This window comes from Streptomyces sp. NPDC058326 (genome assembly GCF_042879855.1).
Lineage (GTDB): Bacteria > Actinomycetota > Actinomycetes > Streptomycetales > Streptomycetaceae > Streptomyces.
In genome coordinates this window covers 18567-130454 of sequence record NZ_JBHVZO010000021.1, presented here as the reverse complement: position 1 = coordinate 130454, position 111888 = coordinate 18567, and the positions used below count along the sequence as shown (strand labels likewise).

105 protein-coding genes, 12 tRNA genes and 1 other RNA gene (1 of these 118 cut by a window edge) are annotated in these 111888 nt (G+C 71.8%); 54 read left to right on the top strand and 64 right to left on the bottom strand.

Annotation, left to right across the window (positions count from 1 at the left end; all coding sequences use genetic code 11):
• A protein-coding gene (sigJ, locus tag ACFVYX_RS30595) for an RNA polymerase sigma factor SigJ (protein ID WP_389684724.1) crosses the window boundary here: on the top strand, positions 1 to 574 show its 3' portion. 365 nt of this gene lie to the left of the window's left edge; only the last 574 of its 939 coding nucleotides appear in the window; its start codon lies off the left edge, out of view; it ends in the stop codon at positions 572 to 574.
• 48 nt (positions 575 to 622) lie between these two features.
• Here sigJ and ACFVYX_RS30590 read toward each other — a convergent pair whose 3' ends face one another.
• From ACFVYX_RS30590 to ACFVYX_RS30580, 3 genes are all read right to left on the bottom strand, one after another.
• Complete coding sequence (locus tag ACFVYX_RS30590) at positions 623 to 1207, bottom strand: phosphatase PAP2 family protein (RefSeq protein ID WP_389684719.1); 585 nt, start codon at positions 1205 to 1207, stop codon at positions 623 to 625.
• Positions 1204 to 2625, bottom strand: coding sequence for a diacylglycerol/lipid kinase family protein (locus ACFVYX_RS30585; RefSeq protein WP_389684723.1), 1422 nt, complete (start codon positions 2623 to 2625; stop codon positions 1204 to 1206). Before ACFVYX_RS30585 ends, ACFVYX_RS30590 begins: the two co-directional genes overlap by 4 nt.
• Before the next feature lie 261 nt (positions 2626 to 2886).
• Positions 2887 to 3201 carry a hypothetical protein gene (locus ACFVYX_RS30580; protein ID WP_389684718.1) on the bottom strand — a complete coding sequence of 105 codons (315 nt, stop codon included), beginning with the start codon at positions 3199 to 3201 and terminating at the stop codon, positions 2887 to 2889.
• 307 nt (positions 3202 to 3508) lie between these two features.
• Between ACFVYX_RS30580 and ACFVYX_RS30575 the strand changes: the two genes are divergently transcribed.
• Entirely contained in the window at positions 3509 to 3805 is a 297-nt protein-coding gene (locus ACFVYX_RS30575; RefSeq protein WP_389684717.1) for a hypothetical protein, read from the top strand.
• Between the two features lie 106 nt (positions 3806 to 3911).
• Positions 3912 to 4430: a S1 RNA-binding domain-containing protein gene (locus tag ACFVYX_RS30570; protein ID WP_389684716.1), complete on the top strand. Its 519-nt coding sequence runs from the start codon at positions 3912 to 3914 to the stop codon at positions 4428 to 4430.
• Between the two features lie 28 nt (positions 4431 to 4458).
• Here the strand turns inward: ACFVYX_RS30570 and ACFVYX_RS30565 are convergent, their stop codons facing one another.
• Positions 4459 to 5829, bottom strand: a complete 1371-nt coding sequence (locus ACFVYX_RS30565) for a Mucin-2 (protein ID WP_389684715.1) — start codon at positions 5827 to 5829, stop codon at positions 4459 to 4461.
• A gap of 140 nt (positions 5830 to 5969) precedes the next feature.
• On the opposite strand from ACFVYX_RS30565, the gene ACFVYX_RS30560 reads away from it, so the two are divergent.
• Positions 5970 to 6179: a hypothetical protein gene (locus ACFVYX_RS30560; RefSeq protein ID WP_389684714.1), complete on the top strand. Its 210-nt coding sequence runs from the start codon at positions 5970 to 5972 to the stop codon at positions 6177 to 6179.
• 171 nt (positions 6180 to 6350) lie between these two features.
• Here the strand turns inward: ACFVYX_RS30560 and ACFVYX_RS30555 are convergent.
• The 6 genes from ACFVYX_RS30555 to ACFVYX_RS30530 form a co-directional block, all read right to left on the bottom strand.
• A tRNA-Lys gene (locus ACFVYX_RS30555) sits at positions 6351 to 6423 on the bottom strand.
• Between the two features lie 166 nt (positions 6424 to 6589).
• Positions 6590 to 9718 carry an FG-GAP-like repeat-containing protein gene (locus tag ACFVYX_RS30550; RefSeq protein ID WP_389684713.1) on the bottom strand — a complete coding sequence of 1043 codons (3129 nt, stop codon included), beginning with the start codon at positions 9716 to 9718 and terminating at the stop codon, positions 6590 to 6592.
• Positions 9719 to 9916: 198 nt separating this feature from the next.
• The gene (locus tag ACFVYX_RS30545; protein ID WP_389684712.1) at positions 9917 to 12100 is read right to left on the bottom strand and encodes an FG-GAP repeat domain-containing protein; all 2184 of its coding nucleotides are present in this window, start codon (positions 12098 to 12100) and stop codon (positions 9917 to 9919) included.
• A 228-nt stretch (positions 12101 to 12328) separates the two neighbouring features.
• A complete protein-coding gene (locus ACFVYX_RS30540; RefSeq protein ID WP_389684711.1) occupies positions 12329 to 14695 on the bottom strand; it encodes a DEAD/DEAH box helicase in 2367 nt (788 codons plus the stop codon).
• A gap of 198 nt (positions 14696 to 14893) precedes the next feature.
• Entirely contained in the window at positions 14894 to 15607 is a 714-nt protein-coding gene (locus ACFVYX_RS30535) for a hypothetical protein (protein ID WP_389684710.1), read from the bottom strand.
• 139 nt (positions 15608 to 15746) lie between these two features.
• Complete coding sequence (locus tag ACFVYX_RS30530) at positions 15747 to 16097, bottom strand: metallopeptidase family protein (RefSeq protein ID WP_030221363.1); 351 nt, start codon at positions 16095 to 16097, stop codon at positions 15747 to 15749.
• 104 nt (positions 16098 to 16201) lie between these two features.
• On the opposite strand from ACFVYX_RS30530, the gene ACFVYX_RS30525 reads away from it, so the two are divergent.
• The 3 genes from ACFVYX_RS30525 (at position 16202) to ACFVYX_RS30515 (ending at position 16483) form a co-directional block, all read left to right on the top strand.
• A tRNA-Glu gene (locus ACFVYX_RS30525) sits at positions 16202 to 16274 on the top strand.
• Positions 16275 to 16313: 39 nt separating this feature from the next.
• Positions 16314 to 16387, top strand: a tRNA-Asp gene (locus tag ACFVYX_RS30520).
• Between the two features lie 22 nt (positions 16388 to 16409).
• Positions 16410 to 16483, top strand: a tRNA-Phe gene (locus ACFVYX_RS30515).
• A 130-nt stretch (positions 16484 to 16613) separates the two neighbouring features.
• Here ACFVYX_RS30515 and ACFVYX_RS30510 read toward each other — a convergent pair.
• From ACFVYX_RS30510 to ACFVYX_RS30500, 3 genes are read right to left on the bottom strand one after another with little or no spacing between them, the layout of a single operon-like run.
• Positions 16614 to 17456 carry a cytochrome c biogenesis CcdA family protein gene (locus ACFVYX_RS30510; protein WP_389684709.1) on the bottom strand — a complete coding sequence of 281 codons (843 nt, stop codon included), beginning with the start codon at positions 17454 to 17456 and terminating at the stop codon, positions 16614 to 16616.
• The gene (locus ACFVYX_RS30505) at positions 17453 to 18220 is read right to left on the bottom strand and encodes a DsbA family protein (RefSeq protein ID WP_389684708.1); all 768 of its coding nucleotides are present in this window, start codon (positions 18218 to 18220) and stop codon (positions 17453 to 17455) included. The genes ACFVYX_RS30510 and ACFVYX_RS30505 overlap by 4 nt, the downstream gene beginning before the upstream one ends.
• Before the next feature lie 54 nt (positions 18221 to 18274).
• Positions 18275 to 18625: a hypothetical protein gene (locus ACFVYX_RS30500; protein ID WP_389684707.1), complete on the bottom strand. Its 351-nt coding sequence runs from the start codon at positions 18623 to 18625 to the stop codon at positions 18275 to 18277.
• Positions 18626 to 18748: 123 nt separating this feature from the next.
• Between ACFVYX_RS30500 and hrpA the strand changes: the two genes are divergently transcribed.
• The 3 genes from hrpA to ACFVYX_RS30485 all read left to right on the top strand — a co-directional run bounded on the left by hrpA (position 18749) and on the right by ACFVYX_RS30485 (position 23219).
• Positions 18749 to 22687: an ATP-dependent RNA helicase HrpA gene (gene hrpA, locus ACFVYX_RS30495; RefSeq protein WP_389684706.1), complete on the top strand. Its 3939-nt coding sequence runs from the start codon at positions 18749 to 18751 to the stop codon at positions 22685 to 22687.
• Positions 22688 to 22818: 131 nt separating this feature from the next.
• A tRNA-Asp gene (locus ACFVYX_RS30490) sits at positions 22819 to 22892 on the top strand.
• A 126-nt stretch (positions 22893 to 23018) separates the two neighbouring features.
• Positions 23019 to 23219, top strand: coding sequence for a DUF6274 family protein (locus ACFVYX_RS30485; RefSeq protein ID WP_389684705.1), 201 nt, complete (start codon positions 23019 to 23021; stop codon positions 23217 to 23219).
• A gap of 331 nt (positions 23220 to 23550) precedes the next feature.
• Here ACFVYX_RS30485 and bldC read toward each other — a convergent pair whose 3' ends face one another.
• A complete protein-coding gene (gene bldC / locus ACFVYX_RS30480) occupies positions 23551 to 23757 on the bottom strand; it encodes a developmental transcriptional regulator BldC (protein ID WP_003949541.1) in 207 nt (68 codons plus the stop codon).
• 582 nt (positions 23758 to 24339) lie between these two features.
• The gene (locus ACFVYX_RS30475; protein ID WP_389684704.1) at positions 24340 to 25206 is read right to left on the bottom strand and encodes a hypothetical protein; all 867 of its coding nucleotides are present in this window, start codon (positions 25204 to 25206) and stop codon (positions 24340 to 24342) included.
• Between the two features lie 155 nt (positions 25207 to 25361).
• Here ACFVYX_RS30475 and ACFVYX_RS30470 point away from each other — a divergent pair, with 155 nt between their 5' ends.
• Both ACFVYX_RS30470 and ACFVYX_RS30465 read left to right on the top strand, forming a co-directional pair.
• On the top strand, positions 25362 to 26453 hold the full coding sequence (locus tag ACFVYX_RS30470; RefSeq protein ID WP_389684703.1) for a Leu/Phe/Val dehydrogenase: 1092 nt from the start codon (positions 25362 to 25364) through the stop codon (positions 26451 to 26453).
• Between the two features lie 321 nt (positions 26454 to 26774).
• Positions 26775 to 27029 (top strand): DUF3073 domain-containing protein, encoded by a 255-nt coding sequence (locus ACFVYX_RS30465; protein ID WP_030221379.1) that lies wholly within the window; start codon positions 26775 to 26777, stop codon positions 27027 to 27029.
• A gap of 149 nt (positions 27030 to 27178) precedes the next feature.
• Here the strand turns inward: ACFVYX_RS30465 and purM are convergent, their stop codons facing one another.
• The 4 genes from purM to ACFVYX_RS30445 form a co-directional block, all read right to left on the bottom strand.
• On the bottom strand, positions 27179 to 28258 hold the full coding sequence (purM, locus tag ACFVYX_RS30460; RefSeq protein ID WP_389684702.1) for a phosphoribosylformylglycinamidine cyclo-ligase: 1080 nt from the start codon (positions 28256 to 28258) through the stop codon (positions 27179 to 27181).
• 59 nt (positions 28259 to 28317) lie between these two features.
• Positions 28318 to 29844 (bottom strand): amidophosphoribosyltransferase, encoded by a 1527-nt coding sequence (gene purF, locus ACFVYX_RS30455; RefSeq protein ID WP_389684701.1) that lies wholly within the window; start codon positions 29842 to 29844, stop codon positions 28318 to 28320.
• A gap of 393 nt (positions 29845 to 30237) precedes the next feature.
• Complete coding sequence (locus ACFVYX_RS30450; protein WP_389684700.1) at positions 30238 to 31053, bottom strand: META domain-containing protein; 816 nt, start codon at positions 31051 to 31053, stop codon at positions 30238 to 30240.
• A 61-nt stretch (positions 31054 to 31114) separates the two neighbouring features.
• Complete coding sequence (locus tag ACFVYX_RS30445; RefSeq protein ID WP_389684699.1) at positions 31115 to 31903, bottom strand: sterol carrier family protein; 789 nt, start codon at positions 31901 to 31903, stop codon at positions 31115 to 31117.
• Between the two features lie 79 nt (positions 31904 to 31982).
• On the opposite strand from ACFVYX_RS30445, the gene ACFVYX_RS30440 reads away from it, so the two are divergent.
• Positions 31983 to 32387 (top strand): nuclear transport factor 2 family protein, encoded by a 405-nt coding sequence (locus ACFVYX_RS30440; protein ID WP_389684698.1) that lies wholly within the window; start codon positions 31983 to 31985, stop codon positions 32385 to 32387.
• A 52-nt stretch (positions 32388 to 32439) separates the two neighbouring features.
• Here the strand turns inward: ACFVYX_RS30440 and purL are convergent, their stop codons facing one another.
• From purL to purS, 3 genes are read right to left on the bottom strand one after another with little or no spacing between them, the layout of a single operon-like run.
• Positions 32440 to 34689, bottom strand: coding sequence for a phosphoribosylformylglycinamidine synthase subunit PurL (gene purL / locus ACFVYX_RS30435; protein ID WP_389684697.1), 2250 nt, complete (start codon positions 34687 to 34689; stop codon positions 32440 to 32442).
• Positions 34689 to 35369, bottom strand: a complete 681-nt coding sequence (gene purQ, locus ACFVYX_RS30430) for a phosphoribosylformylglycinamidine synthase subunit PurQ (RefSeq protein WP_389684696.1) — start codon at positions 35367 to 35369, stop codon at positions 34689 to 34691. The genes purL and purQ overlap by 1 nt, the downstream gene beginning before the upstream one ends.
• A complete protein-coding gene (gene purS / locus ACFVYX_RS30425) occupies positions 35366 to 35611 on the bottom strand; it encodes a phosphoribosylformylglycinamidine synthase subunit PurS (protein WP_017240564.1) in 246 nt (81 codons plus the stop codon). Before purS ends, purQ begins: the two co-directional genes overlap by 4 nt.
• A 366-nt stretch (positions 35612 to 35977) precedes the next feature.
• On the opposite strand from purS, the gene ACFVYX_RS30420 reads away from it, so the two are divergent.
• From ACFVYX_RS30420 to ACFVYX_RS30405, 4 genes are all read left to right on the top strand, one after another.
• Positions 35978 to 36319, top strand: a complete 342-nt coding sequence (locus ACFVYX_RS30420; protein WP_389684695.1) for an Lsr2 family protein — start codon at positions 35978 to 35980, stop codon at positions 36317 to 36319.
• A 135-nt stretch (positions 36320 to 36454) separates the two neighbouring features.
• A tRNA-Gly gene (locus tag ACFVYX_RS30415) sits at positions 36455 to 36526 on the top strand.
• A 99-nt stretch (positions 36527 to 36625) separates the two neighbouring features.
• Positions 36626 to 36698: transfer RNA gene (locus ACFVYX_RS30410), tRNA-Gly, on the top strand.
• A gap of 134 nt (positions 36699 to 36832) precedes the next feature.
• Positions 36833 to 36908, top strand: a tRNA-Gly gene (locus tag ACFVYX_RS30405).
• A gap of 55 nt (positions 36909 to 36963) precedes the next feature.
• Here the strand turns inward: ACFVYX_RS30405 and ACFVYX_RS30400 are convergent.
• The 6 genes from ACFVYX_RS30400 to ffs form a co-directional block, all read right to left on the bottom strand.
• Positions 36964 to 37872 carry a phosphoribosylaminoimidazolesuccinocarboxamide synthase gene (locus ACFVYX_RS30400; protein WP_389684694.1) on the bottom strand — a complete coding sequence of 303 codons (909 nt, stop codon included), beginning with the start codon at positions 37870 to 37872 and terminating at the stop codon, positions 36964 to 36966.
• A 96-nt stretch (positions 37873 to 37968) separates the two neighbouring features.
• Positions 37969 to 39429, bottom strand: a complete 1461-nt coding sequence (locus ACFVYX_RS30395; protein ID WP_389684693.1) for a N,N-dimethylformamidase beta subunit family domain-containing protein — start codon at positions 39427 to 39429, stop codon at positions 37969 to 37971.
• A 205-nt stretch (positions 39430 to 39634) separates the two neighbouring features.
• Complete coding sequence (locus tag ACFVYX_RS30390; RefSeq protein WP_389684692.1) at positions 39635 to 41686, bottom strand: hypothetical protein; 2052 nt, start codon at positions 41684 to 41686, stop codon at positions 39635 to 39637.
• A 251-nt stretch (positions 41687 to 41937) separates the two neighbouring features.
• Entirely contained in the window at positions 41938 to 43188 is a 1251-nt protein-coding gene (gene purD / locus ACFVYX_RS30385) for a phosphoribosylamine--glycine ligase (protein ID WP_389684691.1), read from the bottom strand.
• Positions 43189 to 43249: 61 nt separating this feature from the next.
• On the bottom strand, positions 43250 to 45406 hold the full coding sequence (locus tag ACFVYX_RS30380) for a DNA polymerase III subunit gamma and tau (RefSeq protein WP_389684690.1): 2157 nt from the start codon (positions 45404 to 45406) through the stop codon (positions 43250 to 43252).
• 154 nt (positions 45407 to 45560) lie between these two features.
• Positions 45561 to 45659: signal recognition particle sRNA small type (ffs, locus tag ACFVYX_RS30375), an RNA gene on the bottom strand.
• Positions 45660 to 45766: 107 nt separating this feature from the next.
• Between ffs and ACFVYX_RS30370 the strand changes: the two genes are divergently transcribed.
• A tRNA-Ser gene (locus tag ACFVYX_RS30370) sits at positions 45767 to 45854 on the top strand.
• Between the two features lie 72 nt (positions 45855 to 45926).
• On the opposite strand, the gene ACFVYX_RS30365 is transcribed toward ACFVYX_RS30370, so the two are convergent.
• Positions 45927 to 46568, bottom strand: coding sequence for a TetR/AcrR family transcriptional regulator (locus ACFVYX_RS30365; RefSeq protein WP_389684689.1), 642 nt, complete (start codon positions 46566 to 46568; stop codon positions 45927 to 45929).
• 110 nt (positions 46569 to 46678) lie between these two features.
• Between ACFVYX_RS30365 and ACFVYX_RS30360 the strand changes: the two genes are divergently transcribed.
• Positions 46679 to 46864, top strand: coding sequence for a hypothetical protein (locus ACFVYX_RS30360; protein ID WP_389684688.1), 186 nt, complete (start codon positions 46679 to 46681; stop codon positions 46862 to 46864).
• A gap of 122 nt (positions 46865 to 46986) precedes the next feature.
• Positions 46987 to 47397 carry a VOC family protein gene (locus tag ACFVYX_RS30355; protein WP_389684687.1) on the top strand — a complete coding sequence of 137 codons (411 nt, stop codon included), beginning with the start codon at positions 46987 to 46989 and terminating at the stop codon, positions 47395 to 47397.
• Between the two features lie 102 nt (positions 47398 to 47499).
• Here ACFVYX_RS30355 and ACFVYX_RS30350 read toward each other — a convergent pair whose 3' ends face one another.
• The gene (locus ACFVYX_RS30350) at positions 47500 to 48096 is read right to left on the bottom strand and encodes a hypothetical protein (protein WP_389684686.1); all 597 of its coding nucleotides are present in this window, start codon (positions 48094 to 48096) and stop codon (positions 47500 to 47502) included.
• Positions 48097 to 48306: 210 nt separating this feature from the next.
• Here ACFVYX_RS30350 and ACFVYX_RS30345 point away from each other — a divergent pair, with 210 nt between their 5' ends.
• The 4 genes from ACFVYX_RS30345 (at position 48307) to ACFVYX_RS30330 (ending at position 52007) form a co-directional block, all read left to right on the top strand.
• Positions 48307 to 48723 (top strand): hypothetical protein, encoded by a 417-nt coding sequence (locus tag ACFVYX_RS30345; RefSeq protein WP_389684685.1) that lies wholly within the window; start codon positions 48307 to 48309, stop codon positions 48721 to 48723.
• Positions 48724 to 48788: 65 nt separating this feature from the next.
• On the top strand, positions 48789 to 49463 hold the full coding sequence (locus ACFVYX_RS30340) for an ABC transporter ATP-binding protein (RefSeq protein WP_389684684.1): 675 nt from the start codon (positions 48789 to 48791) through the stop codon (positions 49461 to 49463).
• Complete coding sequence (locus tag ACFVYX_RS30335; protein ID WP_389684683.1) at positions 49460 to 51712, top strand: ABC transporter permease; 2253 nt, start codon at positions 49460 to 49462, stop codon at positions 51710 to 51712. The genes ACFVYX_RS30340 and ACFVYX_RS30335 overlap by 4 nt, the downstream gene beginning before the upstream one ends.
• A gap of 85 nt (positions 51713 to 51797) precedes the next feature.
• Entirely contained in the window at positions 51798 to 52007 is a 210-nt protein-coding gene (locus ACFVYX_RS30330; RefSeq protein ID WP_389684682.1) for a DUF4287 domain-containing protein, read from the top strand.
• 10 nt (positions 52008 to 52017) lie between these two features.
• On the opposite strand, the gene ACFVYX_RS30325 is transcribed toward ACFVYX_RS30330, so the two are convergent.
• Positions 52018 to 53247 (bottom strand): MFS transporter, encoded by a 1230-nt coding sequence (locus ACFVYX_RS30325; RefSeq protein ID WP_389684681.1) that lies wholly within the window; start codon positions 53245 to 53247, stop codon positions 52018 to 52020.
• 147 nt (positions 53248 to 53394) lie between these two features.
• On the opposite strand from ACFVYX_RS30325, the gene ACFVYX_RS30320 reads away from it, so the two are divergent.
• The 4 genes from ACFVYX_RS30320 (at position 53395) to ACFVYX_RS30305 (ending at position 57007) form a co-directional block, all read left to right on the top strand.
• Entirely contained in the window at positions 53395 to 54372 is a 978-nt protein-coding gene (locus ACFVYX_RS30320) for a DUF5937 family protein (protein WP_389684680.1), read from the top strand.
• A 14-nt stretch (positions 54373 to 54386) separates the two neighbouring features.
• Positions 54387 to 55223: an alpha/beta fold hydrolase gene (locus ACFVYX_RS30315; RefSeq protein WP_389684679.1), complete on the top strand. Its 837-nt coding sequence runs from the start codon at positions 54387 to 54389 to the stop codon at positions 55221 to 55223.
• Between the two features lie 55 nt (positions 55224 to 55278).
• Positions 55279 to 56337, top strand: a complete 1059-nt coding sequence (locus ACFVYX_RS30310) for an aldo/keto reductase (protein WP_389684678.1) — start codon at positions 55279 to 55281, stop codon at positions 56335 to 56337.
• 253 nt (positions 56338 to 56590) lie between these two features.
• A complete protein-coding gene (locus ACFVYX_RS30305; protein ID WP_389684677.1) occupies positions 56591 to 57007 on the top strand; it encodes a YciI family protein in 417 nt (138 codons plus the stop codon).
• Between the two features lie 156 nt (positions 57008 to 57163).
• Here the strand turns inward: ACFVYX_RS30305 and ACFVYX_RS30300 are convergent, their stop codons facing one another.
• On the bottom strand, positions 57164 to 57769 hold the full coding sequence (locus ACFVYX_RS30300; protein ID WP_389684676.1) for a rhodanese-like domain-containing protein: 606 nt from the start codon (positions 57767 to 57769) through the stop codon (positions 57164 to 57166).
• A gap of 79 nt (positions 57770 to 57848) precedes the next feature.
• Here ACFVYX_RS30300 and ACFVYX_RS30295 point away from each other — a divergent pair, with 79 nt between their 5' ends.
• Positions 57849 to 58136, top strand: a complete 288-nt coding sequence (locus ACFVYX_RS30295) for a metal-sensitive transcriptional regulator (RefSeq protein WP_389684675.1) — start codon at positions 57849 to 57851, stop codon at positions 58134 to 58136.
• Positions 58137 to 58241: 105 nt separating this feature from the next.
• On the opposite strand, the gene wrbA is transcribed toward ACFVYX_RS30295, so the two are convergent.
• Positions 58242 to 58850: an NAD(P)H:quinone oxidoreductase gene (gene wrbA, locus ACFVYX_RS30290; RefSeq protein ID WP_389684674.1), complete on the bottom strand. Its 609-nt coding sequence runs from the start codon at positions 58848 to 58850 to the stop codon at positions 58242 to 58244.
• A gap of 225 nt (positions 58851 to 59075) precedes the next feature.
• Here wrbA and ACFVYX_RS30285 point away from each other — a divergent pair, with 225 nt between their 5' ends.
• The 5 genes from ACFVYX_RS30285 to ACFVYX_RS30265 all read left to right on the top strand — a co-directional run bounded on the left by ACFVYX_RS30285 (position 59076) and on the right by ACFVYX_RS30265 (position 63990).
• Positions 59076 to 59711, top strand: a complete 636-nt coding sequence (locus ACFVYX_RS30285) for a TetR/AcrR family transcriptional regulator (protein WP_389684673.1) — start codon at positions 59076 to 59078, stop codon at positions 59709 to 59711.
• Between the two features lie 185 nt (positions 59712 to 59896).
• On the top strand, positions 59897 to 60457 hold the full coding sequence (locus ACFVYX_RS30280) for an RBBP9/YdeN family alpha/beta hydrolase (protein ID WP_389684672.1): 561 nt from the start codon (positions 59897 to 59899) through the stop codon (positions 60455 to 60457).
• Between the two features lie 274 nt (positions 60458 to 60731).
• Positions 60732 to 61667: a prolyl aminopeptidase gene (gene pip / locus ACFVYX_RS30275; protein WP_389684671.1), complete on the top strand. Its 936-nt coding sequence runs from the start codon at positions 60732 to 60734 to the stop codon at positions 61665 to 61667.
• Between the two features lie 42 nt (positions 61668 to 61709).
• The gene (locus ACFVYX_RS30270; protein ID WP_389684670.1) at positions 61710 to 62321 is read left to right on the top strand and encodes an HhH-GPD-type base excision DNA repair protein; all 612 of its coding nucleotides are present in this window, start codon (positions 61710 to 61712) and stop codon (positions 62319 to 62321) included.
• Between the two features lie 115 nt (positions 62322 to 62436).
• Positions 62437 to 63990 carry a M28 family metallopeptidase gene (locus tag ACFVYX_RS30265; RefSeq protein WP_389684669.1) on the top strand — a complete coding sequence of 518 codons (1554 nt, stop codon included), beginning with the start codon at positions 62437 to 62439 and terminating at the stop codon, positions 63988 to 63990.
• A gap of 85 nt (positions 63991 to 64075) precedes the next feature.
• Here the strand turns inward: ACFVYX_RS30265 and ACFVYX_RS30260 are convergent, their stop codons facing one another.
• Entirely contained in the window at positions 64076 to 65704 is a 1629-nt protein-coding gene (locus ACFVYX_RS30260) for a helicase HerA-like domain-containing protein (RefSeq protein ID WP_389684668.1), read from the bottom strand.
• A 97-nt stretch (positions 65705 to 65801) separates the two neighbouring features.
• Here ACFVYX_RS30260 and ACFVYX_RS30255 point away from each other — a divergent pair, with 97 nt between their 5' ends.
• Together ACFVYX_RS30255 and ACFVYX_RS30250 are read left to right on the top strand one after the other, a co-directional pair.
• Positions 65802 to 66098, top strand: a complete 297-nt coding sequence (locus ACFVYX_RS30255; RefSeq protein ID WP_015034993.1) for a type II toxin-antitoxin system VapB family antitoxin — start codon at positions 65802 to 65804, stop codon at positions 66096 to 66098.
• Between the two features lie 117 nt (positions 66099 to 66215).
• Positions 66216 to 66845 carry a LytR C-terminal domain-containing protein gene (locus tag ACFVYX_RS30250; RefSeq protein WP_389684667.1) on the top strand — a complete coding sequence of 210 codons (630 nt, stop codon included), beginning with the start codon at positions 66216 to 66218 and terminating at the stop codon, positions 66843 to 66845.
• Positions 66846 to 66969: 124 nt separating this feature from the next.
• On the opposite strand, the gene upp is transcribed toward ACFVYX_RS30250, so the two are convergent.
• Positions 66970 to 67605 (bottom strand): uracil phosphoribosyltransferase, encoded by a 636-nt coding sequence (gene upp, locus ACFVYX_RS30245; protein ID WP_266894353.1) that lies wholly within the window; start codon positions 67603 to 67605, stop codon positions 66970 to 66972.
• A gap of 93 nt (positions 67606 to 67698) precedes the next feature.
• On the opposite strand from upp, the gene ACFVYX_RS30240 reads away from it, so the two are divergent.
• The 8 genes from ACFVYX_RS30240 to ACFVYX_RS30205 all read left to right on the top strand — a co-directional run bounded on the left by ACFVYX_RS30240 (position 67699) and on the right by ACFVYX_RS30205 (position 72623).
• The gene (locus ACFVYX_RS30240) at positions 67699 to 67896 is read left to right on the top strand and encodes a hypothetical protein (protein WP_389684666.1); all 198 of its coding nucleotides are present in this window, start codon (positions 67699 to 67701) and stop codon (positions 67894 to 67896) included.
• 284 nt (positions 67897 to 68180) lie between these two features.
• Positions 68181 to 68717 (top strand): hypothetical protein, encoded by a 537-nt coding sequence (locus tag ACFVYX_RS30235; protein ID WP_389684665.1) that lies wholly within the window; start codon positions 68181 to 68183, stop codon positions 68715 to 68717.
• A 158-nt stretch (positions 68718 to 68875) separates the two neighbouring features.
• Positions 68876 to 69304: a tRNA adenosine(34) deaminase TadA gene (gene tadA / locus ACFVYX_RS30230; RefSeq protein ID WP_389684722.1), complete on the top strand. Its 429-nt coding sequence runs from the start codon at positions 68876 to 68878 to the stop codon at positions 69302 to 69304.
• Positions 69305 to 69371: 67 nt separating this feature from the next.
• Positions 69372 to 69456, top strand: a tRNA-Ser gene (locus ACFVYX_RS30225).
• A gap of 481 nt (positions 69457 to 69937) precedes the next feature.
• Positions 69938 to 70102, top strand: coding sequence for a hypothetical protein (locus ACFVYX_RS30220; protein WP_384101564.1), 165 nt, complete (start codon positions 69938 to 69940; stop codon positions 70100 to 70102).
• Positions 70103 to 70112: 10 nt separating this feature from the next.
• On the top strand, positions 70113 to 70406 hold the full coding sequence (locus ACFVYX_RS30215; RefSeq protein ID WP_356539818.1) for a Dabb family protein: 294 nt from the start codon (positions 70113 to 70115) through the stop codon (positions 70404 to 70406).
• A 212-nt stretch (positions 70407 to 70618) separates the two neighbouring features.
• A complete protein-coding gene (locus tag ACFVYX_RS30210; RefSeq protein ID WP_389684664.1) occupies positions 70619 to 71464 on the top strand; it encodes an RNA polymerase sigma factor SigF in 846 nt (281 codons plus the stop codon).
• A gap of 235 nt (positions 71465 to 71699) precedes the next feature.
• Positions 71700 to 72623 (top strand): RNA polymerase sigma factor SigF, encoded by a 924-nt coding sequence (locus tag ACFVYX_RS30205; RefSeq protein ID WP_389684663.1) that lies wholly within the window; start codon positions 71700 to 71702, stop codon positions 72621 to 72623.
• 325 nt (positions 72624 to 72948) lie between these two features.
• Here the strand turns inward: ACFVYX_RS30205 and ACFVYX_RS30200 are convergent, their stop codons facing one another.
• Complete coding sequence (locus ACFVYX_RS30200) at positions 72949 to 73071, bottom strand: hypothetical protein (RefSeq protein WP_389684662.1); 123 nt, start codon at positions 73069 to 73071, stop codon at positions 72949 to 72951.
• Here ACFVYX_RS30200 and ACFVYX_RS30195 point away from each other — a divergent pair.
• Positions 73070 to 73525, top strand: a complete 456-nt coding sequence (locus ACFVYX_RS30195; RefSeq protein WP_389684661.1) for a hypothetical protein — start codon at positions 73070 to 73072, stop codon at positions 73523 to 73525. The genes ACFVYX_RS30200 and ACFVYX_RS30195 overlap by 2 nt on opposite strands.
• On the opposite strand, the gene ACFVYX_RS30190 is transcribed toward ACFVYX_RS30195, so the two are convergent.
• Positions 73512 to 74450: an oxidoreductase gene (locus ACFVYX_RS30190; protein ID WP_389684660.1), complete on the bottom strand. Its 939-nt coding sequence runs from the start codon at positions 74448 to 74450 to the stop codon at positions 73512 to 73514. The genes ACFVYX_RS30195 and ACFVYX_RS30190 overlap by 14 nt on opposite strands.
• A gap of 100 nt (positions 74451 to 74550) precedes the next feature.
• Between ACFVYX_RS30190 and ACFVYX_RS30185 the strand changes: the two genes are divergently transcribed.
• On the top strand, positions 74551 to 75222 hold the full coding sequence (locus ACFVYX_RS30185; protein ID WP_389684659.1) for a TetR family transcriptional regulator: 672 nt from the start codon (positions 74551 to 74553) through the stop codon (positions 75220 to 75222).
• Positions 75223 to 75319: 97 nt separating this feature from the next.
• Here the strand turns inward: ACFVYX_RS30185 and ACFVYX_RS30180 are convergent, their stop codons facing one another.
• Complete coding sequence (locus ACFVYX_RS30180; protein WP_389684658.1) at positions 75320 to 75559, bottom strand: hypothetical protein; 240 nt, start codon at positions 75557 to 75559, stop codon at positions 75320 to 75322.
• Between the two features lie 189 nt (positions 75560 to 75748).
• On the opposite strand from ACFVYX_RS30180, the gene ACFVYX_RS30175 reads away from it, so the two are divergent.
• Positions 75749 to 76192, top strand: a complete 444-nt coding sequence (locus tag ACFVYX_RS30175; protein ID WP_389684657.1) for a MarR family winged helix-turn-helix transcriptional regulator — start codon at positions 75749 to 75751, stop codon at positions 76190 to 76192.
• A gap of 15 nt (positions 76193 to 76207) precedes the next feature.
• Positions 76208 to 77812: an MDR family MFS transporter gene (locus ACFVYX_RS30170; RefSeq protein ID WP_389684656.1), complete on the top strand. Its 1605-nt coding sequence runs from the start codon at positions 76208 to 76210 to the stop codon at positions 77810 to 77812.
• An 81-nt stretch (positions 77813 to 77893) separates the two neighbouring features.
• Here ACFVYX_RS30170 and ACFVYX_RS30165 read toward each other — a convergent pair whose 3' ends face one another.
• The 9 genes from ACFVYX_RS30165 to ACFVYX_RS30125 all read right to left on the bottom strand — a co-directional run bounded on the left by ACFVYX_RS30165 (position 77894) and on the right by ACFVYX_RS30125 (position 88396).
• Positions 77894 to 78664, bottom strand: a complete 771-nt coding sequence (locus ACFVYX_RS30165) for a TetR/AcrR family transcriptional regulator (protein WP_389684655.1) — start codon at positions 78662 to 78664, stop codon at positions 77894 to 77896.
• Positions 78665 to 78699: 35 nt separating this feature from the next.
• Complete coding sequence (locus ACFVYX_RS30160; RefSeq protein ID WP_389684654.1) at positions 78700 to 80241, bottom strand: MFS transporter; 1542 nt, start codon at positions 80239 to 80241, stop codon at positions 78700 to 78702.
• Between the two features lie 87 nt (positions 80242 to 80328).
• Positions 80329 to 82458 (bottom strand): ArnT family glycosyltransferase, encoded by a 2130-nt coding sequence (locus tag ACFVYX_RS30155; RefSeq protein WP_389684653.1) that lies wholly within the window; start codon positions 82456 to 82458, stop codon positions 80329 to 80331.
• Positions 82455 to 83756, bottom strand: a complete 1302-nt coding sequence (locus ACFVYX_RS30150) for a glycosyltransferase (protein WP_389684652.1) — start codon at positions 83754 to 83756, stop codon at positions 82455 to 82457. Before ACFVYX_RS30150 ends, ACFVYX_RS30155 begins: the two co-directional genes overlap by 4 nt.
• Before the next feature lie 26 nt (positions 83757 to 83782).
• Positions 83783 to 85312, bottom strand: a complete 1530-nt coding sequence (locus ACFVYX_RS30145; RefSeq protein ID WP_389684651.1) for a sensor histidine kinase — start codon at positions 85310 to 85312, stop codon at positions 83783 to 83785.
• 5 nt (positions 85313 to 85317) lie between these two features.
• Positions 85318 to 86061, bottom strand: coding sequence for a response regulator transcription factor (locus ACFVYX_RS30140; protein ID WP_389684650.1), 744 nt, complete (start codon positions 86059 to 86061; stop codon positions 85318 to 85320).
• Positions 86062 to 86210: 149 nt separating this feature from the next.
• Positions 86211 to 87098, bottom strand: a complete 888-nt coding sequence (locus tag ACFVYX_RS30135) for an amidohydrolase family protein (RefSeq protein WP_389684649.1) — start codon at positions 87096 to 87098, stop codon at positions 86211 to 86213.
• Positions 87085 to 87420 (bottom strand): antibiotic biosynthesis monooxygenase family protein, encoded by a 336-nt coding sequence (locus ACFVYX_RS30130; protein WP_389684648.1) that lies wholly within the window; start codon positions 87418 to 87420, stop codon positions 87085 to 87087. Before ACFVYX_RS30130 ends, ACFVYX_RS30135 begins: the two co-directional genes overlap by 14 nt.
• 106 nt (positions 87421 to 87526) lie before the next feature.
• The gene (locus ACFVYX_RS30125) at positions 87527 to 88396 is read right to left on the bottom strand and encodes a DUF2797 domain-containing protein (protein WP_389684647.1); all 870 of its coding nucleotides are present in this window, start codon (positions 88394 to 88396) and stop codon (positions 87527 to 87529) included.
• A gap of 55 nt (positions 88397 to 88451) precedes the next feature.
• Between ACFVYX_RS30125 and ACFVYX_RS30120 the strand changes: the two genes are divergently transcribed.
• Positions 88452 to 88880 (top strand): hypothetical protein, encoded by a 429-nt coding sequence (locus ACFVYX_RS30120; RefSeq protein ID WP_389684646.1) that lies wholly within the window; start codon positions 88452 to 88454, stop codon positions 88878 to 88880.
• Positions 88881 to 88994: 114 nt separating this feature from the next.
• Here the strand turns inward: ACFVYX_RS30120 and ACFVYX_RS30115 are convergent, their stop codons facing one another.
• Positions 88995 to 89819: a BRO family protein gene (locus tag ACFVYX_RS30115; protein ID WP_389684645.1), complete on the bottom strand. Its 825-nt coding sequence runs from the start codon at positions 89817 to 89819 to the stop codon at positions 88995 to 88997.
• A gap of 149 nt (positions 89820 to 89968) precedes the next feature.
• On the bottom strand, positions 89969 to 90334 hold the full coding sequence (locus tag ACFVYX_RS30110) for a PH domain-containing protein (protein WP_030549674.1): 366 nt from the start codon (positions 90332 to 90334) through the stop codon (positions 89969 to 89971).
• A 95-nt stretch (positions 90335 to 90429) separates the two neighbouring features.
• On the opposite strand from ACFVYX_RS30110, the gene ACFVYX_RS30105 reads away from it, so the two are divergent.
• The 3 genes from ACFVYX_RS30105 (at position 90430) to ACFVYX_RS30095 (ending at position 93694) form a co-directional block, all read left to right on the top strand.
• A complete protein-coding gene (locus ACFVYX_RS30105) occupies positions 90430 to 91374 on the top strand; it encodes an RNA polymerase sigma-70 factor (protein WP_389684644.1) in 945 nt (314 codons plus the stop codon).
• Between the two features lie 93 nt (positions 91375 to 91467).
• On the top strand, positions 91468 to 92670 hold the full coding sequence (locus tag ACFVYX_RS30100; protein ID WP_389684643.1) for an NAD(P)/FAD-dependent oxidoreductase: 1203 nt from the start codon (positions 91468 to 91470) through the stop codon (positions 92668 to 92670).
• 130 nt (positions 92671 to 92800) lie between these two features.
• Positions 92801 to 93694 carry a hypothetical protein gene (locus tag ACFVYX_RS30095; protein WP_389684642.1) on the top strand — a complete coding sequence of 298 codons (894 nt, stop codon included), beginning with the start codon at positions 92801 to 92803 and terminating at the stop codon, positions 93692 to 93694.
• A 134-nt stretch (positions 93695 to 93828) separates the two neighbouring features.
• On the opposite strand, the gene ACFVYX_RS30090 is transcribed toward ACFVYX_RS30095, so the two are convergent.
• The 3 genes from ACFVYX_RS30090 to ACFVYX_RS30080 all read right to left on the bottom strand — a co-directional run bounded on the left by ACFVYX_RS30090 (position 93829) and on the right by ACFVYX_RS30080 (position 95117).
• Complete coding sequence (locus ACFVYX_RS30090; RefSeq protein WP_389684641.1) at positions 93829 to 94350, bottom strand: signal protein; 522 nt, start codon at positions 94348 to 94350, stop codon at positions 93829 to 93831.
• Between the two features lie 320 nt (positions 94351 to 94670).
• Positions 94671 to 94743, bottom strand: a tRNA-Arg gene (locus ACFVYX_RS30085).
• Between the two features lie 283 nt (positions 94744 to 95026).
• Positions 95027 to 95117: transfer RNA gene (locus ACFVYX_RS30080), tRNA-Ser, on the bottom strand.
• A 262-nt stretch (positions 95118 to 95379) separates the two neighbouring features.
• On the opposite strand from ACFVYX_RS30080, the gene ACFVYX_RS30075 reads away from it, so the two are divergent.
• Together ACFVYX_RS30075 and ACFVYX_RS30070 are read left to right on the top strand one after the other, a co-directional pair.
• Positions 95380 to 95805 (top strand): SSI family serine proteinase inhibitor, encoded by a 426-nt coding sequence (locus ACFVYX_RS30075; protein ID WP_389684640.1) that lies wholly within the window; start codon positions 95380 to 95382, stop codon positions 95803 to 95805.
• 154 nt (positions 95806 to 95959) lie between these two features.
• Positions 95960 to 99901, top strand: coding sequence for a PAS domain-containing protein (locus ACFVYX_RS30070; protein WP_389684639.1), 3942 nt, complete (start codon positions 95960 to 95962; stop codon positions 99899 to 99901).
• 90 nt (positions 99902 to 99991) lie between these two features.
• Here ACFVYX_RS30070 and ACFVYX_RS30065 read toward each other — a convergent pair whose 3' ends face one another.
• The 12 genes from ACFVYX_RS30065 to ACFVYX_RS30010 all read right to left on the bottom strand — a co-directional run bounded on the left by ACFVYX_RS30065 (position 99992) and on the right by ACFVYX_RS30010 (position 111734).
• On the bottom strand, positions 99992 to 101644 hold the full coding sequence (locus ACFVYX_RS30065; protein WP_389684638.1) for a long-chain fatty acid--CoA ligase: 1653 nt from the start codon (positions 101642 to 101644) through the stop codon (positions 99992 to 99994).
• 137 nt (positions 101645 to 101781) lie between these two features.
• On the bottom strand, positions 101782 to 102327 hold the full coding sequence (locus ACFVYX_RS30060) for a SigE family RNA polymerase sigma factor (protein ID WP_389684637.1): 546 nt from the start codon (positions 102325 to 102327) through the stop codon (positions 101782 to 101784).
• 125 nt (positions 102328 to 102452) lie between these two features.
• Positions 102453 to 103478, bottom strand: coding sequence for a DUF1906 domain-containing protein (locus tag ACFVYX_RS30055; protein ID WP_389684636.1), 1026 nt, complete (start codon positions 103476 to 103478; stop codon positions 102453 to 102455).
• Positions 103479 to 103530: 52 nt separating this feature from the next.
• Positions 103531 to 104697 carry a lipid-transfer protein gene (locus tag ACFVYX_RS30050; RefSeq protein WP_389684635.1) on the bottom strand — a complete coding sequence of 389 codons (1167 nt, stop codon included), beginning with the start codon at positions 104695 to 104697 and terminating at the stop codon, positions 103531 to 103533.
• Positions 104694 to 105077: a MaoC family dehydratase gene (locus ACFVYX_RS30045; protein WP_389684634.1), complete on the bottom strand. Its 384-nt coding sequence runs from the start codon at positions 105075 to 105077 to the stop codon at positions 104694 to 104696. The genes ACFVYX_RS30050 and ACFVYX_RS30045 overlap by 4 nt, the downstream gene beginning before the upstream one ends.
• Positions 105074 to 106159, bottom strand: a complete 1086-nt coding sequence (locus ACFVYX_RS30040) for an acyl-CoA dehydrogenase family protein (protein ID WP_389684633.1) — start codon at positions 106157 to 106159, stop codon at positions 105074 to 105076. The genes ACFVYX_RS30045 and ACFVYX_RS30040 overlap by 4 nt, the downstream gene beginning before the upstream one ends.
• A 1-nt stretch (position 106160) precedes the next feature.
• Positions 106161 to 107264, bottom strand: a complete 1104-nt coding sequence (locus tag ACFVYX_RS30035) for an OB-fold domain-containing protein (RefSeq protein WP_389684721.1) — start codon at positions 107262 to 107264, stop codon at positions 106161 to 106163.
• Between the two features lie 149 nt (positions 107265 to 107413).
• Entirely contained in the window at positions 107414 to 108580 is a 1167-nt protein-coding gene (locus ACFVYX_RS30030) for an acyl-CoA dehydrogenase family protein (RefSeq protein WP_389684632.1), read from the bottom strand.
• 285 nt (positions 108581 to 108865) lie between these two features.
• Positions 108866 to 109171 carry a hypothetical protein gene (locus ACFVYX_RS30025; protein ID WP_389684631.1) on the bottom strand — a complete coding sequence of 102 codons (306 nt, stop codon included), beginning with the start codon at positions 109169 to 109171 and terminating at the stop codon, positions 108866 to 108868.
• Positions 109172 to 109584: 413 nt separating this feature from the next.
• Positions 109585 to 110106 (bottom strand): O-acetyl-ADP-ribose deacetylase, encoded by a 522-nt coding sequence (locus ACFVYX_RS30020; RefSeq protein WP_389684630.1) that lies wholly within the window; start codon positions 110104 to 110106, stop codon positions 109585 to 109587.
• Positions 110107 to 110215: 109 nt separating this feature from the next.
• Positions 110216 to 110440, bottom strand: a complete 225-nt coding sequence (locus ACFVYX_RS30015; RefSeq protein WP_389684629.1) for an antitoxin — start codon at positions 110438 to 110440, stop codon at positions 110216 to 110218.
• A 769-nt stretch (positions 110441 to 111209) separates the two neighbouring features.
• Positions 111210 to 111734: a hypothetical protein gene (locus ACFVYX_RS30010; protein WP_389684628.1), complete on the bottom strand. Its 525-nt coding sequence runs from the start codon at positions 111732 to 111734 to the stop codon at positions 111210 to 111212.
• Between the last annotated feature and the right edge of the window lie 154 nt (positions 111735 to 111888).

Sequence of the window (111888 nt, the reverse complement as noted above, 5' to 3'; positions counted from 1 at the left end):
CCTCGCCCTCCTCGTCGTCCTGGAGACCCTGGCGCCGGCCGAGCGGCTCGCGTTCGTCCTGCACGACATGTTCGCCGTCTCCTTCGACGAGATCGCGCGGATCGTGGACCGCACCCCGGCCGCCACCCGCCAGCTCGCCAGCCGCGCCCGCCGCCGCGTGCAGGACGCCACCCCCGCCGCCGGACCCGACGCGCGACGGCAGCGGGAGATCGCCGACGCCTTCCTCGCCGCCGCGCACGGCGGCGACTTCGAAGGACTGCTCGCGGTCCTCGACCCGGACGTGGTGCTGCGCGCGGACGGCGGCACGGCCCTCGCGGTCGCCTCCAAGATCGTCCGTGGCGCCGAGGCGGTCATCGCGCAGGCCCTCACCTACGCCAAGTTCCGTACGGGAACACTGCGGCTCCTGGTCAACGGCGCGCCGGCGGTCCTCTCGGTCTCCGGCGGGCGTCCTACCGCGCTCATGGCGTTCACGATCGCCGGGGACCGGATCGTCGAGCTGCACATCCTGGCGGACCCGGAGCGGCTCGCCGCGCTCGGCCTCCGGGAGGAGGACCTGGCCCGGGCGACGTACTGACCCTTCCCCACGTCGCCTGACGCCCCACCACCCGTACCTGCGGGCCGCCTACTTCCCCCGGGCGGCCGACCAGGACGCCCCGGCCGTCAGGGAGACGGCGGCGCTCGCCATGCCGAGGACCGCGCCCGCGGCGACGTCTCCCGGATAGTGGACCCCGGTGTGCACCCGGGAGTAGCCCACGGCCATCGCCAGGACCTGAAGGGGCACCGCGGCCGGGGGCAGCACCACCCCGACGGCGGTGGCGAAGGCGACCGCCGAGGCCGTGTGCCCGGAGGGGAACGAGGCGGAGTCCGGCATCCGCACATGGCGGCCCGCCACCACCCGGGCCGCCTCCCGGTCGGGCCTCTCCCTGCGGACGAGGCGTTTGCCCAGCAGGTTCGCGGTGGCCGAGGCCACGGCGATGGCCCCGACACCGGCGAGCGCCGCCCGGCGCGGCCGGCCGGGGACCAGGGCGAGCGCCGCCGCCACGGCGAACGAGATCTTGGAGTGGTCCGCCGTGTGCGAGAGCCTGCGGAGCCCCGCGTCGAGCGCCGGCGTGGGGGTGGCCGCCACGGCGGCGTACACGGCGCCGTCGACCGCGCGAAGGTCCCTGAGTACGGCCCGGAGGGGGCTCTTGGTGGTCGTCCCGGTCATGTGCCGCTCCTCGGGGAGGGATGGTGAAGGGCGAGTTGGATGATGCGCCGCCAGTCCATGGGCGGCAGCGGGTCGCCGGCCCCCGGCCGGCCGCGGGGCACGAGGACCCGCAGGGCGCCGGGTCGGAGGGTACAGACGACGGGGGTGGGCAGGATCAGCGCCTCGCCGTCGACGGCGACGGCGATGGAGCCGGGGTCGACGGCGCCGGGGGCGGGAAACCCGGAGGGGACGCCTGCGCCCCCTCCGGAGGAGGCGGGGATCCCGCCGGCGGTCTTCCCCGTCACTTCGACCCGGGTGGCCGTCAGGACGTTCAGGCCGGCCGACTGGGCTCCCCGTACGGCCATTTCGGCGGCTCCCACGGCCCCGTCGACCCGGATGCCGATCACCCCGAGCCGGCCCCGGTCGAGCCTGGGTCTCCGGGCAGCGGCGGCACCGAAGGGATCGGGCGCGGCGTAGGGGTTGTTGCTGACGAGAAGCGCCTGCTGGGCCGACAGCCGTACGTCGTCGGCGACGGCGTCGAGACGGTCGCCCTCGCCGCCCTGGAGCAGGTCGGGCAGGACGTCGAGCGCGGTGCCCGCCTTGGCGTCGCGGTACTCGGGGTGCTGGACGACGTCCGCGTAGACGCCGAAGGAGACCGTGTTGACGAACGCGCGTCCGGAGACCGAGCCCAGGTCGACCCGGAGTTCCTCGCCGTCGACGAGGGCGTCGAGGCAGGTCGCCGGGTCGGCGCGGTCGAGGCCCAGATCGAGGGCGAAGTGGTTGCGGGTACCGGCCGAGATGACGAGGAACGGCAGGTCGTGCTCGGCGGCCACGGCGGCGACCAGCGCCTGCGTACCGTCGCCGCCGGCCACCCCGAGGAGGTCGGCGCCGTCGGCGACGGCCTCCCGTGCGAGCGCGGCGACATCGGTCTCGACGGACGGATCGATGAGGACGACCCGGGCGCCCAGCTTCTCGGCGCGCTCGACGAGGCCGAAGCGGGCGACCTTCCCGCCCCCGGACTTGGGGTTCATGATCAGCACGGGACGCCGGGGCCTCGGCCGCCGCTCGCCGTGCGCCAGGTCGGTCCGTCGGCCCCTGCCGTTCCCGTCCAGGTCGCGGAGGCGGCGCAGGGCGGCCCGCGCACAGACGAGGGCCGCGCTCCACAGGCCGAGCGCGAGGAGCGCGGTCAGCCAGAGGCCCCAGACGATGTACAGGCTCAGGACCAGAAGGGGCGCGCCAACGGCGAGCAGCGCGCCGAGCACCCGCAGCGGTCCGCGGTGGGCGAGGAAGTACCAGATCCCCACGGCCGAACAGGCGAGCCCGACGAGGCCGCTCAGCAGGATCAGCAGCCCGCCGCCCCCGAGTCCGCTCAGCAGGAGCGCGGCCGCCGCGGCGGCCGCGCCGAGCGCCCACCGGGCGAGCCCCCGGACCTCCGCCATCGGATCACCGGATCCGTTCACCGTCCCCACCTCCACGCTCGCCGCCACGTTCCAGACTGGCCCACGGTGGCGCACCTCGTGCCCGGGCGGGGCCGTTCACACCAGAAAGATCCACGGAACGCTACGGCTCCGGCATCGGGCGAAGGCCTCCCCGGGACCCGCGCGCCCGTCGCGGGAAGCGGGAGGCCCCACCTCTGCCGCCCTCCCCCTTGGCCTGCCTGTGTTCAGTACGGAGCATGCCGACGGAAATCCCCGGATTCCCTACGGGGCGGCCTGGGCGCCGTTCGCCTCGAAGACACGACCGGTGGCGCAGGGGTGATCGGCGGACTGGTCCATGTATCCGCCAGCCAGTCCCACCTTGTCGCCTTCCCTGGCGAAGAGCTTGCCTTCGGCGTCGTAGACGGCCGTCCTGCCGTTCTCCTCGCGGGCCGACCAGCCGTGGCCCCATGCGATCAACTCGGGCTTCGCGTTCTTGGCGGTCTTCACGCCCACGCAGTTGCCCTCGGTGATCACGAGGGTTCCGGGAAGGTGGGCGAAGAGTCCGGGGAAAGGATCGTCGGCTTCACGCGTCACCATCCGGGCGGGAGGCTTCTGACTCGCTGTCCCCGCCGAGCCGAGGCTCGCCGACCTCACCGCAGCAGGATTGTCCCCGGCCCGCGCGGACTCCGCGCTTGCTCCTCCGCACGCGGTGGTCGCCGCGCCGATGAGCAGGCAGCCCGCGAAGGCGACTGCGCCACGGAGCACTCGCCCCGTACTCCGCTCCTTCATCCGCGCTGTTCTGTCGTCGCCGTTGGCGTGCCGGTCGGGGTCTCGGGCATCACGTCCCGCTCCTTCCCATGATGGGGTCGTTCCGACACTGTGTGTGTAAGCGTGCGGGCACTGTGTGTGCAAGGGCCCTGGCTCCACCGGAGACGATCTCGGAGACCTCTCGCCGCCTCCTCGTCACGACCGACCTCCCGCCATCACCCTGCGGGACCTCCGCCTCGTCTCGGCCACGCTCACCCACGGCGCCGGAGATGACATCCACACGATCGAGGAGACCCTCCGCCACTCCACGATCACCCTGACCTCGGGCACGTACACGAGCCTCCTCCCGGAGGTCGACCGCGCCGAAGTCGAGGCAGCCGCCGCGCTCCTCCCCTGGACGGGCAGGGTCCAGGCACCCCCAGAACTCAGTTGAGGGCCCGCGCGCCCGCATCGGCGTGTGGAAGGGTGGCTGCCATGGACTGGCAGTCTGAGAGCCCGAGCTCTGGGCGTTTCTGGAGTCGCTGGGCCAAGGCGAGATCATGTCCGGCACGGTCTCGGCGATCGAGCGGTTCCGTGTGTTCGTGGCCTTGGACAACGGCCCCGGCCATCCCATGTTTCCAGGCGTCGGGTTCATCACGGTCCCCGAACTGTCCTGGCGGCACATCGACGCTCCCACCGATGTCGTCGAGGTCGGACAGCGTGTCTCGTGCGAGTTCCTCCAGTTCGACACGTACAACGCCGAGGCTCGGCTGTCCTTGCGCGGTACGCAGCCCGATCCCTTCCAGGCGTTCGCCGACCGCACCACGGTGGGGCAGGAACTGTGCGGGACGGTCACCAGGGTCGTCCCCTTCGGCGCCTTCGTCGAGGTCGGTGACGGAATCGAAGGGCTGATGCCCTCCGCAGAGGTCCATGGCAGGCCCGCATCAGGGCCGGTGGAGTCCTTCCAGCCTGGCGACAACGCAACGTTTGTCGTCACGGACATCGACCGCCAAAGGCGCAGACTGGTCTTTTCCCGCGCGCAGGAGGCACCGACTCTGGATGAGCCGGACAAGCCGTAGGGGGGAGCGAAGCGGTTCTGCTCAGCGGTCAGGGGGGAACCCCGGCCCGGTCCAGGACGGCGACCATCTCGTCCTCCGGGAGCGCCGGGTTGGCACCCGCACTGGAGGCCAGTTCGGGGACGTGAAGGACCTCGCGGAGCCGGTGGAGCGGGAGGCGCGGATCACCGGCTGCCGCCTGACGCGTCCAGACCGCAGGGTCATGGCTGAGCCGTTCGATCAGCTCGGGCGTGGCGGCCGGGTCCCGGGCGGCCAGCCGGCGGTAGTTCCCGTCCGGGTGGTCCGCGTAGCGCACGGCGAGACCCTCGCGGGGGAAACGGGGGTGCGTCTCCGCCATCCAGGCGGAGAACGTCCCACCCAGCCTCGCGAACACACGCATCAGGACCTCGTCCGGGGTGTCGGGGTGGTAAATGCCCAGGAGGTTCTCCAGCACCGGGTCCTCGACGCGTGCGAGGAGCCGGAGCAGGTCGGACGGCAGGTGCGGGCTCTTGGCGGCGGCGCGCCGGAGCAGCGGATGGGCGGAGGTCGCTGCCCGGCGCAGCACCTCGGGGTCGGCGAGCCCGTCCCGCACCCATCGCACGCCGTCCCCCTTGTCGAAGTCCCCGGCCGTGAAGTCGATGGCCATGCGCCGCGTCTCGTCCAGCTCGGGCCGGAGGGAGACCGCGAGCCGTACGGCCTCGTCGGGGTCCACGGCGAGCCGCTCCACGAGGTCGGGGGGCAGCGACGGGTTCTCGGCGAGGGCCGCCAGGTGCGTCCGCTCGGCGGCGCACCGCTCGGCGTCGGCGCTGACGAGGAGCCCGCAGCGCTGCGCCTCGGCGGCGGCTCCGGGATCGCGGAGGAGTTCGGCGGTCACGCGTGCGTCCCGTCGGCACTCCCGCAGTGCGGCGGCCCGCCGCACTGCGGGGTCGGGGTCGGCAAGCAGTGCCGACCGCTCGGCCGGCGGCAGGATCTCCCATGCGCTCACCGCGCCCCGGCGTGCCTCCGGATCACGGTGAGCGGCCATCGAGGCCACGAACGACGGCGCCAGGTGGGGCGAGTCCAGGAGGGCCGTACGTACGGAAGGATCCGGGTCGTCGAGTAGGCGGGCGCACACGGCGTCCGGCAGCGGCGCGACCTTTGTGCGCGGGTCGTACACCTCGGGTCCGTACGCGAGAGCAGCCCGCACCTTCGGAGAGGGGTCGTCCACGAGCCGGGCCCGCTGTGCCGGTTCAGCTCTGGCGCTCATCGCGAAGTCGATCCGGGCGCCCGGGTTCGGGTGGGCCACGATCAGCGCGACGGCCGACTCGGGAAGTCCGGCCCGCTGGAGGGCGTCACGAGGCGTGCGGCCACCGCCCCCGTCGAAGGCGAGCAGGCGCAGCAGCAGCGGTGTCGGCAGCGCCGGATTCCGGGCGACTCCGTCCAATGCGGATGAGTGGAACGCAACCATAATTCTCCTGCCCCTGTGTAGAGCCGAGTCCCCTTCCAGTTCGATGGCGTGCATCAGCAAGGTCATGCCGCAGCAGACCTCGTTCACGTCCGTCAGCTCCCTCGCACAGAAGGCACGTGAGCGTGGCTTGCTCGCTCGGGACGGTCCTGGTCTTCGGTCCGAACGCGATCACCGACCAGGACCTCACCGGCGCCTGGTTCGTCGACGTGGGCAGCCTGGCCGAGTGGCTGGAGACGTGGCCGGCCGGCTCCGGCTGGTACGAGGAGGACATGGTCGACGAGGAGTTCGACATGCCGCCGTGGACGGATGCCGCCTCCCGCCTGTAGCCGACGAGACCGTCATCTGCCCCTCGGTCCGCCGCGGTCCGTCTCCTGCCCGGCCCGTCCGCTCACCCATCGCTCACGCACGGGCCACCGAACGAGGAAGCGCCCCACCCAGTCGCAACCAAGTGGGGCGCTCCCCAGCAGGTCAGAGGGTTTCCCCCCGCCCGCCACACGTAGGCCGTGTGGGACTCGAACCCACAACCAACGGATTAAAAGTCCGCTGCTCTGCCAATTGAGCTAACGGCCCGTGGACAAGCACACCCGTGCAGCATAGCCCGAGTGATCCCCCGAACCGATCGGGTATCCGGTACCGGCCCCGCCGCGCGCCGTACCGCCGGCCGGTGGGACCGGCGGTACGGCGGGGGAGCCTGTGCGCGGAGCGGGGGGCGGAGCGGGAGGATCCGCCGCCGGGGTCAGAACAGCGCCCTGAAGGCGTTCCAGCCGCCGCCGATCAGCATGCGGGAGCCGTACCAGCCGCGGCACGTGCCCTCGTAGTGGTAGAGCCTGCCCGAGGTGTCGCGGGCGACCAGGTCGGCGCAGCCGTTGCCCGAGGTGTCGCCGACTCCGACGAGGGACGAGTAGACGTGCCAGCCGGTGCCGACCTTCAACCGGGCCGTCACGCCGCCGGTCGCCGTGCCGTGGTATCGCCACAGCACGCCGGACGCGTCGACGCCCAGCAGGTCGCCGCGGCCGTCGCCGTTCAGGTCGCCGGCGCCGGTGATCTTCTTGTACAGCTTCCAGTTGGTGCCGATCCGGACGCGGGGCTTCAGCCGGTGGTCGGCCGTGCCCGCGTAGAAGTACATGTCGCCGGTCGACGCCTGGCGGGCGATCAGGTCGGTGAAGCCGTCGCCGTTCGCGTCGCCGGGGGACGTCAGGACGTCGTACTGTCCCCAGCCGGAGCCGATCGGCGTGTACGGCGACGAGGCCGAGACCACCTTCCCGCACCCGGGCCGGTACGCCCGCAGCTGGTCGCCGACCCGGGCGAGGACGTCGGCGCAGCCGTCGCCGTTCACGTCGCCGAAGGGCACCAGGACGGACGTGGTCGCGAACTTCGCGCCCGTGCCCGTCATCCGCGCCGAGAAGGCGCCGTACCCGTTGCCCCGGTACATCGACACCAGGCCCGCCGTGTCCATCACCAGGAGGTCGCCCTGGGTGTCGTTCCCGGCCATGTCCCGCCAGGCCGGCCGGCCGCCGGAGAGGGTGACGGTGCCGGTCAGGGAGAGGTCCCTGCCCTGCCCGTCGGCCGGGTACGCCTGCAGGTGCCAGCTGTACGTGCCGTTCGCCACGGGCTTCCCGGCGGCCGTCCTGCCGTCCCACGAGACGTCGACGCGCCCCCGGGTCTCATCGGCCCCCCAGGTGCGCACGGGATTCCCGCTGTACCGGTCACGCACCGTCAGCCGCCAGATGGACGCGGGCCTTGATAGCCCCCAGGACGCCTTCCAGCCGTCCGCCGTCCGCAGGGTGGCCGGCACCTTCGCCCAGGGGGCGGCGAGATCCGAGGTGGGCACACCGGGCCACACGACGTGGACCCGGTTCCCCGGGTCCTTGTACGCGACGGCCCCGCCGAACCGGTCGACGGTCCAGGCCTCACGGCGCCCGCCGTCCACCGGAGTGGCGTCGACGAGCGTACGGGCCGGGGCCGCCGTTCCCGTGTGGAAGTCGGTGATCCGGAGGTACGAACGGGAGTCCCGCTCCATGAGGTAGCCGTCGCCGAGCAGGGGCCCGGTGGGAGAGCCGGGCTTCAGGGCGATCCTCGCGCGCGTGCCCAGGTCGACCACGCCCTGCTGGAGGAATTCGGAGCAGGCCCAGTAGAGCCAGCGGCCCGCCACCTGGAGCTCCGTCGCCGGACACGTGGCACCGGTGGAGATCCTGCCGAGGTCCTTGCCGGTCGCCAGGTCCGTCCGGGTGATCTCGCCGTTCGTGGCCGTGGCCGCGAACAGGGTGTCGCCCCACACCGCGGCCGCCGTCTGCGGCTTGCGCAGCTCGGTCGTGCCCGTGTCGAGGTCGATGACGAGCGTCTCGTCACCGGTGACGATCTGTCCCGGGGCAGTGGTGCGGCCCCCCTGGAAGACGGCCCACCGCCCGAACGTGTCCGCGACCCGGCCGCTGCCCTTCCCGGTCGGGACCCGCGTCACCTGCCCGGTGGAACGGCGGGCGACGACGTCCACGCGCCCGAGGTCCGTGGCCACCGCGTAGACCGTGCGGCCGTCGCCGCCGTCGAGGAGCGGGGTGCCGGTCTCCTGACGGCCCGTCTCCCCACCGGCCCACACCTCCTGCGGTTCGCCGGTGTGCACCGGACCGACCGGCAGCGTCCGCACGAAGAGGCCGCGGCCCTTGGAGGCGTACTCCAGGGTGGAGAGCCGGCCCGCGCCCAGGGCGAGCGACTCCACCGCGGCCGGCATCGGCTCCACCCGGCGAAGCTCCTCGAGGACCGGAGCGCCGCCGTCCTTCGCCGGGACCGCCCTGTGGAGCGACCAGTCGGAAGCGGAGGTCCCGCCGACGACGGCCGCGCCGCCGCCCGCGATCTGGGTGAGCTCCGGCTCCGCGCCCGTCAGCAGTGTCTCGGCGGGCTTGTCGGGGTGCAGCGCGACGAGCTTCCGCCGCAGGGACGCGCCGGTGCCCGAGACCTCGCCAAGGGCCAGGACCCAGTCGCCGACGAGGGCGATGCGGGCGGTGCTCAGGTCCTCGGGGAGGAGGAGGGTCCGCTCGGGGCCGGTCAGGGCCGCGCGCTCGCGGATGTGGACCGTGCGGTCGCCGTCCACCCAGGCGATCCGGTCCGGGCTCAGGGCGACCGGGGCGACGAGGACGCTCCCGGTCGGGGTGGGCGCCGGGACGACGGTCATCCGGCCCGTCCGCAGGTCGACCACGCCGAGGTCGGAGTAGTCGTACGCGTACGGGTCGGCGGACCGGCCGAACCGGATGACGGCCGTGGAGCCGTCACCGGCGGCGAGCCGCGCCAGGTGCAGGTTGGCGCCCTCGGGCCAGCCCGTGACGGGCGTGCGGGTGCCGTCGGGGTCGCCGGCGCGCACCAGGTAGTACCCGGTGGTCGTGCCGGAGTCCTCGGCGGAGGCGTACTGCTGGAAGAGCAGGGTGTCGCCGAGCAGGCCCCGGTAGCTCGCGTCGCCCGGCATGTCGAACGGCCGCTCGGTGCCGGTCTCCAGGTCGCGGAGAGCGTGGTTGCCGACACCGCGCTGGACGTACAGGTGGCGCTCGCCCGTGCCCGATTGGGCGAAGGGCAGGAAACCCTTGTCGTACCCCAGCCGCACGCTCTTCGCGGGGTCGGTGAAGTCCGTCCACTCCAGCTCTCCGCCGAAGGACCGGTCGGAGTCCTCCGTCTCGTGCGCATAGCCCGTGGGCCCGACGGCGGTGACGGTCTCCTGCCGGGGGGCGGTCCGCCAGTTCGGCGTGATGTCCAACTGGTCGATGCCCACCACCGGCGAGGCCGTCGCGGAGGGCGAGAGCCCGATCCCCGAGGCGAGCAGCGCGGTGGTGAGGACGGCGATACGCGCGCGGGGGTACCGCGCGCGTGCGAAACGAGACAAAGAGGTCCCTCCCCAGGGCAACCCGATGATCGGGCCGCGGCCCGAGAACGTCCGAGGTCGGAGGGAGAAATCCGCGCCGGGCCCCCTGGCCGGCGCTTCTCACCCGATCGACCCGATGAGCGTATCCCGTACACGGGTACGAGACGGGGCCCGCTCCGGCAGCGGGGTGCCGGTGCGGGCCCCGAACGGGCTCACACGTCAGGACAGCGTCGTGTACATCTGCCAGCCGCCGCCGATCCGCTCGCGGCCGCCGAAGGCCCCCGCGCCGTTCCCGGCGTACCGCCAGAGCACCCCGGCCGTGTCGCGGGCCACCAGGTCGGCCCTGCCGTCTGCGGTGAAGTCGCCGACGCCCACGAGCGAGTTGTAGACCTGCCAGCCGCCGCCGACCTTCACCCGGCCGCCCAGCGTGCCCTTGCCCGTGCCGTCGTACCGCCACAGCACCCCGGCCGTGTCGCGGGCCAGGAGGTCGCCGAACGAGTCGCCGTTCAGGTCACCGGCACCGGTGATCGCGTTGTAGACCCCCCAGCCGCCGCCGATCCTCGCGCGCGGCGCGAGCTTGCCGGCGCCGTTGTCGGCGTACAGGTAGAGCTCACCGGCCGGCGTGCGCGCCAGCAGGTCGGCACGTCCGTCGCCCGTCAGGTCGCCCGGCGCGGAGAGGCTGTTGTAGATCTGCCATCCCGAACCGATGGTGAGGCGCGGCCCGCTGGGGGCGAACGCCGTGCCGCAGCCGCCGTCGTACCGGGTCAGCACCCCGGAGGAGTTCCGTACGAGCAGGTCGGCGCAGCCGTCATCCGAGAGGTCTCCGAACGGCACGACCGTCGAACCCGTCGGCCACCCGCCCGCCGAAGCCCCCGTGCCGAGCCCTCCGGTCCCCGTGCCCGTCCGGACGGTCAGCGAGCCGCCCGAGGTGAGGGCGATCAGGTCGCCCTTCCCGTCACCGCTGAAGTCACGCCACTCGGGCCGCGGCTTCACGGGTGCGGGCGCGGTGGTCGCCGTACGGAGCTGGAAGTAGGGGTCGGCGGTCTGGCCCCACACGGCGACGGGCCGGCTGTCGGCACCGACGGTGACCTGTCCCAGGGCGTAGCCGGTGGTGTTGGTGCTCAGCGGCGTCGGGGCCGCGGCCCAGGCACCGTTCACCCGGGAGGACGTCATCACCTTCCGGTGACCGTCGAGGTCCTGGGTCCACACCGCGTGCGCGCTGCCGTCGGGCCCGACCGCGAGATCGAACTGGTCGTCAGGAACGGCGCCCGTGGAGAGGGTCTTCACGGGCGACCAGGCTCCGGTCGCCGCCGAGCGGGTGGTGGTCAGGGCGCTGAACCCGTTGCCGTCGGGGGCGGCGACACCGAGCAGGGTGACATCGCCCTCGGGACCGATGGCGACCTCGCGCCAGGCACCGGTGGAGAAGCCGTTGGCCGGCTCCCCGGCTCCCCAGACGAGGCTCCCGGCGGGGCGCTGGGCGAGCATCTGGACCGGCTCTTCACTGCCCGGGGTCGCCTGGTCCCTCCAGGCGAGCGCGGCGCGGCCGTCCGCACCGAGCGCGAGGGTGGCACCCGTCGCGTAGCGGTCCTGGCCGGACACCCTGACCGGCGTGGTCCAGCCGGTGCCGTCGGCGAGCCGGTCGGTGACCTTGATCTCGCTGCGCGTGGGTCCGGCCTCGGTGAAGGCCACGGTCGCCGTGCCCCCGTCCGAGATCACGAGCTCCGCACCGGAGCTCAGTCCCGCGTCCGCCAGCTCCTCGTTGAGGCGGACCGGTTCGGACCAGGCCTGGCCGGGCGCCGTGCGGACGGACGAGTACAGGGCGGTCCTGCCGTTCGTGACCCGCACCCACACCGCGACGAGAAGTCCGGAGGGGGAGCCGGCCACCGTGCCGCCGTGGGCGGCGCCCGTCGCCACGATGTCTTCCGCGGCGGACCAGGTCGTGGCGCCCGCTTCGAGTACGGCCATCCGGAAGGCGCCGCCGCTCGTCGTCCAGGACGCGATGACCGAGCCGTCGGCGGAGGCGGTCAGCCGCGTGTCCTGGGGGTGACCGCCCGACGTGGCGAGGAGCTGCGACGCTCCCCAGACGGTGCTGCCGGCGGGTCGCACCGTCGACCTCAGCTCATGGCTGCCGTCGACGACGCTGGTATGGGTCGTGAGGGCGACGACCGCGCCGTTCTTCGCCGTCTTCAGGTCGAGTACGTAGGACGGAGCGGTGCCGTCCGTCAGCGGCACGGAGGCCGCCCACGGGTCGAGGGCCACCGGGGCCGCGGCGGTGGGCCCGGCCGTCGTGGCGAAGGCGGCGGGTGCGGCGACCGCCGCGACTCCGAGGCCGACGACGGGTATGAGCGCGGCGCCGAGAATCCGGCGAAGAGTGGCCCTCCGGGGCCGAACGTGTCGGTTCACGTCGTCTCCATGCGTGCGAGTGGGCGCACGGAGGAGACGCGGCACACCGTGCCGCGGTCGGCATCACGCGATCGCGTGCCCCGCTCTTGCGAACCCCCCGTGCAAGTAGGGGGAGAGTAACAGCGGCCCCACAGGCACCGAAAGACAATTTCGAACTGGTTCAAAAAAGAGCGGGGCCCGTACGACACCAGGTGTCGTACGGGCCCCGCTCCGTCAGGTCAGCAGACCTCAGCCGTTGCGCTTCCAGCGCGGCTTGTCGTCGCGGCGGCCGAAGCCACCCGTCGAGCCGGCCGAACCGGTGGAGCCGGTGCCGCGGTGGTCGTCACGGCGGCCGTACGGGCGGTCGCCGCCACCCGCGCGGAAGCCGCCGGCCGGGCGGTCGTCGCGACGGTCGCGGTTGAACGGACGGTCGCTGCCACGGTGGCCGCCGGTCGGACGGTCGTTGTCGCGGCGCTCGAAGGGGCGGCCGCCACGGTCGTCACGGTTGAAGCCACCGGAGGGGCGGTCGTCGCGGCGGAAGCCGCCACGGTCGCCACCGCGGTCGTCACGGTTGAAGCCGCCCGACGGACGGTCGTCACGGCGGAAACCACCGGACGGACGGTCGTTGTCACGGCGGAAGCCGCCCGAGGGACGGTCGTCGCGGCGGAAGCCGCCCCGGTCGCCACCGCGGTCGTCACGGTTGAAGCCACCCGACGGACGGTCGTCACGGCGGAAACCACCGGACGGACGGTCGTTGTCGCGACGGAAGCCCCCACGGTCGCCACCGCGGTCGTCACGGTTGAAGCCACCGGACGGACGGTCGTCACGGCGGAAACCACCGGACGGACGGTCGTTGTCGCGACGGAAGCCGCCACGGTCACCACCGCGGTCGCCGCCACGGAAACCACCGCGGTCACCACGGTCGTCACGGTTGAAGCCGCCACGGTCGCGGCGCTCGTAGTTGCCCCGGTCGTCGCGGGCCGCCGGACGCTCCTCGCGGCGCTGCTCCTCGGCGCGCGCGGCACGCTCGGCCTCCACCGCGGCGGCGGCGACCTCGGCCTCGGCGGCCTCGGTCACCTCGGCCACGGCGGCCTCCGGGTCCTCGCCGCGCTCGCGGGCTGCGCGGGCCACCAGACGGTCGGCCTCCTCGCGGAGCTCGACCGCACGGCGCTGGAGGCGCTCCAGCTGCTTGGTCAGTTCGACGACCTCGCGCTCGGCCTGCTTGGCGGCGTTGTTCGCGGAGTCGGACTGGACCTCGGTCAGCGACCGCGCGCCGGTGATCTCGGCGACCTCGGGGTCGAAGGCGCCGGCGCTCTGGATGATGTGGCGCGAGGCGTCGACGCCCGCGTCCTCCATCAGCCGGAAGATCTGGCGGCGCTGGTGCGGCAGCGACAGCGACACGACGACACCGGACTTGCCGGCTCGGGCCGTACGGCCCGAGCGGTGCAGGTAGTCCTTGTGGTCACCGGCCGGGTCCACGTTCAGGACCAGGTCGATGCCGTCGACGTGGATACCGCGGGCGGCGACGTCGGTGGCGACCAGCGCGTTGACGTAGCCGTCCTTGAAGTCGGCGAGCACACGGGTACGGGCGCCCTGCGTCATGCCGCCGTGCAGCGCGTCCGCCTTCACGCCGGACTCGACGAGCTGCTCGGCGATGCGGTCGGCGCCCAGCTGGGTGCGGACGAAGATGATCGTGCGGCCCTTGCGGGCGGCGATGGCGGCCGTGACCGGCGCCTTGTCCTTCGGCTTCACGACGAGGACGTGGTGGGTCATGGTCGAGACGTTGCCCTGGGCGCTGTCGACCTCGTGGCTGACCGGGTCGACCAGGTAGCGCTTGACGAGCGTGCCGATCTCGTTCTCCATGGTGGCGGAGAAGAGCATGCGCTGGCCGCCGGCCGGGATCTGGTCGAACAGCTCGGTGACCTCGGGCAGGAAGCCCAGGTCGGACATCTGGTCGGCCTCGTCGAGGACGGCGACCTGGACGTTCGCGAGCGAGCAGGCGCCGCGGTTGATGATGTCGCGCAGTCGGCCCGGGGTGGCGACGAGGACGTCGACACCGCGCTCCAGGGCGTAGATCTGGTTGCCCATGGACGTACCGCCGCAGACGACCTTGATCTTCAGGCCGAGCACGTCGCCGTACGGCTGGAGGGCGTCCGCGACCTGCATCGCGAGCTCACGGGTCGGGGTGAGGATGACCGCGCGGGGCTTCTTCTTCTCGGTGTGGCCGCCGGCCAGCTGGGCCAGGGTCGGCAGACCGAAGGAGAGGGTCTTGCCGGAGCCGGTACGGCCACGGCCCAGGATGTCCTTGCCGGCCAGGGCGTCCGGGATGGTCGCCGCCTGGATCGGGAAGGGGCTGGTGACGCCGTTCTGCGCGAGCTTGCGCACGACGCCGTCCGGCAGACCGAGGTCGCCGAAGGTGATGGTGGGCTCGGCGGGCTCCTCGGCGGAGTCGTCCGAGTCGGTGTCGAGCGCGTCGGTGATGTCGGTGACGTCGGTGACGTCGATCGCGTCGACGGTGTCGTCGGCCTCGGCGGTGACGATCTCAGTGACCTCTACGGCCTCGACGATCTCGTCGTTCTCGGGCATGACGGCGTGGTCAGAACTGAAAATGGACATGCGAAATGCGAAACCTTCCGGAGTCTCGGCACGCGCCCGTCAACTCCGTGAATTCGCAAATCGACCGCCTCGATGCGGTCAGCCACGGCTAGGGAGAGTACGCGCCACACGGCGCTCTTCTGTGTCGGCGCCGGGCAATGGGATCAAACGATCTACCACCATACGCACCCTCCCCCACCTATGGCAAACCGGACTCCGTCACACCGGTCCGACCTGCGGGGATGCCGTCGGCTCCGCAGGCGCTTCCGACCCGTCCGCCGCCCGTACGCCGGCCATCTGGGCCTCGGGTCCCGGCGTCGGCGGATCGGTGGGATTCGAGGTCGGTTCGGGCGTCGGTTCGGGCGTCGACGCCGTCGGCTCGGGCGTCGGCTCCGGGCTCGGATCGGTCGGCTCGGGCGTCGGCGTGGATCCGCCGCCGCCCGGTCCGCCGGACCCTCCGGCGCTGCCGCCTCCGCCGTCCCCGCCCCCGTTGCCGCCGTTCCCGCCGCCGCCGTTCCCGCCGTTCCCCGTGGAGCCGCCCGCGCCACCGCCCGAGCCGTCATGGCCGCCGCCCGTCGGCTGCGGCTTCGACGGGCCGCCATGGCCGCCGGACCCCTCCACGGGCAGCACCGCACCCGGGGTGGGCTTCGCCGTGCCCGAGGGTGAGCCGCTCGGCACCGGGGACTCCGTACCCGCGCCGGCCGCGTCCGGGCCGCCGGTGTCCGGCCGGCCGTTCCAGGAGCCGCCGTCGCCGCCCGGGGCGCCGGCCTCGCCGCCGCCGGTCCCGGTCGCCACGCCCCGCTTCCCGCCGGACGCGCCGGGCGCCGGCTTCACCCCCTCGTCGCTCACACTCATACAGCCGCTCAGACCGGCACAGGCCGCGACGGCCAGCGCGGTGGCGGCCCATCTCACCGGGGTGGGCAAATGGCGCACGGGGGCACCTCCAGGACACAACAGGCAGGAACGGAACGCGTTGCACTGCCCAACTCCCCAGGCGTCACAAGGGACACGGCCCCGCCGCAAGGGGCACGGCCTCAAGCCCGGGGGTCACGGCCCCGTACGGCCGCCCGGCTCAGCCGTAACCCAGCGCGTGCAGCCTCTCGTCGTCGATGCCGAAGTGGTGGGCGATCTCATGGACGACGGTGATCTCGGTCTCCGCGACCACGTCCTCCTTCGACTCGCACATCCGCAGCGTCGGCCCCCGGTAGATCGTGATCCGGTCCGGCAGCACACCGGCGTACCACTCACCGCGCTCGGTCAGCGGCGTCCCCTCGTAGAGCCCGAGCAGCTCGGGATCGTCGGGGGAGGGCTCGTCCTCCACGAACACCGCCACGTTGTCCATCAGCCGCGTCAGCTCCGGCGGGATCCGGTCCAGGGCCTCGGCGACAAGCTCCTCGAACTCCTCGCGCGTCATCTCCAGCACGCGCCCATTCTCTCCCCGCCGGAAACCGTTTTGGCGATAGCGGCGGGGATCCCATATGCTTCTCACGTCCCCGACGCGCTGAGAAGCACGAAGGTGGGTCTTTAGCCCTCATCGTCTAGTGGCCCAGGACGCCGCCCTTTCAAGGCGGTAGCACGGGTTCGAATCCCGTTGGGGGTACGCAGTACCGTGTGCGAGACTAGTTCTCGCACATAGCAAGGCTCTGTGGAGCAGTTGGTTAGCTCGCCACCCTGTCAAGGTGGAGGTCGCGGGTTCAAGTCCCGTCAGAGTCGCTGAAGCTGGAAACAGCTTCGTGGCTGGGTAGCTCAGTTGGTACGAGCGATCGCCTGAAAAGCGATAGGTCGCCGGTTCGACCCCGGCCCCAGCCACAAAGAGAAGGCCCCGTTCGAAAGAACGGGGCCTTCTTCGTGTCCGCGACAGTACCCGCGAGCAGCGTCGGGGTCCGAGAACAGAACGGGACCGTACGGGGGAGAGGCCCGCGCCCCTCCCCCGTAACCGTCACATCTCCTCGCCCTCCCGCGTACGGCTCCCCCGCCTGCCCCGCACCGCGAGCCCCAGCGCCACCACGGCCACCACCGCCACGAGCAGCGCCCAGTCCGGGACCGCCCTGCCGACCGAGGCCACCCGCTGCTCCACCGCGAACGAGGCGTCCACCGACAGCAGGCCCGGCAGCGCCGTCGTCCCGTCGAAGACCAGGAAGAGCACCCCGAGGGCGACGAAGAACAGGCCCGAGAGCAGCGAGGTCGAGTGCAGCGTGAGCCGCCCGAGCCGGATCGGACGGCCGCGCAGCCAGGACCGCCGGCCCAGGTCGTACCGCTCCCAGAGCAGCGCGAGGACGAACAGCGGAACCGCCATGCCGAGCGCGTACACGGCGAGGAGCAGCCCCCCGTACGCCGGGCTGCCGCTCAGCGCCGCCACTGTGAGGACGCTGCCCAGGATCGGGCCCGCGCAGAAGCCCGCGAGGCCGTAGACCAGGCCGAGGGCGTAGACGGAGAGCGCCGACGTGGGACGGATCCGGCCGCTCGCCTCGGCGATCCGGCGGGAGGCGAAGCCGAGACCGAGGATCTGGAGGACGCCGAGCCCGATGATCAGCCAGCCGCCTGTGGTGACGAGGAGGTCCCGGTGGCCGTAGAAGAGACGGCCGGCGAAGGAGCCGGCCGCGCCCAGCGGGACGAGGGTCGTCGCCAGGCCCGCGTAGAGGATGCCGGTCCTGGCCACCAGCTTCGCGCGCGTGTCGATGGAATACGCGAAGAAGGCGGGCAGGAGCAGCGCGCTGCACGGGCTGAGGAGGGCGAGCAGACCGCCGAGGAACGCCGCGAAGTAGCCGATGCCGGAGGTCACGGGGTGGCCGACGTGCCCGGCGTGGCCGGCGTGCCCGGCGTCGCCTTCGTGGGCTTCGCGGCCCTCGCCGCCGCCTCGATCGCCTCCGTGAACGTCTCCAGGGGCTGCGCGCCCGCGATCGGCCGGCCGTTGATCAGGAAGGACGGGGTGGAGGTGGCGCCGAGGCCGTATCCCTGCTCCTGGTCCTCGCGGACGGCCTCGCGGGCCGCCGCACCCTCGGTGTCCTTCGCGAACCGGGCCGCGTCGGGGACGCCCGCCTCCTTCGCGAGGGCGGCGAGCCGGTCCTTCCCGAAGCCCTTCTCCTTGGCGCCCTCCGCGTAGGCGGCCTTGTGGAACTCCCAGAACCGGCCCTGCTGCCCGGCCGCCCAGGAGGCGCGGGCGACGGCCTCGGACTCCTCGCCGAAGATCGGGAAGTTCCGCCACTCGATGCGCAGGGTGCCGTTGTCGACGTACTTCTCGATCAGGACCGGCTCCGTGTCCCGGGCGAACTTCCCGCAGTAGCCGCACTTGAAGTCGGCGTACTCGATGAGCACGACGGGCGCGTCGGCCCGGCCGAGGGCGAGCTTGTCGGAGGCGTCGCGGCGGGCGTACGCCTCCAGCTCGGGGTAGACGCCGGCGGACGGGTCGGCGGACACCTCGGCGACGGATGATGAGCCGGAGGCGCCGGAGGACGAGGGCTTGGTGGCGGTGAAGGAGACGACGCCGAGCAGCGCGGCGGCGACGGCCACCCCGGAGACGACGGCGGTGGGCTTGGCCTTGGACATGCGGAAGTGCTCCTGAACGGATCAGAGGGGGGACGGCGGGCAGTGGCCGTCCTTCTAGACCCTCAGGACCGACAGCTCCACCGGCGAGGGCGGTACGCGCGCGGGTGGCTCACCGCCCGGCGACGCGGCCCGTCCGTCCGGCTCCGGCTGCCGGACCCCGCACGGTGGTGTCCGGTCGGCGGCGAGCGCGGGCAGCAGCTCGGCGAAGCCGGGGGCGCGCGGCGGTACGACGGGGCCCGCGGCCCCCTCATCGGCGGGATGACCCGGATCACAGCCGGGAACGGCGGCGCCGATGACGACCGGGCCCCCGGAAGGGGCGCTCACCGCGGTCCCGCAGACCAGGAGCCCGAGCACCAGACCCGTCAGCGCGGCGAACGCCGCCAGCGCGCGGGTGGTGCGGAACATGCGAAACCTCTCCGGTCCGGTCGGCGTGTCCGAAATAGTACGCACCCGATCACCGGCCCCCGGCGAGGCCACTCGTAAATCGGTTCGCCGCTTCTCGGCCGCAGGTGCGATCCTGGATTCCGTATGTCTACTTCCTTCGCCGCCCTCCAGTCCGTCCTGGCCGAGGTCTCGCTGCGGGACTCCCACCGGCTCGGCCGCCGTCTCGAGGGCGCCCGCCGCATCCGCAAGCCCGAGGCCCGCGCGGCCGTCCTGGACGAGATCGCCGCCGAGGCGGCCAAGGCCAAGGAGCGCGTCGACGGGCGCGCCTCACGCGTGCCCGCGGTCACCTATCCCGAGCAGCTGCCCGTCTCTCAGAAGAAGGACGAGATCCTGGAGGCGATACGCGACCACCAGGTCGTGATCGTCGCCGGTGAGACGGGCTCCGGAAAGACCACCCAGATCCCGAAGATCTGCCTGGAGCTCGGCCGGGGCGTCCGGGGCATGATCGGGCACACCCAGCCCCGCCGGATCGCGGCCCGTACGGTCGCCGAGCGGGTCGCCGAGGAGCTGAGGACCCCGCTGGGCGAGGCCGTCGGCTGGAAGGTCCGCTTCACCGACCAGGTGAACCCCGACGCGACCTTCGTGAAGCTGATGACGGACGGCATCCTGCTCGCCGAGATCCAGACGGACCGCGAGCTGCGCGCGTACGACACGATCGTCATCGACGAGGCCCACGAGCGGTCCCTCAACATCGACTTCCTGCTCGGCTATCTGGCCCAGCTGCTTCCGAAGCGCCCCGATCTCAAGGTCGTGATCACCTCCGCGACCATCGACCCGGAGCGCTTCTCCCGCCACTTCGGCGACGCCCCGATCGTCGAGGTCAGCGGGCGCACGTATCCGGTCGAGGTCCGTTACCGGCCGCTCCTCGAAGAGGACAGCGAGGAATCGGACCGCGACCAGATCACCGCGATCTGCGACGCCGTCGACGAGCTGCAGTCCGAGGGCCCCGGCGACGTCCTCGTCTTCCTCTCCGGCGAGCGGGAGATCCGGGACACGGCGGACGCGCTCCTCAAGCGGAACCTCCGCAACACGGAGATCCTCCCCCTCTACGCGCGCCTGTCGCACGCCGAGCAGCACCGGGTCTTCCAGGCGCACTCCGGCCGCCGGATCGTGCTCGCCACGAACGTCGCCGAGACGTCCCTGACCGTCCCGGGCATCAAGTACGTGATCGACCCGGGCACCGCCCGCATCTCCCGCTACTCGCACCGCACGAAGGTGCAGCGGCTGCCGATCGAGCCGGTCAGCCAGGCCAGCGCCAACCAGCGCAAGGGCCGCTGCGGCCGTACGTCCGACGGCATCTGCATCCGGCTGTACTCGGAGGACGACTTCCTCTCGCGGCCGGAGTTCACCGACGCCGAGATCCTCCGCACGAACCTGGCCTCCGTCATCCTCCAGATGACCGCGGCCGGCCTCGGCGAGATCGAGAAGTTCCCCTTCATCGACCCGCCGGACCACCGGAACATCCGGGACGGCGTCCAGCTCCTCCAGGAGCTGGGCGCGATCGACCCGGCCGAGAAGGATCCGAAGAAGCGGCTCACCCCGCAGGGCCGGAAGCTGTCCCAGCTCCCCGTCGACCCTCGCCTGGCCCGGATGGTCCTGGAGGCCGACAAGAACGGCTGTGTCCGCGAGGTCATGGTCATCGCCGCCGCGCTCTCCATCCAGGACCCGCGGGAGCGGCCGGCGGAGAAGCAGGCGCAGGCCGACCAGCAGCACGCCCGGTTCAAGGACGAGACCAGCGACTTCCTCGCCTTCCTGAACATGTGGCGGTACGTCAGGGAGCAGCAGAAGGAGCGCGGCTCGTCGTCGTTCCGCCGGATGTGCAAGCAGGAGTACCTGAACTTCCTGCGCATCCGCGAGTGGCAGGACATCTACGCGCAGCTGCGGACGGTGGCGAAGCAGCTGGGCATCCACGTCAACGAGGAGGACGCGCCGGAGCAGTCCGTGCACGTGTCCCTCCTCGCCGGTCTGCTCTCGCACATCGGCATGAAGGACGTGAAGGAGGGCGCGAAGAACGACTACCTGGGCGCCCGCAGCGCCAAGTTCGCGATCTTCCCCGGTTCGGCGCTCTTCAAGAAGCCCCCGCGCTTCGTCATGTCCGCCGAGCTGGTGGAGACCTCGCGCCTCTGGGCCCGGGTGAACGCGCGCGTGGAGCCCGAGTGGATCGAGCCGCTCGCCCAGCACCTGGTGAAGAAGACGTACAGCGAGCCGCACTGGGAGAAGGACCAGGCGGCCGTGATGGCCTTCGAGAAGGTGACGCTGTACGGCGTGCCGATCATCGCCGACCGCAAGGTCAACTACGGCCGGATCGACCCGGAGGTCTCCCGGGACCTGTTCATCAGGAACGCGCTCGTCGAGGGCGACTGGCGCACCCACCACAAGTTCTTCACGGACAACCGCAAGCTCCTCACCGAGGTCGAGGAGCTGGAGCACCGGGCCCGCCGCCGGGACATCCTCGTCGACGACGAGACGCTGTTCGACTTCTACGACAAGCGCGTCCCCGAGCATGTCGTGTCCGGCGCCCACTTCGACTCCTGGTGGAAGCACAAGCGCCACGAGGAGCCGGAGTTCCTCGACTTCGAGCGCGAGATGCTCATCAACGAGAAGGCCGGGGCGGTCACCAAGGACGACTACCCGGACTCCTGGCGGCAGGGGCCGCTGAAGTTCCGGGTGACGTACCAGTTCGAGCCGGGCGCGGACGCCGACGGCGTGACCGTCCACATCCCGCTCCAGGTGCTCAACCAGGTGACGGACGAGGGCTTCGAGTGGCAGATCCCGGGTCTGCGCGCGGAGGTCGTCACGGAGCTGATCCGTTCCCTGCCGAAGCCGATCCGCCGCCACTACGTTCCCGCGCCGAACTTCGCGACCCGTTTCCTGGACTCCGTGGTGCCCGTGCAGGAGCCCTTGGACGGGGCGCTCGCGCGGGAGCTCCAGCGGATGGTCGGTGTCCCGGTCACGGCCGAGGACTTCGACTGGGCGAAGGTTCCCGACCACCTCAAGGTGACGTTCCGGATCGTCGACGAGCGGCGCAGGAAGCTCGCCGAGGACAAGGACCTGGAGACGCTGCGGCTGCGGCTGCGTCCGAAGGCCCGTAAGGCCCTCTCGCAGGCCGCCGCGGCGGCCACCGGGGGTCCGGACGGCTCCGGGCTCTCGCTTGAGCGCACGGGGCTCACGGACTGGACGATCGGGACGCTCACGAAGGTCTTCGAGACCAAGAGGGGCGGGCAGCCGGTCAAGGCGTACCCGGCGCTGGTGGACGAGGGCGCGACCGTCGCCGTCCGGCTCTTCGACACGGAGGCCGAGCAGGAGCGGGCGATGTGGCGGGGCACCCGGAAGCTGATCATGCTGAACATCCCGGTGAACCCGGCGAAGTTCGCCTCGGACAAGCTGACCAACCAGCAGAAGCTGGCCCTGTCGTCGAACCCGCACGGCTCGATCCAGGCCCTCTTCGATGACTGCGCGACCGCCGCCGCCGACAGGCTGATCGCGGACAACGGCGGTCCGGCGTGGGACGAGGAGTCCTTCCGGAAGCTGTACGACAAGGTCCGCGCGGACCTCGTCGACACGACCGTACGGACGGTGGGCCAGGTCCAGCAGATCCTGGCGGCCTGGCAGGCCTGCGAGCGCCGGCTGAAGTCGACGAACAGCCTGGCGCTGATCAACAACCTGACCGATGTGCGCACGCAGCTGGCCTGGCTGATGCCGGCCGGCTTCGTCACCCGTACGGGGCTGAAGCGGCTGCCCGACCTGATGCGCTATCTCGTGGCGGTGGACCGGCGGCTCCAGCAGATGCCGACCGGCGTGCAGCGTGACACCACCCGGATGGAGAAGGTCCAGGAGATGCAGGACGAGTACGCCTGGCTCCTCGAACAGCTCCCGAAGGGACGGCCGGTGCCGTCCGAGGTCACCGACATCCGCTGGATGATCGAGGAGCTGCGGGTGAGCTATTTCGCGCACGCGCTCGGCACGGCGTACCCGGTCTCGGACAAGCGGATCGTGAAGGCGATCGACGCGGCGGCGCCCTGACGGTCCGGCCTGGACCGGTCCGGCGGTCCGGCTCCGGCGGGCCTGACGGGCCCGTCCGCCGGTGAGTTCGACCCGACCGCTGACCTGCTGTACAGTCTTCCTCGCAGCCACTTCCCAGAGGTTGCGAACGAGGTCCTGTGGAGCAGTTGGTTAGCTCGCCACCCTGTCAAGGTGGAGGTCGCGGGTTCAAGTCCCGTCAGGATCGCTTTCACGAAAGGCCCGCATCACGCGATGCGGGCCTTTCGTTGTGTTCCCGTGTCTTGACGGGCCACGCGCCCGCCGGTACCCCGGACAGCAGGGAATCGGGGGCCCACACCGGAGGTGGTCGCGCATGGCCGCGGCGTCCGCTGCACGGCACGACACACGAGCGCTGCTGCGCGCCCATCTGGCGGCCGCTTCCCGCTACGGGCACCTCACCCGCCACTGCGTGGTCTGTCACCGCCTCCTGCGGCTCGCCATGGAGTTCCCGGAGCCCGAGGGGCCCGAGGGGCCGGCCGTGACGACGGAGGACGAAAGTCCCAGCGACCCATGACCAACGGCGGGTTGGGGGCGCCCGGGGAAGTAGGAGGCTGTTCTTTGGCAAGTCTTCGCCGGTGTGACGGGAGTCACTGAGGCGGATTCAGAAACCCCTTCACTTACACCCTCCCTACACCGGCCCGATTTAATATGTGCAATTGCACCCCTCCCCGAGAAGTGGCGTCGGGCACAAAAGAAGATCGCGCCAGACCCGGCGGAGTCCAGCGCGATCGTTGACGAAGGCCTGTTGGGGCAGGAATCCGTCGGCAGAGCTAGGGGTGGGCGACCGGATTGGGGGATCCGGACAGGCCCGGTGTTACGGGGTACTGCGGGGTGTTTGCGCGACCTCAGGCCTCGCTGCGCTGCTGCGGAATGCCCGCCAGCAGCGCGCGAACCTCAGCTTCGCGGTACCGGCGGTGTCCACCCAGGGTGCGGATGGACGTGAGCTTCCCGGCCTTCGCCCAACGGGTCACCGTCTTCGGGTCCACACGGAACATCGTGGCAACCTCGGCAGGGGTCAGCAGCGGCTCGGCATCAGGGGTGCGAGCGGTCATGAGCGGCCTCCTCGGGAGAACCGAACCATCTCGGTTCTTTCCTCTAAATTCTGCACCTTGACCCGCGTTGCCCGAAATGGCAGAAGCGGGCCGAGTCGGTTATAGGACGAACGGCTTGTCCTCGGCACTACAACTACACCATCCGTCCAGCCACGTCGGCCAAACCGATGGAATTGCCCTCGCAGGTGTTCATCAGCGGCGGAAGTCGATGGACCATGCCATAACGGACAGTCACGCGCCTGTGACGATCAGTCACAGGCGCGTGAAGGAGTCCTGAGACCCCCCATAGAGTGCAATGCTGAGCGTTCCGCCCATAGATGGGCGGAAGGAACCCTCCCCGGACTCCTTGTCCTATTTTGGCACGAGGGAGGGCGATCGGCGCAAGGGTGCGTTACGTGCTGTCCGTCACGCTTGAGCCAAAGGCCCGGATCGGGACCAACGTCCCCGCCCGGCGAGTGCCGAAAGACCCGCACACCCGAGCGCCGAGATTCGGGCAGACGGGATTCGGACATCCCTGAAGATCATTTACACCGGTCGGACATGTCTTGTCGATACCGACCTGACGAAGATGCCCGACTGATGTCAATTCGCGAAGCGCAGCTCCCTGACCACCCGCCAGCGCTCCGCCAGCCGCCCGTACGCCTCGCTCGCCGCCTCGCCGTCGCCGGCCCGCAGCGCCTCGATCCCCTCCGCCATCCGCGCCGCCGACCGGTCCTCCGCCAGCCACTCCTCGCTGACCGCGTGCACCAGACCCCCGAAGTCCAGCTCCACAAGGGCCCGCGGATGGAACTCCTCCAGCCAGCGGCCCACCTCGATCAGCCCCTCCGTCATCGGACCGTCGTCGATCGACTCCCGCAGCGCCCGGAGCGCCCGCGCGAGACGCCGGCGCGCCTGCGCCATCGTGGTCCGGTAGCGCAGCACCGGCGCCCGGCCCGGCCCCGTGCCCGCCGCACCGCCCGGCTCCCCCGGCTCGTACTGCCGGTCCTCGTCCCCGAAGAGCGCGAACCAGCGCAGCGGCACCTGCCAGACGGCCGTACGGATCCACGGGCGCGCGTCAGGGTTCCTGGCGAGCCACCGCTCGTAGTCGCTCGTCACCTGAACGCGCACCACCGGCGGCAGCATCGCGTCGAGCACCGGCTCCGGGAACTGCCCGTCCAGCTCCTGGAGCGCCAGCCACCCCCGCAGCCGCGTCCGCCACGGGCAGATCACCACCACCCCGTCCAGATGGGCGACGAAGGCCTCACCGCTCTCGTGGACCGGCACCGGGACCGGCGGCGTCGGCAGCAGGTCCGCCAGCGACCGGCGCAGCTCCTCCTGCGCCCCCGGCGTGCGCGGCCGGCGCGCGTACCTGGCCCAGTGGGTCCGCTCCGGCTCGGGAAACGCGGCCAGCGGCTCGTACACCCGCAGATAGGACGCGTAGGGGATGAGGACCGAGGAGGCGACCGACATGTCGCGAATCCTTCCACGGAGGTACTCCGGGAGGGGGTGATCCTGAGCACTGAGGCCGATCTACGCCCAGGTAGCACTTACTCTCTTGCCGAACTGGTCCTCCCCCACCCGCAGGGGGGACCGAAACCGCCGCTTCGTACTTGGGAGTCACCACCGTGACCGATGTGACCGGCGTTCCTGCTGACGTACTGCGCACCCTGTTCCATTCGGAGCAGGGTGGCCACGAGCAAGTCGTGCTCTGCCAGGACCGCGCCACCGGCCTCAAGGCCGTCATCGCCCTCCACTCCACCGCCCTGGGCCCCGCCCTCGGCGGCACCCGTTTCTACCCGTACGCCACCGAGGCCGAGGCGATCGCCGACGCGCTCAACCTGGCCCGCGGTATGTCGTACAAGAACGCCATGGCCGGTCTCGACCACGGCGGCGGCAAGGCCGTCATCATCGGCGACCCCGAGAAGATCAAGACCGAGGAGCTCCTCCTCGCCTACGGGCGCTTCGTCGCCTCCCTCGGCGGCCGGTACGTCACGGCCTGCGACGTCGGCACCTACGTCGCCGACATGGACGTCGTCGCCCGCGAGAACACCTGGACCACCGGCCGCTCCCCCGAGAACGGCGGCGCCGGCGACTCCTCCGTCCTCACCGCCTTCGGCGTCTTCCAGGGCATGCGCGCCTCCGCGCAGACCGTGTGGGGCGACCCGAGCCTGCGCGGCCGCAAGGTCGGCGTCGCGGGCGTCGGCAAGGTCGGCCACTACCTCGTCGAGCACCTCCTGGAGGACGGCGCCGAGGTCGTCATCACCGATGTGCGCGAGGAGTCGGTGCGCCGGATCACCGACAAGCACCCGCAGGTCACCGTGGTCGCCGACACGGACGCGCTGATCCGCGTCGAGGGTCTCGACATCTACGCGCCCTGCGCGCTGGGCGGCGCCCTGAACGAGACGACCGTGCCGTTCCTCACCGCGAGCGTCGTCTGCGGCGCGGCCAACAACCAGCTCGCCCACCCGGGCATCGAGAAGGACCTCGTGGAGCGCGGGATCCTCTACGCGCCCGACTACGTGGTCAACGCCGGTGGCGTGATCCAGGTCGCCGACGAGCTGCACGGCTTCGACTTCGACCGGTGCAAGGCGAAGGCCACGAAGATCTTCGACACCACGCTCGAGATCTTCGCACGTGCGAAGGCCGACGGGATCCCGCCGGCTGCGGCCTCCGACCGGATCGCCGAGCAGCGGATGGCGGACGCGCGGCGCGGCTGAGCCGCGCGGAGAGCCGGCCCGCCTGCCGGAGCCCGGCACGGGCACGCGGGGAGCGCACGGAGAGACGCGGAGAGACTTCGCTCACGCCCGTCGGCGGGTCGGCCCTCCAGAAGAGGTTAAAATCGCGATTGACCAGCGAGGAAAGAGCTCCTCGATGGTTCTGTACCGGGGTATGTGATGCGCGCGGCGTACCGTAGACCCGCGGAAACAGGTACCGTTGAAGCTCTACGGACCGGTCTCTCTGTCGAGAGTCCGTTCCGACTCATGAACGCGTGTCAAGACTCTGGGGCCATCGAGCCCCGTCACCGAGGGGGTCGAGCCATGGGGCGCGGCCGGGCAAAGGCCAAGCAGACCAAGGTCGCCCGCCAGCTGAAGTACAGCAGCGGCGGGACGGACCTGACGCGTCTGGCCAATGAGCTGGGCGCTTCGACTTCGAGTCAGCCGCCGAATGGCGAGCCGTTCGAGGACGACGACGAGGAAGACGACCCGTACGCCCAGTACGCGGATCTCTACAACACGGACGACGAGGACGAGGACGACGAGTCCGGTCCCGCGTCGTCCCCGCGTCGCGCTTGACCTTCTGAATCGCATCGCAGAAACCCGGTCCGGGATCACCCGGCCGGGTTTCTGTGCTGTCCGCGTACAGCTCCGGCCGCTCGTGTCCGGGGGAACGCGGGCGGGGCGCCCCTCAGGAGCGCCCCGCCGCCTCGTACCGCTCGTGTGGACTACTTCGCGTAGTCCCCGACCAGCTCCGCGCCGGTGGTGTGCGCGCCGCGCTCGGTGATCTCACCCGCGACCCAGGCCTCGACGCCCCGGTCCGCCAGCGTCGTCAGGGCCGCGTCCACGGAGTCGCCCGGCACGACGGCCATCATGCCGACGCCCATGTTCAGGGTCTTCTCCAGCTCCAGGCGCTCCACCTGACCGGCCTTGCCGACCAGGTCGAAGATCGCGCCCGGCGCCCAGGTCGAACGGTCGACCGTGGCGTGCAGGCCGTCCGGGATCACCCGGGCCAGGTTGGCGGCGAGACCGCCGCCCGTGATGTGGCTGAACGCGTGGACGTCCGTGGTCCTGGTGAGGGCCAGGCAGTCCAGGGAGTAGATCTTCGTGGGCTCCAGGAGCTCCTCGCCCAGGGTCCGGCCGAGCTCCTCGACCCGCTGGTCGAGGGTCATGCCGGCGCGGTCGAAGACCACGTGCCGGACGAGCGAGTACCCGTTGGAGTGAAGACCCGAGGAGGCCATGGCGATGACCGCGTCCCCCGTACGGATGCGATCGGCGCCGAGGAGCCGGTCGTACTCCACGACACCCGTACCGGCGCCGGCCACGTCGAAGTCGTCCGGGCCGAGGAGGCCCGGGTGCTCCGCCGTCTCGCCGCCGACCAGGGCGCAGCCGGCCAGGACACAGCCCTCGGCGATGCCCTTGACGATCGCGGCGACCCGCTCCGGGTGGACCTTGCCGACACAGATGTAGTCGGTCATGAAGAGCGGCTCGGCACCGCAGACCACGATGTCGTCCATGACCATCGCGACCAGGTCGTGGCCGATCGTGTCGTACACGCCCATCTGTCGGGCGATGTCGACCTTCGTACCGACGCCGTCGGTCGCGGAGGCGAGGAGCGGACGCTCGTAGCGCTTGAGGGCGGAGGCGTCGAAGAGGCCGGCGAAGCCACCGAGGCCACCGAGGACCTCGGGTCGCTGCGTCTTCTTCACCCACTCCTTCATGAGCTCGACGGCGCGGTCACCCGCCTCGATGTCGACGCCCGCGGACGCGTAGCTGGCGCCGCCTGCGGCACTGGGGGTCTCAGACATGGGTTGAGAACTTTCGTGTCGTACTGCGGTGTGCAGCGGGGTCTTACGGGCGGCTGTGCTCAGGGACGACGGAGCGCGTCGGAGGCCGCGGTGGCCGCCGGGCCGGCGGCCAGCTCGGTCTCCAGGAGCTGCTTGCCGAGCAGCTCGGGGTCCGGCAGCTCCATCGGGTACTCGCCGTCGAAGCAGGCACGGCAGAGGTTCGGCTTCTGGATCGTCGTCGCCTCGATCATCCCGTCGAGGGAGATGTACGAGAGCGAGTCCGCGCCCAGCGACTTGCCGATCTCGTCGATCGACATGCCGTTGGCGATCAGCTCCGCGCGGGTGGCGAAGTCGATACCGAAGAAGCAGGGCCACTTCACCGGCGGGGAGGAGATCCGGATGTGGATCTCGGCCGCGCCGGCCTCACGGAGCATCTTGACCAGGGCGCGCTGGGTGTTGCCGCGGACGATCGAGTCGTCGACGACCACCAGGCGCTTGCCCTTGATGACGTCCTTGAGGGGGTTCAGCTTCAGCCGGATGCCGAGCTGGCGGATGGTCTGGGAGGGCTGGATGAAGGTGCGCCCGACGTAGGCGTTCTTCACCAGGCCCGCGCCGAAGGGGATGCCCGAGGCCTCGGCGTAGCCGATGGCGGCCGGGGTGCCCGACTCGGGCGTCGCTATGACCAGGTCGGCCTCGACGGGCGCCTCCTTCGCGAGGCGGCGGCCCATCTCCACGCGGGAGAGGTACACGTTCCGGCCGGCGATGTCGGTGTCGGGGCGAGCCAGGTACACGTACTCGAAGACACAGCCCTTGGGCTTCGCTTCCGCGAATCGCGAGGTACGGATGCCGTTCTCGTCGATCGCGATCATCTCGCCGGGCTCGACCTCGCGGACGTAGCTGGCGCCACAGATGTCGAGGGCCGCGGACTCCGAGGCGACCACCCAGCCGCGCTCCAGACGGCCGAGGACCAGCGGGCGGATGCCCTGCGGGTCACGGGCCGCGTAGAGCGTGTGCTCGTCCATGAAGACGAGGGAGAAGGCGCCCCGGACATCGGGGAGAACCTTCGCGGCGGCCTGCTCGATGGTGAGCGGCGTGCCGTCCTCGTCGACCTGGGCGGCGAGCAGCGCCGTGAGGAGGTCGGTGTCGTTGGTGGCCGCCACCCGGGTGGTGCGGCCTTCCTTCTTGGGCAGGTCGGCGACCATCTCGGCGAGCTGCGCCGTGTTCACCAGGTTGCCGTTGTGGCCGAGCGCGATCGAGCCGTGGGCGGTTGCCCGGAACGTCGGCTGCGCGTTCTCCCACACGGACGCCCCGGTGGTCGAGTAGCGGGCGTGACCGACCGCGATATGACCTTGGAGGGAACCGAGAGAGGTCTCGTCGAAGACCTGGGACACGAGGCCCATGTCCTTGAAGACGAGGATCTGGGAGCCGTTGCTGACCGCGATACCCGCGGATTCCTGGCCCCGATGCTGGAGGGCATAGAGCCCGAAGTACGTGAGCTTTGCGACCTCTTCACCCGGAGCCCAGACACCGAAGACGCCACAAGCGTCCTGGGGGCCCTTCTCACCGGGAAGCAGGTCGTGATTGAGTCGACCGTCACCACGTGGCACGTTTCCGAGTGTAGACGGGGTCGACCACTGGTCCGAATTGGCGAAATCCAGGGCTTCGGCACTCGTGCGATCACACCAAATGATCATCTCTGGCCTGGAGAGGCCCACAAGGCAGGCGCGGTAAGGGATCGGGCCGCCGGACGCCCCGGAGAGCGGACGCTCGTACCAGCCGCCGACACCCCCGCGATGTGACGGAGTTCGCAGTCCCGGGGTCGTCCGGGGCCCGGAAACCCCGCCGCGACACCGTGGCCGCACCCGGTCCCGTGGTCCGAGACACCGTGTGCGGGTACGCGGACGCTGGACGAAGCTCCAGCCCCACGCGGCCCTTGCTTGACAGCCCCTGTGTGACCCCCCGGACCGACGCGGGGCTCCTGGCTTCGCGGGGCTCCTGCCTTACTGAGGAGCGGCCGCGACCGCCGTGAGGCCCTCGCCGGAGGCGTCGGCGAGGGTCAGCGTCCGGTGGTCGAGGCGGTACGAGAGCGGCCCGTCGAGGAGCTCGTACAGCTTCGTCTCCAGCGTCATCTGGGGGCTCGCGCACCTCATGCGGGTGGTGGCCGCCGGGCCCTCGACGGTCAGCGTGCGGGCCTTCTCGTCGACGCGGGCGGTCGCGGAGAAGTTGTTGCAGCCGAGGTTGCCGGAGACCCGGCCGTCGGCCCCGATGACGATCCGCGCCTTGCCCTCGGCGCCGGCGGGCAGCGAGGCGGCGGTCTTCCCGGAGACGAGCCCGTCGACCTTCCAGGTCGTGCCGCGCAGCGGGGCCGCCGGCTCGGCCGTCAGTTCCAGGACGTTCCGGCCGTCCGGGGACGTGAGGGTGAGCGCGTCACCCTTCAGCTTCCCCTTGAGCTCACCGGAGAAGGCCTTCATCAACTCGGTCTCGAAGCGCTGCCGGTCGCCGGGGCAGCCGATCTCGGTGATCGCCTGCCCGGAGACCGTGAGGGTGTCCCCGTTCACGGCGACGGCGGCGCCGAAGCCGTTGCACCCGCTGTTCCCCTGGGCACGGCCGTTCTCCTCGAAGTCGACGCGGGCGCCGTCCGGAGCCGCGGACCTGCGTCCGTCCAGCGTCACCGCCCCGATCGTCCAGTGGGTGCCGGCGACCGGCAGATCGGGGGAGACGGTGTCCGCACCGGAACCCCCGCCTCCTTCCGTGCCGCAGGCGGCGAGGAGAAGGACGAGGGCGGCGGCTGCGAGGGGGGTGCGCGGCGTCTGCATGCCGATGGGACGGGCCCGCGGACGAGTCGGTTCCCTCGGCCCCCGCGGGGAAGGCGCCGCCTCAGCCCATCAGGGGCAGGAACTCCGCCAGATCCGCGCGTTCGCCGCTCGCGCTCACCCTGGCCTCGTCCAGCTCCTCCGTCCACTCGGCCCGCCCGGTCGCCAGCCTGATCCACGTCAGGGGGTCCGTCTCGACCACGTTCGGCGGGGTGCCCCGGGTGTGCCGGGGGCCCTCCACGCACTGCACCACCGCGTAGGGCGGGACGCGGACCTCGACCGCGCCCCCGGGCGCCTTCGACGCGAGGGCGTCGGCGAGCAGCCGGGTGCAGGCGGCGAGCGCCCCCCGGTCGTACGGGATGCCGGCGCCGGTCGCCGCGTTCAGGTCGTCGGTGTGCACGACGAGTTCGACGGTACGGGTCACCAGGAAGTCCGCGAGGGTCATCGCCCCGAAGCTCACCGGAAGAAGCCGCTCGTCGGCGGCGTCGCCCACCGCCCGCTCGTAGTCGTCCGCGACGCGCGCGTACAGGCCGGACAGGTCGGAGGCGTCGATGCCCCGGGTGTGCGAGTCGATCCGCTCCGCCGCGTCGGCCGTGACGAACGGCCAGTCGAGCAGGGCCAGCCGGTCCTTGCCCCCCTCCGTCATGGCCAGGAGCTGCGGCACGGAGTCCACCATCCACGCGAGGTGGGCCGCCAGGTCCCGTACCGTCCACGAGCCGAGCCGGGTCGGCCCGTCGAGCGCCTCCGGCGGCAGGGCGCGCACCCCGTCCCGTACATGCCCGAACTGGGCGAGCACGGCGGCACGGATCTTCGCGGAGTCGTAGCTGCGGGGACGCTTCTTGGCCGGTGGCATGAGGGCGAGGGTAGTCGGAGACTGAAGAGGGAGGGCTTCAAGCACAGCCGTCTACGCGTACGAGAGGGGTCGATCAGCCATGGCTGAGCACCCTGACGCCGCCTTGGTCCGCCAGGGCTACGCAGCGTTCTCCGAGGGCGACATGGAGACCCTGCGGTCGCTGATGACCGCGGACTGCGCTCACCACTCACCGGGCAGCAGCCGGATGTCCGGCCACTTCAAGGGCGTCGACAACATCCTCGCCCACTTCGGACAGCTCATGGAGCTCACCGGGAACACGTTCCGGGTCGAGGTGAAGGGCATCTACCCGGACGGCCGCGGCCATGTCATGGCGGTGCACAAGTGGCACGCCGACCGCGGGGACCGGGGCATCGAGATGGAGGGCGGCCTCTTCTTCACCATGGTCGGCGGCAAGATGACCGACGTGGACGAGTGCGTCGCGGACATCGAGGAGTCGGACGCGTTCTGGGGCCCGGCGGAGTGAACGCGGACAGCCCCCGTCCGAGGACGGGGGCTGTCCCACATACAAACCGACGTCAGGCCAGCAGGGCCGGGATCGTCGCCTCGTGCGCCTCGCGCAGCTCCGTCAGGGAGAGCGTGAACTCACCCTGTACGTCCACCGCGTCACCGTCGACGACGCCGATGCGGGCCGCCGGCAGACCCCGCGCACCGCACATGTCGGTGAAGCGGAGTTCTTCGCTGCGCGGGACGGCCACGACCGCACGGCCGGCCGACTCGCTGAAGAGGAACGTGAACGCGTCCAGGTCCTCCGGGACGACCAGCCGCGCACCGTTCCCACCGCGCAGGCAGGACTCGACGACCGCCTGGACGAGACCGCCGTCGGACAGGTCGTGCGCCGCGTCGATCATGCCGTCGCGGGAGGCCGAGATCAGGATGTCGCCGAGCAGCTTCTCCCGGTCGAGGTCCACGGCCGGCGGCATGCCGCCGAGGTGCTGGTGGATCACCTCTGACCAGGCCGAGCCGCCGAACTCCTCACGCGTGTCGCCGAGCAGGTAGAGGAGCTGGCCCTCTTCCGCGAAGGCGATCGGCGTACGGCGGTTCACGTCGTCGATCACACCGAGCACGGCCACGACCGGCGTCGGGTGGATCGCGACCTCACCGGTCTGGTTGTACAGCGACACGTTGCCACCGGTGACCGGCGTGCCGAGCTGGAGGCAGCCGTCCGCGAGACCACGGGTGGCCTCGGCGAACTGCCACATCACGGCCGGGTCCTCGGGCGAACCGAAGTTCAGGCAGTCCGAGATGGCGAGCGGCTTGGCACCGGAGGCGGCGACGTTGCGGTACGCCTCCGCCAGCGCGAGCTGCGCACCCGTGTACGGGTCGAGCTTCGCGTACCGGCCGTTGCCGTCGGTCGCCATGGCCACACCGAGGTTGGTCTCCTCGTCGATCCGGACCATGCCCGCGTCCTCGGGCTGCGCCAGGACCGTGTTGCCCTGCACGAACCGGTCGTACTGGTCCGTGATCCAGGACTTGGAGGCCTGGTTCGGGGAGGACACCAGCTTCAGGACCTGGTCCTTCAGCTCGTCGCCGGTCTGTGGCCGGGGCAGCTTGTTCGCGTCGTCGGCCTGGAGCGCGTCCTGCCACTCCGGGCGGGCGTACGGCCGGTGGTAGGTCGGGCCCTCGTGGGCCACCGACCGCGGCGGTACGTCGACGATCTGCTCGCCGTGCCAGAAGATCTCCAGGCGCTCGCCCTCGGTCACCTCACCGATGACGACCGCGATGACGTCCCACTTCTCACAGATCTCGAGGAAGCGCTCGACGTGCTCGGGCTCGACGATCGCGCACATGCGCTCCTGCGACTCGCTCATGAGGATTTCCTCGGGCGAGAGGGTCGCGTCGCGCAGGTGGACCCGGTCGAGCTCGACGCGCATGCCGCCGGAGCCGGCGGAGGCCAGCTCGGAGGTGGCACAGGAGAGCCCGGCGCCGCCGAGGTCCTGGATGCCCGCGACCAGCTTCTCCTTGAAGATCTCCAGGGTGCACTCGATGAGGAGCTTCTCCTGGAAGGGGTCGCCGACCTGGACGGCGGGGCGCTTGGTGGGCTTGGTGTCGTCGAAGGTCTCGGACGCGAGGACCGAGACGCCGCCGATGCCGTCGCCGCCGGTGCGGGCGCCGTAGAGGATGACCTTGTTGCCGGGGCCCGAGGCCTTGGCGAGGTGGATGTCCTCGTGCTTCATGACGCCGATGCAGCCGGCGTTGACCAGCGGGTTGCCCTGGTAGCAGGAGTCGAAGACGACCTCGCCGCCGATGTTCGGCAGGCCGAGGCAGTTGCCGTAGCCGCCGATGCCGGCGACGACACCGGGCAGCACGCGCTTGGTGTCGGGGTGGTCGGCCGCGCCGAAGCGCAGCGGGTCGACGACCGCGACCGGGCGGGCGCCCATGGCGAGGATGTCGCGGACGATGCCGCCGATACCGGTGGCCGCGCCCTGGTAGGGCTCGATGTACGAGGGGTGGTTGTGCGACTCGACCTTGAAGGTGACCGCGTACCCCTGGCCGACGTCGACGACGCCCGCGTTCTCACCGATGCCGACGAGCATGGCGTCGTTCTCGGGGGTCTTCTCACCGAACTGCTTCAGGTGGACCTTGCTGCTCTTGTAGGAGCAGTGCTCGGACCACATGACGGAGTACATGGCGAGCTCGGCGCCGGTGGGACGGCGGCCGAGGATCTCGCGGATGCGCGCGTACTCGTCCTCCTTGAGGCCGAGCTCCTTCCAGGGCTGCTCGCTGTCCGGCGTCTCGCTCGCGTGCTTGACGGTGTCGAGGCTCATCAGGCGTTGACCAGCTTCTTGAGGATCGAGGTGAAGAAACCGAGGCCGTCCGTCTTGCCGGTGCCGACCAGCGGCTCGACGGCGTGCTCCGGGTGCGGCATGAGGCCGACCACGTTGCCCGCGGCGTTGGTGATGCCCGCGATGTCACGCAGCGAGCCGTTGGGGTTGACGTCGAGATAGCGGAAGGCCACTCGCCCCTCGGCCTCCAGCTCGTCGAGGACGCGCTCGTCGGCGACGTACCGGCCGTCCATGTTCTTGAGCGGGACCTCGATCTCCTGGCCCTCGGAGTAGTCCGAGGTCCAGGCGGTCTCCGCGTTCTCCACCCGCAGCTTCTGGTCGCGGCAGATGAAGTGGAGGTGGTTGTTGCGCAGCATCGCGCCCGGCAGCAGATGGGCCTCGGTGAGGATCTGGAAGCCGTTGCAGATACCGAGGACGGGCATGCCCGCCTTCGCCTGCTCGATGATCGTCTCCATCACCGGCGAGAAGCGGGAGATGGCTCCGGCCCGCAGGTAGTCGCCGTAGGAGAAGCCGCCGGCGAGGACCACGGCGTCGACCTGCTTGAGGTCCTTGTCGCGGTGCCACAGCGAGACGGGCTCGGCCCCCGCGAGGCGGGCTGCACGCAGCGCGTCCTGGTCGTCGAGCGTTCCGGGGAACGTGACGACGCCGATGCGTGCGGTCACGACTCCACCTTCACGATGAAGTCTTCGATCACGGTGTTGGCAAGGAAGGTTTCGGCCATCTCATGGATGCGGGCGAGGGCGGCGTCGTCGACCGGTCCCTCCACCTCCAACTCGAAGCGCTTCCCCTGGCGGACGTCGGCGATTCCGGCGAATCCCAGGCGGGGCAGTGCACGCTGCACCGCCTGCCCCTGAGGGTCGAGGATCTCCGGCTTGAGCATGACGTCGACTACGACGCGTGCCACTGGCACTCCCGGTGGTGTGTTGCGTGGGCGGTTCCCTCAGCGTACCTGCCTCCAAATTCTACGCGGGTAGAGATCTGAAGGATCCTACAAAAGCCAGGTCACGACGGGTCTCCGCCCACGAACACCACGCATGCCCGCGCGCGAGCACGGCCACGCAAAATTCGAGTGAAATATCGCGGACCTCATTGCACCGGGACACGCTGAAACAATTGCCAGGGCTTCACAATGCGACGCCTGCCGCTGTACAAAGGAATCCAGAAGAAAGCAGTATTGTCCCGGAACAGCCGTAAGGCCGACATCGCCGCACGTCAGAGGCGCCACAAGCGCCCTCTCCGCGGCACCGGCCGCAGGAAAGGACCGATATCCGTGGCTCAGCGTGTGGTGGTCACTCTCTCCGACGACATGGACGGCGGAGAAGCGACTGAAACGGTCGCGTTCGGTCTTGACGGGAAGATGTACGAGATCGACCTGAATGCTGCCAATGCAAAGAAACTCCGCAAGGCCCTGGCGCCGTACCTCGCCGCGGGCCGCAAGCTGCCGGCCAGGGCCGTGGCCGCCCGGAGCGCCTCGGCGGAGACGTACACCCACACCTCCCTCGCCCCCGATCCGGCGGCGGTCCGGGCCTGGGCGCAGTCCAACAAGATGGAGGTGCCGGCCCGCGGACGGATCCCGAAGCGGGTCTACGAGGCCTTCCGCGAGGCGAGCTGAGCGCGGGCCCCGGCCGGGGGCCAGACCTCGGCGCCGGGCCCGGCGCCGAGCCGATTTGCATGACACCCCCCATGATCCGGTAGAGTCTGGATCACGCCGAGGGGCAAGGCCGCAAAGCCGAACCTCACGCAGCGTGCGGGTGTAGTTCAGTAGCAGAACATCCCCCTTCCAGGGGGAAGGCGCAGTGTGCAATTCCTGTCACCCGCTCTGCATCACTCGACCGAACCACTGTCGTGGATCAGGTAGAGTAGTGCTCGCACCGCCCGACGGGCCCTCTCATAAGAGGAACCGGCGAGTGGCAGCAATGCGGACGTGGCTCAGTTGGTAGAGCATCACCTTGCCAAGGTGAGGGTCGCGAGTTCGAATCTCGTCGTCCGCTCAGGAGTGCGAAGGCCCCGGTTCTCAGGAACCGGGGCCTTCGTCGTACCCGGGGAGCCTGTGAAGAGCCCCACACAGCCGCGGGTCCCACGCACCCGAAACCTTGGGTATAGTTGGCTCCGCGCTACGGCGCATGCGGACGTGGCTCAGTTGGTAGAGCATCACCTTGCCAAGGTGAGGGTCGCGAGTTCGAATCTCGTCGTCCGCTCCACGAAGAAGCCCCCGGTCGAATGACCGGGGGCTTTCTCGTTCTCCCGTTCCCGCGCCTAGAAGCTGTCGGACCAGGTCTTGCCGGTCAGCAGCTCGTACGCCTCCAGGTACTTGGCGCGCGTCGCCTCCACGATGTCCTGCGGGAGCGGCGGCGGCGGCTGCTCGCTCCTGCGGTCCCAGCCCGAGGCCGGGGAGGTCAGCCAGTCCCGGACGAACTGCTTGTCGTACGAGGGCTGGGCACGGCCCGGCTGCCACTGGTCGGCCGGCCAGAAGCGCGAGGAGTCCGGGGTGAGGACCTCGTCGGCGAGCACCAGCGTCTCCCCGTCGAAGCCGAACTCGAACTTGGTGTCGGCCAGGATGATCCCCCGGTCGCGCGCGATGTCACGGGCCCGGCCGTAGACGGCAAGGGTCGTCTGACGCAGCAGGGCGGCCGTCTCGGCGCCGACCTGACGGGCGACCTCCTCGTACGACACGTTCTCGTCGTGGTCACCGACGGCGGCCTTGGTGGCCGGGGTGAAGATCGGGGCGGGCAGCTCGGAGCCGTCGCTCAGGCCCTCGGGGAGCGCGAGGCCGCAGACCGTACGGGACTCGTCGTACTCGACCAGGCCGGAGCCGGTGAGGTAGCCGCGGGCCACGCACTCGACCGGGACCATGTTCAGCGACTTGCAGATCAGGGTGCGGCCCGCCCAGTCGGCGGGGGCGCCGGCCGGGAGGTCCGTCGACAGCACGTGGTGCGGGACGAGGTCGGTGAGCCGGTCGAACCACCACAGGGAGAGCTGGGTGAGGACCCGGCCCTTGTCGGGGATCTCGGTGGGCAGGACCCAGTCGTACGCGGACATGCGGTCGCTCGCCACCATCACGAGGTCACCGGCCTCGTTCCGGTACAGGTCGCGCACCTTGCCCGTGTGGAGATGGGTGAGGCCCGGGACCTGGACAGGCTCGGGCTTTTCTACGAATCCGGACACGGTTCCTCCGCGTAGGTTGATCCAGGAGCGCTTCGATTCTCTCGCACCGGGGCCGGTCGGCGGCGGGCGGGCCCGGGCAGTCCTGGTCAGCCCCGGTCAGTCCCTCTTACAGATCCGGTCGAGAAGGTTCGCGGTGGCGCGCTGGACCCTGGCGTCGACATGGCCCGGCCGGTCCAGCGCCGGTGACCAGGCGAAGGTGCCGGAGGCGAAGACCCAGGCGCCCGACGGAGCCCGGTAGAGCGAGGTCTCCTGGTGGCGCAGCGCCCCGTCGCCGTCCCGGTAGGGGGAGTGGGCGAGCAGGATGCGGCCCTCGTGCTCGGGGAGCGCCGTGCGCGGGAAGTAGCGGTCGGCCTCGCCCGCGACCAGGCCGGGAAGCTCGTCGCCGTCCCCGGCTCCGGTGGCCTCCCAGAGCCAGTGCTCGGCGTTCCGCACGACCAGCGGGTGCGGTTCGGGCACCCGGCCCGCGTACTGGATGCCGAGCAGCTGCTGCTCGGGCCGGTCGACCTCGCGCCAGAGCGCCGGACGGCCCGGTCCGCGCCGCTTCCGGCAGGTGAGGAGCCGGTCCGGCACCCCGGACGGCGAAGGACCCAGCTCCACCTGCCAGTACATGGTGTTGGCCGAGAGGAAGACCAGCGACGTGCCCTGATCGCGGGCGAGTTCGACGGTCCTGCGCATCGGCACCGACCAGTACTCGTCGTGCCCCGGGAAGACCAGGCCCCGGTAGCGGCTCGGGTCGACCCGGCCCGCGTGCAGGTCCCGGGTCTCCGCGTACGCCAGGTCGTAGCCGTAACGCTCGGCCCAGCGGATGAAGTCGTACGCGTGCCCGACGTGGAGCGGCAGCCCCGCGCCCGCGTACGGACGGTCGAAGGAGACGGTGACGGCCGCCTCCTCCTCGCCGAGCAGCCGGCCGTCCTCGTCCCAGGCGTGGTACAGGCTGGCGCCCGTGCGGCCGTCCTCGGGATAGAGGTTGTACGCCTGCCAGGTCACGTCCGGGAGGACGAGAAGCAGATCGGCCGGGTGGTCGTCGCGGACCGTGAAGGGGATGTGGGAGCGGTAGCCGTCGACGGTGGTGAGCACCGCGACATACGCGCCGATCGACCAGTAGGTGGGGACCTGCAGCCGCCACGACTGCCACCAGTGGTGGCAGGAGACCGTGCGGTCGGCGGTGAGCGGGGCCGGCTGGACGATCCCGGAGAGCCGCGGACTGGTGGTGATCTTCGCGGCGCCGTCGCCGCCGTAGTGACCGATCCGATAGATGTCGACCGAGAACTGCTGCGGCGGGTCCACCGTGATGTGGAAGTCGATCGACTCGCCCGGTGCGACGGCCCCGTCGGACGCGAAGCCCTTGATCTGGCGCCGGACGTCGTCGGCCGTGCGGGGGCCCCCGCTACCGCCCCGGGCCAGGATCTCGTCCGCGTACCAGGGGACCATCTGGCCCGTGTCGTCGAAGTAGTTCTCGGAGCCGCGCAGCCAGGGCAGCGGGCCCTGGCCGAAGGGATCGCTGACGGCGTGCGCGAGCGCGCCCGACTCCCAGCGCCTGATCTGATCCGCCCCCATGGTGCGCCCCTCCCTCGACTCCCCCGGGTCGGCTGGTCAGTGCCTCTGATGCGTGTTTCCGATGTGCTTCTGGTTCGTGCCTCTGTCAGTGACGGTCTCCAGCACATCACATAACGCACGCACTCCGTCACCGTTCGTCGCGAATTGACGAGAGTGGAAGCCGGCGCTCCGGAATCGGCGGTGGTGCACGCGCGTCCGGGGGCTCTCAGACCAGGCGTACGGGCTTCTCCGGGCGCACGCCTGTGCGGGCCAGCCAGACCCGCAGCGGCTCCGGGTCGCCGTCCTCCACGAGAGCGAGGACGCGGGGACCGAGGTCCGCCGCCCGCTCACCACCGACCAGGAGGGCGGGCCCGTCGAGCCAGTCCAGACCGGGGGCGGCCTCGGCGGTGTCCACGGCCGCGCAGCAGACCATCGCGGTGACGTGGTCGGCGAGCAGGTCCCGGCCGGAACGGGGCGGCTGGAGCGGGAAGAGCGGCAGGGGCCCGTCGGGGCCGCTGACGACCATCGGGGGCGGCGCGGCGGCTGCCCGGTCGCTCTTCTCGGCGCTGCCGGCCACGGCCTCGGCGGTCGGTGCGGTCGGTGCGGTCTGTGCGGTCTGTGCGGTCCCGGTGGTGGTCGTCGCGGTCTCGGCGGTGGCGGCGGCGGTGGCCACGCGCGCCTCTCTCGCGGCCTCCTCACGGGCGAGGAGGGCGCTGAGGGCCCCCGCGAGCGCATCGGCGGCGGGGTTGACCGGGTCTTCGCCGGGGAGCGGGAGGCCGTGGGGGGCGGTGGGGCCAGAGAGGTCCATGGGGTTGGAGTCGTCGCGGTCGGTGAGGCCTGCGTCGTCGCGGTCCATGGGGTCGGAGTCGGCCCGGTCGGTGGGGCCGGCGTCGGCCTCGTCAGGGGTGGCGGAAGCGGCGACGGGCGGCTCGGGGGCGTGCGAAGGGCCGGTCGGCGGCTCGGTGGCGGTCGTGGCGCCCTGTGCGGCTTCGGGGAACGCGGGGGCCGTCGACAGGTGGTCGATCACCCGGGTCAGGGTCGGGCCCTCGGCGGCGGACCGCGCTCCGGCGGGGGAGCCGGCCACGCCGAGGGCGTCGAGGACCTGGTGCAGCCGGGCCGCGTCGGTGCGCCACTTCCGGTCGACGACCTCCTCCGGGTACTGGCTCCACTCCACCGGGGACCAGTCGGGGCCGGGCTCGGCGGGACCGCCGTGGAAGAGACGGGCGGCGAGCAGCGAGGTGGCCTCGTCGACCGCTCCCGGCTCCTCCAGGAGGTCGCAGGCGGGGCGCTCGCCGAGGCGGGACGAGAATCCGTCCGCGAGCCGGTCCCGGCGCGAGAGTTCGGTGAGGGCGGAGACCACGCCCGCGTCCAGCCGGGAGGGCCAGCGGCCCATGCGCCAGGCGGGCAGCGCCACCCGGGTCAGGAGACGGTCCCAGCCCGCGTAGGCCAGACCGACCTGCTCCTGCGCGACGATCCGTACGCCGTAGTCCACGGCCTGCGCGCGCTCCGAGCCGGCGACGGCGACCCCGCGCTCCATCTCGGCCGCGTGCCCGCGACAGGAACGCAGCAGGACGCGGGCGACCTGCCCGACGCCATGGGCGCCGAGTCTGCGGAACGGGTCGAGGCCGGGTGTCGTGGGCACCGCGACGGCGGCGTCCAGGCCTCGGACGAAGCGGCGGGCGGCGGCTATGTCGGGATGCGCGGCCGGGCCCGTACCGGCGACGACAGGGGCGAGGACTGCCCGCAGCTCGCCGACGCGCATCCACCACAGGAAGGGCGAACCTATGACGAGGACGGGGGCGCCGTCCCCCTCGCCGTCGCCGCCGGACGTGCGCCGCGTGCGGTGGGCCCGGTGGGTGCGGTCCTCCAGCCAGCTGTCGCAGTCCGGCGTCAGGGCTATCGCCGCGGGTGCCGGAACGTCGAGCCGGTCGGCCAGGTCACGGACGAGCCGGTAGAGATCGGGGGCGGCGCTCTCGGAGAGCTCCACCGTCGGCGTCGCGGCAGGGCGGGCCCGTGCGACGACGAGCGCGACGGCCGTGGCGGCGAGGAGGACGACGACCGCGAGCACGGTCACCGCCCAGCGGGCCGCGTCCCAGCCGGAGCCGGTGAAGTGGCCGGTGACCCCGCCCGCGTACAGGACGACGGCGACGGCGGCCGGGAGGACAGCGAGGCCGAGGGCCCTGCCGCGGACCCGGAGGACGCCGAGGGCCCGGGAGCGCGCGGCGCGCACGCCCCACTCCTCGCCGACAACGGCACCAGTACCGGACACGCCGTACATCACCCCCTCCTGCCCTCGTCGGGACTGCCTGTGGCGGTGTTGCTCACTCCCCCACTGTGGCACCCGCCACTGACATCGCAATGCCGGTGGGCCAAGTGCCGGAACGCCTCCGCCGCACCCTAGTTGGGGCTGTGGCGGACGTCATCCGGATGGCCGAGCCGTCACTCGATGGAATGGCTTTGGGCAAAGGTGATGGCGCTCGTGCGGCCGTACGGTGCACCGTACGGCCGCACGAGAGATCAGCGGCGCCGTCAGGCCTCGGCGGCCTTGCGCGCGATGTCCGTACGGTGCTGGGAGCCGTCAAGGCGGATGCGGCCGACCGCCGCGTACGCCCGCTCGCGGGCCTGCGCCAGGTCCGTTCCGGTGGCGGTGACCGAGAGGACGCGGCCACCCGCGCTCACGACCGCGTCGCCGTCCCGCTTCGTCCCGGCGTGGAGCACGTACGCGTGGGGGGCGTCCTTCTCCGCGACCTCGTCCAGGCCCTCGATCGGGTCGCCCGTACGCGGGGTGTCCGGGTAGTTGTGGGAGGCGATGACCACGGTGACGGCGGCGTCGTCGCTCCAGCTCAGCGGGGCCTGGTCGTCCAGGGTGCCATTGGCGGAGTTCAGCAGGACGCCCGCAAGCGGGGTCTTGAGACGGGCCAGGACCACCTGGGTCTCGGGGTCGCCGAAGCGCGCGTTGAACTCGATGACCCGTACGCCGCGGCTGGTGATCGCCAGACCCGCGTACAGCAGACCGGAGAACGGCGTGCCACGGCGGCGCAGTTCGTCGACCGTCGGCTGGAGGACGGTCGCGAGGACCTCGTCGACCAGCTTCGGGTCGGCCCACGGCAGCGGCGAGTAGGCGCCCATGCCGCCGGTGTTCGGGCCCTCGTCGCCGTCGAGCGCGCGCTTGAAGTCCTGTGCGGGCTTGAGCGGCAGGACGGTGACGCCGTCGGTGATCGCGAAGAGGGAGACCTCGGGGCCGTCCAGGAACTCCTCGATGACCACCCGGTCGCACGCGAGGGCGTGCGCCCGTGCCCGCGCGAGGTCGTCGGTAACGACGACACCCTTGCCGGCGGCGAGGCCGTCGTCCTTCACCACGTAGGGGGCGCCGAAGGCGTCGAGCGCCTCGTCGATCTCCTCGGGGGTCGTGCAGACGTAGCTGCGGGCGGTGGGAACCCCGGCGCCGGCCATGACGTCCTTGGCGAACGCCTTGGAGCCCTCCAGCTGCGCGGCTTCCCGCGAGGGGCCGAAGACGGGGATGCCGACCGCACGGACGGCGTCGGCGACACCGGCGACGAGCGGGGCCTCCGGTCCGACGACGACCAGTTCGGCGCCGAGCCCGGTGGCGAGGCGCGCGACGGCCTCGCCGTCCAGCTGGTCGACGGGGTGCAGCTCGGCGACCTCCGCGATTCCGGCGTTGCCGGGCGCGCAGTGCAGAGCGGTGACGTCGGGATCGAGGGAGAGAGAGCGGCACAGGGCGTGTTCGCGGGCGCCGCCGCCGATGACGAGGACCTTCACGCCAGTCAGGGTAGCCCGCCGACCGGGATGCCCCTTGTGCGGGCCACCGAGCGAGACGCCCCTACTCGTTCGTGTATTCCTCCACAACGGTCGCTCCGAGCTCGCGCACGATCAGATCGTGGCCCGAGAGCGCGGAGTCGACGAGGTCCGGATCGTCCTCCTCCGGTACGTCGTCCTCGGGCGCCACGGGCTGCGGCGCGGGCGGCGTGTACGCGGGCGCGGGGGCCTGCGCCGCAGCGGGCGCCGACGCCTGCGGGAAAGAGGGAACGGGCGCGGGCGGAGCCTGCGCCGGAGCGGGTCCGGACGGCGGGCCCTGCTGCAAGGACTGAGCCGGGGCGGGCGGCTGCTGCCGGCCACCGCCGAAGCCTCCCGAGCCGCTGCTGAAGCCCCCGGTGCCGCCCGAGCCGCCGAAGCCGGTGGCGGCGGGCGGGGGCGAGGCGCCGCCCGAGGGGTCGATGATCGCCTCGATCTTCCAGTTCACCTGGAACTGCTCGGCGAGGGCCTGCTTCAGGACGTCCTCGCTGCCGCTGCTGGCGAAGTTGTCCCGGGCCCCGGCGTTGAGGAAGCCGAGCTGGAGGGTCGTGCCGTCGAAGCCCGCGACCTGGGCGTTCTGGCTGAGCAGGATCCAGGTGAAGCGGCGCCGGTTCTTGACGGCGTCGAGGATCTGCGGCCAGAGGTTCCGCACCTGGGCGGTGTCCCCGCCGCCCGTGGACGCCGGAGCGGGAGTGGGCTGCGCCTGTGCGGGAGCGGGCGCGGCCGGAGCCGGGGCCGCCGCGGCCGAGGCGCCGGGCCAGGCACCGGGGGCGCCGCCGCCGGGGGTGGCGGCACCCGGCCAGGCACCGGGCCGGGGCGCGGCGGGAGCCGGGGCGGCGGGCTCGGGGCGCTGCGCCTGTACGGGAGCCGGGGCCGGGGCCTGGGACGGCGCCTGGGGTGCCGGGGGTGCCTGAGGGGCGGGCGCGGGCGGGGGCGGGGCCATCGGGGTGTGGGCGTCGGGCCCGGGCACGTACCCCATGGCGGGCGCGGGAGGTCCGGGCGTGAAGACCGGCGCGGGCGCGGCGGACGCCCCGCGCTCCAGCCGGTCGAGGCGCGCCTGGACCGAACGCTCGTCGTCGAAGGCGGCGGGCAGCAGCACCCGCGCGCAGATCAGCTCCAGCTGGAGCCGGGGCGAGGTGGCTCCCCGCATCTCGGTCAGTCCGCTGTTGACGAGGTCGGCGGCCCTGCTGAGCTCGGCGGCGCCGAAAACGGAGGCCTGGGCCTGCATGCGCTCGATCACGTCGACGGGGGCGTCGATGAGCCCCTTCTCGGCTGCGTCCGGCACGGCGGCCAGGATCACCAGGTCACGCAGCCGCTCAAGGAGGTCGGCGACGAACCTGCGGGGATCGTTCCCGCCCTCGATGACCCGGTCGACGACCTCGAAGGCGGCGGCACCGTCCCCGGCGGCGAAGGCCTCCACGACGGAGTCGAGCAGAGAGCCGTCCGTATAACCGAGCAGGGAGGTGGCCATGGCGTATGTCACACCGTCGGCTGCGGCGCCGGCCAGGAGCTGGTCCATGACGGACATCGAGTCACGCACGGACCCGGCGCCGGCGCGCACGACGAGCGGCAGCACCCCGTCCTCGACGGGGATGCCCTCGCGCCCGCAGACCTCGCCCAGGTACTCCCGCAGGGTGCCGGGCGGCACGAGCCGGAAGGGGTAGTGATGGGTCCGGGACCGGATCGTCCCGATGACCTTCTCGGGCTCGGTCGTCGCGAAGATGAACTTGAGGTGCTCCGGCGGCTCCTCGACCACCTTCAGGAGGGCGTTGAAGCCCGCCGAGGTGACCATGTGGGCCTCGTCGATGATGTAGATCTTGTACCGGCTGGACGCGGGCCCGAAGAAGGCCTTCTCGCGCAGGTCACGGGCGTCGTCCACACCACCGTGCGAGGCGGCGTCGATCTCGATGACGTCGATCGACCCAGGACCGTTCCGCGCGAGGTCACGGCAGGACTGGCACTCCCCGCACGGCGTCGGGGTGGGCCCCTGCTCGCAGTTCAGACACCGCGCCAGGATCCGCGCACTGGTCGTCTTGCCGCACCCGCGGGGCCCGCTGAACAGGTACGCGTGATTGACCCGGTTGTTCCGCAGGGCCTGCTGCAACGGGTCGGTGACATGCTCCTGCCCGATGACCTCGGCGAAGGACTCGGGGCGATAGCGGCGGTAGAGCGCGAGAGACGACACATGTACGAGGTTATAGGCGCCCACCGACAACCCGGGAAAAACCGCCACTGGTCCGGGACTCGCCGGGGGGCTCCCGGAGCCGCCGCGACCCCGCCGGAACCCTGGAACCCTGCTGCGGCGCCGTCGGCACCCGGGAATTTTTGGGAACCCCGGGAACGCAAGCGCCCCCCACGCACCTGCCAGAGCCGACCTACCCTTGCTGCCTTCCGGCCCTGGGGGAGTTCAGTCAGATAGCACCGCGTGAGGGGCTGCGCCAAGGGTACCCGATCCCAGGCCCCCGCTGCCCCCCGCCGTCGGCCGCGGACCCTTCTTCTGGATCACGTTCGCGAGCACCCCTCAACGTCTTGTATTGTTTGCGGCGGAGGATTCGCCTAGTGGCCTAGGGCGCACGCTTGGAAAGCGTGTTGGGGGCAACCCCTCACGAGTTCGAATCTCGTATCCTCCGCCATTGCTCTCACCGGGCAATACGTTGAAGGGCCCCACCGTTCGCGGTGGGGCCCTTCGGCGTTGTGCGGGGCGATCAGGACTCCGCGGCCTCGGCGCCCCCGAGGCCGGTGGCGAGCGTGTCGAAGACGTACTCCGCCTCCGGGGCCACGGTGGCGGCGATCCGTTCGTTGGGCTCGCCGGCCAGGGTGAGTTCCTGGATGCGCTGGAACAGCAGGCGGTGGCCGGCCGCGAGGAGCGCGGCGGCGGCCCGGGGGGCGATGGCCGGCGCGTCGGCGGGGGTGACGTCCGCGAGCGCCGCCGCGAGGGCCTCCTCGCGCTGGTCGTGCAGTTCGCGCAGGCGGGCGGTCAGGGTGGGACTGTCGGCGATCATGCGGGCGAACTCCGGGCCGGCGAAGCCCGCGACGGGGTCGCACTGTTCGACCGCCGCGGCGAACTCCCGCCGCAGGGCGGTGAGCGCCGACTCGCCGGCGGCCCTGTCGGCGACCGCACGGGCCAGGCTCGCCGTGAACGCCTCGTGGTGATCGAGGGCCAGATCCTCCTTCCGCGCGAAGTAGTTGGTGACCGTCTTCTTGGCGACGCGGGCCGCCGTGGCGATCTCGGCGATGGTCGTCCGCTCGAAGCCCTGCTCGATGAAGAGCCGGGTGGCGTGGTCGGAGATCAGCTGCCTGGTCTCCTGCTTCTTGGACTCCCGGAGCCCCACACTCTCGATACCCATGGGCGAATCTTACACCGAAGGCAAAATTATGCTTGACGCACACTCACCGTCGTGCGTAAAGTTACGTCCGTCGCAAAAATCGCCTCGTAGGACGAGACTGGAGACCGCGCATGCGAAAGCTGCACCCCGCCACCTCCCCGGCCGCCCCGTTCCCCACCGTCAAGCTCACCGCCGCCCTCACGCAGGAGACCGGTCCGGCGCCCACCACCCCGCGCCCGGCCCGCGAACTGCCGCGCACGGTCCACCGCCAGGCGCCCGCCCGCAACCGGTTCCACGCGCCGCGCCGCACGTACTGACGCAGGTATCCAAGGACGACCACGTCCCTCCGTCCCTCCCCTTCGCACCTGCGCGCCTACCGTCCCGCGCTTGCACGACCGCCCGCCGTCCGCATGCCCCGCCCCACCGCCGAGGAGCCGCCGTGAACGTCTCTACCTCCACCCTCTCCCTCACCGTCGCCGACGTGGACGCCTCCCGGGAGTTCCTCACCACCCACCTCGGCTACCAGGTGGCCATGGCCGCCGACGGCTTCGCCTCGCTGACCCGTGAGGACGCCGCCGTCGACATCGTGCTGCTCCGTCGCGGCAGCGAGGTCCTCCCGCCCGAGCAGCGCGACCAGCAGGCGGCCGGCCTGATCCTCGCGCTCACCGTCAGCGGCCTCGCCGCGGAGGAGGCCCGCCTGCGTGCCGCGGGCGCCCCCATCACGATGCCGCTGCGCGAAGAGCCCTGGGGCGAGCGCCTCTTCCAGCTGACCGACCCCAACGGTGTCGTCGTCCAGCTCGTCGAATGGGCCACCCCCGCCACCCCCGCCACCGACGGCACCCCGGAGTAGCGCCGGGTACGCGCGTGCGTGGATGTTCCGTCCGCGCACCCCGCCGCATGCCGGAGGGCCGGACCGCTCGATGCGGTCCGGCCCTCCGCCGTACGCCTGCCACTACACGGGGCAGGGGCGGTACTCCAGGCTGAGTTCGCGGTCGACGGCGTAGCTGGTCCGCATCGACGCGTCGGTCACCTGCTGCCAGGACCCGTACTTGCTGTAGAGCTGGTCGGCGGTGGGGCCGAGGGGGTTGCCGTACTTGGCGATGTTCCGCTGCTCCAGGATCCGCACCTCCTCCGGGGTCATTCCGGCGCGGGTGATCTCCTTGGCCTGGTTCCGCATGTCGACCAGCTCGCGGGCGATCTCCTCGTCCGTGGCTCCCGCCTCCCGCATGGCGGCCTCCGTGCGGTGCATGTCCTCCAGGAGACCGTGGTACCGCATCCGGGTCCGCTGGGCCTCGACCTTCTCGTCCATCGGCAGGACACGGATCCGGCACACCACCGGGTCGGCGCTGGGACACGGGTCGTCGGCGGACACGGGCCGGGCGAGCGGCGCCGTGATGACGGACCCACAGGCCTCGACGGCCCCGGCGACGGAGGTCCCGGCCGTACCCAGAAGGGCGACGGCGGCCGCGAACGGCACGAGGGCGCGGCGCAGTCGCGAGGTGCGGGAGGGAGGGGGAGGCGGAAGCAGGGGGAGAGGGGAAGGACGCATGCGCGCATCCTCGAAGCCACCGGCGCCTCCTTCACGCAGGCGCACCGGTGATCACTCCTACGGGGAACGCGCCGTCGGCGTGCGCCGCGAGACGGCTCCGTTCACCGGATCGGGGGGTGATCGGAGGGAGGGACGTTACTGCGGGCACCGGTGTGTAGTGATGCCGATACTTTCTGTGATGACCAGTCGGCACACAAACAGGGGTTATCGATGAGGAAGTTGGCTGCGGCGGCGGTGGCGGTGGGGCTGTTCGTCGGGGGGATGGGGGTGGCGGTGGCGGATTCGTGGCACTCCCTCACGAAAGCGGTGACAACCGAGGGCGCTCAGTTCGAAAAGGTGCAGTACCGGTGGGAGCCCGCTGGGGAGCAGCGCGGCGCGTTCCACTTCAAGGGTTTTTTGCGGGACCTCAATGAAAACGACGGCCACAACGTGTACCTGGAGGTGCGGCCGCACGCCTACGGCTGGCAGCGGTTCAAGGGCGTGCAGAAGCGCACCGTCCCGATCGACAAAACCGTGCACGACGGCGCGACCCGCTACACCAACACGGCTGAGATGCGAGTGTGCCGGGACCGCGGGGCGCTTCGGCCGAACAACTGCTCGCCCGTCCAGTCCTTCAAGCGCCGCTAGCAGTCAACGGTTCGGGGAGCCGTCGACCGGCGGCTCCCCTTCTGCATAGGGAGTGCGGACCACCGATGGACGTCATTCTCCGCGCCGAGGGCGTGGATCTCTTCTACGGCACCGAGCAGGCCGTCAGTAACGCCGACTTCACTCTCCAGCGCGGCGAAGTCGCCGCCATCATGGGCAGCAGCGGGTCGGGGAAGTCGTCGTTGTTGTACTGCCTCGCGGGAGTCCTTCCCCCGAGCAACGGCTCCGTGACCTTCGACGGAGTGCGGCTCTCCACCCTTCCCGACGGTGAGTTGAGCGCGCTGCGCCGTACGCGCCTCGGCTTCGTCTTCCAGTACGGCGAACTGTTGCCGGAGCTGACCGTCGAGGAGAACGCGGCGCTTCCCCTCCGGCTTGCCGGAATCAGTAAGTCGCACGCCCATGCGATGGCCGCGCAGGTGCTGGGGCGGCTCGGTATGGGTGATCTGCTGCGGCGCAGGACCTCGAAGTTGTCCGGCGGCCAGAGCCAGCGCGTCGCAGTCGCGCGGGCGCTGGTCCACCGGCCGGACGTGGTGTTCGCGGACGAGCCGACCGGGGCGCTCGACAGCGCCAACGCCGATGCCGTGCTGGACGAGTTCCTGCAGCTGGCGCGCAGGCAGAAGACGGCCGTCGTCATCGTCACCCACGACGCCGACGTGGCCGGCAAGGCCGATACGCAGTACACGATGACGGACGGCGTTCTGGCCCAACGGGTGGCGGTGTGAACCCGTTTCTCCTCGGCATGCGCCTGCTGTGGGGCAGCGGGCGTCGAGGACGGGCCCGCTTCCTCCTGATGGCGCTCGGCTCGGCGCTCGGAGTGGCGTGCCTCGCCGCCGTCCTCACCATCCCGTCGATCCTCACTGCCCATGACGCCCGAACGGCAGCACGGCAACCGAATCCCGGTACAAGTAATGTCCTGTACCAAGAATTCCGGGATCCGTACGGGTCGCAACCGCTCCACCGCGTCTTCGTCGCGCGGAAAGGCCCTGGACCAACCCCCGTACCCCCTGGACTCGAGAGGCTGCCGCGCGCCGGAGAGGCGATCGTTTCACCGAGGCTCTCCGAGGTTCTGGCCGCCAATCCGAGGGCAGCCGGACTTGTGCCCGGGCGCGTGACCGGAACCATCGCACCAGCGGGATTGGGCGACGCCGAAGACCTGTACGCCTACATCGGCACCACTGCGACTGGGCTGACCGAAGCGGAGGAACTGGGCGGATTCGGCACCGGCCGGCCATCGCGAGAGATCGTCGAACCGTCGACCCTCAGTATTCTCCGATTCACCCTCGGGTGCATCGTGCTGCTTCCCCTTGTCATCTTCCTTTCCGTCTGCGCACGGCTCTCCGGCGAAACGCGCGCCCGGCGGCTCGCCGCCCTCCGGCTCGTCGGGCTCAGCGTGAAAGACACCCTGAGAGTCAATGCCGGGGAAAGCGTTGCCGCAGCCTCGGTCGGAGCCGTCCTCGGACTCGCGGGGTACCTCGCAACCAACGAAGTCATGGCCCATGTAGGGCTGCCTGGACTCCACTGGTACCCGGCGGACGGCCGGCCGTCGGTCTTCGCCCTCGTTGCGTGCCTGCTGGGCTGTCCGGCGCTCGCCTGGTTCGTGGGGCAGTACGGCGCGCGCCGTGCCGCCCTGTCCCCGATCAGCGTGCGGCGGACCGGGGAGCGGAAACCCCCGAAGAAGACGGGGATGCTGCTGTTGATCCCGGGGGTCGGCGTCATCGCGGGCTACTGCCTGCTCAGCGTGATGGGACGCGACCCCTCCGGCGGGTCCGCCAATGCCGTCCTGGTGCCTGGAGCCGTCCTGTTGACGGGTGCGGGACTCGTCTTCGGGCTGGCGCCGATCACGGCATGGCTGGCCCGTCGCCTGGCGGGAGCAGCCAAGTCGCTGCCGATGGCCCTGGCGATGCGGCGTACGGAAGTGGATCCAGGCTCATCGTTGAGGGTGGCCACGGGTCTCGTGCTGCTGATCTTCGGAGCCTCGCTCACTCAAGGTGTACTCGTCGAACTGGACCAGGTGAGCCGCTCCACCAAACCGGTCCAGGAGTACGGTCTTCCGTTCAGTCACCTGAGTGCCGGCCAGCAGCGCGAGGTGACCGAGGTCGCGGGCGTGAGGACCCATGTGATGACTTCGCGCTCGTGGAGCGCAGCCGATGAAATGGACGCTCCCAGCACATACGCCGTGGTGGCCACGTGCCAGCAACTCGCCGTTGTCGTGGAGAAGGTGAAGGGCTGCATCGAGCACAAGGTGCTTCGAATCAAGGATGAAAACTTCTCCATCGACGCCGAATCCGTCCCGGGAAGAAGTTTTCCGTTCCTCCTGAGCAATGGACGAAAGCTCGACGTCACCGTCCCCGAAACAAGTGTCGCGGTTCGCGCCTACCAGCCCTCGAATTTCAGCGAGCCGAGCCTACTCATTCCACCCTCATTGATTCCTCACGGACTTGTCCTGGCAGAGGGCAGACTCGTCCTCGCCAGCGACGCCGACCCCGCCACCATCCGTTCCGTCCTCGACGGCATCGGCGCCATCGCTCCCACCTCCTCCGTCGACCCCGTCGGCATCGTCATCGACGCTCTCGCTCAGCTCACCGTGATCCGCAGTCTTCTCGTCGTCGGCATGGTGCTCGGGCTCGTCATCGGGGTTGCTGCCTTTGTCGTTTCCGTGGCCGATCGGGCCATGGAGCGGCGGGGGCAGGTGACCGCGCTTGCCCTGTTGGGGGCTCGGGCCGGGACGTTGCGGGTGGTGCAGGTCGTGCAGGTGTCGCTGCCGCTGGTGGTGGGGCTGGGGGCGGCGATCGTCACCGGGTGGCTTGCCGAGTCCAGTTATCTGATCACCGGAGGTGGTGCGGTGCACTGGGACTGGGAAGGGTTGCCGTTGCTGTTCGCCTGTGCGCTGGGGGTGCTGCTCGCAGCCGGGGTGGCCTCCGTTCCCCTGGTGCGGCGGCACATCGATCCTGAGCACATCCGGCGGGATTGATCTTGCGGAGGGCGATGAGTTCCGGGTGGGGTGGGGGTCGTACTTCGCAGATGCCCGTCCTGCCCCCGCCACCCAGGAGAGCTCCATGGCCGAGAACGTCGTCAAGGGTCCCGCCAGCTACTTCCCCTCCATCGAGAAGAAGTACGGCCGGCCGGTCTCCGAGTGGCAGGAGCTGATCCGTTCCTCGCCGCTCACCAAGCACATGGAGCTCGTCGCCTGGCTGAAGGCCGACCACGGGCTGGGCCACGGGCACGCCAACGCGCTCGTGGCCCACGCCCTTGCCGGGGGGAAGTGAACCGCCGGGGTCATGCCGCGAGGTCGTGGGCCATGCGTGCCTTGACCCGGTTCGTCAGGGCCGCCGTCGCCGCCGCCGTCACCGTTCCCGCCACCAGGGCCGTCCACCACAGGGTCGCCGGGCCGGCGGCCGTGTAGGTCGTGACGCCCAGGGTTAGCGCCGCGAAGCGGGCCACCCCCCAGGTCCAGCTGAAGGCCCCCTGATAGCGGCCCCGGGCGTGGGCCGGGGCCAGGTTGGCGACGACTCCTGCGGCGATGCCGGCGACGACGACCTCGCCCAGGGACCAGACGACCACCGACACCGTGTAGCCGGCGATACCGTCCGCCAGGCCGGTGAGCGCCACCCCCACCGCGATCAGGGTGCCGCCCGCGCCCTGTACGGCGAGCTGCGGGAACCTGGCCAGCCAGGACGTCGCGAACGGCTGCAGGCCCACGACCATGATCGCGTTGACCGCCGCCATCGCCCCGTACACCGCCGGCGAGAGGCCGCTGTCGCGGACGGCGAGCGGCAGGGCGACCTCGGTGAGCGAGTACACGAAGAGCTGGACGCCGAAGAGCGGGAGCAGGAGGAGGGCGAGGCGGTCGCGGAGGACCACTCCGTAGCCGATGCCGTCCTTCTTCCCCTCGGGCCCGGGCCGGGTCGTCGTGCGCTCGGGCTCCGGCAGGCGGACCGCCACCACCAGGGCGTACGCGAGCATCGAACCCGCGTCGACCGCGAAGAGCAGCCAGTAGCCGCGGGCGGCGAGGTAGCCGCCGAGGATGCCCGCGGCGGCGGTGCCGATGTTCACACCCCAGCCGAGGAGGGCGTACGCACGCCGGCGGCGTTCGCTGTCGACGGCGTCCGCGAGGAGCGCGTACGCCGCCGGCGACACCGTGCTGCCCGCCGCGCTGATCAGCAGCGCCGCCGCGGCCATCGTCCACACGCCGGGGGCGAGGAAGAGCGCGCCCTGCGCGGCGGACGCACCGATCAGGCCGATGAGCATCGTGGGGCGGCGGCCCATGCGGTCGGCGAGGATGCCGCCGACGGCGGGGCCGAGGAGGTTGCCCGCGCCGAGGGCACCGAGGACGTACGAGGTCTCGGCGCCGGTCACTCCGCGCGAGGCGAGGAAGAAGACCAGGAACGGGGTGACGAGGTAGCCGAGGCGGTTGACGATCGTGCCGGTGAAGATCGTCCATACGACGGGCGGGAAGTCGCGGAAGGAGGACGGGATCGGAATCCTGATCGAGATCGGTGAGGGCATGGGAAGGAGACTGCGCGAGTCCGCCGTTGGCCTCCATTGATTAAGCTCAGGCCGAATCCAATCGTCCCTCTTGCTGTTCCGGGTGGCCGATTCGTCTGCCGCTCCCGCTGTCGTCCGCGCCTTGTCTCCGCACCTAGGACACCGATCATGGAATCCGGGCTCAGCTTCTCCGCCGCCGACCTCGCCCAGACGCGCTTCGCCGTCTCCCCCATGTGGGAGGTCGTCACCAGCTACCGCGTTCTCTCCCGTCTGCCCGACTCCGCTCCCCACCGGCGCTGGGCCGCCCAGGTCCGGCCGCGGATCGGGCGGGCCGGGCTCGACCGGGGCTGGCTCGCCGCGCTCGTGCCACGCGACGGCTACCTCGCCGACTTCCTCAACCCCACCCCCGCCGGGCCCTTCCCCACCCTCGACGCCGAACTCGACGCCATCCGCCGCACCCCCGCCGAGCAGGTGCGGAACGATCTCGTCATGCTGGCGAGGGAAGGCGAGGCCGGGGCCAGGGGCCGGCTTCTGTACGACGACCCGGCCGCCGCCCTCCTGAAGGTCGCCGACGAGATCGAGACCTACTGGGAGCTCGCCCTCGCCCCCTACTGGGCCCGGATCCAGCAGGTGCTCGAAGCCGATGTCTTCCACCGGGCCCGGCAGGTGGCCGAGCACGGTTCCGCCCGGGTCCTGAGCGAACTCCACGAGACCGTACGGTGGGACGACGGCACCCTGCGTCTCGTACGGCGGCACTGCTCGCTCAGCCGCGACCAGGCGGGGTCCGGGCTGCTGCTCGTTCCTTCCGTCTTCGCGTGGCCCCGGGTGCTCACCCGGTCCGTTCATCCCGACCCGCCCCAACTCGCCTATCCCGCCCGGGGGTTCGGCGCTGTCTGGGAGCCCCGCACCGCCGACGCCACGGAGGCTGTCGCCGCTGTCCTCGGGCGCTCCCGCACCCTGCTTCTCACCGAACTCGACACCCCCGCGTCCACCACCCAGCTCGCCACGCAGTGCGGTCTGTCCGCGGCCGGGGTCTCCCAGCACCTCATCGCCCTGCGGAACGCCGGTCTGGTCACCGCCCACCGCAGCGGACGTTCCGTCCTCTACGCCCGCACCGCCGTCGCCGACCAGCTCCTCAACCCGTAGAGGATCATGGGGGGATGACGTCTTCTCCTCGCCCTTCCTGGTCGGAGCGTTCCGTGGTGCGTGACGGCGTACGGCTGCTCTGCCGCGACTGGGGCGGCTCGGGTCCCGACGTACTCCTGCTGCACGGGCTCGCCGGTCATGCCGGCGAATGGGACGCCACCGCCCGGCTGCTGCGGGACTCCGGCCACCGCGTCGTCGCCCTCGACCAGCGCGGGCACGGCGGCAGCGAGCGGCACCCCGGGGACGTCTCGCGTGCCGCGTACGTCGCCGACGCCGTCGCCGTCGTCGGTCAACTCGGCCTGGAACGACCCGTACTGGTCGGGCAGTCGCTCGGCGGGAGTACCGCCCTGCTCACCGCCGCCGCCCACCCCGGGCTGCCGCGCGCCCTCGTCCTCGTCGAGGCCGGGCCCGGCGGGGCCGGCCCCGGTGTCCAGGAGCAGATAGGGAGTTGGCTGCGGGCGTGGCCGGTGCCGTTCCCTTCGCGGGAGGCGGCCGTCGCGTATCTGGGCGGCGGCACGGAACCCGTAGGGGACGGCTGGGCCCGTGGGCTCGAAGAGCGCGCCGACGGGCTGTGGCCCCGATTCGACCCCGACGTCATGGTGCGGTCCCTCGACGCCGACGCCACCCGCGCCGTCTGGGACGCGTGGGCCGCCCTCGACTGCCCCACGCTCACGGTCCTCGGGCAGGGGGAGAGGGGCGGGATCATCGGCGGTGACGAGTACGCGGAGATGGTCCGGCTCCGGCCCGCGCTGCGCGGCGCGAGCCTGCCCGGCACCGGGCACGACCTGCATCTGGAGCGGCCCGGCGTCCTGCACCGGCTGATCGTCGGCTTCCTCCGGGACGTCCTCTGATTCCTCCTCCTTTCCCTCTTGCCTTCGAGCACACTCCAGTTCCTAGAGTGCGCCCATGCGCTATCGGATACTCGGCGGGACCGGGATCGAAGTCAGTACCTACTGCCTCGGCACGATGATGTTCGGCGCCGTCGGCAATCCGGACCATCAGGAATCCGTACGGATCATCCATGCCGCCCTCGACCGGGGCGTCAACTTCGTGGACACCGCCGACATGTACTCGGCCGGAGAGTCCGAGGAGATCGTCGGCAAGGCACTGCGCGACCCCCGTCGCCGCGACGAGACCGTGCTCGCCACGAAGGTGTACTTCCCGTTCGGCGGCGAGGGCCCCAACCGGGGCGGCACCTCACGCCGCTGGATCACCCGGGCCGTCGAGAACAGCCTCAAGCGGCTCGGCACCGACTGGATCGACCTCTACCAGGTCCACCGGCCCGACCACCGCACGGACATCGAGGAGACCCTCGGCGTCCTCGGCGACCTCGTCTCCCAGGGGAAGATCCGGGCCTTCGGCTGCTCCACCTTCCCCGCCGAGGAGATCGTCGAGGCCCATGCCGTCGCCGAGCGGCGCGGGCTGCGCCGCTTCCGTTCCGAGCAGCCGCCGTACTCGCTGCTCGCGCGGGGCGTCGAGGCGTCCGTCCTGCCGGTCGCGCGGCGGTACGGGATGGGCGTGCTGACCTGGAGCCCGCTCGCCTCCGGCTTCCTCACCGGCAAGTACCGCAAGGGCCGGCCGATCGACCTCACCAGCGGGCGGCCCGCCCTCACCCCGCACCGCTTCGACCCGACGCTCCCCGGCAACGCGGCGAAGCTCGACGCCGTCGAGGAGTTCATCGCGCTCGCGGACGAGATCGGATGCTCCCTGCCCGAGCTCGCGATCGCCTTCCCCGCCGCGCACCCGGCCGTGACCTCGGTCATCATCGGACCCCGGACGATGGAGCAGCTGGAAGGCCTGCTGAAGGGCGCGCCCCTCCTGCTCACGGACGACGTCCTCGACCGGATCGACGCGATCGTGCCGCCGGGGACGAACCTCTACCAGCCGGACGGGGCCTGGCGGTCACCCCACCTCGCCGAACCGGCGCTTCGGCGGCGGCCGTCGGAGGAGCGGGCCGCGTCCTGACCCCGGCCGCTCGGCCCGGCTCCGTCGGGTCGCGGTGAACTGTTCCGTACCCAGGTGGTGGCGCTCGCCGGTGTCGAGCCGCAGCCTCGCTCGCGCCGGTGGGTGACGGCCTTTCCCGGCTTCGCGGGAGGAGACGAGTGGGGCGGGCGGGTGATTTCTCCTCCTTTTCCGGCCGTCGCCGCGTGCCGTGTCGAGAACCCGCCCCCGGCTCCGACTGTCCTGCGAGAGGCAGTACCCACACGAGGAGGACGTCATGAAGTACCTGGTGATGGTGCAGGGCGCGCAGGCCGACTACGAGGCCATGGTGGGCCGCCCCGCCGCGAACAGTCCCGCATGGAGCAAGGCGGACCTCCAGGCGATGTTCGCCCACATGAACGCGATCAACGAGGAGCTGACGGCGTCCGGCGAGATGATCGACGGCCAGGGCCTCGCCGCCCCGTCCACGACCCGGTTCGTGACGGTGGACGGAGACGGCAAGCCGCTCGTCACGGACGGCCCGTACGCGGAGACCAAGGAGGTCATCGCCGGTTACTGGGTCCTCGACTGCGCCTCCCTGGACCGGGTGACGGAGATCGCCGCCCAGGTGGCCCGCTGCCCGCAGCCGGCCGGAGCGCCGGAGTACCCGGTCGTCATCCGCCCGATCGACGAGACGGACCCGAGCCAGGACTGACGCCGGGGCGGGGGCGGCGGTGGACCGCACCCGGCGCTGTCGGTGCCGGGTGCGAGAATCCGCCGGTGAACAGCGCGTCCCCGAGTCTTCAGCAGGTCGCTCCGACCCGGGCGGTCGCCGGGCCCGAGGGTCCTCGGACCACTCCGGCCCCGGCGGTCACCGGCCCCTCCCTGCGTCCCCCTGACGGAGCCTGGCCAGCGTCGCGTCCAGGCCGTCCGCCGCGCACACGCTCCTCCGGTTGTACGGGAGTCTGCCGAGCATCAGGGCCATGCCGCAGGTGTCGGTGAGCGCCGAGAAGACAAGGCCGCCCGCGACGCCCGCCGACAGCAGCTGGAACGCGGGGTGGACGAGGAGCCCGAGGGCGAGCCCCAGCAGGACCAGCGAGCCCGCGACCAGCCTGACCTGGCGGTCCATCGCCCACACCGGCTTCGCCGGGGCTCCCGCCGGGTGTTCGAGGCCGTGCCCGTGGGCGGCCCAGCCGCTCGTACCGCCGTCGAGGTCGTGGACGGCGATGCCGTGGCCGGCGAGCCGGGCGCAGGCGGCGGACGAGCGGCCGCCGGACTGGCAGACGACGAGCAGCCCGCCGCGGGCCGCTGCCTCGCGGAGCGTGGGCACCGCCCGGTCGAGCCGGTCGAGCGGGACGTTGAGCGCTCCGGGCACGTGCCCGGAGGCGTACTCCGCGGGTGTGCGCACGTCGACGACGGTGAGTTCGGCCAGCCGGGCGCGGGCCTGGTCGGGGTCGAGCAGGAGGGGTGCGTTCATGGCAGCTGTCATCCTTGGTCGTCGTGGAACCCCGTGCGGGGATTAAATTACCCCCTGGGGTATCGATGGAGGAGTAGCTGTGGAACTGGATCTCGCCGGTACGGAGCTCAAGGCGGTCCTGAACCGGCTGCGCCGCGCCCAGGGCCAGATCGCCGGCGTGATCAGGATGATCGAGGAGGGCAGGGACTGCGAGGAGGTCGTCACCCAACTGGCCGCCGCCTCCCGCGCCCTGGACCGGGCCGGGTTCGCGATCATCGCCACCGGGCTCCAGCAGTGCCTGGCCGACGCCGAGGAAGGCCGCGCGAACGGCGAGGACCGCGACGCGATGCGTGCCCGGCTCGAGAAGCTCTTCCTGTCGCTGGCGTAGCGACTCACGGCCCCGCCACTGACACGGGCGTACCCCGGGGAGATCTCCCCGGGGTACGCCCGTGTCAGTGGTACGCCCGTGTCAGTTGCCGTTCGGAGTCCCGCGTCAGTCGTCCGCGAGGCCGTTCAGGCGCTTCGCGATCTTCGTGAGGCGGGCGCCCTGGTAGCGGGCGGCCTGGAGGACGGTCTCCTCGGGGGCCCCGTTGGCGGCCGGGTGCGCGGTGCCGTACGGGTTGCCGCCGGCCGCGGAGACCGCCGGGTCGGTGAAGCCGGGGGCGACGATGACCGAGCCCCAGTGGTGGAAGGTGTTGTAGAGCGCGAGCAGCGTCGACTCGTTGCCGCCGTGCGGGTTGTGCGCGCTGGTGAAGCCGGTCGCGGGCTTGTCCGCCATGACGCCCCGCTGCCACAGCCCGCTCGTGGTATCGATGTACTGCTTCAGCTGCGAGGCCACGTTGCCGAAACGGGTCGGCGAGCCGAACGCGTACGCGTCCGCCCACTCCAGGTCCTCGAGCGTGGCGATCTCCACGTCACCGGTGGCGTTCACATGCGCCCGCCAGGCCGGGTTCGAGTCGATGGCGGCGTCGGGGGCGAGCTCGGACACCCGGCGCAGGCGCACCTCGGCGCCGCTCTTCTCGGCGCCCTCGGCGACGGCCTGGGCGAGCTGGTGGACGGCACCCGTGGCCGAGTAATAGATGACGGCGACCTTGACGGACATGGCGAACTCTCCTCGACCGGATTACTTTCCACTTACCGGCTCAAGCTAAGCGGATCTCTATCCGGTTCGCAAGGGGGGCGAGTATGCTCGGCTCAGGGACCGACAGGATCGGACCGACCAGACAAGCGGGACCGACCGGCCGAAAGCGGCCGGAGCGGAACGCCAGACGAGCGAGAGCGACCGGAGCGGGGGAGACGGGGCGCCCACGGCAGAGGAGCCGACCAGATGAGCACGGAGAACCCGCAGGCCGGAGGCGCGGCGGCGGCGCCGCTCGGCCTGCTCCCCACCGTCGGCACCCCCGCCCCCGAGCGGGCGGACGCGGCCCGCAACCGGCGCAAGATCCTCGACGCCGCCGCCCGGATCGTCACCGAGGCCGGCCCGCACGCCGTCACCATGAACCAGGTCGCCCATGCCAGCGGCATCGGCGTCGGCACCGTCTACCGCCGCTTCGGCGACGTCTCCCAGCTGCTCTGGGCGCTCCTCGACGAGCGCGAGCGCCAGTTCCAGGAGGCGTACATGAGCGGCCCGCCGCCACTGGGCCCCGGCGCCCCGGCCGCCGAACGGCTCGACGCCTTCCTCGACGCGCTCGTCGACCGCATCGGTGAGCAGCGCGAGATCCTGCTCGCCGCGCACTCCGCCGGCCCCCGCACCCGCTACCACAGCGGCGCGTACCGGGTGATGCACACGCACGTCACCATGCTGATCGGTCAGCTCCGGCCCGGGGCCGACAGCCCGCTCCTCGCCCATCTCCTGCTCGCGTCGTTCTCCCCCGACGTCATGCACCATCTGGCCGTCGAACAGGAACTGCCGGCGGACCGCCTGAAGACGGGGGTACGGGAGCTGCTCCGGCTGCGCGCCTGAAAAACCGCCGCTCGCCCCACCCAACCGGTCGAGCGCGGCGACACACTGACGGCACGTCGCCTGTGGGAGTACGTGGGCGGCTGACGTCCGCTCCGCGCCGCCATGGAGCAGCCGGGGGACGTACGCCCGTCCACCCCCTGAAACCCATCTGGACCCGGCCGCCGCGTGGAACGCAGGATCACGCCATGACCACCTATCTGATCCTGCACGGCTACCAGAACCACCGCCCGCCCGGCCACTGGCAGCACTGGCTCGCCGGGGAGCTGCGGGGGCGGGGGCACGAGGTGCGGTATCCGCAGCTGCCCGCGCCCGACGCGCCCGTTCTCGGGGAGTGGCTTGCCGCCCTTGAGCAGCACGGAGAGCGGCCGGCCGAGGGCGAGTTCGTCGTCCTCGCGCACAGCCTGTCCGTGCTTCTCTGGCTGCGGGCGGGCGGACGCAGGCCGGACGCCGACCGGGTGCTGCTCGTCGCCCCGCCGTCGCCGCCCGTGACCGCGTCGATCCCCCCGATCGCCGCGTTCGCCGACGGGCTCGACCTGGCGGAGACGGGCCTCGAGGCGCGGCTCGTGTACGGCGACGGCGACCCGTACTGCCCGGAGGGCGCCGACCTGCACTACGGCGTCCCCCTCGGCCTGGACCTGGTCCACGTACCGGGCGGCGCGCACCTCAATCCCGACTCGGGGTACGGGGAGTGGGCGTCGCTGCTCGAGTGGTGCGAGGACCCGGCGGTTCGGATCGAGGGCCGCTAGGGCCTGTCTGACAATTCGCGCCGGATCAGGCCGGGTCGTTCGGTGCGTGCGATCGGCGTGCGGCCGGGACGCCCTCGTAGCGGAGCTACTTGGGCGTTTCGGCCGTGCGGCGAGCGTGCGTGCCGGGCGGGCCGGACCCGGCGGGAATTGTCAGACAGGCCCTAGGGCGGTGGACCCGCCGGTTCGCGGGGGATCCCCGGCCGGCCTGCGTGCTCGGCGTCGGGGGCCGAAAACGGCTCCGCATCCGCCGTTCTCCGTCGGTAGGCTCGGCCGGATGTACCCCGAGACCGCAGCGTACGACCAGGGCCTGCTCGACGTGGGCGACGGCAACCGTGTCCACTGGGAGGTCTCCGGCAACCCGGCCGGCCGGGCCGCGCTCGTCGTCCACGGCGGGCCGGGCTCCGGGTCGTCCCCGAGCAGCCGGCGGTACTTCGACCCCGAGGCGTACCGGGTGGTCCTCTTCGACCAGCGCGGCTGCGGACGCTCCACCCCGCACGCGAGCGACCCCGCCGCCGACATGGCCGTGAACACCACCGCGCACCTGGTCGCCGACATGGAGCGGCTGCGCGAGCACCTCGGGATCGACCGGTGGCTGCTCTACGGCGGCTCCTGGGGCTCGACCCTGATCCTGGCGTACGCGGAAACCCACCCCGAGCGGGTCTCCGCGATCGTCCTGAACGGCGTGACCACCACCCGCCGCTCCGAGATCAACTGGCTGTACGAGGGGGTCGCCCGCTTCTTCCCGGAGGCACACGAGCGCTTCAGGGCGGGGGCCGCGGGCACCGACGGCCTCGTCGCCGCCTACGCCGCCCTCATGAACCACGCCGACCCCGCCGTACGGCGGAAGGCCGCCGCCGACTGGTGCGCCTGGGAGGACGCCGTGCTCTCCCTGGAGGGCATGGGCACCCCGTACACCGACCGCGTCGACGACACCCGGCTCGCCTTCGTGCGGATCTGCTCGCACTTCTTCGCGCACGGCGCCTGGCTGGAGGAGGGGGCGCTGCTCCGGGACGCCCACCGGCTCGCCGGCATCCCCGGTGTCCTCGTCCACGGCCGGGCCGACCTCGCCGGCCCCCTCGGCACCGCCTGGGAGCTGGCGCGCGCCTGGCCGGACGCCGAGCTGCGGGTGGTCGAGGGCGCCGGTCACCTGGGCGGCGCGGAGACCCGGAGGCACCTCCTGGACGCCCTGGACGGCTTCGCGAAGGAATGAGTCCACCGGGCGAGCGGGTCGCCCGGGCGGGATGATCGGGGTATGAGTCCCGAGATCCATCTCGCCCAGCAGCCGGAGGCCGACGCACTGCTCGGCCGGTCCCCGCTCGCCGCGCTCGTCGGCATGCTCCTCGACCAGCAGGTCCCGATGGAATGGGCCTTCTCCGGGCCGTACACCATCGCCACCCGGCTCGGCGCGGACGATCTCGACGCGCACGAGATCGCCGCCCGGGACCCGGAGGAGTTCGCCGCGCTGCTCTCCGAGAAGCCCGCCGTGCACCGCTACCCGGGGTCGATGGCCCAGCGCGTACAGCAACTGTGCCGGTTCCTCGTCGACGAGTACGGGGGCGACGCCGAGGCCGTCTGGGCCGGTGCGGCGACCGGCAAGGAGCTGCTCGCGCGGCTCCAGGCGCTGCCCGGCTTCGGGAAGCAGAAGGCGCAGATCTTCCTGGCCCTGCTCGGCAAGCGGTACGGCGTGCGGCCCACGGGGTGGCGGGAGGCGGCGGGCCCGTACGGCGAGGAGGGCGCTTACCGCTCGGCCGCCGACATCACCGGGCCGGAGTCACTGGCGAAGGTGCGGGCCCACAAGCAGGAGATGAAAGCGGCCGCGAAAGCGGCGAAAGCCGCCGAGGATCCCAAACCCTCCGGGAATTGACCCGTCCAGATTTCAATCCTGCTTCATGGGACAGGAATTGTGGAGAAGGTGTTCACAGAAGGCCTGGCGAATGGCTAACTTCCCCTCAACCTCGTCCGTAACGGGAAGGACTTCTGTGAACGCTACCCAGCGCCGGGCCGCGGCCATTCTGGCCGCCGCCGCCCTCGCCACCCCTCTGGTCCTCTCCTCCCCCGCCACCGCGGGGCAGGACCCGGCGGCCGCACCCGCCCGCGACGCCGCCAAGCTGGCGAAGAAGCTGGTCCGCGAAACCTCCGCGCAGGACGCCTACAGGCACCTGCAGAAGTTCCAGGCGATAGCCGACTCGGCCGGCGGCAACCGCGCCGCCGGCACGCCCGGGCACGACGCCTCGGCCGCGTACGTGTACGCGCAGCTCAAGAAGGCCGGTTACGACGTCTCGTACCAGAAGTTCGACTTCATCTACACCGAGACGCTCACCGAGAAGGCCTCCGTCGTCGCCCCCGCGCCCCGGACGCTCGACGTCAAGGCGATGACGTACACCAAGTCCACCCCCGTCGGCGGCATCACCACCGACCTCGTGGCCGTGCCCGTCGACGCCGACGGCACCACCGGCTGCGAGCCGGCGGACTACGCCAGTGACACCTTCACCGGGAAGATCGCGCTGATCAAGCGCGGCGGCTGCTCCTTCGCCATCAAGCAGCAGCAGGCCGCCGCGGCCGGTGCCGCCGCCGCCGTCATCTACAACAACGTCGAGGGCGTCCTCTCCGGCACCCTCAGCGAACCGGCCGCCGGCAAGATACCGACCGGTGGTCTCACCCAGGCCGAGGGCGACAAGCTCGCCGCCGACCTCGCGAAGGGCCCCGTCTCGCTCTCCCTGGAGATCCGCCAGCTCCAGGAGAAGCGCGTCACCAACAACGTCATCGCGGAGACCAGGGGCGGCAACGCCGCCAACACCGTGATGCTCGGCTCGCACCTCGACTCCGTCACCGCAGGCCCCGGCATCAACGACAACGGCTCCGGCTCCGCGGGTCTCCTCCAGGCCGCCCTGGAACTCGCCCAGTCGAAGGACAAGGTCCGCAACAAGGTCCGCTTCGCCTGGTGGTCGGCGGAGGAGAACGGCCTCCTCGGCTCCAAGCACTACGTGGACACCCGCACGGCGCTGGACAAGAAGGAGATCAAGCTCTACCTCAACTTCGACATGATCGCCTCGCCGAACTACGGCCTGTTCGTCTACGACGGCGACAACTCAGACAACGTCGGCGAGGACGCGGGACCCGAGGGCTCGGCCCAGCTGGAGCGGGACATCACCGACTTCATGGACAAGCGCGGGGTCCCGCACGAGGGCACCGACTTCACCGGCCGCTCCGACTACGGCCCGTTCATCGGGGTCGGCATCCCCTCCGGCGGCACCTTCACCGGCGCCGAGGGCGTCAAGACCGCCGCCCAGGCCGCCAAGTACGGCGGCGAGGCGGGCGTCGCCTACGACGTGAACTACCACGCGGCGGGCGACGACCTCGACAACATCCACATGACGGCCTTCGACGTGAACATCGACGTCATCGCCAACGCCGTGGGCACCTACGCCCACGACATCTCCTCCCTGCGCAAGCCGGTCGTCTCCGTGCCCACCGAGGGCGACGCGGGCAGCGGCGGCGGCCTGCACGACGACCACCACGAGGTCACCGAGTAGTCACCACCACCCCGGCCACCCGCGCCGGAGGGCGGCCGAGGGCTGTCACCTGCGCCGGCGGGCGGTTACCTGCGCCGGCGGGCTGTCACCTGCGCCGGCGGGCCGTCCCGAAGAGCGAGCGGCTGATCTCCCGGCCCAGCTGGGTGCCGATCGACCGGGCAAGGGACGTGAAGATCCCGCTGCCCACCACCTGTTCGGCGAGCGAGGGCTCCTCCTTCTGACGAGGGGCCCTCGTGTCCGTCCCGGCGGCCTCCGCCCCGGCCTTCTTCCCGGCCTCCCGCGCCGCCGCCGCTTCGAGCGCCGCCGCCTCCGCCGCCCGCTGCTCGGCCGTCAGCCTCTCGTACGCCGACTCCCGGTCCACCGCCTCCGCGTACCGGCCGAACAGCGGCGAAGCCCTCACCGCCGCGTCCAGATCCGCCGCGCCGATCGGGCCCATCAGCGACTCCGGCGCCCGCAGCCGGGTCGCGGCCACCGGGGTCGGAGCGCCCTTCTCGCTCAGTACGGTGACCACCGCCTCGCCCGTACCGAGGCCCGTGAGCACCTCCTCCAGGTCGTACGGCGACTTCGGGAAGGTCCGTACGGTCGCCTTCAGCGCCTTGGCGTCGTCCGGGGTGAAGGCGCGCAGCGCGTGCTGCACCCGGTTGCCGAGCTGGGCGAGCACGTCCGAGGGAACGTCCTTCGGCGTCTGCGTCACGAAGAACACGCCGACCCCCTTCGAGCGGATCAGCCGCACCGTCTGGGTGATCGCCTCCAGGAACGCCTTCGACGCCCCGCTGAAGAGCAGATGCGCCTCGTCGAAGAAGAAGACCAGCTTCGGCTTCTCCAGGTCGCCGACCTCCGGAAGGTCGTGGAAGAGGTCCGCGAGCATCCACATCAGGAACGTCGAGAAGAGCTGGGGCCTGTCCTGCACCGATGGCAGCTCCAGGACCGAGACGATCCCGCGCCCGTCCGCCGCCGTCCGCAGGAGCTCGGCCGTGTCGAACTCCGGCTCCCCGAAGAAACCGCCCGCTCCCTGCTGCTCGAAGGCCGTGAGCGCCCGCAGGATCACCCCGGCCGTCACCGTCGAGAGCCCGCCGATCCCCTTCAGCTCCGCCTTCCCGGTGTCCGACACCAGGAAGGCGACCACCGCCCGCAGGTCCTTGAGGTCCACCAGCTCAAGCCCCTTGGAGTCGGCGTAGTGGAAGATCAGGCCGAGCGACTGCTCCTGCGTCTGGTTGAGCTGGAGCACCTTCGAGAGGAGTACGGGGCCGAAACCGGTCACCGTGGCGCGCACCGGGATGCCGGGGCCGATGCCCCCGAGCCCGTAGAACTCGCAGGGGAAGCCCGTCGCCGCCCAGCCCTGCCCGACCTGGGAGGCCCGCTCACGGACCTTCGCGCCGTCCTCGCCGGGGGCCGAGATGCCGGAGACGTCGCCCTTGATGTCGGCGAGGAAGACCGGCACCCCGTGCGCGGACAGCTGCTCGGCGATCAGCTGGAGCGTCTTGGTCTTGCCGGTGCCGGTCGCGCCGGCCACCAGGCCGTGCCGGTTGAGGACGGGCAGCGGGATGCGGACCGGCGCGTCCGGGTGACAGGCGCCGTCCCAGAGCAGGGCCCCCAGATCGAGTGCCGCGCCGTCGAAGGCGTATCCGGCGGCGATCTCGGCGGCGGGCCCGGCCAGGGCGGCCGGGGCTTCCGGGGCCTTCCCCGGCTGCTCGCTCTGCTCGCTCTCGCTCATGACGGCACCCCGATTTCCCTTATGTCACGGTTCGCACCAGCTTCCCACCGTCCTCGCCTGGCTGCGCCGGGAGCCGCTCGCCCGGTAGGCTTTCCGTGTGATCTTCAAGCGCATCGGAAACGGAAAGCCGTATCCCGACCACGGCCGGGAAAGCACCCGGCAGTGGGCGGACGTCGCCCCGCGCCCGGTCCGCCTCGATCAGCTGGTCACCACCAAGGGCCAGCTGGACCTGGAGACGCTGCTCGCCGAGGACTCCACCTTCTACGGCGACCTCTTCGCGCACGTCGTGAAGTGGCAGGGCGATCTCTACCTCGAGGACGGACTGCACCGCGCCGTCCGCGCGGCGCTCCAGCAGCGCCAGGTGCTGCACGCCCGCGTCCTGGAAATGGACTGAGACGGCGCCCCACCGGCCCGCTCCCGCTGACCCTTTCGGGGTCAGTTCGCCCCCATCCGGACGCGATCACATGATCATCAAGTAGGCATCGCCGACGGGCGGCATTACGCTGCGTTCATGAGCATGCTCACTCCCCCCGGAATGGGCGGAAAGTACCGCATCACGGGGGATGTCTACCCGCGCATGCGCCGCCCCCACCGTCGGCGCAGGATCGTCCTCGCGGCCGCCGCGGCCGTGGTCGTGCTCGGCGCGGCCGGCTGGGGCACCCTCCAGCTCGTCGACGTCTTCTCCGGCGACGAGGGGAAGAAGACGACCGCCGGGAAACAGGCCGACTGCAAACCCGTCGCCCGGGCGACGGCCCCACCCGCCGCCGCCTTCCCCAAGCCCGCCCAGATCACGGTCAACGTCTACAACGCGACCCCGCGCAGCGGGCTCGCCAAGTCGACCGCGGACGAGCTCAAGAAACGCGGCTTCAAGATCGGCAAGGTGGGGAACGCGCCCGCCGCCTACGACAAGAAGGTCCCCGGCGCCGGCCTGCTGCTCGGCGCCACGACCGCCACCAAGGGCGCCTTCCCGGTCCTCGGCACCCAGCTCAAGGGCGCCACGACCAAGACGGACACCCGGGCCACGGCGGACGTCGACCTGATCATCGGCACCGCCTTCAAGACCCTGACCCCGAAAGCGACGGCGGACGCGGCCCTGGTCACCCTGACCAAGCCCGCGCCCGTACCGACAGGAAAGTGCTGAGGGAGCTGTTCGGCGAAACCGGCGGTGCCTGTTCGGCGGAGCCGACGGTGCCCCGCTCGGCGAAGCCGACAGCGCCCTGTTCGGCGGAGCCGACAGCGCCTTGCTCCGCGGAGCCGACCGTGCCCTACTCGGCGGAGCCGTACATGCGGTCGCCCGCGTCGCCCAGGCCCGGAACGATGTAGCCGTTCTCGTTGAGACGCTCGTCGACCGAGGCCGTCACGACGGTGACGGGGGTGCCCGCGAGCTCCCGCTCCATGACCTCGACGCCCTCCGGGGCGGCGAGGAGCACCACCGCGGTCACGTCGTCCGCGCCGCGCTTGATGAGCTCCTGGATCGCCGCGACCAGCGTGCCGCCGGTCGCCAGCATCGGGTCCAGGACGTACACCTGGCGGCCCGAGAGGTCCTCGGGCATCCGCGTGGCGTAGGTCGACGCCTCCAGCGTCTCCTCGTTGCGGATCATGCCGAGGAAACCGACCTCGGCCGTCGGGAGCAGCCGGACCATGCCGTCGAGCATGCCGAGCCCGGCGCGCAGGATCGGGACCACCAGCGGACGCGGGTACGACAGCTTCACGCCGGTCGTGGGCGTGACGGGGGTCTCGATGTCGACCTGCTCGGTCCGGACGTCCCTGGTGGCCTCGTAGGCGAGCAGGGTGACCAGCTCGTCGGAGAGCCGGCGGAAGGTCGCGGAGTCCGTGCGCTTGTCGCGCAGAGTGGTGAGCTTGTGGGCGACCAGCGGGTGATCGACGACGTGGAGACGCATGACTCAACAGTAGCCCGCCGCGCACTGGCATCCACCCACGCAGGTGGGGGAAGGTGGAGGACACGGGGACCCAGCGATGGGGCGGAGTGTCCGATGCCCGACCTTGCACAGAAGCGTGGCGAGCCCCCCGAGGAACCTCGCCCGGAGACCGACACGGAGCGCCGCAGGCGCCGCGCCCAGTTCCTCCGCGAACTGAACGAGGCCAAGGCGCTGCGCGAGCGCGTCCAGCCGAGACGCGCGCGGGCCGCCCGGATGCGCCAAGCCATGCGGATGCGCACCTTCCGCTGGTGAGGGCCCCGCCGGGACGTGGTGCGGCCCCACCCGGACGCCACGCCCGGACCTCGGGGGTTGTCGTGCGGATCCGCCGCTCCGCGTCCTCCGTCCGGCCCGTTGTGCGCCCCCTCCGTGCGCCGGGGTCGCACGCCCACCCGATCGCGGGGTCGTTCAGACTGATGCACGACGCAAGAGCCGAAGACCTCTCCTGTGGGCGCCGTTTCTGTCACGATGCCGATTGGGCGGGGCATCAGGAGCGCGCCGCCGGAACGTCACACCTCTGATCAGTGGGAGAGAGTCAGGTGTACTTCGCCGCACTGCTCGCGCGCACCGAAGACGGGTGGGAAGCGAGCGACACGGAGCTCGACGACGTGGAGACCCTGTCGGATCTGACCGAGCTGGCCCGCGAGGCCTCGGACGACGACACGGTGATCGTCTTCATCGAGCAGGAGGACGCGTGGTTCGGGATCGTGCGGGTCGAGGGTGAGGAAGACCCTCGTATCTACGTCTCGGACGCCGCCGCCGCCGCCCGTTCCTCGTACGGGGAGATCCTCACCCGGGAGATCCTCGGTGACGACCTGGACGACATCGTCGACGAGCTCGAGTCGCTGGACCTGGACGGTACGGAGGACGGGGAGCCGCTCGACGGCGCCACGGACGACGACGAGGAGGACACCGGCGTCGCCGCCGAGGCCGTGCCGGCCGCGCCGGTCGGCGACCGGCTGATCCTGGCCGACCTCGGCATGGCGCCGGCCGACCTGCTGACGCTCGACAGCGACGCCCTCTCGGCGATCGCGGACGCCCTGGGCGCGGCCGAGGTCCTGGAGGCCGTCCGCTAGTGGCATCCGCGGTACCTGTCCCCGACCCGACGAACGGCCCTCCGGGGAGGCCCGGTGGCCCGCCGCGGGGCGGGCCACCGGCCGACCCCGTACGGGACGTGGGCGCCGACCCCGTACGGGACGCGGCCGATCCCGTACGGGACCCCTGGCGGGAGGCCATGCGGCTCGCGCTCGCCGAGGCGGAGGCGGCCATGTCGGCCGGTGACGTACCCGTCGGCGCGGTCGTGCTCTCCCCCGACGGCTCGGTGCTCGCGCGCGGGCACAACGAGCGGGAGGCGACCGGCGATCCCACCGCGCACGCCGAGGTGCTCGCGCTCCGCCGGGCCGCCCTTGCGACCGGCGAGTGGCGCCTGACGGGGTGCACGCTCGTCGTGACCCTGGAGCCGTGCGTGATGTGCGCGGGCGCGCTCGTCCAGTCGCGGGTCGAGCGGGTGGTGTTCGGCGCTCCGGACGAGAAGGCGGGCGCGGCCGGTTCACTCTGGGACCTCGTACGGGACCGCCGGCTCAACCACCGCCCCGAGGTGATCCACGGCGTGCTCGGCGAAGAGTGCGCGCGGCAGCTGACGGCCTTCTTCCGCACCCGCTGACCCCGGCTCCCACCTGCGCCGGGATACGGATTTCATCGCAGCGGCAGTTTCGGCTAAGCTCTCTCTCGGTAGCGTGTCCGAGCGGCCGAAGGAGCTCGCCTCGAAAGCGAGTGTGGCGCAAGTCACCGAGGGTTCAAATCCCTCCGCTACCGCTTCGATCGAAGGGCCCGGCGCATCAGCGCCGGGCCCTTCGGCGTGTCCCCGGGCGGCTTCGGCGTACATCCCCCCTCCCCGGATCCCCCCCGTATCCCCCTCCGCGCGCCCCGGCCCATGAGTGCCCGTCCGAGGGCGCGCACGCGAAAGGCCCCGTCCACGCGGGTGGCGCGGACGGGGCCTTCTCCGTAGGACGGGGGGAGCGGCATCGGGGGGACAAGCCGCTCCCCCCCGATGAGAACCGGTCCTCAGGTCCTGCGCCGCGATCAGGGGGGAAGCTCGCGGCGCGGACCCCGCAGTGCGGGCCGGTTCCTGGAGCCCTCCGGATTCCTGCCTGATCCGCCGGGCTCGACATCCATCCTGCTCGCCCGTCACCCTTCCGGGGGGCGGCAAAAGGCCTCGATCTCCGGGCCCTTGGTCCATAAAGGCTCGGTTAGAGTGGCGCGGTCGTACGGCGGGGGAACTGGGGAGGGCTGGTCAGTGGTGCAAGCGAAGAAGGCCGTGCTGTACGCGGTCTCGGTCTTTGTGCTGTACACGATCGTCACGTCTCCGGAGCGGGCCGCCGATCTCGTGCAGGTAGGGTTCGAGGGCATTGCCAGCGCCGCCCAGGGAGTCGGTCAGTTCATGACCGAACTCATCAATTAGGAGTCCCTCCGTGATCCGCCATCTGGTCCTGTTCAAGCTCAACGACGGCGTCGCCCGCGACGAGCCGCGTGTCGTCGCGGGTGTCGAGGCGTTCCGCGCGCTCGGCGGTCAGATCCCGGAGCTGAGGTTCTGGGAGTGCGACTGGAACATCACCGACCGGCCGATCGCGTACGACTTCGCCATCAACTCGGCCGTCGAGGACACGGACGCGCTCCAGCGGTACCTGGAGCACCCCGCGCACCAGGCGGGCGTCGCCCAGTGGCGCGAGTTCGCCACCTGGGTGATCGCGGACTACGCCTTCTAGCCCTCGTTCGCCCCGGGGCCCCCTGCCGTCGAGGCGGGGGGCCTTTTCCGTGGGTGACCTCCCCTTTTTCCACCATCATGCCCTCAACACGTCACTATGCGGTGCTTGCACACAGTGGACATGTCTTGTGATGCTATGACCGCTTTTGACGGATGAGTTGACCGTAGTTGACCCAGTCGACCAGCAAGACCAGCCAAAGGGGTGGCGTGAACGTGCCGGCCAGTACAGCACCTCAAGTCCCGCCCCAGCACGAGGCAGGCGGCCCGGAGACCCCGCGCGCCCGGCCCCAGAGCACCCGCGGCGCCGACACCCGCGCCCTCACCCAGGTGCTCTTCGGGCAGCTCAAGAACCTGGAACCGGGCACTCCGGAGCACCACCGGGTGCGCGGGGCCCTCATCGAGGCCAACCTGCCCCTCGTGCGGTACGCGGCGGCCCGCTTCCGCTCCCGCAACGAGCCGATGGAGGACGTCGTCCAGGTCGGCACGATCGGCCTGATCAACGCCATCGACCGCTTCGACCCCGACCGGGGCGTGCAGTTCCCCACCTTCGCCATGCCGACGGTCGTCGGGGAGATCAAGCGGTACTTCCGCGACAACGTCCGCACCGTCCACGTCCCGCGCCGGCTGCACGAGCTCTGGGTCCAGGTGAACGGCGCGACCGAGGACCTGACGACCGCTCACGGCCGCTCCCCCACGACGGCGGAGATCGCCGAGCGGCTGCGGATCGGCGAGGACGAGGTGCTCGCCTGCATCGAGGCGGGACGCTCGTACCACGCCACCTCACTGGAGGCCGCACAGGAGGGCGACGGGCTGCCCGGACTGCTCGACCGGCTCGGCTACGAGGATCCGGCCCTCGCCGGGGTCGAGCACCGCGACCTCGTCCGGCATCTGCTCGTGCAGCTGCCCGAGCGCGAGCAGCGGATCCTGATGCTGCGCTACTACAGCAACTTGACCCAGTCTCAGATCAGCCAGGAACTCGGCGTCTCACAGATGCATGTGTCAAGGCTCCTCGCCCGCAGCTTCGCACGTTTGAGATCCGCAAACAGGATCGAGGCGTAACCGGAACGGGTAGACCGGTTCGGAGCAGTTCTCGCGCACCCCAAATGCCGCACACCCCTTGTTTCCTGCGGAAATGCCCACTCCCCGTGTCGACAAGTCACTACAGCGTGTTGCCGACATGTGACATTCTGCTGGAACCGAGTTTGCCGCAGCCCCGCCGCCGGTATTCAGGTGGAGGCTGCGTTCCTCAGATGGTCGCGGCCACCGCGACCGTCCGCGACCTCAAGGGGGTGGCATGTCCACAGAACTGGGCAGCTCGAAGGTGCTCACGCTCACGCCCGTTTCCGTGCCCACGCAGACGACGGCGCCGACCGCGACCGGGCCCGTGGAGGCCGCCGCGAGCGCCGACACCTCGCCTCCGCCCATGGTCGTCACGTCGGGAGCCCTCGACACCCGCACCCTCTCCCGCTCCCTCTTCCTGCGGCTGCGCGCCCTCGACACCGAAGGCGCCGCCGCGGACAGCCCGGAGCGGACCTACGTCCGCGACACCCTCATCGAGCTCAACCTCCCCCTCGTGCGGTACGCGGCGGCCCGCTTCCGCTCCCGCAACGAGCCGATGGAGGACATCGTCCAGGTCGGCACCATCGGCCTGATCAAGGCGATCGACCGCTTCGACTGCGAACGGGGCGTGGAGTTCCCGACGTTCGCGATGCCGACGGTCGTCGGCGAGATCAAGCGCTTCTTCCGTGACACCTCCTGGTCGGTGCGGGTCCCGCGCCGGCTCCAGGAACTGCGCCTCGCCCTCACCAAGGCGAGCGACGAGCTCGCGCAGAAGCTCGACCGCTCGCCCACCGTGCCCGAACTCGCGGCCGTCCTCGGGGTGTCGGAGGAGGACGTCGTCGACGGCCTCGCCGTGGGCAACGCGTACACCGCCTCCTCGCTCGACTCCCCCTCGCCCGAGGACGACGGCGGCGAGGGCTCGCTGGCCGACCGCCTCGGCTACGAGGACACGGCGCTCGAAGGCGTCGAGTACCGCGAGTCGCTCAAGCCGCTGCTCGCCAAACTGCCGCCCCGCGAGCGGCAGATCATCATGCTGCGCTTCTTCGCCAACATGACCCAGTCGCAGATCGGCGAGGAGGTCGGCATCTCGCAGATGCACGTCTCGCGGCTGCTCACCCGCACCCTCGCCCAGCTGCGCGAGGGTCTCATCGCCGACTGAGTTCCGCGAAGGGCTCCCTTCTTGACGGTTCGTCAGACAGACTGGCGGTCATGAGGCGAAGGAAGCCCGGACTCGTAGCGGTGGCGCTCTGCCTCGGCGGGGCGCTGACCGCCTGCGGCGGCGGAGGAGACGGCGAGGGGTACGCGGCGGTGGGCGCCGGCCCCTCACCGGAGGGCGCGGTCACGCCCTCCGGGGCGGTCACCCTGGTCCCCCTGGACAGCCCGAGTGCCAGCGGTACGACGTCCAGCACGTCATACCCGTCCCCGGCCCCGGACCACCCGGACCGGAACCCGGCCACGGGCGCCGGCTCAGGACCCTCTCCGGCTCAGGCCCCGGCCCCCGCCCCTGGACCGGTCACATCGCCGACGGCCGGTGCGTCCGGTTCCTCCGGCGCTTCCGGGTCCTCCGGGTCCTCCGGGTCCTCCGGGTCCTCCGGGTCCTCCGACATGGACGGGAGTACGGGACCGCCTACGGGGTCGAGTACGGCTCCGGCCCCGCGCCCCGGCGGCAGCGCTCCCCCTCCTACCCCTTCCCCACCACCGCCCGTCCGGCCCGCGCCCGGCACCGGCACACCCTCGCCGCCCCCGACGCCCGGGCCCGCCCTGCTCACCGTCTCCGCCCCCGTCCTCGCGGACGGGGAACGGCGCTGGTGCGAGCGGGTCACCGTCACCTTCCGGAACAGCGGCGGCACACCGGCCCGCTCCGGAACGGTCACCTTCGCCACCCACGTCATCGGCGCCCTCGGCGTCCACTGGGCGACGCTCACGTCCAGCCAGCCGCTGCCCGCGCCGATCGCGGCAGGAGCGGCGCGGACGGAGACGTACACCGTGTGCGTGGACTCCTGGCGGGTTCCGCTCGGGATGCGGATCGACACCCGGAAGGTCTCCGCTACCTGGCGGTGACGGGGAAGCTCACCTCGGCCAGGCGCTCCGAGAGGTCCCACAGCGTGCGGCCCGTCCCGGGGTCGGCCGCCGCGGTGGAGAGACGTACACGCGTGGGCGCGCCGCGCAGCTCACCCATGCCGTCGGGACCGATGAACTCGCCGCCCTCCAGGCCCGGTTCGGTCGCCGCGTACAGCTGCGGCAGCGCTCCCCGCTCGGGGCGCTGGGCGAGCAGGGGATTGCCGATGCGGCCGAAGACCAGCTTCACGAGACCGGAGGTGTCCCGGGTCTGGAGGCGGGTCGCCGTGTAGCCGGGGTGGGCGAGGATGCTGCGGACCGGGCTGCCTGACGCGCTCAGGCGCCGGTGCAGTTCCTGCCCGAAGACGGCGTTGGCGAACTTGGACTGGTTGTACCAGGCCATGGGCGTGTAGCCGCGGTCGCCCGTGAGGTCGTCGAGGCGGAGGCTGCCCTGGCGGTGGTTGATCGAGCTGACGGTGACCACCCGGGGGTCCCGTCCGGCGGCGAGCAGGTCGAGCAGCAGCCCGGTGAGCGCGAAGTGCCCGAGGTGGTTGACCGCGAACTGGACCTCGTTGCCCTGGGGGCTCAGCGTGCGGGGCGGCGCCATCACGCCCGCGTTGTTGACGAGGACGTCCAGGCGCGGGTGCTCCTCGCGCAGCCGGCCGGCGAAGGCGCGTACCGAGTCCAGGTCGGCGAGGTCCAGCGGGCGCACGGCGAGCAGGTCCGGCGCGATCCCGGCCGCGACGAGCTCGTCGACGGCCCGGCGGCCCTTCTCCCCGTCCCGTACGGCGAGGATCACGCGGCCGCCCCGGCGGGCGAGCTCCCTGGTGGTGGCGAGGCCGAGGCCGCTGTTGGCCCCGGTGACGACGAAGAGCCGCCCGGTCTGGTCCGGGATCCGGTCGGCGGTCCAGCGCTGCTTCTTGGTCATGCGACACACGTTGCCGCTGATGTCACCGAGTGTCAAGTGTGCGTCTGCACGACATGAAGGTGTCCTGGTGCCATCGAAGGCACCGCGTTACGATTCCCCCGTGAGCAACCGCCCCGAAGTCCAGCCCGGCCCCGGCCGGGCCCCCGGCCAGGTTCCCGGCCCCGCCTCCAGCAGCCTGGCCCAGCGCAAGCGTCAGCTCGTCGCGACCGAACTCACCGAGGCGGCCCTCCAGCTGCTCGCCCTCAAGGGCTTCGACGCCGTCACCGTCGACGAGATCGCGAGTACGGCAGGGGTCTCCAAGCGGACCTTCTTCCGGTACTTCGCGTCCAAGGAGGACGTGGTCGTCCAGTTCCTGGCCGACATGGGCGCCGACATGCGCGCGGGCCTCGCCGCCCGGCCCGCCGGGGAGCGCCCCTCCGAGGCGCTCCTGCACGCGGTCTCCGTCCCCCTGACGATCTGCGACGACCACGCCGACCGGGCCCTGCCGGTGGTCCGGCTGATCCTGCGCACCCCCGCCCTGCTCGCCCGCTTCCTCGAGCACCAGGCGCGATGGCGAGAGGACCTGACGGAGGAACTGGCGGCACGCCTGGGCCGCGACCCCCGGGCCGACCTCTACCCCCGGCTGGCCGCGGGCATGGCGCTCGCCGCCTTCGACGCCGTACTGCACCGGTGGAGCGAGGGCGAGGGCGCCGACGGCTCCGCGGAGCCGGGCGCCCTGATCGGAGAGGCCTTCGCGGTGCTCGCACCCGCCCTGGACGCCGACGCCCCCTGAGCGCACACCTCGTTCCCTCCGCGCGCGAAAAGAACGGTGGGCCGGGTCCGCGTGACGCGGATCCGGCCCACCGGGGCATGGGGAACGGGGGGAGCGGTCAGCGCAGCGCCAGCCAGGCGGCCACCGCCACGACGACGATCACCGCGACCACGCCCACGATCAGGCCGACCTTCGGGCCGCCCGAGGAGGCCACGGCCTGCGGCTGCAGCTGCTGCGGGGCGCCCTCGTCGACGAAGGCGCGGAACATCTGGGTGTTGCCGGCGGGGTCGTAACCCTCGGGGCTCTGCCCCTGAGGGGTCGGGCCCTGGCCGTACGGTGCTTGGGGGTTGTGTGCCATGGGCCGGACCCTAGCGAAGTAGGGGTGAGGGGCCCAAGCCCACCGCTCACATCCCGCCCCCGACCCACACCGGCCCCACACCTCGGCCGCCTTTGCCGATTCTTTAGCGCCGTTTGACCGTTTTAGTTTGCCTGGAGCAACCATCCATCTCTATGGTTGCCCTAAGCAACGACATCCATGGAGTGCCTGATGGACAGAGGCAATCGGTACGAGAACCTCGCCCGCCAGGTGAGTGCCATCGGAGCGGTGAAGCGCGGACTCGCGCGGACCCTGCCGGCCGAGTGTCCCGGCGGATCCGCGGCCGTCCTCGCCCTGCTCCACCGGCACGGCGACATGCGGATCGGCCGGATGTCCGAGCTGCTGGCCGTCGACATGTCCGTCAGCAGCCGTCATGTGGCCCACACCGTGGACCGCGGATGGGTCGAGCGACTGCCCGACCCCGCCGACAAGCGCTCCCGCATCCTGCACCTGACCCGGGCGGGCGAAGACATGCTCGCCGTCCTCGACCGACGGCTGACCGACATGCTCGCCCGCACCCTCGCGGAGTGGTCCGACGACGACGTCGAACTGCTCACCCGCCTGCTCGCCCGACTCCGCGATTCCTTCGGGGACTGCCGGGCCCACCACGCTTGAGAACGAAGGAAGTTGATGGCTACGACGACCACACCAGAGACCGGTGTGCGCGGCGGCAGCGCCAAGGAGGGGGACCTCGCCTCCGGCGGCGCCCCGATGACGCACAAGCAGATCATGGAGGCGCTGTCCGGGCTGCTGCTCGGCATGTTCGTCGCCATCCTCTCCTCGACGATCGTCTCCAACGCACTCCCCCAGATCATCACCGACCTGGGCGGCGGCCAGTCCGCCTACACCTGGGTGGTCACCGCGGCACTGCTCTCGATGACCGCGACCACCCCGCTCTGGGGCAAGCTCGCGGACCTCTTCTCCAAGAAGCTGCTCGTCCAGATAGCCCTGATCATCTACGTCGCGGGCTCGATCGTCGCCGGCCTCTCCCAGAGCACCGGCATGCTGATCGCCTGCCGTGTCGTCCAGGGCATCGGTGTCGGCGGTCTGACCGCCCTCTCCCAGATCATCCTGGCCGCGATGATCGCCCCGCGTGAGCGCGGCCGGTACAGCGGCTACCTCGGCGCCACCTTCGCCGTCGCCACCGTCGGCGGCCCGCTGCTCGGCGGTGTCATCACCGACACCGACTGGCTCGGCTGGCGCTGGTGCTTCTACGTCGGCGTGCCGTTCGCGTTCATCGCGCTCGTCGTCCTGCAGAAGACCCTCAAGCTCCCGGTCGTGAAGCGTCAGGTCAAGGTCGACTGGGCCGGTGCCTTCTTCATCAGCGCCGCCGTCTCCCTGCTCCTCATCTGGGTCACCTTCGCGGGCGACAAGTACGACTGGATGTCCTGGCAGACGGCCGTGATGGTGCTCGGCGCGGTCGCCCTCGGCGGGATCTTCGTCCTCGTGGAGTCCAGGGCGAGCGAGCCGATCATCCCGCTCCGCCTCTTCCGCAACCGCACGATCACCCTCGCCTCGCTCGCCTCGCTGTTCGTGGGTGTCGCGATGTTCGCCGGCACGGTGTTCTTCAGCCAGTACTTCCAGCTGGCGCGGAACGAGTCGCCGACGATGTCCGGCGTCCTCACCATCCCGATGATCGCCGGACTGTTCGTCTCCTCCACCGTCTCCGGTCTGGTCATCACCAAGACCGGCAGGTGGAAGGCGTGGCTGGTCAGCGGTGGCGCCCTCGCCGCCGGCGGACTCGGTCTGCTCGGCACGATCCGCTACGACACGGCGTACTGGCACATCGCGCTGTTCATGGCGGTCCTCGGCCTCGGGCTCGGCATGATGATGCAGAACCTGGTGCTCTGCACCCAGAACCAGGTGGCCCCCGCCGACCTCGGCGCCGCCTCCTCCGTCGTCACCTTCTTCCGCTCCCTCGGCGGTGCGATCGGTGTCTCGGCGCTCGGCGCGGTCATGGCCCACCGGGTCACGAGCTACGTCAAGGAAGGCCTGGCCGACCTCGGCCCGAAGGCAGCGGGCGCCATGGGCCAGGGCGGCTCGGGCGGCTCCATCCCCGACATGGACAAGCTGCCGGCCCCGATCCGTACCGTCATGGAGGACGCGTACGGACACGGTGTCGCCGATGTCTTCCTCTACTCGGCGCCCTTCGCGCTGCTGGCCTTCGTGGTGACCCTGTTCATCAAGGAAGTCGCCCTCAAGAGCAGCTCGGCGAAGGGCTCGGAGGAAGGCTAGAGAGACTCCCGGCCGCGCTTCGAGCGGAGGCGCGGCCGGGTCGGGTACGGAGCGGCGGGCAGGGGACGGCCCGCCGCTCCGTCATGTCGATGTTTCACGGGAAACCATGGTCTCGATGCCGGCGATCAGCACGTCGAGGGCGTACTCGAAGTCGCGGTCCCAGATCTCCGTGACGCTGCCGTGCGAGGCCCGCTCGTCGAGGATCTCCGCCATGGGTTCGATGGCCTCCACGAAGCCCGGATTCTCGCGGAAGGCCTTGACGGACTCCACGTAGAAGTCGTCCTGCGACATCCCGGCCTCCGCAGCACGCCGCCCGAACTGGGACTCGATCGTCCCGTAGCCGTACACGAACTGGAAGACCGCCGACGTCGCGCTGGGCTGACGGTCGATCGGCAGGCCGGTGCCCCCGATCGCCTCCTGGATCTTGCCGCCGACGGCGATCGCGTGCGGGCCGATGTTCAGGTACTGCCCGGCGCTCGGTGACATCCACGGGTGCCGGACGAGCATCCGGCGGTATTCCAGGGCGAGCGTCCGGATCATGCCCCGCCAGCCGTCTGCGGCGTCGACCGCCGCGAGGTCGAACTCGCCGTAGACGCTGTCCATGGCGAACTCGATGATGTCGTCCTTGGTGTCCACGTACCAGTACAGGGACATGGCGGTGACGTTGAGCTCGGCCGCGAGCTTGCGCATCGACAGATGGGCCAGGCCCCCCTCGTCGAGCATCCGGATCGCGGCGGCGACGATCCGGTCCCGGTCGAGCCCGGCCGGACCGCCGCCGCTGCGGGGAGCCCTCACCTCCAGCCAGACGCTGGAACGCGCCGGGTTCTTGGCCCGGTCTGCTGCCTTGACCATCGCGTTCCTCCGTCTGTCAGCGGTCGGCCCCCATGCTATGCAGCCGCCTTGTCGGTCTGCTCCGCCCGCTGCCGCGCCGCCGCGGCCTCCGTCCGCTCGGCCCGCTTGAGCAGGGCCGCCGCCACCAGACCGCCGGCGAAGACGGCGATGGCTCCCACCAGCTGGCTGGTCTGGAGGCCGGAGGCGAAGGCGTCGGAGATCGCGGCTCGTTCGGTGTCGCTCCCGGCCGCCGCGAGGGCGGCAGGCAGCGAGCTCGCGGTCACGGCGACGAGCGCGGCGAAGCGGGCGTTGAGCACGGCGCCGAGGACGGCGACGCCGAGGCCGTTGCCGAACTCGGCGAGGGTGCCGTTGATGCCGGCGCCCACACCCGCCTTCTCCGGTGGGATCGCGCTCATGATCGCGTTGGCCATCGCCGGGGAGGAGACGGCGATGCCGCCGCCCATGAGGACCAGGCCGAGCAGCATGCCGGCGTAACTGCCGTCCGTGCCGCCGCCGAGCAGCGAGATCGAGGTCAGACCGGCGGCCACCAGGGTCATGCCGAGGACGACGGCGGGCGGGGTGCCCAGCTTCATCACGATCTTCGGGCCGATGCCGGTCAGGTTGAGACCGACGATCGTCAGCGCGAGCGGCGCCATCCGCAGACCGGCCTCAAGGGGCTCGTAGCCGAGGACGAACTGCAGGTGCTGGGTGAGCAGGAAGAGCGAGCCGCCCATGCCGAAGACGACGAGGAGCGAGCCGCCGATGGCGCCGATGAACTTCTGGTTCCGGAAGAAGTGCATGTCGAGCATCGGGTACGGGGTCCGCAGCTCCCACAGCGCGAAGGCGCCGAGACCGGCCACCCCGATCAAGGCCGGGACCAGCACCGGGGCGGAGACCCAGCCGTGCTCGGGACCGCTGATGATCGCGTACACGACGGCGGTCATGCCGATGGTCGAGAGCAGTGCTCCCAGCAGGTCGGGGCGCTCACCCTGCGGGTTCTTGGACTCCGGGACCAGCTTGAGGACAGCGACGAGCGCCACGACGGCGACCGGGATGTTGATCAGGAAGATCATTCCCCACCAGAAGTGGTTCAGAATCACGCCGCCGATCAGCGGGCCGCCCGCGAAGCCGAGTGAGGCGACGGTCGACCAGAGGGCGATGGCCTTGACCCGCTCGGAGTCGTCGAAGATCTGCATGACGACGGCGAGGGTGGTGGTCATGAGGAGCGCGCCACCGACGCCCATGCCCGCCCGTGCGGCGATCAGCTGGGCGGTGGACTCGGCGAGTCCGGCGGCGAGCGAGCCGAGGCCGAAGAGCGCGAGGCCGAGGGCGAGGAGCTTCTTGCGGCCGTAGCGGTCAGCCGCGTTGCCCGCGGTGAGGAGCAGGCCGGACTGGACGAGCGAGTACGCGTTGATCATCCACTGGATGTCGGTGGTGGTCGCGTGGAGTTCCGAGGTCAGCGAGGGGATGGCGACGCTGAGCACGGTGTTGTCGAGCAGCACGGTGAGCTGGGCGAGGCAGATGACGCCGAGGATCAGCCAGCGCTGGGGGTGGCCGCCGGTGGCGGCCGGTTCGGTCGCGGCGGTCGTCGCCGTCATGGGCAGGGCTCCTTGTACGGTGTACGGGACTAAGGCTCGTACACCGTACAAGGACTCTCGTACGGTGTATAGGGATTATTTCGCGGGCTACTTCTGGCGGGTCAGGTCGTAGAAGGTGGAGCTGCCGACAGTCACCTGCTCGAAGGTGTCCTGGACCCAGGCGATGATCCGGGCGCTGGTCCCGTTTCCGCCCATGGGGCCGACCGTGGCGCCTTCGCCGCCTCCAGCGCCGCCTCCCGTGCCGCCTCCGCCCGACGAGACGAGGTAGTGGATCTTCCCCTCGGCGACGTACTGCATGAACCGGTCGAGCGTCGGGGACGGGTCGCTGCCGTTGAAGCCGCCGATCGCCATGACCGGCTTCTCGGTGGCGAGCTGGTAGCCGGCCGCGTTCTGGGCGCCCACCGCTGCGGCGACCCAGGTGTAGTCGTCGGCGTCCTTGAGCAGGGCCGCCTTCGCCTCCGCACTGACGTCGACGCCGTTGAGGAGGCCGCCCATGCCGCCGCCCACGCCGCCACGCTCACCGTCGCCGGGGCCGGTACCAGGCATCTGGCCCTGGCCCTGGCCCGGAGGCTGCACCTGGCCGCCGCCCGGGAGTTGCATGCCCTGCCCCGGGCCGCCGGGGGCCCGGCCGCCGCCCGGGAAGGCGTACGCCATCCGCGTGCCGCCGTCCCGGCCTCCGCCGGGGCCGCCGCGCATCCCGCCGAAGTCCGCGCCCGCCGGGCCCGCCGTCACGATCGAGCCCTGGTGCCCGGCGTCCACCGTCGCCAGGGTGTACGCGAACGGCCCCGTGAGCCCCGCCGCCAGGCCGAGGCCCGCGGCCGCGAGCCCGAGCCGCCGGTCCGCCCGGCCCGCGAACAGCAGCCCGAGCGCGGCCACCGCGCCCACCGCCAGGACCGTCCAGCGCAGCCACGGCAGCCAGTCCGGCGTGCGTCCCAGGAGCGTCCAGCCCCACCAGGCCGTCACCGCCACCGTCACGGCGAGGACCGCAGAGGCGAGCCACCGGGTGCGTTCCTCCCACAGCACGGCCGCCCCCATGCCGACGAGGGCCGCGAGATACGGGGCCAGGGCCACCGTGTAGTACTCGTGGAAGATGCCGGCCATGAAGCTGAACACGGCCAGGGTGAACAGCAGCGAGCCGCCCCACACCAGGAACGCGGAACGTGCCGGGTCCGTCCGTGGCGCCCGCCGGGTGACGACGAGCCCCGCGACGAGCAGGATCAGCGCGGCCGGCAGGAGCCAGGAGATCTGGCCGCCCACCGAGTCGTTGACCATCCGGCCGATCCCGGTCTCGCCCCACCGGCCGCCACCGGCCCCGCCTCCGCCTCCGCCTCCGCCGACGCTGCCGACCTCGTTGCCGTTGATGCGGCCGAGGCCGTTGTAGCCGAAGGTCAGCTCCAGGAAGCTGTTGCTCTGCGAGCCTCCGACGTACGGGCGGGAGGACTCCGGCCACAGCTCGACCAGGGCCACCCACCACCCCGCCGACACCAGCAGCGCGAGCCCGGCGAGGCCCAGTCGGCCGATCCGGCGCCCGATCGCGCCCGGTGCGCACACCCCGTACACGAGGGCGAGCGGCGGGAGGATCAGGAAGGCCTGCAGGGTCTTCGCGAGGAACGCGAAGCCGAAGGCCACCCCGGCCCACATGAGCCACTTCGCCGCCCCATGGTCCTGCTCCAGGGCGCGCAGCACGCAGTACACGGCGACCGTCATGAGCAGCGCGAGCAGCGCGTCCGGGTTGTTGAAGCGGAACATGAGCGCGGCGACGGGTGTCAGCGCGAGCGCCGCGCCCGCGAGCAGGCCCGCGCCCGCGCCGAACTTGCGCCGTACGGCCGCGTAGAGCACGGCGACGGTGGCGACGCCCATGAGCACCACGGGCACGAGGATCTGCCAGGAGCCCAGGCCGAAGAGGCGGACGGAGAGGGCCATCGGCCAGAGGGCGGCCGGCGGCTTGTCGACGGTGATGGCGTTGGCCGCGTCGAGCGAGCCGAAGAAGAAGGCCTTCCAGCTCTCGCCGCCCGCCTGGACGGCGGCCGAGTAGAAGGAGTTGGCGTAGCCGGAGGCGCTCAGGTTCCAGAGGTAGAGCGCGGTGGTCACGGCGAGCAGACCGAGGAAGGTGGGCCGGACCCAGGGGGCGTCCTCGGCCCGCCCGCGCCACAGCCGGGCGAGCCGGGGCCGGCCGCTTCCTGGAACGGCCGGGGCCGCGGGGGACAGGGTGGTCATCGTTCGTTCCTTGCTGAGGTCTGCGGGGCGGACCGCTCGGGGAAGACCCAGAGCCGGAAGAGGAGGAAACGCAGGACGGTCGCGGCGAGATTGGCGACGACCAGGACGGCGAGCTCGGTCGAGTGCGCCGGTTCACCGGTCGCCGCCCCGAGGGCGGCGAGCGAACCGCTGGTCAGGGCCAGGCCGATGGCGAAGACCACGAGCCCCTGCGCCTGGTGGCGGACGGCCCGGTCCCGGCCCCGCACGCCGAAGGTGAGGCGCCGGTTGGCCGCCGTGTTGGCGACGGCGGAGACGAGGAGCGCGGCGGCGTTGGCGAACTGCGGGCCGGCACCGAGCCGGAAGGCCGAGTACAGGGCGAGGTAGCAGAGGGTGGAAAGCACCCCGACCGCGCAGAAGCCGACCAGCTGCCGGGCGAGACCCCGTGGCACCCCGCTGAGTTCGCGGTCCCGGGGGTCGTCCCCGAACGGCCTGGCCAGCCGGTCGAGGGGCAGCGACCCCGTCGCCAGGGCCCGCCCGACCCGCCAGACGCCCCTCAGGTCGTCGGTCGCCGTGCTGACGATGTGCACCGTCGACTCCGGGTCGTCGACCCAGTCGACCGGCACCTCGTGGATGCGCAGCCCGGCCCGCTCGGCCAGGACGAGCAGCTCGGTGTCGAAGAACCAGCCGGTGTCCTCGACCATCGGCAGCAGCCGCTCGGCGACGTCCCGCCGTATCGCCTTGAACCCGCACTGCGCGTCGGAGAACCGGGCGGCGAGCGAGCCGCGCAGGATCAGGTTGTAGGCCCGGGAGATGAACTCCCGCTTCGGCCCGCGCACCACCCGCGAGGAGCGGGTGAGCCGGGACCCGATGGCCAGGTCGGAGTGGCCCGAGATGAGCGGCGCGACCAGCGGGAGCAGGGCGTTCAGATCGGTGGACAGGTCGACGTCCATATAGGCGAGGACCGGCGCGTCCGAGCCCGACCACACCGTGCGCAGCGCCCGGCCGCGCCCCTTCTGTTCGAGACGTACGGAGCGCACCTCGGGCACCTCGGCGGCGAGGCCGGCGGCGACGGCGGGGGTGGTGTCGGTGGAGGCGTTGTCGGCGACCGTGATGCGGAAGCCGTACGGGAAGGTCCGGAGGAGGTGCTCATGGAGCCGGCGGACGCACGGCTCCAGGTCCTTCTCCTCGTTGTGGACGGGGATCACCACGTCAAGGACGGGCCGTCCCGCGATGTTCACCGGCAGGTGTTCCCGTGCGGGGAGGGCGTCGGACCTTCCGGAGGCCACGGACGGAGTCCCCGCGATCGTTGGGGTTCGCATGACACCGACCCTCGCCGGGCCCGCTGTCACGGCTGTGTGATGCGCCTGTGCCCTGCCTGTGAGTCCGTGCCGGCGGGGAGCCGGACGGTGAAGACGGTCCGGCCGGGGGCGCTCGTGACGGTCACCTCGCCGCCGTGGGCGAGGACGACCGCGCGCACGATGGCGAGTCCGAGGCCGGTCGATCCGGCGTGCCGGGAGCGGGAGGCGTCGCCGCGCGCGAACCGTTCGAAGACGGAGGGCAGGAGCTCGGGCAGGATGCCGGGCCCGTCGTCCTCGACGTCGACGAGCGCCGCGCCCGGCTCCGCACGGACCCGTGCGGTGACCTTCGTGCCGGGTGGGGTGTGGGTACGGGCATTGGCGAGGAGGTTGACGAGCACCTGCTGGAGCCGGGCGCCGTCGGCCCGTACGAGCGCGCGCTCCGAGGGGAGTTCGAGCCGCCAGTGGTGCTCGGGCCCGGCGGCGCGGGCGTCGCTGACGGCGTCCACCACGAGGGGGACGAGGTCGGTGGACCCGTACGAGAGCGGGCGTCCGGCGTCGAGCCGGGCGAGCAGCAGCAGGTCCTCCACCAGTCCCGTCATCCGGACGGCCTCGGATTCGATCCGGCCGAGCGCGTGCCGGGTGTCGGGCCCGCACTCCTCGCCGCCGCGACGGGTCAGCTCCGCGTACCCACGGATCGAGGCAAGAGGGGTGCGCAGTTCATGGCTGGCGTCCGCGACGAACCGCCGGACACGGGTCTCGCTCTGCTGGCGGGCGTCGAGCGCCGAGTGGACGTGGTCGAGCATCCGGTTGATGGCCGCGCCGACCTGGCCGACCTCGGTGCGCGGATCGGCCTCCGCCTCCGGGACCCGCTGGTGGAGTGCCACCTCTCCGCTGTGCAGCGGCAGCTTGGCGACCTGACCGGCGATGGCGGCGACCCGCCGCAGCGGCCGCAGGGCCACCCCGACGAGTACGGTCCCGGCGAGCGAGGCTGCGACGAGACCGGCTCCCGTGACGCTCAGCTCGACGACCACGAGGGTGGAGAGGGCGTCCTCGACCTCGGTGAGCGGAATGCCGGTGAGGAACGTGCCTCTGCTGCCCTCCGCGTACTCGACCCGGTACGAGCCGAGTCGGCCGGGCAGATCGACGGTGTGCGGCTCCCCGTCACGCGGGACGGCGGCAAGCGCGGCCCGCTGGGCGGCGTCGAGTTCGGTCCGGACGTTCCGCCCGTACAGACCGCCGTTCTCGGTCTCCGCCTCGGCCGAGTACCCGGCCGAGGTCAGCCGGCCGTCCACCAGGACCGCGCCGAGGGTGCCGGTCGGGACGGGCCCCTCGACGAATCCGAGCGGGTCCTGGCCCCGGCCCGGGTCGTCGGGGCCGAGGCCCGTGGCGACCGGCGGGCCCGCGGCCCGGTCGGAGACCGTACGGACCTGTTCGTCGGCCCGGTCGTACAGGTACGAGCGGAACGCGATCGTCGTGACCGTCCCGATGACGGCTGCGACGACCGCGATCAGCGCGACCGCCGAGACGACGAGCCGGGTCCGCAGTGACCACGGCCGCCGGCGTACACGTCGGAACACCGGGACTACTCCCCGGGCTTGATCAGATACCCCGCGCCGCGCCGGGTGTGGATCATCGGGGAGCGGCCCGCGTCGATCTTCCGGCGCAGATAGGAGATGTAGAGCTCGACGACATTGGCCTGGCCGCCGAAGTCGTAGGACCAGACCCGGTCGAGGATCTGTGCCTTGCTCAGCACCCGGCGCGGATTGCGCATGAGGTAGCGCAGCAGCTCGAACTCGGTGGCGGTGAGATGGATCGACTCCCCGCCCCGGGTGACCTCGTGGCTGTCCTCGTCGAGGGTCAGGTCCCCGACGACGAGCAGCGACTCGCTGCGCGCCTGTGCCGCCCCGGACCTGCGGATGAGGCCGCGCAGCCTGGCGACGACCTCCTCCAGGCTGAACGGCTTGGTGACATAGTCGTCGCCGCCGGCGGTGAGTCCGGCGATCCGGTCCTCGACGGCGTCCTTCGCCGTCAGGAAGAGCACCGGGACGTCCGGCAGCTCGCGGCGGATCGAGCCCAGCAGGCTGAGCCCGTCGGCGTCGGGGAGCATCACGTCGAGGATCACGGCGTCGGGCCGGAACTCGCGTACGGAGCGGAGGGCGGCGGCCCCGTCGCCCGCGCTCCGCACCTGCCAGCCCTCGTACCGCAGGGCCATGGAGAGGAGCTCGGCGAGCGAGGCCTCGTCGTCGACGACGAGGACGCGGACGGCGGTGCCGTCGGCACGGAGCATGTCGGCGCGGGTGCCGGGGCGGCGTGTGGTGACGGTCATGGCACCCACGCTCTCCGCCGCCGCTGAGAGCCCTCTTTCCCTTTCCTGTGAATTCCCTGAGAAAGGGATGCGGGGGCTCGGAGGTTTTCGCCGCTCAGAGGATGCGGCGCTCAGACGCTGACCGATTCACCGATTCACCGATTCACCGTTCACCGTTTCACGTGAAACAACGCGGCTCCGTTCTCGTAGAGGACCCGTCGCATCCAGTCGTCCCCGAGCCCGAGGCGTTCGAGGGCATGGAGCTGGTGCGCGTACGGGTACGGGATGTTCGGGAAGTCGGAGCCGAGGAGGATCCGGTCGCCCAGGTCGACGAGCCGCTTGAGTTCCGCCCCGGGGAAGGGCGCGAGCCGCTCGCTGAAATCGGTGAAGGCCATGGTGGTGTCGAGGTGGACGCCCTCGTACCGCTGGGCGAGGTCGAGGAAGTCGCTGTACTCGGGCATCCCCATGTGCGCGACGATCACCCGCAGCCCGGGATGACGGGCGAGCAGCCTCCCCATGGGCCCGGGGCCGGTGAACCTGCCCGGGGTGGGCCCGGAGCCGCAGTGGACGACCACGGGGGTCCCGCTGTCGGCGAGGGCTCCCCAGACGCTGTCCAGCTGGACGTCGGTCGGATCGAACCCGCCGACCTGGAGGTGCACCTTGAAGACCCGGGCCCCGGCGTCGAGCGCCTCCTGGACGTACCGGTCGGCACCCGGCTCGGGGAAGAAGGTCGAGGTGTGCAGACAGTCGGGGGTACGGGCGGCGAAGTCGACGGCCCAGGAGTTCAGCCAGGCGGCCATTCCGGGCTTGTGCGGGTAGAGCATCGCGGTGAAGGCGACCGCCCCGAAGCCGCGCAGGAGGGCGAGCCTGCGCTCCTCCTCCTCGCGGTAGGTGATGGGCCACTCCAGGCCGGTCAGCGGACCGACGGCGTCAAAGTAGGCCCAGACCTTGTCGAGGACGTTCTGCGGCATGAAGTGCGTGTGCACGTCGACGAGGCCGGGAATGCCGAGGCGCGTGAGCAGCGCGGCGATGTCCGCAGGAGTGTCACTTCCGCTCAAAGCTGTAACTCCGTTCGACCTTGCCGATGTGGACGCTGTAGCTCTCGTACCAGTGCTCCCGGCCGTACGCCTTGGCGGCCTGGTGCTCGGTGTCGAGCCGCCAGGCGTCGAGGGATTCCAGGTCGCGGAAGTAGGCGACGGTGATGCCGATGCCGCCGGGAGTGCGGGCGGTCTCGTAGCCGAGGAAGCCGGGGATGCCCTTGACGAGCTCCTGCATACGGGAGGAGGTCGCGGAGTAGCCCTCGGGTGCTTCGGGGCGGATGGAAGTGAACACGGCGGTGTAGTAGGGCGGTTCGATGCCCGCCACCAGCTGGGGAGTCATGTGATCACCCTCGCCGGGGCCGGGCGGGCTGTCCACGGCCCCAGGGGAAAGGGATCCAAGACTTTACGAAGCGGGGCGCCGGGTGGGGGTGTGTGCCCGCCGGCCCTCAGAAGAGCTCCCCCTGCGTGCTCGGGTCGACGGCGGGCACCGCTTCCGCCACCGGCACGGACATGGCGTCCCCCGCACCGGCGCCCTGGAGCGCCCAGCCGCTCATCAGCCGCGTGTCGAGGGCGAGACAGCGCCCGCCGGGGTCGAGGAGGTGCAGATCAGGACCGGCGGCGGCGAGCAGCCGCCCGCTGACGACACCCCCGTCGACCAGTTCGGTGACGGTGCCGTCGAGCGGCGGCAGCCCGTCGAGGCCGAAGACCTCGACGTGGTCGCGCGGGGCGAACTCCAGGGGCTCCAGGGTCTCCGTCCAGCCACCGACCGCGCCCGCGCGCCGGTGCAGCTCCTCCACCTCGCCGACCCGGACCGGGGCGGCCGGCAGGGTGTGCCGGGCGGCCCGCTTCCGCTCGTACGCCACCCGGTCGGGGACCCCCAGCGCCTGCCGCAGCACCTCCTCGGTCCGCCGGGCGGCCATCAGCGGACCCCGCCCGAGCCAGCTGAACGTGACGGCGCCCTGTTCGAGAAGCCGGGCCTCGCCCCGGGCCTCTGCCGTGATGCCCACCTTCGTCATCCCGGGCCCGAACCAGGCGAGGTACACGCGGTACGGCTGCGGATCGTCCAGGAAGGTGTCGGCGGCGACCGAGTGGGCCCGGTCGAGCCGCGCGCACTCCGCGCACCGCCCGCCGGTGGCCCGGCCGGGCACGACCGCCTCCAGGGGGCAGCGATTGCCCCGGGCCCCGGGACACCGCCGCGCCCCCACGGCCCGGAAGGCGAGCCCCTGCCCGTACGCGAGGGAGCTGACCCTTCCGCCCCGCCACCGCAGGCCGGGCGCCCCGCCGCTCCAGGTGATCCCCCGACACCGCCACTCCACGCCGTTCCTCCTCCGCACCCGCCCCTCGGGGGCGCATCTGGTGCAAGCTCCCTCTGTGCGAGCTCCCCTGCCACCCAGTCTCCGTCACATCCGCTTCCAGTCCCCGGAGAGGAGCCCCCGGGGGCACCACCCCGGAGTCTTCGGGCTGGCCAACGCGCTGGCTCGGGAGGGCCGGCTCTCCCCCGACGAGTACGCGGTCTGGCGCTCCTCGAACGACTGGTACGACGCCCACTTCCCGAACCCGTCGACGGTCGACCCGACGGTCTACGATCCGCACCTGAACCCGGGGGCGGCGGCCTGGTTCCGCCCGACGGCGACCGAGGCACTGGCCCGGGTCGCCCCGTACCTGCGCATCCTGCGTGACCACGGCGTGCCCTGCGTACGCCTGGAGTCGGCCCGTCCGGGCAGGATCGTCTACGCGGACCCGTACCAGGTGGTGGCGGTGGCGCCGCCGGCCCGACGAGCCCCTCACGGCAGGACGTAGACCCGGCCCCGACGGGCGCCTCGCACGACGGAGACCCGGCCCCGACGAGCGCCTCGCACGACGGAGGCCCGCCCCACGGGCGCCCGGCAGGACGCGGATCCGCGCCATGGGCACTCACGGCAGGACGTAGATCCGCGCCCCGTCCGCGTCCGGCCCGCCGACCTCCCGTATGCAGCCGCGCTCGATGAGGAGGCGTACGCAGTCGCGGACGCGCTCACGGGACAGCCCGGTGCGCCGGGTGACGTCCTGGGTCCGGTAGCGGACCCCGCCCCGGATCAGGGCGGGGGCGAGGCAGGTGGCGACCGTCCGCACGTCCCCGGTGATGGCCCAGGACTCGACGAGCTCCTGCGGGGTGAGCGCGACGACGGCGCCGGTGCGCTGGCGGGGCACGGAGAGCCGCTCAAGGGAGTCGGCGACCCTTGAGAGGCTCCGCCGGGTCTCGCGGAGCAACTCCGCGTACTCGGCGTGCTCGGCGTACGCGGGCGAGCGCTCGTCGAACCGGCCCTCGAGCCGTACGAGGACGTCGACCAGCTCGGGCGGCAGCACGTAACCGGAGTGCACGGGCGAGGGTTCGAGCCCGTAGCCTCCGTACCGCTGGACCGCCGCCACGACCTCGGCCACCCACGCCAGGAAGGGCCCGGCCTCCGGTCTGCGGCACGCACCGACGAGCTGGACGAGCCCCTGGAGGCTCACCATCCGCGTCGACGCCCTGATCCCGCCCCGGCCGGGGAACTCCTCGCCCTCGGCGAGCTCTCGCGCGGACGCGAGGCACGTACCGGGCAGCGCCACCGTCCGCAGCGCCTCCCGGGTCCCCGCGTACCCCAGCCGCTTGGCCACGTCCACCACGGGGAACCAGTGGGTCCCGTCGGGGGCGGTCAGCCGCCGCAGGGGCGTCCCGGTGGCGGCGCGCACCATGTCATCGATGTCGATCGCATCCATCGATCATCACCTCCGCCACGCAAGTTAGGCCGAGGGCATATTCAACTGACATTCAAATCAGACAGGTTCACCCAAAAGGGGAGGGATTTCCGGGATTGACCCCCGGAAACCCCTCCCCACCACGACGCTCCGCGCGTGCGGGCGTACGCCTACTTCGCGACGAACTGCGTCAGGATCGCCTGCACCTCGTAGATGTCGACGCCCTTGGTGAAGGTCTTCTGCACGGGCAGCTGGCTGCCAGAGATCCAGATCTTCAGCTCGGCGTCCAGATCGAAGGTGCCGGCGGTCTCGACGGCGAAGTGCGTGATGCTCCGGTACGGAATCGAGTGGTACTCGACCTTCTTGCCGGTGATGCCCTGCTTGTCGACCAGGACGAGCCGCCGGTCCGTGAAGAAGATCGTGTCGCGGATCAGCAGGTACGCGGCGTGCACCTGCTCCCCCTGACCGAGCAGCCGCGCGTAGTCCTGCTGCGCCTGCGCCGGATCGATCGCGTGCGCGTTCCCGAAGAGCGCCATGCCCTACCCCCACATTCGAAGTGAAAGAACGATCATCCGACTCCGAGGCTCACCAAGGCAAGGCTCCCGGCCGGGGCCGGAGTTAGGATCCTGGCATGGCCCTGACTGCGAACGACATGGATCGGTTCACCGCCGCCGCGCCTCGCCTGCAGGCCATCGCCTACCGCCTCCTCGGCTCCGCGAGCGAGGCCGAGGACGCCGTGCAGGACACCTTCCTGCGCTGGCAGGCCGCCGACGTGGACCGCATCGACGTCCCCGAGGCCTGGCTGACGAAGGTCCTCACCAACCTCTGCCTCAACCAGCTCACCTCCGCCCGCGCGCGGCGCGAGAGCTACGTGGGCCAGTGGCTCCCCGAGCCGCTGCTCGCCGGAGACCCGATGCTCGGCCCCGCCGAGACCGCCGAACAGCGCGAGTCGGTCTCGTACGCGGTCCTCACCCTGCTCGAACGCCTCTCCCCCAACGAGCGGGCGGTCTACGTGCTGCGGGAGGCCTTCGGCCACCCGCACCGGGAGATCGCCGAGATCCTCGACCTCACCGAGGCGGCGAGCCAGCAGATCTTCCACCGCGCCAAGCGGCACGTCGCGGAGGGCAGGGCCCGCACCGAGATCGACGAAGCCGCGGCCCGGCGGATCGTCGAGGAGTTCCTCGCGGCGGCCACCAGCGGGCAGACCGACCTGCTCGTACGGATGCTCACCGACGACGCCGTGGCGATCGGCGACGGCGGCGGCAAGGTCCCGGCCCGCGCCAAGGCGTTCGAGGGCGCTCTCGCGGTCGCGAAGTTCATGCGGGGCATGTTCAAGCCGAGCCCGGCCAAGCGCGCCCTCGTCGGCGGATCCGCCGAGATCCACGTGACGACGGTCAACGGCGCCCCCGCCGTGGTGGCGGTCGTCGACGGCCTGGTGGTCGGCGTCATGTGCCCGGAGATCGACGCCGAGGGCATCGTCGCCTTCCGCAGCCAGGTCAACCCCGACAAGCTCGAGCGCGCGACCCGGCGATGGGCCGCCGCCGACCACGGGGAACCCCTGTTCCACGCCTTCTGACCCCGGTGTGACCTGCTTCACACCGGCTTCCTGTCAGGAATCGTCGGCCTGCCCGGTTCAGGTGGCGAACCCTCGGAAGACAGGAGCACGGACATGCAGCACCGCATCATCGTCCTCGGAGCCGGATACGCCGGAGTCGTCGCTGCCGGGCGCCTCGCCAAGCGACTGCACCGCGAGGACGCCGCCATCACCCTGGTCAACGCCGAGCCGGACTTCGTCGAGCGCGTCCGGATGCACCAGCTGGCGGCCGGCCAGGACCTCCCGCCCCGGCCCCTCGGCGAGATGTTCACCGACCCCGGAGTCGAGCTGAAGATCGCGAAGGTGACCGGCGTCGACGTGGACCGCAGGACCGTCACCGTCACCGCCCCCGGCACGGACGACGCCGAGGAACTCGCCTACGACACCCTCGTGTACGCCCTCGGCAGCGGCTGGAACAGCCAGGGCGTCCCCGGCACCGCCGAGCACGCCCATGACGTCGCCGGCCGCCCCGGAGCGCTCCGGCTGCGCGAGCGCCTGGCCCGGCTGGGCGCCGGCGGGACCGTGGTCGTGGTCGGCGGCGGCCTCACCGGCCTGGAGGCCGTGACCGAGATCGCCGAGGCCCGCCCGGACCTCGACGTCGCCCTCGCCGTCCGCGGCGGCCTCGGCGACTGGCTCTCGCCCAAGGGCCGCCGGCACCTGCGGAAGGTCGTCGACGGGCTCGGCATCACCGTGCACGAGGAGGCCGCCGTCACCGCCGTGGCGGCCGACCACGTCATGACCGCCGACGGCAGGTCCCTCCCGGCCGAGGTCACCGTGTGGACCACCGGCTTCGCGGCCCACCCGATCGCGCGGGCCACCACCCTCGACGTCACCGACACGGGCCAGATCGTGGTCGACGAGACCATGCGTTCGGTCTCGCACCCCGACGTGTACGCCGTCGGCGACGCCGGCATGGCCATGGGACCCGGCGAGAAGCCGCTGCGGATGTCGTGCGCCACGGGCGGCCCGATGGCCTGGCAGGCGGCCGACGCCATCGCGGCCCGCCTCACGGGCGGGAAGCTCCCGAACATTCCGCTCCGCTACTTCAACCAGTGCATCTCGCTCGGCCGCAAGGACGGCCTGATCCAGTACGTCACGGCCGACGACCGCACCGTCGGGGCGGCCCTGACGGGCCGACTGGCCGCCACCTACAAGGAACTGGTCTGCAAGGGCGCGGCCTGGAGCGTCACCAAGCCGACCCTCGGCCTCCCGTCCCGCCGCCGCCGGGTCCTGCGCGAGCAGCCCCGCACGGACGCCCCCACCCAGGTCCCGGCCTGACGGGAGAGGCCCCGGACTCCCGTCCGGGGCCTCTCGCGCCGGGCGCGTTCGGCGGGGTCCGTAGAATCGGGCGGCGCGCCGTGAGGCGGTCCGGAGCATCCGGAGATGTCGTGCCGACAGGGGAAATGACATGACGACACCCGTTGTCGAAGCCCGGCAGGATCACCGGCCCGGTTCCGGGCGGGAGCGGGGCCGCGGCGCCGGGGTGCGGGGGCTGCTGTTCGCCGTGACCGCGCTCGTCGCCGGAGCGACGGGAGTGGCCGGCACCCTGCTGTACCAGAGGGCCCACGCTCCGGACACGTCCGCGGTCGACGCCCAGGCCGCCGAGATCGCCGAGGACCTGCGCGGGGAGCTGAACGCGGGCTTCCACTCGGGAGGCCAGCCCTACGGGGGGCAGTTCACCCAGGGCACGGTCGTCTCCCACGTCGAGGCACACGGCGGAGTGCTGCTGAGCGCCGACACCGAGCGGAACCAAACCGTCGGCGTCGTCCACACGGCGGAGGTGATGCTGGGCCTCGTCCCACCGGCCACCGAGGCCGTCACCCCGCGCGCCTATCCGGTCCGCTGCTACCGCTACACCTTCGGCATCGGTACGCACAGCGTGAAGCAGTCGGGCATGCCGTGTCCGGCCACACGGACCGACGGCAGGCCCGGCAGCCTCGTGGCCCAGCTGGGCGTGCTGCTCGCACAGCAGCCCACCGGCCCGTTCGCCTACCGGAGGATGACGACCGCGGGCTACGCGCACACGCCGCGGGGCGCCGAGGAGTTCCTGAAGGAGGAGCGTCTGATCGCCGACGGGGACAGGGTGAGCGCGGTCTCCGGCAAGGCCGGCGGTGACGGCGTGTACGCCCTCGCCCTGCGTATCAACGACGCCTGCCACTACCTCCGCATGGACCCCTCGTCCACCGCGTCGCGCCTGGTCCCGCTGTGGATAGCCCCGGCCGACGAACAAGATCCCTGCGACGCCCAACAGGCCGCGACGGCCGCCACCCTCTACGGCGTCAACCCGGCGGAACAGGGCTGACCCCACCCGGGCGCCCGACACCGAGGACAGGACAACGCAAGAGGCCCGGACTCTCGTCCGGGAACCGCCCAAGTGGCCTTGAAGTGCAGAAGAGACCCCGGGAGCATCCCGGGGTCTCCCCCCCATCGGCTCGCCTAGACCGACGTGGCTGCGACGGTCAACGCGTAGTCCACACCGGTCGAGAAGTCGCCTGACCGTCCACGGATCTTCAGGGAGTGCGTCCCGGAAGCAAGAGGCGGCAACTGCACCCACATGCCGCACCCTGTAGCTGTGAAGCGCCCTTCCTCCCCGGTGAGCGGGTTGCCCTGCGCGCCTTGCACCGTGATCGAGTCGCCCTTGTAGGTCTCGGGCTCGACCACCTTGCCGTCGAGGAGCACGGTCCCCTGCGCGCTGCTCATGAAGGCCTCACAGTTCTGAGGGTCTCCGAAGGTATTGACGACAGGCGCAGCAATCGGACGCCCGCTGGGAACCTCGCACGTGCGCTTGACCTGGCCGCCGAAGGTTCCGGCCAGGAACCACACGTCGTGCGGTTGATTGCGTCCGCACGCGCTCCCGTCCGTGTCGGCGACAGGGTTGGTCGCGTCGGGCTCCGAGGCCGCCCATGTCCACCATCGGCCTTGCAGCTCCGCAGAAGGAAGGCGCACGGTCTCCCTCACCGGAGCGGTACTCGGCGGAGCGGTGCGAGCCGGCGACGCCACTCGTTCCGTGCCTTCCGGCCCCGCGGATTCCTGGGTCCCGCACCCCGCCAAGGCCGCCATCACTACAGCGGTCAGGCCCGCTACTCCAGCTTTGAACCTCACTATGGCCCCTCCCGATCGGACGCGCCGCCTTTGTCCCCCACCCCGACGCGACATGAGCGGACACGCTACTCGGCGGGTGGGACCGGACTGCTTCTGGGCCGGTCGCTGTACTTCGCCGCTTTACGGCCACGCAACGCAAGAGGCCCCCGGATCTCTCCGGGGGCCTCTCACCTGTGTGCACTCGGCAGGATTCGAACCTGCAACCTTCTGATCCGTAGTCAGATGCTCTATCCGTTAAGCTACGAGTGCTTGTTCTTTTGTTTCTTGCCTTCGCTCCCCGGCCTTTCGGCCCGCTCGCGGCGACAGGAAGAACATTACATGACTGCCGCCGCCATGTGAAATCCATTCACCCCACCCCTTGTGACCTGCGAAAACTTCCCCTCAGGGCCCAGCGGCGGGTCGGCGGGGCGGGCGTGGCGAAGGGGCCCGTGGGGGTGAAAACGCGGGGAAAGAGACCGGGGTCACACCAGCGGGGCGGACGGGGCCGGGAACGGCCGAAGCCCCGGCCTGGGGGCCGGGGCTTCGGTAGGGGCGGAGGCGGAGGGATTTGAACCCTCGATGGGCTTTAAGACCCAAACCGCATTAGCAGTGCGGCGCCATAGACCGGACTAGGCGACGCCTCCATGCACCCCGCGCGTATGCGGTGTGCGTGCAGATGATGACACAGACGAACCGGCTGTCACCAATCGATTCTCACCGTACTAGCCCTCCGGGGTCGAGGGCAAAGCCCCCGGGGGCCGCGCCGCGCCCGAGCCGCCGCCCACCCGGCGCACCCCGGTTGCGCAACGCCGTGGCGTCCGGAGCGTTAGACGGGGCGGGGCACGACGTGCTCCCGCGTCCGTCGTCCACCGCCACCGTCACCACCCCGCGCTCCTGGAGATCCGCATGCTGCGCAGTCTCGTCCTCGCGACCCTCGCCACCACCGCCGTCGGTGCCGCCGGGCTCGGCCCGCTGCCCTCGCTGCCGCTGTTCGCGGCGCCGGACACCCTGACGGTGACCGTCTCCGACAGCGGCCGTTCGAGCGCCGACGGCACCTTCGAGCTGACGTGCGACGGCCGGGCCGGCGGGAACCACCCCGACCGTGAGCGCGCCTGCGAGCAGCTCGACCGGCTCGCGGAGGCGGGCGGGAACCCGTTCCGGCCCGTGCCCGAGGACCAGCTCTGCACCCAGGTGTACGGCGGGCCCGCCGTCGCGCACATCACCGGCACCTGGCAGGGCCGTACGGTCGACGCCCGCTTCTCCCGGGCCGACGGCTGCGAGATCGACCGCTGGGAGAACCTGGAGCCTGTCCTTCCCCTTGTCGGGGGATGAGGAGGGGCAAGGAGGGGATGAGGCAGGGGCCACCCCCGGGGGCTCCCTTAGACTCCCCTCAGTGACAGGCTGCGGCCCGCGGGGCAAGATGGGGCCGGTCCGCCGGTAGGCACGTGCGTCAGGCAAATGCAGTGGGTCAGGGAGGAAGCGTCTCGTGAGCAGCAGGCCATCCCGAGGCGCTGCTCGCCTCGCAGCCATACTCGACGCCCTCCCCGACGGCCTCGTGCTCGTCAACTGCAACGGCACGGTCGTCAACGCCAACACGATCGCCCTCGGCATGTTCGAGACACCGGGCACCGCACTCGTCGGGCGCGGCCTGCTCGACCTCCTGCCCGGCTTCGACTCGCGCCTCATCCCCGGCTCCATGCGCCGCCCCGAGGGCACCGACGAGCGCGGCCGCACCAAGCCGACCCGGATGATCGCCCGCCGCACGGACGGCGGCGAGTTCCCCGTCGAGGTGACCAGCGCGAGCCTGGAGGACGGGCGCGAGGCCTACGACTCGTACAGCGGGTACACCGGCGACGAGCTGCTCATGCTCGTCGTACGGGACCTCACCGGCACCCTCGACACCGAGGCCGAACTCGCCCGCTCGCAGCGGCAGACCGAGATGATCCTGCGCGCCGCGGCCGAGGGCGTCGTCGGCACGGACACCGACGGCCGGGTCGTCCTGGTCAACCCCGCCGCCGCTCAGATCCTCGGCTACCGCGCCGGTGAACTCGGCGGCCAGGAGCTGCACCCGCTGATCCTCGCCAAGCGGGCCGACGGCGAGCCCTTCCCGTACGAGGAGTCGCCGCTCGCCGACACCCTCAAGTCGGGCCGCAAGCACCGCGTGCGCGGGCAGGTCCTGTGGTCGAAGAAGGGCGAGCAGGTCGCGGTCGACCTGACGACCGCTCCGGTACGCGACGGCGACCAGCTCGTCGGCGCCGTCATGACCTTCACCGACCGCAGGCCGTACGAGCAGCTCGTCCAGGAGCACGCAGCCGAGCTCGCCGAACTCCAGCAGCGGAACGCCGCCGAACTCGCCGAACTCCAGGAGCGGAACGCGGCCGAACTCGCCGACCGCACCGAGCGGCACGCGGCCGAGCGGGAGGCACAGCAGGAGCGGTACGCCTCCCTCGCCGCCCGCCACGAACAGCTCACGGCCGTCCTCGCCGAGTCGCTGCGCGGCCCCCTGGAGGAGCTGCGCACCCAGCTGGGCGTCCTCGCCGCCGACGACGCCGGGCAGCTGTGGCCCGAGGCCAACCGGGTCCTGCACCACCTGGCCGCCGGGTACGCCCGGATGACGACGCTCGTCGACAACGTCCTGGGCTACCAGCGCCTGGACTCCGGTGCGGAGGAGCTCGACAAGCGCGTCGCGCTCCTCGACGGGGTCGTGACGGCCGGCATCGACGGGGCCGTCGAGCTGATCGGACCCGGCCGCGCCCAGTTCGCCGTGCACGCGCCGCCCATCGAGGCCGAGGTCGACGCGGCGCGGCTCGCGACGGCGCTCTCGCACCTCGTCGCGGACGTCGCCGGAGTCGACGCGACCGGCAAGAACCGTGCCGGCGTCCAGGGCTCCGTACCCGCCGACTCCACGATCGTCGTCGCGGCCGCCCAGCGCGGTGAGGTCGTACGGATCGAGGTCCGCGGCCCGTACGCCGGCGGTGACCCGGTCCACGGGCCCGTCGTGCGCGGGATCGTGGCTGCGCACGGCGGTGTCGTGCAGACCCACGAGGTGCCGGGGACGAGCGGCGGCGCGTACGTCCTCGAAGTGCCCGTCGGCGCCGGGCGTGGCACCGTCCCCGCGACGCGGACGAGGGCCCCCGCACCCGGCGGCGGCCGTGAGGCCCTCGCGCTGCCCATGCAGGCCGGCGCGCCCGTCGCGACGCCTCCGGTCGGCGGCGCACCCGTCGCAGTGCCTCCGGTCGCCGGCGCACCCGCCGCGGTGCCACCGGTCGCCGGCGCACCCGCCGCGGTGCCACCGGTCGCCGGCGCGGTGCCTTCCGCCGACGGCCCGGAGAGCTCCGGTGGGGGCAGGCGGCGGGCCCGGCGGGGCTCCACGGACGCCTTCCTCGAGAGTGCGGTCGCCGCCGAGGGCGGTGCGGAGCCCAGTGGGCGCCGCCGTGCCCGTACGGGAGAGGCCACCGGTGCCGCCGAGCTGATCCCGGCCCAGCAGAACGCCGCTGTCGACGTCCCTCCGGCTTCACCTGCCGCTCCCGGTACTGCTGTGCCGTCGGGATCCGGTGCTTCCGGCGTCGAGCCGACCGGGCGGCGACGGGGCCGGCCCGCCGAGGGTTCCGTGGTGACCGCGGCCGAGGGCGCGCAGGGGCGGGCCGCGCTCGGTGCCGCCGTACCGCCGCAGGGCGTCCCCGTCGAACCCTCGGGCGCTCCCGCCCTGGCCCGGGCCCTGCCCGCCGTCGCTTCCGGTTCCGCTGAGGGGGCCCCCGAGGCGCAGCCGAGTGGGCGCCGGCGGCGTGCGCTGGCCGCCGCCCAGGAGCGGGCTGCCGCCGCCGAGGCCGGTCCCCGGACGCCGTTCGCGCTCCCGCCCGCCGACGCGGACCGGCCGGAGCCGGCCGCCGGACCCGAGGGCGTTCCCGCCGGTGGTCCGTTCACCACTCCCGGGACTGCCCCGGTCGCCGGACCGCTGCCGGTCTCCGACGAGGGGCGGCACGAGGCCGTACGGGGTGTCCCGGGCGCCGACCACACGCCTCCGCAGCCCCATCCGCACGCGCAGCCACAGCCGCAGTCGCAGTCGCAGTCGCAAGGTCAGGGTCAGGTCCCGCCGGGCGTCCCGCCGGCGATGCCGCCCGCGATGCCTCCCGCCGAACCGACCGGGCGTCGCCGGGCCGTCACGCCTCCGCCGCCGGAGACGGGGGCGCAGTCGGGGCCCGTGCCTCGCAGCAGCACAGGCACAGGTACCGGTACCGGCTCCGTACCGCTGCCGCCCGAGTTGCCGATGCCCAAGGACTCCACCCAGGGGCGGGCGTTCAGCGTCCGTACGCTCGGGCAGGGCGTCCCCTTCGTCCCCCCGGCCTCTCCTGCCACCCCTCCGGCCCCGGCGGCCCCCCAGGCCTCCGGCGCGCCCTCCAACGGCTCCGGGCGGCGGCGTAGGCTCGCCACCCCGCCGGACACCGACCCTCCGGCCCCGGCCGCGCTTCCCGTACCGGCTCCCGGCGAGGCCAGGCCGCATCCGCAGCAGGCCGAACCGTCCGGCACGCCGCCGGCGCCGTCCGAAGCCTCGCTCGGGCTCGCCCCCGCAGCGCCCGAGGGCCGTGCCTACGCCATAGGAGCGCCCGCGGAGGGTTCCGCCGAGGGTCCCGAGCCGCTCGACGGCCCCGGTGGCGCCGTCGAGGTCGCCAACCGGCCGGCCCCCCGGCCGGTCGACGACGAGCTGCCCCCGGAGCCCCTCGACAACCCGCGCAGGCTGCTCGTCTGGCCCGCGCCCGACGTCTCCACCCAGCAGGCGCTGAGCGACCGGGGCTACCGGCCGGTGATCGTGCACTCCCGTGAGGAGGTCGACGCCCAGATCGCCGCCTTCCCGGCCGCGCTCTTCGTCGACCCGCTGACCGGGCCCATCACCCGTACCGCGCTCCAGTCGCTGCGCCAGGCCGCCGTCGCCGCCGAGGTGCCCGTCCTCCTCGCGGCCGGGCTCGGGCAGGCGACCAGGGAAGCCGCGTACGGCGCCGATCCGGCCGTACTCCTCAAGGCGCTCGCGCCGCGCGACAGCGAGCAGCACCCGTCACGGGTCCTGCTGATCGAGGAGAACGAGGACATCGCGGAGGCGCTCGCGGCGACCCTGGAGCGGCGCGGGATGCACGTCGCGCGGGCGGCCACGGACACGGAGGCGGTCACGCTCGCGACCGGGACACGGCCGAACCTGGTGGTGATGGACCTGATGCAGGTGCGCCGCCGCCGGGCCGGGATCATCGACTGGCTGCGCGCGAACGGACAGCTGAACCGCACCCCGCTCGTCGTCTACACCTCGGCCGACCTCGTCGAGGAGGAGCTGCCGAAGCTGTCCTCCGGCGAGACGGTCCTGTTCCTCGCCGAGCGCTCGAACAGCGCCGAGGTCCAGGCCAGGATCGTCGACCTGCTCGCGAAGATCGGCACCAACTAGCGACACGGGTACGGGGAGGGCGCCTTCGCCCTCCCCGTACCCGTCCGTCCGTCGGTCCGGCGGTCCGTCCGTTCGTTCGTTCGTTCGCGGCTACAGCTGGGTCACGTCGAGCTCGCCCGCCGCGTACTGCTTCCGGATGACCTTCTTGTCGAACTTGCCCACGCTCGTCTTCGGCACCGCCGGCACGATCGCCCAGCGCTCCGGCAGCTGCCACTTGGCGATGCCGCCCTCGTCGGCGAGGAAGGCCCTCAGCGTCTCGTAGTCGGCCGTCGCCCCCTCCTTGAGCACGACGGTCGCCAGCGGGCGCTCGCCCCACTTCTCGTCCGGGACGGCGACGACGGCGGCCTCGGCGACCTCCGGGTGGGCCATGAGCGCGTTCTCGAGCTCGACGCTGGAGATCCACTCGCCGCCCGACTTGATGACGTCCTTGGCGCGGTCGGTGAGGGTGAGGAAGCCGTCGGGGCTGATCACGCCGACGTCGCCGGTCTTCAGCCAGCCGTCCTCACTGAACTTGTCGGCCGGCCGGATGGCCTCGCCGTCGACGCCGCCGAAGTACGAGCCCGCGATCCAGGTGCCGCGTACCTCCAGCTCACCGGCCGACTCGCCGTCCCAGGGCAGGTGGTCGCCGCCGGGGCCGACGAGGCGCGCCTCGACGCCGGCCGGGAAACGGCCCTGCGTGACCCGGTACGGCCACTCCTCCTCGGCGGTCAGACCGGCCGGCGGGTGGGCCATCGTGCCGAGCGGGGACGTCTCGGTCATGCCCCAGGCGTGGCAGAGCCGGACGCCGAGCCGGTCGTACGCCTCCATGAGGGAGGGCGGACAGGCCGCGCCGCCGATGGTGACCTGAGCCATCGAGGAGAGGTCGCGGGGGTTGGCGGTGACCTCGGCGAGCAGGCCCTGCCAGATGGTGGGGACGGCGGCGGCGTGGGTCGGCTTCTCGCGCTCGATCATCTCGGCGAGCGGGGCCGGCTGGAGGAAACGGTCCGGCATGAGCATGTTGATGCCGGTCATGAAGGTGGCGTGCGGCAGGCCCCAGGCGTTGACGTGGAACTGCGGTACGACGACGAGGGTCGTGTCCTTGGCCGTGAGGCCCATCGACTCGGCCATGTTGACCTGCATCGAGTGCAGGTAGATCGAGCGGTGGGAGTAGACGACGCCCTTCGGGTCACCGGTGGTGCCGGAGGTGTAGCACATGGCGGCGGCCGAACGCTCGTCGAGCTCGGGCCAGTCGTACGTCATCGCCCGGCCGGCGATCAGCTCTTCGTAGTCGTGCACGCGCGGGGCGACGCCGTCGAGCACGGAACGGTCTCCGGGGCCCGCGACCACGATGTGCTCGATCGTCGGCAGGTGCGGGAGCAGCGGGGCGAGGAGGGGGAGCAGCGATCCGTTGACGAGCACGACCCGGTCGGCGGCGTGGTTGACGATCCACACCAGCTGCTCGGGGGGAAGACGGAGGTTGAGGGTGTGGAGCACCGCGCCCATGGAGGGGATCGCGAAGTACGCCTCGACGTGCTCGGAGTTGTTCCACATGAGGGTGGCCACGCGCTGGTCGCCGGTGACGCCGAGTTCGTCGCGCAGGGCGTTGGCCAGCTGGTGGGCGCGCGCTCCGGCCTCCGCGAACGTGCGGCGGTGCGGCTCGGGCTCGCCCGTCCAGGTGGTGATGATGGACTTCCCGTGAATCGTCATCCCGTGCTTGAGGATGCGGCTCACGGTCAGCTGTACGTCCTGCATGGTGCTGTACACGGGGCGTCCTCCCGGTGGGCGCTACGTGGCAGAAAGGGTGTGGAGATTCTGCGCACATACCACGCGGTATGTCACTACCCGGGAGTACGGAAATTGCCAGCGTTCACTGGCGCGGGCACCGGTCTGTCCTGGTTCGCCTACCGTACGGGCGTCAGTTCCGGGTCCTCGCGGAGCTTGCCGAGCGCCCTGGACACCGCGCTCTTCACCGTGCCCACCGACACCCCCAGCACCTCGGCTGTCTGCGCCTCGCTGAGGTCCTCGTAGTACCTCAGGACCACCATCTGACGCTGGCGGTCCGGCAGCTTCATCACCGCACGCCACATCGCGTCGTGCAGCACCTGCCGCTCGGCCGGGTCCGGCTCCGGGAGACCGGCGGGCTCGGGCAGCTCCTCGCAGGCGAACTCGTCGACCTTGCGCTTGCGCCACTGGGACGTACGGGTGTTCAGCAGCGCGCGGCGGACGTAGCCGTCCAGGGCGCGGTGGTCCTCGATGCGCTCCCAGGCGACGAAGGTCTTGGCCAGCGCGGTCTGCAGCAGGTCCTCGGCGTCGCAGGGGTTGGCGGTCAGGGAACGCGCGGTGCGCAGGAGCACGGGCCCACGCGCCCTTACGTACGACGAGAAGGTCGGGTACGACGCGAACTGCGAGGCACCGGCGCAGACGGGGCCAGAGGGTGGCGGAGTCATGGCTCCACGCTAGGAGGGGCGGGGTACCCGGCGGATCGGCCCCAGGTCCCGACCCGCAGTCCGCCTCAGGTTGTAGGGGTGGGGACCGCCGCACCTCCTCTGGGTGGAGACCCTTCGGGGACGGCTCAGGGTCGGGGCGGGGAAGCGGTGGTCGTGACGCGGGCGACCGGGGCGTCCATCACGTTCCGGTCGATGCGGAGACGGTGCCCGCCGTACGACTCGGCCACGTTGCCCGCGTACTGGTGGATCCGGCTGTGCGGCATCCACGCCTCCGGGGCCAGCTCCGGCTCGGAGTACAGCGCGGGCCGCCCCAGCCAGCGCGCGAACCACATCACCTCGGGCAGGTCCTTCGTACCCGCCCGCCGCTGCGCCTCGATGTCCCGCACGCCCGTATCGGCGCTGCTGTAGTAGCCCGGGACGTAGCCGAGTCGCCGTACCTCCCGGTTCCAGGCACGCACGAAGGACAGGGTGGTCGCGGCGCAGTCCGCGTCGCCGGGCCGGTACGCCTCGATGTCGAGGTAGAGCGGGCTGCCGGCGTCGAGGCCCAGCGCACGCGCCGCCCGTACCGCCTCGCCGCCCTCCCGGGTGCCCTCGCTCCAGGGGCTGCCGCCGATGGCGAAGGGCCGCTTGGCGGCGGCGATGACGCAGGGGGCCTGGGAGCCGACGAAGAGCGGCAGCAGGCGCCACCCCATGGCGTGCGCGGACGCGACCCAGGCGGGGTTCAGCTCGCGCTGGACGGGGCAGCCCCGGCCCCGGCCGCCGAAGTAGATCCCGACGGCCCCGTACGGCGAGTCGCGCCAGGCCTTCATCACCTCCAGGGAGGGCGCGTCGCAGGTGTCGAAGGCCTGGCCGGTGTAGCGCGCGGGGGCGTCGGGCGCCGCCGGGTCACCTCCACCTGGCCGTGCCGCCGACACCGGGGCGGGGGCCGTGAGCAGGGCCGCCGACGCCGGGGCGGGGACCGTGAGCAGGGCCGCCCCCGCCAGTACGGCCAGCAGGGCGGCGAGCACGGCCCGTGCCCCGGGAGCGGACGCGGACGGCGGGTGCGCCGGCGCCGGGGGCTCGGACGAAGGCACGGGTGCGGGGGCGCGGGTGGGTTCGGGATCTGACGCGGCGGCGGATGACGCGGCTGTGCTCGTGGCGTGAGTGCTCATGGCGTGAGTGAAGGTCCGCCCGGCGCGCCCGGCCACCGCTGGGGCCGTCGCCTCAGCCGTCCGTGCCCAGGATCAACCCGGACGTGGGAACCCCGGTACCCGCCGTGACCAAGCTCCGCGCCGCGCCGGGTATCTGGTTCACCGAGGTGCCGCGCAGCTGTCGTACCGCCTCCGCTATGCCGTTCATGCCGTGCAGATAGGCCTCGCCGAGCTGTCCTCCGTGCGTGTTCAGCGGGAGCGCGTCGGCCGCGACGAAGTCGGCCGCCTCGCCCGGCCCGCAGAAGCCGAACTCCTCCAACTGCATGAGCACGAACGGGGTGAAGTGGTCGTAGAGAATGCCCACGTCGATGTCCGACGGTGCGAGCCCGGAGGTCCGCCAGAGCTGCCGCGCCACCACGCCCATCTCCGGGAGCCCGGTCAGCCCGTCCCGGTAGAAGCTGGTCATCGCCTCCTGCTTCCGCCCGGCGCCCTGCGCCGCCGCCAGGATCACGGCGGGCGGCTTCGGCAGGTCGCGGGCGCGCTCGACGGAGGTGACGACGATCGCCTGGCCGCCGTCGGTCTCCTGGCAGCAGTCGAGGAGCCGCAGCGGCTCGACGATCCAGCGCGAGGCGGCGTGGTCGGCGAGCGTGATGGGTTTCCCGTGGAAGTAGGCGGCGGGGTTGCGGGCCGCGTGGCGCCGGTCGGTGACGGCGACATGACCGAAGGCGTCCGGGGTCAGCCCGAAGGTGTGCAGATACCGCTGGGCGGCCATGGCGACCCAGGAGGCCGGGGTGAGCAGCCCGAACGGGAGCTGCCAGCCGAGCGCGGCGCCCTCGGCGGAAGGCTCACGCTCCTTGACTCCGGAACCGAAGCGGCGCCCGGAGCGCTCGTTGAACGCCCGGTAGCAGACGACGATCTCGGCGACCCCGGCGGCGACGGCGAGCGCGGCCTGCTGCACGGTGGCGCAGGCGGCCCCGCCCCCGTAGTGCACACGGGAGAAGAACGACAGTTCCCCGATGCCGGAGGCCTGGGCGACGGTGATCTCCGGGTTGGTGTCCATGGTGAAGGTGACCAGGCCGTCGACGTCGGCGGGGGCGAGTCCCGCGTCGTCGAGGGCGGCCCGCACCGCCTCGACGGCGAGGGAGAGTTCGCTGCGGCCCGAGTCCTTGGAGAACTCGGTCGCACCGATGCCCACAACGGCCGCCCGGCCGCCGAGTCCGTCCCGGTGGCGGAGGCTCATCGGGGCACCTCCACGGTGACCGTCCCGGTGACGTGGTGCCCGAGCCCGTTGGCACCCACGACCCGGACGTGCGCCGTGTCCCCCTCGACGCCGGTGACCGTGCCGGTCAGGACCAGGGTGTCCCCGGGGTGGTTGGGGGCACCGAGCCGGATGGCGACCCGCCGGAGGACCGCGCGGGGGCCGAAGTGGTCGGTGATGTACCGGCCGACGAGACCGTTGGTGGTGAGGATGTTCATGAAGATGTCCGGGGAGCCCTTCTCCCGGGCCAGTTCGGCGTCGTGATGGACGTCCTGGTAGTCGCGGGAGGCGACGGCCCCGGCGACGATCAGGGTGCGGGTGACCGGGATGGTCAGCGGCGGCAGTTCGTCCCCGGGTTTCATGACAGGTCCCCTTCCGCGAGCAGTCCGCCGAGTTCGGCGAGGAGCTCGGTGCCGGCGCCGAGGTAGGCGTCGAGCTGCCGGCCCCACAGGAAGTGCCGGTGGACCGGGTGATCGAGGTCCGCGCCCAGGCCGCCGTGCAGATGCTGCCCGGCGTGCACGACCCGCTTCCCCGCCTCGGAGGCCCACCAGGCGGCGGTCAGGGCGGCCCCTGCGGCGTCCAGGCCCTCGTCGAAGCGCCAAGCCGCCTCGTAGGCGGTGACCCGGATGGCCTCGGTGTCCATATGCGCGTCGGCCGCGCGCAGTTGAACGGCCTGATGGGTGGAGAGCGGGCGGCCGAACTGCTCCCGTACGGAGGTGTACTCCACGGCCCTGGCCAGCGACCCGGCGCACACCCCCGCCTGCAGCCCGGCGAAGGCGATGCGAGCGGCGGCGAGCACCTCCTCGTAGGCGGCGGCGGCGCTGCTCCCGGTGCGGGCACCGGCACCGGCCTCGCCGGTCCCCGCACCGGGGGCGGGCCCGAGCCGCTCCGCCACCGTCCCGTCGAGGACGAGCCGGCCGGCGGACCAGGGAGCGGTGAGCTCGACGGGATCGACACGGTGGGCGTCCTCGGTGCGGACCAGCCACAGGGCACGCTCCCCGTCCGGTACGAGGACGTGGGTGGCGTCCCTCAGCCACGGCACCCAGTCCACGGCCCCGGCGAGCCGCCCCTCGCGCGAGGTGACCGCGCCGGTCGCCGGGAAGGCCCCCGTCACCACCGTCGTACCGTCGCGGAGGCCCGGCAGAAGCCGGTCCCGCTGCTCCTCCGTACCGTGCCGGGTGACGGCGAGGATCCCGTAGGCGCAGCTCGCGGCGAAGGGCACCTGGGCCGTCACGCGGCCCTGCTCCTCCAGGAGGAGGACCAGGCCGAGCAGGCCGGTCACCTCGACGGCGCCGGGGAGACCGGCGGCGCAGAGCGCCTTCCAGAGCTCGGCGTCGGTGCCGGTGCCGGCCGCCCTGAGCCGCTCGTGGGTGGAGAGGTCGGCGAAGATCCGGGCGGCCAGCTCGCGGGCGGCCTCCTGCTCCTCGGTGGGGGTGAAGTCCATGTCAGCCCTCCCCGCCGGCGCGGAAGACGGGAAGCTCCAGCTCCTCGTCGGCCCGCAGGAACTCCAGCCGCACCGGCATCCCGATCCGCACCTCGTCGTACGGCACCCCCACCACGTTGCTGATCATCCGCACTCCCTCGGCGAGTTCGATCAGCCCGACCGCGTAGGGCCCCGCCGCGTCAGCGGCGTGATCGGACACGGTGAAGGCCGGGAAGGGCGGGTGGTGCATCACCACGTACGAGAAGACCGTCCCGGCGCCGCTCGCCTCGACCGTGTCCCACTCCCGCGATCCGCAGTCGGCGCACCCCGGCAGCCAGGGGAAGCGGAGGGCGGCGCACTCCCCGCAGCGCTGGATGAGCAGCCGGTGCGCGGCCACCCCCTCCCAGAACCCGGCGTTGTCCCGGTTGATCACGGGCCGGGGTCGCCTGGCGGCCGGCGCGGAGGCCTTCGGAGGCCCGGCGGGCGGGACGGAGGCCTGCGGGGGCCTGGCGGGCGGGGCGTACTTGAGGATGCGGAAGCGGTGGGTGCCGGCGAGCTCTCCGCCGGCGCGCACGTCCGTCCTGGTGGTGACGAAGTGCCCCGACCCGAGCTTGGTGGTCTTGCGCGCCGACACGGACTCGATGACGGTGTCGAAGGTGATCTCGTCGCCGGGCCGCAGCGGACGCAGGTACTCCTGCTCGCAGTCGGTCGCGACCACGGAGGTGTATCCGGCCCCGTCGAGCAGGGCGAACAGCTCCTCGTACGCGGAGGAGCGGCCGGTGTGCCCCGAGAGGCCGCCCATCGTCCAGGCCTGGAGCATCGTCGGCGGTGCGACGGCCTCCGGTCCCCGGTAGGCGGGGTGGGCGTCTCCCATGGCCTCGCACCAGTGCCGGATCATGGGCAGGTTCACCGGGTCCTTGCCGAGGCCCCTGGTGGCGGCGGGCCGCCCCACGAACCTTGCGAGCCGCTCGTACAGGGCATCCGTCGTGCCGGGCGAGCCTGACAGGGTGCCCGCCGGGCCCAGCTGGGCATCCGTCGTGCCCGGCGAGCCCGCCAGGGTACCTGCCGGGCCCGGCTGGGCATCCGTCGTGCCCGGCGAGCCTGGCAGGGTGCCTGCCGGGCCCATCTGGGCATCCGTCGTGTCCGGCGGCGCGCCCGTCGTGTGCGGCTGGGTGCCTGTCCGGCCCGGCGGCGCCTCCGCCATACCCGGCAGAGCGCCCGGCCGGGTGCCCGGCGGCTCCGGCTGTCCCGCTGTCCCGTTCCGCTCCGTAAGGGTCATCGCCGGCCCCTCCCCTTCATGCCGAGCCGCATCCTCGCGACGATCTCGCGCTGCACCTCGCTCACCCCTCCCCCGAAGGTGTTGATCTGCGCGGCGCGGTTCATGCGCTCCAGCTCACCGCCGTCGAACTCCCCCGGCGATCCCGCTCGCACCGTCCCCGCCCCGCCCGCGATCTCCTGACATATTCGATACACCTCCACCGCCGATTCGGTTCCCATGAACTTCACGCCGCTCGCGTCCCCCGGAGCCAGCCGGCCGCCCCCCACATCGCCCACCAGACGCCAGTTCAGCAGGCGTGTCGCCGCCAGCCGGGCGTGCGCTTCGGCGGCCCGGATCCGGACCCACGGCTCGTCAACACGACGCCTGCCCGTCACCGGATCGGGTGTGCGAGCGCGGTCGAGCACAGCCGCAAAGAAGTCCTCGGCCTGCATGCCGATCGCGGCCAGCGCGACACGCTCGTGGTTGAGCTGGTTGGTGATGAGCCCCCAGCCGCCGTGTTCGGGCCCGACGAGATGGCCGGCCGGCACCCGTATCCCGTCGTAGTAGGTGGCCGTGGTCGTCAGCCCGCCCACGGTCGCGATCGGGGTCCAGGAGAATCCCGGGGCGTCGGTGGGGACGAGGACGATCGAGATGCCCCGGTGCGGGGGCGCCTCGGGGTCGGTGCGGCAGGCGAGCCAGATCCAGTCGGCGTTCTGGGCGTTGGAGGTGAAGATCTTCTGGCCGTCGATCCGCCAGGAGTCCCCGTCGCGCACGGCCCTCGTGCGGAGCGAGGCGAGGTCCGTACCGGCCTCGGGCTCGCTGTACCCGATGGCGAAGACGGTCTCCCCGCGCAGGATCCGGGGCAGGAAGAAGGCTTTCTGCTCCTCGGTCCCGTAGGTCATGAGGGTCGGTCCGACGGTGTTGAGCGTGACCATCGAGACGGGCGCGCCCGCCCGGTACGCCTCGTCGAAGAAGACGAACTGCTCGTCGGGGCCCCGGCCCTGTCCCCCGTACTCCTCGGGCCATCCGAGTCCGAGGAGCCCGTCCGCGCCGATCCGGCGGAGCAGCCGGCGCTGGGCGGTGGTGTCGGTGGCGGAGGGCGGGCCGTCGGGCATCACCTCGCGGAAGTACGCGCGGAGTTCGGCGCGCAGCCTCAGCTGTCGCTCGGTCGGGGCGAGGTGCACGGCGACGGCCTCCCGTGGGGCGAGGTGGGGCGACTGAGATTTCTGACTGTCCGTCAGATTCAGGATCCCTGTCAAGGCCGACGACCGGCCGGCCGCACACCCGACCCGCGATCGCGGAACACCCCGACACACAGACGCGGACGCCCCGGCGCGCGAGCGCGATGCGGTCCGCGCCCCGGGCGCACGCAAGCGGGACGGCCTGTGCGCCGGTACCGAAGTACCGGCGCACAGGCCGTCGTTCACACCGCGGTCACGCCCCCCGTCGGGCCGGCTGCCGTGCTGAGATCACCACCACGGGTAGAAGTTGACCACCGCGTTGCTCTGGGCGATGTGCGTGAAGGCGGAGCCGTTCACGCTGGCCGTGTTGTTCTGGTTCGAGGCACCGGAACCGGTCGCCACCTGCTGCGTCGTGGTCGAGTTGCCGAAGTTGTCCCCACCCACGCCGCTGCCGATGATCGTGGCGACGCTCGTGTTCGATCCGTCGTCCGCGAACCCGCCGTTGTCGGCCTGCGCCACCCCGGTGAAGAGCGCGGCGGCGAGGGGCAGGGCGACGGCAGCGGCGAGAACGCGGGCGGTACGGATGCTTGCCATGTGTGTTCCTCCGGGAACTGAAAGCTGGTGCTGGTGCACGGAACTGCTCTGAAGGTCTCTGCACTGCTATGAACTACGGCCGTTCCCAAGGCAGTTGGCCGACCACCCCGGTTGTTTCTGCTCGACGTCGCGAATCCAGAGTTGCCCACCGAATCCCTGGCGAACCACCCCGGAGCGGCTTATTCCCCCGCAAGCGTGAGGACAAGCAGATAAACCCGGCCAGTACGAGGGAAGGCCCACCTCACCTGGGCGGAGCAGGTTCAGGACAGGCAGAACCGGTGCACCCCAAGGGAAGAAGCGTTCCGGCAGATTTCCCGCCAATCTCTCCCCAGGAAGATCGTGACGGCGAGTCCCGCCTAGAGATCCACCGAACAAGCGAACCAAGAAGAAGAGACGTTCGACCGAGGGGACCCCTACGGGATCTCCTGCCCCACAGCCGTCTCGAAGGCCGCGTACGCCTGCGCGTCGAACAGCACGAACCGCACCTCCTCCACCTCGGTACGGGCCGCCCGTACCGTCTCCACGGCGATCCGGGCTCCGTCGTCCATCGGCCAGCCGTAGATCCCGGTGGAGAGGGCGGGAAACGCGACCGTACGGTCGCCCAGCTCGTCGGCGACCCGGAGCGACGCGCGGTAGCAGGAGGCCAGCTCCTCCGAGCGGTCCACCTCCCTCGACCAGACCGGTCCCACCGTGTGGATCACGTGCCGGGCGGGCAGCCGCCCCGCCGTGGTCGCCACGGCCCGGCCGGTCGGCAGCCCCTTGCCGTAGTGCGAGCGGCGCAGGTCCTGACAGGCGGCGAGGATCTCGGGGCCGCCCTTCCGGTGGATGGCCCCGTCGACGCCCCCACCACCGAGGAGCGAGGAGTTCGCCGCGTTGACGATCGCGTCCGCCGGCTCGGCGGTGATGTCCCCCTGCACAAGCACGATCCGCACCACGACAGAACCCTTTCTCCGGCCCTTCCCAGGAGGCCATTGAACCCGGCGAACCGAAGGGGCGCCCCGGAATGGAGTCCGGGGCGCCCCTGACGGGCAGTACGGCTCCGCGCTACTGCCGGGGCGGAGTGTCCGGCCGTGGGGCATCCGGCCCCTGGTCCGTCGATGGGGGCGTGCCGCCCATCTGCTGCCTGAGCTTCTCCTGGGCGGTGTCGACCTGACTGCTGTACTTGCCCTGGGTCCGGCCGTCGACGTAGTCACCGGCCTTGTCGATGCCCTTGGAGGCCTGATCCTCGTGGCCCTTGAGCATCCCCTTGAGCTTGTCGAACACAGACATCCTGGCCCTCCTAGCCGCTGTTCCAGCCCCTCCAGCATCACGGCATCACCCGAGTCCCGCATCCGCAGAGCCGCGGCCCGCCGCCGGCGCCCCGGCGCCCGCCCCGGGACCAGCGCGGCGGAAACCTCCCGCACACGGGAACGGCCCCTGACCGATGTACCTGGTCAGGGGCCGTTCGCCTGCGGTGGGTGTGGGATTTGAACCCACGGTGACATCGCTGCCACGACGGTTTTCAAGCGGATGCTGCGGGAAGCCTCTCGAACGTTCCTGACCTGCTCGTTCCCCGCTCTCCGGGCCCCTCGCTCCCTCCGGCGGTCCACACCTGGTCCGCTGGGGGAGTCCGGACGATGTCAGCGCAGCTCGCGTGTCGTGCAGGCGAAGACGGGAGAGTGGGAAAACGTCCTGGACGAGGCCTCATACACCAGCTGATCGCGAGTCCGTACAACGGAATGTTCCTGATCGCCCGCCCCGGCTCCAAGGGCGGTATGCGCATCCCTCGGACGCTGTACGAGGAGCCGGCCTCGACCACCGAGAGCCGCAGTTCTGCCGTCACCGGCGGGAACGCACACCGCCGGCTGCCTGAACCGGCCTCTCGGCTCGGGGGTTCTACTCCGAGCTCGCGCCCCTCCTCCTGGCCCGTGCGGAAGAGCTGACCGGGGTCCACCCTCCGGTCTCGGCCCCGGCTGAGATCCCGGCCTGACTGCTCTCCTCCTGATTGACAGCACTTCGCCCGGCCGCATAACGGCGGGGCGAAGCCACCAGGCCCGAACTATCCGACAGCATCCGAAGGCGGCGGATAGTCGTCCACGTGCCAGACCTTTCCGTCCGCGCAGGGATGGTCAGCGAACTGGTCGGAGATTCCACCGCCCAGGGATATGCGGTCGCCTTCGCGGGCGAAGACCTTGCCGTCCTCGTCGCGGACGACGGCCTTGCCGTTCTCCCACGTAGCGGTCCACCCGTGTGCCCAGGACAGTGCGCTGACCACCTTGCTGCCGTCACTTCGGAAGGCGAGACAGTTCCTGTCCGTGACCAACAGTGTTCCGGGGATGTGGGCGAGCCGCCCATCGCCGGGGGCGTCCTTCGCGCGGTTGATCATCCGGGGCGGTGTCTCGGGGTTCTTGGCCGTGCTGGTCGTCTTCCCTTGGGCAGCGACGGTCTTCGGTGTCTGGTCCGCCGGGGGAGTGTCGGTGAGCGACCCGCAGCCGGTGACCCCCGCCAGCAGCAGGATTCCCGCCACGGCCGCCACGCCACGGCGCGCGGTCTTTTTCGTCCGCATGTGGAGCTGGTCTGTCATCGCATCCCGTCCGTTCGCCAGGCGCACGACTGGTGTGCGCTCCGAGGTGGGACGGCCGTGGGGGGGGGGGGGGGGTGCGGGTCGGGCGCGGCGGCCCGCTCGCCGCCCAGCCGAACCACAAACCCCCCGGAAAGCGGTATGGTGGGTGGGCGAG

Coding starts and splice junctions, on each gene's coding strand:
- ACFVYX_RS30045 (WP_389684634.1), bottom strand. CDS start 105,077: ATGAAACCCGGGGACGAACTGCCGCCGCTGACCATCCCGGTCACCCGC.
- ACFVYX_RS30320 (WP_389684680.1), top strand. CDS start 53,395: ATGGAATCCGGGCTCAGCTTCTCCGCCGCCGACCTCGCCCAGACGCGC.
- ACFVYX_RS30040 (WP_389684633.1), bottom strand. CDS start 106,159: ATGGACTTCACCCCCACCGAGGAGCAGGAGGCCGCCCGCGAGCTGGCC.
- ACFVYX_RS30450 (WP_389684700.1), bottom strand. CDS start 31,053: ATGCAGACGCCGCGCACCCCCCTCGCAGCCGCCGCCCTCGTCCTTCTC.
- ACFVYX_RS30325 (WP_389684681.1), bottom strand. CDS start 53,247: ATGCCCTCACCGATCTCGATCAGGATTCCGATCCCGTCCTCCTTCCGC.
- ACFVYX_RS30485 (WP_389684705.1), top strand. CDS start 23,019: ATGGCCGCGGCGTCCGCTGCACGGCACGACACACGAGCGCTGCTGCGC.
- ACFVYX_RS30570 (WP_389684716.1), top strand. CDS start 3,912: ATGTCCGGCACGGTCTCGGCGATCGAGCGGTTCCGTGTGTTCGTGGCC.
- ACFVYX_RS30155 (WP_389684653.1), bottom strand. CDS start 82,458: ATGACCACCCTGTCCCCCGCGGCCCCGGCCGTTCCAGGAAGCGGCCGG.
- ACFVYX_RS30250 (WP_389684667.1), top strand. CDS start 66,216: ATGAGCATGCTCACTCCCCCCGGAATGGGCGGAAAGTACCGCATCACG.
- ACFVYX_RS30010 (WP_389684628.1), bottom strand. CDS start 111,734: ATGACAGACCAGCTCCACATGCGGACGAAAAAGACCGCGCGCCGTGGC.
- ACFVYX_RS30015 (WP_389684629.1), bottom strand. CDS start 110,440: ATGTCTGTGTTCGACAAGCTCAAGGGGATGCTCAAGGGCCACGAGGAT.
- ACFVYX_RS30365 (WP_389684689.1), bottom strand. CDS start 46,568: ATGGGTATCGAGAGTGTGGGGCTCCGGGAGTCCAAGAAGCAGGAGACC.
- ACFVYX_RS30360 (WP_389684688.1), top strand. CDS start 46,679: ATGCGAAAGCTGCACCCCGCCACCTCCCCGGCCGCCCCGTTCCCCACC.
- ACFVYX_RS30165 (WP_389684655.1), bottom strand. CDS start 78,664: ATGGTCAAGGCAGCAGACCGGGCCAAGAACCCGGCGCGTTCCAGCGTC.
- ACFVYX_RS30115 (WP_389684645.1), bottom strand. CDS start 89,819: ATGGATGCGATCGACATCGATGACATGGTGCGCGCCGCCACCGGGACG.
- ACFVYX_RS30200 (WP_389684662.1), bottom strand. CDS start 73,071: ATGTCGGAGGACCCGGAGGACCCGGAGGACCCGGAGGACCCGGAGGAC.
- ACFVYX_RS30100 (WP_389684643.1), top strand. CDS start 91,468: ATGCAGCACCGCATCATCGTCCTCGGAGCCGGATACGCCGGAGTCGTC.
- pip (WP_389684671.1), top strand. CDS start 60,732: ATGTACCCCGAGACCGCAGCGTACGACCAGGGCCTGCTCGACGTGGGC.
- ACFVYX_RS30475 (WP_389684704.1), bottom strand. CDS start 25,206: ATGTCGGTCGCCTCCTCGGTCCTCATCCCCTACGCGTCCTATCTGCGG.
- ACFVYX_RS30340 (WP_389684684.1), top strand. CDS start 48,789: ATGGACGTCATTCTCCGCGCCGAGGGCGTGGATCTCTTCTACGGCACC.
- ACFVYX_RS30150 (WP_389684652.1), bottom strand. CDS start 83,756: ATGCGAACCCCAACGATCGCGGGGACTCCGTCCGTGGCCTCCGGAAGG.
- hrpA (WP_389684706.1), top strand. CDS start 18,749: ATGTCTACTTCCTTCGCCGCCCTCCAGTCCGTCCTGGCCGAGGTCTCG.
- ACFVYX_RS30055 (WP_389684636.1), bottom strand. CDS start 103,478: ATGAGCACTCACGCCACGAGCACAGCCGCGTCATCCGCCGCCGCGTCA.
- ACFVYX_RS30590 (WP_389684719.1), bottom strand. CDS start 1,207: ATGACCGGGACGACCACCAAGAGCCCCCTCCGGGCCGTACTCAGGGAC.
- ACFVYX_RS30500 (WP_389684707.1), bottom strand. CDS start 18,625: ATGTTCCGCACCACCCGCGCGCTGGCGGCGTTCGCCGCGCTGACGGGT.
- ACFVYX_RS30440 (WP_389684698.1), top strand. CDS start 31,983: ATGGCTGAGCACCCTGACGCCGCCTTGGTCCGCCAGGGCTACGCAGCG.
- ACFVYX_RS30540 (WP_389684711.1), bottom strand. CDS start 14,695: ATGTCCATTTTCAGTTCTGACCACGCCGTCATGCCCGAGAACGACGAG.
- ACFVYX_RS30350 (WP_389684686.1), bottom strand. CDS start 48,096: ATGCGTCCTTCCCCTCTCCCCCTGCTTCCGCCTCCCCCTCCCTCCCGC.
- ACFVYX_RS30585 (WP_389684723.1), bottom strand. CDS start 2,625: ATGGCGGAGGTCCGGGGGCTCGCCCGGTGGGCGCTCGGCGCGGCCGCC.
- ACFVYX_RS30330 (WP_389684682.1), top strand. CDS start 51,798: ATGGCCGAGAACGTCGTCAAGGGTCCCGCCAGCTACTTCCCCTCCATC.
- ACFVYX_RS30280 (WP_389684672.1), top strand. CDS start 59,897: ATGACCACCTATCTGATCCTGCACGGCTACCAGAACCACCGCCCGCCC.
- ACFVYX_RS30140 (WP_389684650.1), bottom strand. CDS start 86,061: ATGACCGTCACCACACGCCGCCCCGGCACCCGCGCCGACATGCTCCGT.
- ACFVYX_RS30465 (WP_030221379.1), top strand. CDS start 26,775: ATGGGGCGCGGCCGGGCAAAGGCCAAGCAGACCAAGGTCGCCCGCCAG.
- ACFVYX_RS30190 (WP_389684660.1), bottom strand. CDS start 74,450: ATGACCAAGAAGCAGCGCTGGACCGCCGACCGGATCCCGGACCAGACC.
- ACFVYX_RS30445 (WP_389684699.1), bottom strand. CDS start 31,903: ATGCCACCGGCCAAGAAGCGTCCCCGCAGCTACGACTCCGCGAAGATC.
- tadA (WP_389684722.1), top strand. CDS start 68,876: ATGCGGCTCGCGCTCGCCGAGGCGGAGGCGGCCATGTCGGCCGGTGAC.
- ACFVYX_RS30110 (WP_030549674.1), bottom strand. CDS start 90,334: ATGGCGCTCTTCGGGAACGCGCACGCGATCGATCCGGCGCAGGCGCAG.
- ACFVYX_RS30580 (WP_389684718.1), bottom strand. CDS start 3,201: ATGGTGACGCGTGAAGCCGACGATCCTTTCCCCGGACTCTTCGCCCAC.
- ACFVYX_RS30105 (WP_389684644.1), top strand. CDS start 90,430: ATGGCCCTGACTGCGAACGACATGGATCGGTTCACCGCCGCCGCGCCT.
- ACFVYX_RS30205 (WP_389684663.1), top strand. CDS start 71,700: ATGTCCACAGAACTGGGCAGCTCGAAGGTGCTCACGCTCACGCCCGTT.
- ACFVYX_RS30305 (WP_389684677.1), top strand. CDS start 56,591: ATGAAGTACCTGGTGATGGTGCAGGGCGCGCAGGCCGACTACGAGGCC.
- upp (WP_266894353.1), bottom strand. CDS start 67,605: ATGCGTCTCCACGTCGTCGATCACCCGCTGGTCGCCCACAAGCTCACC.
- ACFVYX_RS30260 (WP_389684668.1), bottom strand. CDS start 65,704: ATGAGCGAGAGCGAGCAGAGCGAGCAGCCGGGGAAGGCCCCGGAAGCC.
- wrbA (WP_389684674.1), bottom strand. CDS start 58,850: ATGTCCGTCAAGGTCGCCGTCATCTATTACTCGGCCACGGGTGCCGTC.
- ACFVYX_RS30505 (WP_389684708.1), bottom strand. CDS start 18,220: ATGTCCAAGGCCAAGCCCACCGCCGTCGTCTCCGGGGTGGCCGTCGCC.
- ACFVYX_RS30345 (WP_389684685.1), top strand. CDS start 48,307: ATGAGGAAGTTGGCTGCGGCGGCGGTGGCGGTGGGGCTGTTCGTCGGG.
- ACFVYX_RS30395 (WP_389684693.1), bottom strand. CDS start 39,429: ATGGGGGCGGATCAGATCAGGCGCTGGGAGTCGGGCGCGCTCGCGCAC.
- ACFVYX_RS30130 (WP_389684648.1), bottom strand. CDS start 87,420: ATGACTCCCCAGCTGGTGGCGGGCATCGAACCGCCCTACTACACCGCC.
- ACFVYX_RS30240 (WP_389684666.1), top strand. CDS start 67,699: ATGCCCGACCTTGCACAGAAGCGTGGCGAGCCCCCCGAGGAACCTCGC.
- ACFVYX_RS30175 (WP_389684657.1), top strand. CDS start 75,749: ATGGACAGAGGCAATCGGTACGAGAACCTCGCCCGCCAGGTGAGTGCC.
- ACFVYX_RS30025 (WP_389684631.1), bottom strand. CDS start 109,171: ATGGCAAGCATCCGTACCGCCCGCGTTCTCGCCGCTGCCGTCGCCCTG.
- ACFVYX_RS30285 (WP_389684673.1), top strand. CDS start 59,076: ATGAGCACGGAGAACCCGCAGGCCGGAGGCGCGGCGGCGGCGCCGCTC.
- ACFVYX_RS30170 (WP_389684656.1), top strand. CDS start 76,208: ATGGCTACGACGACCACACCAGAGACCGGTGTGCGCGGCGGCAGCGCC.
- ACFVYX_RS30315 (WP_389684679.1), top strand. CDS start 54,387: ATGACGTCTTCTCCTCGCCCTTCCTGGTCGGAGCGTTCCGTGGTGCGT.
- ACFVYX_RS30035 (WP_389684721.1), bottom strand. CDS start 107,264: ATGGGCCCGGCAGGCACCCTGCCAGGCTCGCCGGGCACGACGGATGCC.
- bldC (WP_003949541.1), bottom strand. CDS start 23,757: ATGACCGCTCGCACCCCTGATGCCGAGCCGCTGCTGACCCCTGCCGAG.
- ACFVYX_RS30180 (WP_389684658.1), bottom strand. CDS start 75,559: ATGGCACACAACCCCCAAGCACCGTACGGCCAGGGCCCGACCCCTCAG.
- ACFVYX_RS30390 (WP_389684692.1), bottom strand. CDS start 41,686: ATGTACGGCGTGTCCGGTACTGGTGCCGTTGTCGGCGAGGAGTGGGGC.
- purL (WP_389684697.1), bottom strand. CDS start 34,689: ATGAGCCTCGACACCGTCAAGCACGCGAGCGAGACGCCGGACAGCGAG.
- ACFVYX_RS30075 (WP_389684640.1), top strand. CDS start 95,380: ATGCTGCGCAGTCTCGTCCTCGCGACCCTCGCCACCACCGCCGTCGGT.
- ACFVYX_RS30310 (WP_389684678.1), top strand. CDS start 55,279: ATGCGCTATCGGATACTCGGCGGGACCGGGATCGAAGTCAGTACCTAC.
- ACFVYX_RS30160 (WP_389684654.1), bottom strand. CDS start 80,241: ATGACGGCGACGACCGCCGCGACCGAACCGGCCGCCACCGGCGGCCAC.
- ACFVYX_RS30300 (WP_389684676.1), bottom strand. CDS start 57,769: ATGAACGCACCCCTCCTGCTCGACCCCGACCAGGCCCGCGCCCGGCTG.
- ACFVYX_RS30270 (WP_389684670.1), top strand. CDS start 61,710: ATGAGTCCCGAGATCCATCTCGCCCAGCAGCCGGAGGCCGACGCACTG.
- ACFVYX_RS30195 (WP_389684661.1), top strand. CDS start 73,070: ATGGACGGGAGTACGGGACCGCCTACGGGGTCGAGTACGGCTCCGGCC.
- ACFVYX_RS30060 (WP_389684637.1), bottom strand. CDS start 102,327: ATGACTCCGCCACCCTCTGGCCCCGTCTGCGCCGGTGCCTCGCAGTTC.
- ACFVYX_RS30095 (WP_389684642.1), top strand. CDS start 92,801: ATGACGACACCCGTTGTCGAAGCCCGGCAGGATCACCGGCCCGGTTCC.
- purM (WP_389684702.1), bottom strand. CDS start 28,258: ATGTCTGAGACCCCCAGTGCCGCAGGCGGCGCCAGCTACGCGTCCGCG.
- ACFVYX_RS30050 (WP_389684635.1), bottom strand. CDS start 104,697: ATGAGCCTCCGCCACCGGGACGGACTCGGCGGCCGGGCGGCCGTTGTG.